The organism is Streptomyces sp. DSM 42067 (genome assembly GCF_055792885.1).
Window position 1 is genome coordinate 4612802 of the sequence record NZ_CM147706.1, and the last position, 113631, is coordinate 4726432.

The 113631-nt window shown below is 70.2% G+C and carries 98 protein-coding genes, 5 tRNA genes and 1 pseudogene (1 of these 104 running past the window's edge); 49 read left to right on the plus strand and 55 right to left on the minus strand.

Going from position 1 to position 113631, the window contains the following annotated elements; translation table 11 throughout:
* The 5 genes and pseudogenes from ACSMXV_RS21170 to ACSMXV_RS21190 form a co-directional block, all read right to left on the minus strand.
* Positions 1 to 684, minus strand: a pseudogene (locus ACSMXV_RS21170) (beta-galactosidase); its annotated part reaches 365 nt to the left of the window's first position; the annotation flags it as partial.
* A gap of 126 nt (positions 685 to 810) precedes the next feature.
* Complete coding sequence (locus ACSMXV_RS21175) at positions 811 to 2175, minus strand: glycoside hydrolase family 36 protein (protein WP_473172910.1); 1365 nt, start codon at positions 2173 to 2175, stop codon at positions 811 to 813.
* Between the two features lie 26 nt (positions 2176 to 2201).
* Complete coding sequence (locus ACSMXV_RS21180) at positions 2202 to 3089, minus strand: carbohydrate ABC transporter permease (RefSeq protein ID WP_473172911.1); 888 nt, start codon at positions 3087 to 3089, stop codon at positions 2202 to 2204.
* On the minus strand, positions 3086 to 4063 hold the full coding sequence (locus ACSMXV_RS21185) for a carbohydrate ABC transporter permease (protein ID WP_473172912.1): 978 nt from the start codon (positions 4061 to 4063) through the stop codon (positions 3086 to 3088). Before ACSMXV_RS21185 ends, ACSMXV_RS21180 begins: the two co-directional genes overlap by 4 nt.
* On the minus strand, positions 4060 to 5370 hold the full coding sequence (locus tag ACSMXV_RS21190) for an ABC transporter substrate-binding protein (protein WP_473172913.1): 1311 nt from the start codon (positions 5368 to 5370) through the stop codon (positions 4060 to 4062). The genes ACSMXV_RS21185 and ACSMXV_RS21190 overlap by 4 nt, the downstream gene beginning before the upstream one ends.
* Positions 5371 to 5715: 345 nt before the next feature.
* Here ACSMXV_RS21190 and ACSMXV_RS21195 point away from each other — a divergent pair, with 345 nt between their 5' ends.
* Together ACSMXV_RS21195 and ACSMXV_RS21200 are read left to right on the plus strand one after the other, a co-directional pair.
* Positions 5716 to 8250 (plus strand): SpoIIE family protein phosphatase, encoded by a 2535-nt coding sequence (locus ACSMXV_RS21195; RefSeq protein ID WP_473172914.1) that lies wholly within the window; start codon positions 5716 to 5718, stop codon positions 8248 to 8250.
* Positions 8251 to 8343: 93 nt separating this feature from the next.
* The gene (locus tag ACSMXV_RS21200; protein ID WP_473172915.1) at positions 8344 to 8934 is read left to right on the plus strand and encodes an HhH-GPD-type base excision DNA repair protein; all 591 of its coding nucleotides are present in this window, start codon (positions 8344 to 8346) and stop codon (positions 8932 to 8934) included.
* A gap of 49 nt (positions 8935 to 8983) precedes the next feature.
* On the opposite strand, the gene ACSMXV_RS21205 is transcribed toward ACSMXV_RS21200, so the two are convergent.
* A complete protein-coding gene (locus ACSMXV_RS21205) occupies positions 8984 to 9136 on the minus strand; it encodes a hypothetical protein (RefSeq protein WP_473172916.1) in 153 nt (50 codons plus the stop codon).
* A 227-nt stretch (positions 9137 to 9363) separates the two neighbouring features.
* The gene (locus ACSMXV_RS21210) at positions 9364 to 9711 is read right to left on the minus strand and encodes a hypothetical protein (RefSeq protein WP_473172917.1); all 348 of its coding nucleotides are present in this window, start codon (positions 9709 to 9711) and stop codon (positions 9364 to 9366) included.
* A 621-nt stretch (positions 9712 to 10332) separates the two neighbouring features.
* On the opposite strand from ACSMXV_RS21210, the gene ACSMXV_RS21215 reads away from it, so the two are divergent.
* Complete coding sequence (locus tag ACSMXV_RS21215; RefSeq protein WP_003999914.1) at positions 10333 to 10629, plus strand: type II toxin-antitoxin system VapB family antitoxin; 297 nt, start codon at positions 10333 to 10335, stop codon at positions 10627 to 10629.
* Positions 10630 to 10908: 279 nt separating this feature from the next.
* Positions 10909 to 11538: a LytR C-terminal domain-containing protein gene (locus ACSMXV_RS21220; RefSeq protein ID WP_473172918.1), complete on the plus strand. Its 630-nt coding sequence runs from the start codon at positions 10909 to 10911 to the stop codon at positions 11536 to 11538.
* Positions 11539 to 11590: 52 nt separating this feature from the next.
* On the opposite strand, the gene upp is transcribed toward ACSMXV_RS21220, so the two are convergent.
* The gene (gene upp, locus ACSMXV_RS21225; RefSeq protein WP_181661036.1) at positions 11591 to 12226 is read right to left on the minus strand and encodes a uracil phosphoribosyltransferase; all 636 of its coding nucleotides are present in this window, start codon (positions 12224 to 12226) and stop codon (positions 11591 to 11593) included.
* Positions 12227 to 12381: 155 nt separating this feature from the next.
* On the opposite strand from upp, the gene ACSMXV_RS21230 reads away from it, so the two are divergent.
* The 5 genes from ACSMXV_RS21230 to ACSMXV_RS21250 all read left to right on the plus strand — a co-directional run bounded on the left by ACSMXV_RS21230 (position 12382) and on the right by ACSMXV_RS21250 (position 15614).
* Positions 12382 to 12561, plus strand: a complete 180-nt coding sequence (locus tag ACSMXV_RS21230) for a hypothetical protein (RefSeq protein ID WP_473179015.1) — start codon at positions 12382 to 12384, stop codon at positions 12559 to 12561.
* A 229-nt stretch (positions 12562 to 12790) separates the two neighbouring features.
* A complete protein-coding gene (locus tag ACSMXV_RS21235) occupies positions 12791 to 13330 on the plus strand; it encodes a tRNA adenosine deaminase-associated protein (RefSeq protein ID WP_473172919.1) in 540 nt (179 codons plus the stop codon).
* Positions 13331 to 13458: 128 nt separating this feature from the next.
* Positions 13459 to 13887, plus strand: coding sequence for a tRNA adenosine(34) deaminase TadA (gene tadA / locus ACSMXV_RS21240; protein ID WP_473179016.1), 429 nt, complete (start codon positions 13459 to 13461; stop codon positions 13885 to 13887).
* 103 nt (positions 13888 to 13990) lie between these two features.
* Positions 13991 to 14075: transfer RNA gene (locus ACSMXV_RS21245), tRNA-Ser, on the plus strand.
* A 312-nt stretch (positions 14076 to 14387) separates the two neighbouring features.
* Positions 14388 to 15614, plus strand: a complete 1227-nt coding sequence (locus ACSMXV_RS21250) for a PP2C family protein-serine/threonine phosphatase (protein WP_473172920.1) — start codon at positions 14388 to 14390, stop codon at positions 15612 to 15614.
* 280 nt (positions 15615 to 15894) lie between these two features.
* On the opposite strand, the gene ACSMXV_RS21255 is transcribed toward ACSMXV_RS21250, so the two are convergent.
* A complete protein-coding gene (locus ACSMXV_RS21255; protein WP_473172921.1) occupies positions 15895 to 16329 on the minus strand; it encodes a hydrolase in 435 nt (144 codons plus the stop codon).
* Between the two features lie 592 nt (positions 16330 to 16921).
* Between ACSMXV_RS21255 and ACSMXV_RS21260 the strand changes: the two genes are divergently transcribed.
* The 5 genes from ACSMXV_RS21260 (at position 16922) to ACSMXV_RS21280 (ending at position 20569) form a co-directional block, all read left to right on the plus strand.
* A complete protein-coding gene (locus ACSMXV_RS21260; RefSeq protein ID WP_181661038.1) occupies positions 16922 to 17098 on the plus strand; it encodes a hypothetical protein in 177 nt (58 codons plus the stop codon).
* Between the two features lie 13 nt (positions 17099 to 17111).
* Complete coding sequence (locus ACSMXV_RS21265; protein ID WP_473172922.1) at positions 17112 to 17405, plus strand: Dabb family protein; 294 nt, start codon at positions 17112 to 17114, stop codon at positions 17403 to 17405.
* Positions 17406 to 17594: 189 nt separating this feature from the next.
* Positions 17595 to 18482 (plus strand): RNA polymerase sigma factor SigF, encoded by an 888-nt coding sequence (locus ACSMXV_RS21270; protein WP_473172923.1) that lies wholly within the window; start codon positions 17595 to 17597, stop codon positions 18480 to 18482.
* Between the two features lie 275 nt (positions 18483 to 18757).
* A complete protein-coding gene (locus tag ACSMXV_RS21275) occupies positions 18758 to 19609 on the plus strand; it encodes an RNA polymerase sigma factor SigF (protein ID WP_473172924.1) in 852 nt (283 codons plus the stop codon).
* 114 nt (positions 19610 to 19723) lie between these two features.
* Entirely contained in the window at positions 19724 to 20569 is an 846-nt protein-coding gene (locus tag ACSMXV_RS21280) for a hypothetical protein (protein ID WP_473172925.1), read from the plus strand.
* Between the two features lie 80 nt (positions 20570 to 20649).
* Here ACSMXV_RS21280 and ACSMXV_RS21285 read toward each other — a convergent pair whose 3' ends face one another.
* Positions 20650 to 20859 (minus strand): hypothetical protein, encoded by a 210-nt coding sequence (locus ACSMXV_RS21285; protein WP_473172926.1) that lies wholly within the window; start codon positions 20857 to 20859, stop codon positions 20650 to 20652.
* 269 nt (positions 20860 to 21128) lie between these two features.
* Here ACSMXV_RS21285 and ACSMXV_RS21290 point away from each other — a divergent pair, with 269 nt between their 5' ends.
* The 5 genes from ACSMXV_RS21290 to ACSMXV_RS21310 all read left to right on the plus strand — a co-directional run bounded on the left by ACSMXV_RS21290 (position 21129) and on the right by ACSMXV_RS21310 (position 26432).
* The gene (locus ACSMXV_RS21290; protein WP_473172927.1) at positions 21129 to 21413 is read left to right on the plus strand and encodes a hypothetical protein; all 285 of its coding nucleotides are present in this window, start codon (positions 21129 to 21131) and stop codon (positions 21411 to 21413) included.
* 310 nt (positions 21414 to 21723) lie between these two features.
* Positions 21724 to 22215: a MarR family winged helix-turn-helix transcriptional regulator gene (locus tag ACSMXV_RS21295; protein ID WP_473172928.1), complete on the plus strand. Its 492-nt coding sequence runs from the start codon at positions 21724 to 21726 to the stop codon at positions 22213 to 22215.
* 107 nt (positions 22216 to 22322) lie between these two features.
* Positions 22323 to 24797: an MFS transporter gene (locus ACSMXV_RS21300; protein WP_473179017.1), complete on the plus strand. Its 2475-nt coding sequence runs from the start codon at positions 22323 to 22325 to the stop codon at positions 24795 to 24797.
* Positions 24798 to 25106: 309 nt separating this feature from the next.
* Complete coding sequence (locus ACSMXV_RS21305; protein WP_473172929.1) at positions 25107 to 25925, plus strand: YceI family protein; 819 nt, start codon at positions 25107 to 25109, stop codon at positions 25923 to 25925.
* A 36-nt stretch (positions 25926 to 25961) separates the two neighbouring features.
* The gene (locus ACSMXV_RS21310; RefSeq protein WP_181868476.1) at positions 25962 to 26432 is read left to right on the plus strand and encodes a PPOX class F420-dependent oxidoreductase; all 471 of its coding nucleotides are present in this window, start codon (positions 25962 to 25964) and stop codon (positions 26430 to 26432) included.
* Positions 26433 to 26482: 50 nt separating this feature from the next.
* Here ACSMXV_RS21310 and ACSMXV_RS21315 read toward each other — a convergent pair whose 3' ends face one another.
* Positions 26483 to 27274 carry a TetR/AcrR family transcriptional regulator gene (locus tag ACSMXV_RS21315; RefSeq protein ID WP_473172930.1) on the minus strand — a complete coding sequence of 264 codons (792 nt, stop codon included), beginning with the start codon at positions 27272 to 27274 and terminating at the stop codon, positions 26483 to 26485.
* 393 nt (positions 27275 to 27667) lie between these two features.
* On the opposite strand from ACSMXV_RS21315, the gene ACSMXV_RS21320 reads away from it, so the two are divergent.
* A complete protein-coding gene (locus ACSMXV_RS21320; protein WP_473172931.1) occupies positions 27668 to 28444 on the plus strand; it encodes an endonuclease/exonuclease/phosphatase family protein in 777 nt (258 codons plus the stop codon).
* On the opposite strand, the gene ACSMXV_RS21325 is transcribed toward ACSMXV_RS21320, so the two are convergent.
* The 6 genes from ACSMXV_RS21325 to ACSMXV_RS21350 form a co-directional block, all read right to left on the minus strand.
* Positions 28445 to 30718, minus strand: coding sequence for a mannosyltransferase YkcB-related protein (locus ACSMXV_RS21325; RefSeq protein ID WP_473172932.1), 2274 nt, complete (start codon positions 30716 to 30718; stop codon positions 28445 to 28447).
* Positions 30715 to 32112 (minus strand): bifunctional glycosyltransferase family 2/GtrA family protein, encoded by a 1398-nt coding sequence (locus ACSMXV_RS21330; protein ID WP_473172933.1) that lies wholly within the window; start codon positions 32110 to 32112, stop codon positions 30715 to 30717. Before ACSMXV_RS21330 ends, ACSMXV_RS21325 begins: the two co-directional genes overlap by 4 nt.
* Positions 32113 to 32138: 26 nt before the next feature.
* Positions 32139 to 33686: a sensor histidine kinase gene (locus ACSMXV_RS21335; protein WP_473179018.1), complete on the minus strand. Its 1548-nt coding sequence runs from the start codon at positions 33684 to 33686 to the stop codon at positions 32139 to 32141.
* A gap of 188 nt (positions 33687 to 33874) precedes the next feature.
* The gene (locus tag ACSMXV_RS21340; RefSeq protein ID WP_473172934.1) at positions 33875 to 34615 is read right to left on the minus strand and encodes a response regulator transcription factor; all 741 of its coding nucleotides are present in this window, start codon (positions 34613 to 34615) and stop codon (positions 33875 to 33877) included.
* Positions 34616 to 34788: 173 nt separating this feature from the next.
* Positions 34789 to 35214, minus strand: coding sequence for an antibiotic biosynthesis monooxygenase family protein (locus tag ACSMXV_RS21345; RefSeq protein WP_473172935.1), 426 nt, complete (start codon positions 35212 to 35214; stop codon positions 34789 to 34791).
* A gap of 123 nt (positions 35215 to 35337) precedes the next feature.
* The gene (locus ACSMXV_RS21350) at positions 35338 to 36264 is read right to left on the minus strand and encodes a DUF2797 domain-containing protein (protein WP_473172936.1); all 927 of its coding nucleotides are present in this window, start codon (positions 36262 to 36264) and stop codon (positions 35338 to 35340) included.
* A gap of 263 nt (positions 36265 to 36527) precedes the next feature.
* Here ACSMXV_RS21350 and ACSMXV_RS21355 point away from each other — a divergent pair, with 263 nt between their 5' ends.
* A complete protein-coding gene (locus ACSMXV_RS21355; RefSeq protein WP_473172937.1) occupies positions 36528 to 37223 on the plus strand; it encodes a hypothetical protein in 696 nt (231 codons plus the stop codon).
* Positions 37224 to 37296: 73 nt separating this feature from the next.
* Here ACSMXV_RS21355 and ACSMXV_RS21360 read toward each other — a convergent pair whose 3' ends face one another.
* The 4 genes from ACSMXV_RS21360 to ACSMXV_RS21375 all read right to left on the minus strand — a co-directional run bounded on the left by ACSMXV_RS21360 (position 37297) and on the right by ACSMXV_RS21375 (position 41310).
* On the minus strand, positions 37297 to 38118 hold the full coding sequence (locus ACSMXV_RS21360) for a YceI family protein (RefSeq protein WP_473172938.1): 822 nt from the start codon (positions 38116 to 38118) through the stop codon (positions 37297 to 37299).
* Between the two features lie 119 nt (positions 38119 to 38237).
* Positions 38238 to 40616 carry an MFS transporter gene (locus ACSMXV_RS21365; RefSeq protein WP_473172939.1) on the minus strand — a complete coding sequence of 793 codons (2379 nt, stop codon included), beginning with the start codon at positions 40614 to 40616 and terminating at the stop codon, positions 38238 to 38240.
* 235 nt (positions 40617 to 40851) lie between these two features.
* A tRNA-Arg gene (locus ACSMXV_RS21370) sits at positions 40852 to 40924 on the minus strand.
* Between the two features lie 295 nt (positions 40925 to 41219).
* Positions 41220 to 41310: transfer RNA gene (locus ACSMXV_RS21375), tRNA-Ser, on the minus strand.
* Between the two features lie 228 nt (positions 41311 to 41538).
* On the opposite strand from ACSMXV_RS21375, the gene ACSMXV_RS21380 reads away from it, so the two are divergent.
* Both ACSMXV_RS21380 and ACSMXV_RS21385 read left to right on the plus strand, forming a co-directional pair.
* Positions 41539 to 41985 (plus strand): SSI family serine proteinase inhibitor, encoded by a 447-nt coding sequence (locus tag ACSMXV_RS21380; protein WP_473172940.1) that lies wholly within the window; start codon positions 41539 to 41541, stop codon positions 41983 to 41985.
* Between the two features lie 246 nt (positions 41986 to 42231).
* Positions 42232 to 47040, plus strand: a complete 4809-nt coding sequence (locus ACSMXV_RS21385) for a PAS domain-containing protein (protein WP_473172941.1) — start codon at positions 42232 to 42234, stop codon at positions 47038 to 47040.
* A 69-nt stretch (positions 47041 to 47109) separates the two neighbouring features.
* On the opposite strand, the gene ACSMXV_RS21390 is transcribed toward ACSMXV_RS21385, so the two are convergent.
* The 8 genes from ACSMXV_RS21390 to ACSMXV_RS21425 form a co-directional block, all read right to left on the minus strand.
* On the minus strand, positions 47110 to 48786 hold the full coding sequence (locus ACSMXV_RS21390; RefSeq protein ID WP_473172942.1) for a long-chain fatty acid--CoA ligase: 1677 nt from the start codon (positions 48784 to 48786) through the stop codon (positions 47110 to 47112).
* Between the two features lie 185 nt (positions 48787 to 48971).
* A complete protein-coding gene (locus ACSMXV_RS21395) occupies positions 48972 to 49565 on the minus strand; it encodes a SigE family RNA polymerase sigma factor (RefSeq protein ID WP_473172943.1) in 594 nt (197 codons plus the stop codon).
* Between the two features lie 181 nt (positions 49566 to 49746).
* The gene (locus ACSMXV_RS21400) at positions 49747 to 50913 is read right to left on the minus strand and encodes a lipid-transfer protein (protein ID WP_473172944.1); all 1167 of its coding nucleotides are present in this window, start codon (positions 50911 to 50913) and stop codon (positions 49747 to 49749) included.
* Positions 50910 to 51365, minus strand: a complete 456-nt coding sequence (locus ACSMXV_RS21405; RefSeq protein ID WP_473179019.1) for a MaoC family dehydratase — start codon at positions 51363 to 51365, stop codon at positions 50910 to 50912. The genes ACSMXV_RS21400 and ACSMXV_RS21405 overlap by 4 nt, the downstream gene beginning before the upstream one ends.
* Before the next feature lie 5 nt (positions 51366 to 51370).
* Complete coding sequence (locus ACSMXV_RS21410; RefSeq protein WP_473172945.1) at positions 51371 to 52465, minus strand: acyl-CoA dehydrogenase family protein; 1095 nt, start codon at positions 52463 to 52465, stop codon at positions 51371 to 51373.
* Position 52466: 1 nt separating this feature from the next.
* On the minus strand, positions 52467 to 53519 hold the full coding sequence (locus ACSMXV_RS21415; RefSeq protein ID WP_473172946.1) for a bifunctional MaoC family dehydratase N-terminal/OB-fold nucleic acid binding domain-containing protein: 1053 nt from the start codon (positions 53517 to 53519) through the stop codon (positions 52467 to 52469).
* Between the two features lie 68 nt (positions 53520 to 53587).
* On the minus strand, positions 53588 to 54769 hold the full coding sequence (locus ACSMXV_RS21420) for an acyl-CoA dehydrogenase family protein (RefSeq protein WP_473172947.1): 1182 nt from the start codon (positions 54767 to 54769) through the stop codon (positions 53588 to 53590).
* Positions 54770 to 54856: 87 nt separating this feature from the next.
* Entirely contained in the window at positions 54857 to 55168 is a 312-nt protein-coding gene (locus tag ACSMXV_RS21425) for a hypothetical protein (RefSeq protein WP_473172948.1), read from the minus strand.
* 291 nt (positions 55169 to 55459) lie between these two features.
* Here ACSMXV_RS21425 and ACSMXV_RS21430 point away from each other — a divergent pair, with 291 nt between their 5' ends.
* Positions 55460 to 56326: a bifunctional DNA primase/polymerase gene (locus ACSMXV_RS21430; RefSeq protein ID WP_473172949.1), complete on the plus strand. Its 867-nt coding sequence runs from the start codon at positions 55460 to 55462 to the stop codon at positions 56324 to 56326.
* 601 nt (positions 56327 to 56927) lie between these two features.
* Here ACSMXV_RS21430 and ACSMXV_RS21435 read toward each other — a convergent pair.
* Together ACSMXV_RS21435 and ACSMXV_RS21440 are read right to left on the minus strand one after the other, a co-directional pair.
* Positions 56928 to 57012 (minus strand) — tRNA-Ser (locus tag ACSMXV_RS21435).
* 162 nt (positions 57013 to 57174) lie between these two features.
* The gene (locus tag ACSMXV_RS21440) at positions 57175 to 58758 is read right to left on the minus strand and encodes a S1C family serine protease (protein WP_473172950.1); all 1584 of its coding nucleotides are present in this window, start codon (positions 58756 to 58758) and stop codon (positions 57175 to 57177) included.
* A 288-nt stretch (positions 58759 to 59046) separates the two neighbouring features.
* On the opposite strand from ACSMXV_RS21440, the gene ACSMXV_RS21445 reads away from it, so the two are divergent.
* The 3 genes from ACSMXV_RS21445 (at position 59047) to ACSMXV_RS21455 (ending at position 61734) form a co-directional block, all read left to right on the plus strand.
* Positions 59047 to 59883, plus strand: coding sequence for a glycerophosphodiester phosphodiesterase (locus tag ACSMXV_RS21445; protein WP_473172951.1), 837 nt, complete (start codon positions 59047 to 59049; stop codon positions 59881 to 59883).
* 72 nt (positions 59884 to 59955) lie between these two features.
* Entirely contained in the window at positions 59956 to 60591 is a 636-nt protein-coding gene (locus tag ACSMXV_RS21450) for an ATP-binding protein (RefSeq protein ID WP_473172952.1), read from the plus strand.
* 153 nt (positions 60592 to 60744) lie between these two features.
* On the plus strand, positions 60745 to 61734 hold the full coding sequence (locus ACSMXV_RS21455) for a DUF5926 family protein (protein WP_473172953.1): 990 nt from the start codon (positions 60745 to 60747) through the stop codon (positions 61732 to 61734).
* A gap of 271 nt (positions 61735 to 62005) precedes the next feature.
* On the opposite strand, the gene ACSMXV_RS21460 is transcribed toward ACSMXV_RS21455, so the two are convergent.
* Complete coding sequence (locus ACSMXV_RS21460; RefSeq protein WP_473172954.1) at positions 62006 to 62617, minus strand: hypothetical protein; 612 nt, start codon at positions 62615 to 62617, stop codon at positions 62006 to 62008.
* Between the two features lie 142 nt (positions 62618 to 62759).
* Entirely contained in the window at positions 62760 to 63425 is a 666-nt protein-coding gene (locus tag ACSMXV_RS21465; protein ID WP_473172955.1) for a bifunctional DNA primase/polymerase, read from the minus strand.
* A gap of 512 nt (positions 63426 to 63937) precedes the next feature.
* Between ACSMXV_RS21465 and ACSMXV_RS21470 the strand changes: the two genes are divergently transcribed.
* Together ACSMXV_RS21470 and ACSMXV_RS21475 are read left to right on the plus strand one after the other, a co-directional pair.
* Complete coding sequence (locus tag ACSMXV_RS21470) at positions 63938 to 65386, plus strand: PP2C family protein-serine/threonine phosphatase (protein ID WP_473172956.1); 1449 nt, start codon at positions 63938 to 63940, stop codon at positions 65384 to 65386.
* A 141-nt stretch (positions 65387 to 65527) separates the two neighbouring features.
* Positions 65528 to 67018 (plus strand): aminopeptidase P family protein, encoded by a 1491-nt coding sequence (locus tag ACSMXV_RS21475; RefSeq protein WP_473172957.1) that lies wholly within the window; start codon positions 65528 to 65530, stop codon positions 67016 to 67018.
* An 84-nt stretch (positions 67019 to 67102) separates the two neighbouring features.
* Here ACSMXV_RS21475 and ACSMXV_RS21480 read toward each other — a convergent pair whose 3' ends face one another.
* From ACSMXV_RS21480 to ACSMXV_RS21490, 3 genes are all read right to left on the minus strand, one after another.
* Complete coding sequence (locus tag ACSMXV_RS21480; protein ID WP_473172958.1) at positions 67103 to 67930, minus strand: triphosphoribosyl-dephospho-CoA synthase; 828 nt, start codon at positions 67928 to 67930, stop codon at positions 67103 to 67105.
* A 5-nt stretch (positions 67931 to 67935) separates the two neighbouring features.
* Positions 67936 to 68907 carry an intradiol ring-cleavage dioxygenase gene (locus ACSMXV_RS21485; RefSeq protein WP_473172959.1) on the minus strand — a complete coding sequence of 324 codons (972 nt, stop codon included), beginning with the start codon at positions 68905 to 68907 and terminating at the stop codon, positions 67936 to 67938.
* A 265-nt stretch (positions 68908 to 69172) separates the two neighbouring features.
* Complete coding sequence (locus ACSMXV_RS21490) at positions 69173 to 69631, minus strand: ATP-binding protein (protein ID WP_473172960.1); 459 nt, start codon at positions 69629 to 69631, stop codon at positions 69173 to 69175.
* Between the two features lie 234 nt (positions 69632 to 69865).
* Between ACSMXV_RS21490 and ACSMXV_RS21495 the strand changes: the two genes are divergently transcribed.
* The 9 genes from ACSMXV_RS21495 to ACSMXV_RS21535 all read left to right on the plus strand — a co-directional run bounded on the left by ACSMXV_RS21495 (position 69866) and on the right by ACSMXV_RS21535 (position 80739).
* Positions 69866 to 70705 carry a hypothetical protein gene (locus ACSMXV_RS21495; RefSeq protein ID WP_473172961.1) on the plus strand — a complete coding sequence of 280 codons (840 nt, stop codon included), beginning with the start codon at positions 69866 to 69868 and terminating at the stop codon, positions 70703 to 70705.
* 186 nt (positions 70706 to 70891) lie between these two features.
* Positions 70892 to 71632, plus strand: a complete 741-nt coding sequence (locus ACSMXV_RS21500; protein WP_473179020.1) for a YcnI family copper-binding membrane protein — start codon at positions 70892 to 70894, stop codon at positions 71630 to 71632.
* Positions 71633 to 71780: 148 nt separating this feature from the next.
* Positions 71781 to 72437 carry an SCO family protein gene (locus ACSMXV_RS21505; RefSeq protein ID WP_473172962.1) on the plus strand — a complete coding sequence of 219 codons (657 nt, stop codon included), beginning with the start codon at positions 71781 to 71783 and terminating at the stop codon, positions 72435 to 72437.
* Between the two features lie 86 nt (positions 72438 to 72523).
* Positions 72524 to 72988 (plus strand): copper chaperone PCu(A)C, encoded by a 465-nt coding sequence (locus ACSMXV_RS21510; protein WP_473179021.1) that lies wholly within the window; start codon positions 72524 to 72526, stop codon positions 72986 to 72988.
* Positions 72989 to 73014: 26 nt separating this feature from the next.
* Complete coding sequence (locus ACSMXV_RS21515; protein WP_473172963.1) at positions 73015 to 75081, plus strand: copper resistance CopC/CopD family protein; 2067 nt, start codon at positions 73015 to 73017, stop codon at positions 75079 to 75081.
* Positions 75082 to 75086: 5 nt separating this feature from the next.
* Positions 75087 to 76334: an iron uptake transporter deferrochelatase/peroxidase subunit gene (efeB, locus tag ACSMXV_RS21520; protein WP_473172964.1), complete on the plus strand. Its 1248-nt coding sequence runs from the start codon at positions 75087 to 75089 to the stop codon at positions 76332 to 76334.
* Positions 76335 to 76895: 561 nt separating this feature from the next.
* Positions 76896 to 77831 carry a prephenate dehydratase gene (gene pheA, locus ACSMXV_RS21525; RefSeq protein WP_181864735.1) on the plus strand — a complete coding sequence of 312 codons (936 nt, stop codon included), beginning with the start codon at positions 76896 to 76898 and terminating at the stop codon, positions 77829 to 77831.
* 806 nt (positions 77832 to 78637) lie between these two features.
* Positions 78638 to 79915, plus strand: coding sequence for a serine--tRNA ligase (serS, locus tag ACSMXV_RS21530; protein ID WP_473172965.1), 1278 nt, complete (start codon positions 78638 to 78640; stop codon positions 79913 to 79915).
* A complete protein-coding gene (locus tag ACSMXV_RS21535) occupies positions 79912 to 80739 on the plus strand; it encodes an HAD family hydrolase (RefSeq protein ID WP_473172966.1) in 828 nt (275 codons plus the stop codon). The genes serS and ACSMXV_RS21535 overlap by 4 nt, the downstream gene beginning before the upstream one ends.
* A gap of 164 nt (positions 80740 to 80903) precedes the next feature.
* Here ACSMXV_RS21535 and ACSMXV_RS21540 read toward each other — a convergent pair.
* The 6 genes from ACSMXV_RS21540 to ACSMXV_RS21565 all read right to left on the minus strand — a co-directional run bounded on the left by ACSMXV_RS21540 (position 80904) and on the right by ACSMXV_RS21565 (position 85124).
* Positions 80904 to 81006 (minus strand) — tRNA-OTHER (locus ACSMXV_RS21540).
* Between the two features lie 252 nt (positions 81007 to 81258).
* A complete protein-coding gene (locus tag ACSMXV_RS21545; RefSeq protein ID WP_473172967.1) occupies positions 81259 to 81492 on the minus strand; it encodes an SGM_3592 family protein in 234 nt (77 codons plus the stop codon).
* Between the two features lie 103 nt (positions 81493 to 81595).
* On the minus strand, positions 81596 to 82315 hold the full coding sequence (locus ACSMXV_RS21550) for an ABC transporter permease (RefSeq protein WP_473172968.1): 720 nt from the start codon (positions 82313 to 82315) through the stop codon (positions 81596 to 81598).
* A gap of 10 nt (positions 82316 to 82325) precedes the next feature.
* Positions 82326 to 83237, minus strand: a complete 912-nt coding sequence (locus tag ACSMXV_RS21555; protein ID WP_473172969.1) for an ABC transporter ATP-binding protein — start codon at positions 83235 to 83237, stop codon at positions 82326 to 82328.
* Positions 83237 to 84145 (minus strand): ABC transporter permease, encoded by a 909-nt coding sequence (locus tag ACSMXV_RS21560; RefSeq protein ID WP_473172970.1) that lies wholly within the window; start codon positions 84143 to 84145, stop codon positions 83237 to 83239. The genes ACSMXV_RS21555 and ACSMXV_RS21560 overlap by 1 nt, the downstream gene beginning before the upstream one ends.
* Positions 84135 to 85124 (minus strand): ABC transporter ATP-binding protein, encoded by a 990-nt coding sequence (locus ACSMXV_RS21565; protein ID WP_473179022.1) that lies wholly within the window; start codon positions 85122 to 85124, stop codon positions 84135 to 84137. The genes ACSMXV_RS21560 and ACSMXV_RS21565 overlap by 11 nt, the downstream gene beginning before the upstream one ends.
* A gap of 525 nt (positions 85125 to 85649) precedes the next feature.
* Between ACSMXV_RS21565 and ACSMXV_RS21570 the strand changes: the two genes are divergently transcribed.
* The 3 genes from ACSMXV_RS21570 to ACSMXV_RS21580 all read left to right on the plus strand — a co-directional run bounded on the left by ACSMXV_RS21570 (position 85650) and on the right by ACSMXV_RS21580 (position 88300).
* Positions 85650 to 86198 (plus strand): RNA 2'-phosphotransferase, encoded by a 549-nt coding sequence (locus ACSMXV_RS21570; protein ID WP_473172971.1) that lies wholly within the window; start codon positions 85650 to 85652, stop codon positions 86196 to 86198.
* 235 nt (positions 86199 to 86433) lie between these two features.
* A complete protein-coding gene (locus ACSMXV_RS21575) occupies positions 86434 to 87348 on the plus strand; it encodes an LLM class flavin-dependent oxidoreductase (RefSeq protein WP_473172972.1) in 915 nt (304 codons plus the stop codon).
* Positions 87349 to 87415: 67 nt separating this feature from the next.
* Positions 87416 to 88300: an HAD hydrolase family protein gene (locus tag ACSMXV_RS21580; RefSeq protein WP_473172973.1), complete on the plus strand. Its 885-nt coding sequence runs from the start codon at positions 87416 to 87418 to the stop codon at positions 88298 to 88300.
* A gap of 27 nt (positions 88301 to 88327) precedes the next feature.
* On the opposite strand, the gene ACSMXV_RS21585 is transcribed toward ACSMXV_RS21580, so the two are convergent.
* The 6 genes from ACSMXV_RS21585 to hisC all read right to left on the minus strand — a co-directional run bounded on the left by ACSMXV_RS21585 (position 88328) and on the right by hisC (position 98931).
* Positions 88328 to 89395, minus strand: coding sequence for a M23 family metallopeptidase (locus ACSMXV_RS21585; protein WP_473172974.1), 1068 nt, complete (start codon positions 89393 to 89395; stop codon positions 88328 to 88330).
* Positions 89396 to 89537: 142 nt separating this feature from the next.
* Positions 89538 to 91274, minus strand: a complete 1737-nt coding sequence (locus ACSMXV_RS21590; RefSeq protein WP_473172975.1) for a sensor histidine kinase — start codon at positions 91272 to 91274, stop codon at positions 89538 to 89540.
* 92 nt (positions 91275 to 91366) lie between these two features.
* Positions 91367 to 94993 carry a thiol reductant ABC exporter subunit CydD gene (gene cydD, locus ACSMXV_RS21595; protein ID WP_473172976.1) on the minus strand — a complete coding sequence of 1209 codons (3627 nt, stop codon included), beginning with the start codon at positions 94991 to 94993 and terminating at the stop codon, positions 91367 to 91369.
* 30 nt (positions 94994 to 95023) lie between these two features.
* On the minus strand, positions 95024 to 96025 hold the full coding sequence (cydB, locus tag ACSMXV_RS21600; RefSeq protein WP_473172977.1) for a cytochrome d ubiquinol oxidase subunit II: 1002 nt from the start codon (positions 96023 to 96025) through the stop codon (positions 95024 to 95026).
* Positions 96026 to 96046: 21 nt separating this feature from the next.
* Positions 96047 to 97552 carry a cytochrome ubiquinol oxidase subunit I gene (locus ACSMXV_RS21605; protein ID WP_473172978.1) on the minus strand — a complete coding sequence of 502 codons (1506 nt, stop codon included), beginning with the start codon at positions 97550 to 97552 and terminating at the stop codon, positions 96047 to 96049.
* A gap of 299 nt (positions 97553 to 97851) precedes the next feature.
* Positions 97852 to 98931: a histidinol-phosphate transaminase gene (gene hisC / locus ACSMXV_RS21610; protein WP_473172979.1), complete on the minus strand. Its 1080-nt coding sequence runs from the start codon at positions 98929 to 98931 to the stop codon at positions 97852 to 97854.
* Positions 98932 to 99354: 423 nt separating this feature from the next.
* Between hisC and ACSMXV_RS21615 the strand changes: the two genes are divergently transcribed.
* The 3 genes from ACSMXV_RS21615 to ACSMXV_RS21625 all read left to right on the plus strand — a co-directional run bounded on the left by ACSMXV_RS21615 (position 99355) and on the right by ACSMXV_RS21625 (position 102831).
* A complete protein-coding gene (locus ACSMXV_RS21615) occupies positions 99355 to 100467 on the plus strand; it encodes a LacI family DNA-binding transcriptional regulator (RefSeq protein WP_473172980.1) in 1113 nt (370 codons plus the stop codon).
* 242 nt (positions 100468 to 100709) lie between these two features.
* On the plus strand, positions 100710 to 101792 hold the full coding sequence (locus tag ACSMXV_RS21620; RefSeq protein ID WP_473172981.1) for a metallophosphoesterase: 1083 nt from the start codon (positions 100710 to 100712) through the stop codon (positions 101790 to 101792).
* Positions 101793 to 101973: 181 nt separating this feature from the next.
* Entirely contained in the window at positions 101974 to 102831 is an 858-nt protein-coding gene (locus ACSMXV_RS21625; protein ID WP_473172982.1) for a hypothetical protein, read from the plus strand.
* 129 nt (positions 102832 to 102960) lie between these two features.
* On the opposite strand, the gene ACSMXV_RS21630 is transcribed toward ACSMXV_RS21625, so the two are convergent.
* The 3 genes from ACSMXV_RS21630 to thiC form a co-directional block, all read right to left on the minus strand.
* Positions 102961 to 103089, minus strand: a complete 129-nt coding sequence (locus ACSMXV_RS21630) for a hypothetical protein (RefSeq protein ID WP_473179238.1) — start codon at positions 103087 to 103089, stop codon at positions 102961 to 102963.
* 41 nt (positions 103090 to 103130) lie between these two features.
* A complete protein-coding gene (locus ACSMXV_RS21635; RefSeq protein ID WP_473172983.1) occupies positions 103131 to 103868 on the minus strand; it encodes a hypothetical protein in 738 nt (245 codons plus the stop codon).
* Positions 103869 to 104006: 138 nt separating this feature from the next.
* Positions 104007 to 105809: a phosphomethylpyrimidine synthase ThiC gene (gene thiC, locus ACSMXV_RS21640; protein WP_473172984.1), complete on the minus strand. Its 1803-nt coding sequence runs from the start codon at positions 105807 to 105809 to the stop codon at positions 104007 to 104009.
* A gap of 628 nt (positions 105810 to 106437) precedes the next feature.
* Between thiC and ACSMXV_RS21645 the strand changes: the two genes are divergently transcribed.
* Entirely contained in the window at positions 106438 to 107715 is a 1278-nt protein-coding gene (locus ACSMXV_RS21645; RefSeq protein WP_473172985.1) for a YibE/F family protein, read from the plus strand.
* 131 nt (positions 107716 to 107846) lie between these two features.
* Here ACSMXV_RS21645 and ACSMXV_RS21650 read toward each other — a convergent pair whose 3' ends face one another.
* The 4 genes from ACSMXV_RS21650 to ACSMXV_RS21665 all read right to left on the minus strand — a co-directional run bounded on the left by ACSMXV_RS21650 (position 107847) and on the right by ACSMXV_RS21665 (position 110255).
* On the minus strand, positions 107847 to 108284 hold the full coding sequence (locus ACSMXV_RS21650; RefSeq protein WP_473172986.1) for an SsgA family sporulation/cell division regulator: 438 nt from the start codon (positions 108282 to 108284) through the stop codon (positions 107847 to 107849).
* Between the two features lie 84 nt (positions 108285 to 108368).
* The gene (locus ACSMXV_RS21655; protein WP_473179023.1) at positions 108369 to 109118 is read right to left on the minus strand and encodes an IclR family transcriptional regulator; all 750 of its coding nucleotides are present in this window, start codon (positions 109116 to 109118) and stop codon (positions 108369 to 108371) included.
* 426 nt (positions 109119 to 109544) lie between these two features.
* Entirely contained in the window at positions 109545 to 109760 is a 216-nt protein-coding gene (locus ACSMXV_RS21660) for a DUF5326 family protein (RefSeq protein ID WP_473179024.1), read from the minus strand.
* A 177-nt stretch (positions 109761 to 109937) separates the two neighbouring features.
* Positions 109938 to 110255: a cupin domain-containing protein gene (locus tag ACSMXV_RS21665; RefSeq protein WP_473172987.1), complete on the minus strand. Its 318-nt coding sequence runs from the start codon at positions 110253 to 110255 to the stop codon at positions 109938 to 109940.
* Between the two features lie 59 nt (positions 110256 to 110314).
* On the opposite strand from ACSMXV_RS21665, the gene ACSMXV_RS21670 reads away from it, so the two are divergent.
* The 4 genes from ACSMXV_RS21670 (at position 110315) to ACSMXV_RS21685 (ending at position 113577) form a co-directional block, all read left to right on the plus strand.
* A complete protein-coding gene (locus tag ACSMXV_RS21670) occupies positions 110315 to 110692 on the plus strand; it encodes a phage holin family protein (RefSeq protein ID WP_473172988.1) in 378 nt (125 codons plus the stop codon).
* Between the two features lie 45 nt (positions 110693 to 110737).
* A complete protein-coding gene (locus ACSMXV_RS21675) occupies positions 110738 to 111229 on the plus strand; it encodes a low molecular weight protein-tyrosine-phosphatase (RefSeq protein WP_473179025.1) in 492 nt (163 codons plus the stop codon).
* On the plus strand, positions 111226 to 112476 hold the full coding sequence (locus ACSMXV_RS21680; RefSeq protein WP_473172989.1) for a cystathionine gamma-lyase: 1251 nt from the start codon (positions 111226 to 111228) through the stop codon (positions 112474 to 112476). The genes ACSMXV_RS21675 and ACSMXV_RS21680 overlap by 4 nt, the downstream gene beginning before the upstream one ends.
* Positions 112477 to 112671: 195 nt before the next feature.
* Entirely contained in the window at positions 112672 to 113577 is a 906-nt protein-coding gene (locus ACSMXV_RS21685) for a LysR family transcriptional regulator (RefSeq protein WP_473172990.1), read from the plus strand.
* Positions 113578 to 113631 lie beyond the last annotated feature (54 nt).

Genomic DNA, 113631 nt, shown 5'->3' on the forward strand with positions numbered 1-113631 from the left:
CCGCACCCGCGAGCCGCAGCCGCTCCGACCACAGGGTGCAGCCGGCGCCGTCCGGCACGTCCCCGGTCAGGCCCAGTGACTCGCCCGGCAGCAGCGGGAAGAGTTCGTCGGTCCGTACGCCGAGTGCGTCCCGGAAGGCCCCGGGATAACCGCCCAGCCGCACATGGCAGTTCTCGTCGACCGCGCCGCTGTGGAACCCGACGGCGAGGGTGCCGCCGCGCTCGGCGAAGCCGGTGAGGTTGGCGGCGCCCGCGTCATCGACCAGGTACAGGCTCGGGGCCAGGACCAGGCGGTATCGGGAGAGATCGGCGTCGGGGCGTACGAAGTCCACGGCGACGCCCGCCCGCCACAGCGGCTCGTACCAGTCCCGTACGAGGTCCTGGAAGCGGAGCTCGCCGCTGGGCTGCGACGGGAGCTCCAGCGCCCAGCGGGCTCCCAGTCCCAGACGATCGCGACCTCCGCCGTGCCCGTGCTGCCGCGCACCTCGGCCAGGGCCTTCAGATCGGCGCCGAGCCGGACCACGTCCCGCCAGATCTGGCTGTCCGTCCCGGCGTGCGGCAGCATCGCCGAGTGCCACTGCTCGGCGCCCGCCTTGGCGGCCCGCCACTGGAAGTACGCGATGCCGTCAGCGCCGCGCGCGACATGGGCGAGGGCGTTGCGGCGCAGCTCGCCCGGCACCGACGCTGACCATGGTCACGCCCGCCTCGCGCATCAGGCGCATGTCCTCGGCCCAGACCTCCTCGGGCCACTGCCCGGGGTTGCAGTCACCGCCGTACGCGATGCCGGGGACGGAGAGAGTGCGCTGGGCGGTCACCGGGAGGCTCCCTCTACGGCAAGGCGGGACGTCGACGTGGTGAGCAGGCGGCGGGTGGTGGCCAGACCCCAGTCGTCCAGGGACAGCAGCCGGTCGCTGCTGGCCATGAGGCCGCCGGTGGCCTCCACGTGCGCGGCCCAGCGCGCCCGTGTCTCCACGGCGGGGCGGGTCATCAGGCAGTCCGGGTCGTTGACCCAGAAGCGGCCGTGCTGCCACTGGCGGCCCACGCCGGTGAACTCGGCTGCCTCCTGGCCGGGTTGGCTGAAGTCTCCGCTCTCGGGATCGCGGTACGGGGCCGTGTCCGGGCTGACGCGCATGGCGTCGAAGAGCCCGATGGACGGCAGGATCGGCGCACCGCAGCCGAGCAGGTAGGCATCGGGGCCGATGGCCTGCCGTATCAGCATGATGCCCTCGCGGTAGGCGGTGAGGGCGTCGGCGCCGGAGTGGCGGGCGCCGTCCATGGCCCCGGCGTAGAGGAAGTCGACCTTGAAGTAGTCGTAGCCCTCGGCGCGCAGGGTCGCGAAGACGTCGACGAGGTACCCGGCCGCGTGCGGGTGGGTGGTGTCCAGGACGTGGAGGTCGTGGCCCCAGTTGCGCCCGGCGTGCAGCGGTGTGGTGCCGTCGGCGGCCCGTACCAGCCAGTCCGGGTGCTCGGCGGCGAGCTCGCTGTCGGGGGCGACCAGGAACGGGGCGGTCCAGATGCCGGCCCGGCGGCCGCTCTCCCGGATGGTGTCGGCGAGCCCGGCGCGGGACCGGAAGCGGCCGGAGAGGGTGAGCCAGTCACCGAGGGCGCTCTGGTAACCGTCGTCGATCTGGACGACGTCGACGGGCAGGCCGAGGGTGTCCATGGCGCCGAGGTTCTCGTGGATGTCGTCCTCGGTGACGGCGGTGAAGTACTCGTACCAGGAGCACCACACGGTCGGGGCCGGGCGGGGAGCCGGCAGCCCGAGGGCCTGAACGACACCGTCCGCCCAGGCGGCGAGGGCGGCCTGGACGCCACCGGGGCCCTCGTGGCTGTGCTCGGTGACCGGCCCGTCGGCGCTGACCTCGGCACGGCCGTCACGGATCCGGAGCCGGATCGACGGTGCGGATCGCAGCGGATCGGCGGCCGCCCACAGCCGGACCGGCGAGCCGTCACCCGGGTCGAGCGCCAGCAGCCCTTCGCTCTGGAAGGTGCCGGCCGGAACGGTGACCCCGGGCCGGTAGCAGACGGTCGCCCAGTTGTCGTTGGTCGGGCGGTACGGCGCCGCGTCGACAGCGTAGGCGCCGCTGGGGCTCCAGGACTGCCAGCCCTCCTCGTGGACGCGGGCGTGGGCCGGGTCCACGGGGACGGAGGCGAGCGGCGTGAAGGGGTGGTGCACGGGTGTCTCTTTCAAGAAAGGGGCCGTCAGCCCTTGTTGGCGCCCAGCGTCAGCCCACTGACGAACTGCCGCTGCAGCACGAAGTACACGATCAGCGTGGGGATCGCGGTGAGCAGGGCGCCGGCGGCGACCAGGTTGGGGTCGGTGAAGTACGTCCCGGAGAGGTTGTTCAGCGCCGAGGTGATCGGCATGTTCTCACCGGTCGAGATCAGGACGAGGGCCCAGAAGAAGTCGTTGTAGATCCAGATGGACAGCAACGTCGCCAGGGCCGCCATCGCCGGGCGGCACAGCGGCAGCACGATCTGCCAGTACTGACGCCACACCGAGGCGCCGTCCACCAGCGCGGCCTCGGTCAGCTCGTGCGGCAGCGTGCGCATGTAGTTGCTCAGCACGAAGGCGCAGAAGCCCGACTGGAACGCGACGTGGATCAGCACCAGGCCCAGGGCGGAGTCGTAGAGCTTGCCGCTCATCGTGATGCCGGGCAGGTCGATGAGCAGGTACAGCCGGTACAGCGGGGTGATGATGACCTGCTGCGGCAGCAGGTTGCCCGCTGTGAAGACCAGCAGCAGCGCCAGGTTGAGGCGGAAGTCGAAGCGGCTCACGTAGAAGGCGACCATCGACGACAGGAACAGCGTCAACAGCACCGCCGGCACGGCGATGATCATCGTGTTGACGAAGTAGTGCGTCATGTCCGACTGCGTGAACGCGTTCGTGAAGTTGTCGAAGTTCAGCGTGTCGGGCCAGGAGACATAGCCCTTCTCGCTGGTCTCCGCGTACGGCCGCATCGCCGAGTAGACCGCCCACAGCAGCGGCGCCAGCCACGCCAGCGCGGCGCCGGCGAGGAAGACGTGCAGCAGGATCCGGGCGGGGCGGACGGGGGTGCGCTTCTTGAGCGTCAGGGTGCCGGTGCTCATGCGCGCCGCTCCTTCCGGAAGGTGGCCACCAGGTAGGGAATGATCACGACGAGCGAGATCAGCAGCAGGACGACCGCTATCGCGGAGCCGTACCCGATGCGGCTGGACTCGCCGATGATGTTGTTGGTGACCAGGATCGAGAGCAGCTCGGTGCCCTCGGCGCCCTTGTTGAAGACGAAGACCAGGTCGAAGCAGCGCAGGGCCTCGATGATGGTGACGACCAGGACGACGGTGTTGGTGGGGCGCAGCGTCGGGAAGACGACGTTCTTGAACGTCTGCCACTCGTTGGCCCCGTCGAGGGCGGAGGCCTCCCGCAGTGCGGGGTCGACGCCCTTCAGGCCGGCCAGGTACAGGATCATCATGTAGCCGGTGTGGCGCCACGACGCGGCGACGAGGATCGCCCAGAGGTTGAGGTCCGGGTCGCCGATCCAGTCGATGTACTTGCCGGGCTCGTTGGCCCCGATGATGCTGTTGATCAGGCCGGTGTCAGGGTTGTAGATCAGCTGCCAGACGAAGCCGATGACGGCCATCGACAGCACGACGGGCAGGAAGAACGCGGTCTGGTAGACCCTGCTGAAGCGGATCTTCTTGTCCAGCTGCACGGCCAGGAACAGGCCGAGCGGGGTCGGGATCACGATCAGGACGACGAACCAGATGACGTTGTGCTCGACGGCCGGCCAGAACTGCGGGTTGTTGGTGAACAGTTCCTTGAAGTTCTCGAATCCGACCCACTTGATCGAGTCGAAGCCGATGCCGTCCCAGGTGGTGAAGGCCAGCGCGATCGAGGCGAGGGCCGTCACCCACACGAGGGCGATGTGCAGGATGGTCGGCAGGCCCGCCATCAGACCGAGGGTGAGCCGGTCGCGGCGGGTCAGCAGGCGGCGGTGCCCGTGGGGCACCTTCGTGGCGGGGGCAGCGCCCGGAGACGGCACGGCGGCCGCCTCCGGGATCTCCTTGGTGGTTTCCGTGGTCATGAGGACGCGAAGATCGTCTTCTTCTGGCGCTCGATCGAGGACAGCAGGCTGTCGACGCCCTTGGGGTCACGGACGAACTTCTGCAGCGCGGGCTGCATCACCGTGGAGGTGAAGTCCGGCCGGCTGTCACGGTCCATGAACTGAGTCAGGGACTTGGCACCGGAGATCATGTCGTACGCCTTCTGCTGCAGGGCGGTGTACGACGACGTGTCGGCCTTGGTGGAGGCGTGGACCACGCTCGGGTCGGACTTGAGGTAGATGTCCTCGGCGTCCGAAGTGCCCAGGTACTCCAGGAGCTTGACCGCCTCGGCCTTGTTCTTCGGGCTCTTGCTCATCATGAAGCCGTCGGTCGGCGCCTCGACGGTGTCCTGCCCGTACGCCGGGTCGATCTCCGGGAAGGCGAAGAAGTCGAGGTCCTCGAGGGCGGCCTTGTCGGTGAACTGCTGTGCCACGAAGGTGCCGAGGAGGTACATGCCGGCCTTCTTCGAGGCCAGCGTCTGGGCCGCGTCCTGCCAGGTGCGGCCGACGGCGCCCTCCTGGTGGTAGGGGAGGATCTCGGCCCACAGGTCGAAGGCCTTGCGCACCTTGGCGTCGGTCCAGGAGGCCTTGCCCGCCATCAGCTCGACGTGGAAGTCGTAGCCGTTCTGGCGGAAGTTGATCTGGTCGAAGGTGCCGAGCGCGGGCCAGGCGTCCTTGTCGCCGAAGGCGATCGGGACGAGGCCGTCCTTCTTCATCTGCTTGCACAGGGCGACGAAGTCGTCCCACTTGGTGGGGACTTCGTAGCCGTTCTCCTTGAAGACGCTCTTCCGGTAGAAGATCGCCCACGGGTACGAGTACAGCGGCACGAAGTAGTACTTGCCGTCCTCGCCCTTGCTGAGCTTGTGCATCGCCTCGGGGAAGTTGCCCCCGATGGTCTTCCACACGTCGTCGATCGGGGTGGCGAGGCCCTTGGCCGCGAAGAACTGCATCCGGTACCCGGCGAACCAGGTGAACACGTCGTCCGGCGTGCCCTGGAGGTAGGAGTTGATCTGCTCCTGGAAGGTGTTGGAGTCCTTGGTGTTCACGTCGACCGTGACGCCGGACTTCTTCTTGTAGGCCGCGTAGATGTCGGCGAACGCCTTCTTCGGCACCGGGTCCGACGCCTTGGAGCCGAGGGTGACGGTCTTCGGGTCGGCGGCCGCACCGCTGCCGCCGCAGGCGCTGAGCAGGGGTATGCCGGCGCCGAGAGCGGCGGCGCCACCTATGCCGCGCAGCAGCGTGCGACGGCTCGGGCCCGGGACGGAGAGACCGGAGGGTGAGATGTGCATGACGGCTCCTGAGGGCAGGGTCAGCCAGGGACCTGTGTCGAAGGAGAGGCAGAGAGCAAAATCGACCAGAAATCAACCTGACCGAACATCGTGGGGGTTATAACAGCCGGATGTCCTGTCATGCGTCAAGGGGGCCTTGTCCGTCTTTCTCGAAACGTGATGGACACCCTCCGTGTGCGCTTCTGTAATGGTTCAGGGACGTCTCAGCGGATGCCGGGGAGGAGACCGGGAACTCCGGACGGCCACCGGCCATCGCCCGACATCCGCGGGCCCGCATGCCCGGCTCAGAGCGCCCCGAACGGCCTAAACTACGAAAAAGCCGTTTTGTGGCCGATTGAGGGCAGCATGGGCTCCAGCGGTACGGAACGCAGGGCGCAGCCGACCGGTGCCGAGGGCGTCGGCGGGACATCGGGACGTGATGACGCCCTGGTCGCGGCCGTCATCAAGGCCGCCGAGGTGACCGGGGCGCATGCGGCAAGCGCCTTCCTGGTCGCGCGCGACCAGAGGTCGCTCGTGCTCACCGCGGCAGCGGGCACACCGCCCTCGCTGATCGGCGGCTGGCACCGGGTCCCCGTGAACAGCGGCCTCCCCGTGGCGGAGGCTTACCGCTCCGGGCGGACGGTCCATCTGGCCGACGCCGACGAAACCGTACGGCGGTTCCCCCAGTTCGCCGTGGCCATGCCGTACCCCTTCGGCTCGGCTTCCGTACCGGTGAAGTCGGGCCGGCGGGTCTTCGGGGCCATGTCCGTGGTGTGGGCCTCCCGGCCCGGCGGAGAGGGCCTGTCGCACACGCAGCGACGGCAGCTGCGCGCCGTGGCCGACCGTCTCGGCGCAGCGCTCGCCGCGCTGGACGCACACGGCGCGCTCGACGGGCCGGACGCCGCGACCATCCCGCTGGTGGTCCCGGTGAATTCCGGCCCGGCGGTCCGGGTGGGCCTGTTCGACTGGGACCTCGACACCGGGGCCGTCACGGCGGACGACGAGATGTGCGCGATCTTCGGCATCGCCCCTCATGAGTTCGACGGGCGGGCGGCCACGCTGGAGGCCAGGCTCGACCCCGTGGACGTCCGCGGCTTCCGCTCCGCCGCCCGCGTCGCGATCGAGGAGGGCCGCGTCCTCGCCCAGTACCTGCGCATGAGGGACGGCGAGGCTCACCGGACCGTCGAGGTGTGGGGACACGCGGCCGACGTGCCCGAGGACCGGCGGGCCGAGACTCGCCCCCCGCCCCGCCTGGTCGGCGCCGTCCTCGACACCGGAACCGGTCTGGCCGCGGTCGCCGCCATCGAACGGCTCGCGGACGGCTTCTTCGCCCTCGCCCCGGACGGGCGCGTCACCTACGCCAACCGCGGACTCGAACGGCTGCTGCGGATCGGCCAGGACGAACTGCTCGGCCATCGCCCCTGGGACGTACTGCCCTGGCTGTCCGACCCCGTCTACGAGGACCGTTACCGGGCCGCCCTCATCACCCAGAAGCCGGTCTCGTTCCTGGTCCGCCGCCCGCCCGACCACTGGCTCGTGTTCTCCTTCCACCCGGGCACGCAGGGCATGACCGGGTGGGCCGCGCCGGCCACGGGCAAGCCGGGAGCGGAGCGGCTCGCCGAAGAGGGCGCGACCGTCGTGGAAGGCGCGACCGTCACGTCCTCCGCGCCAATGGCCGCCCCCCGCCTGGGTTCGCTCTACCGCGTGCTCCACATGGGCAGCGCGCTGACCGAGGCGGTCACCGCCCGCGAGGTGTGCAGTGCCGTCGCCGAACAGCTGCTCCCGGCGTTCGGCGGCCAGAAGCTGGCGGTCTTCGAGGTGGACGAACGGCGCCTGCACCTGCTCTGGCAGGGCGGCTACCCGGAGGGTTTCCTCGACCAGTTCGAAGGCACACCGCTGGAGTCGTGCCAGCCCGCGACGGACTCACTCACCTCCGGCACTCCCCGGTTCATCGAGGACCGGCAGGAACTCCTCAAGAACTATCCCGGCTTCAACACCAAGGCGATCGACTCCAGCGCCTGGGCGTTCCTGCCGCTCATCGCCTCCAGCCGTCCTGTGGGCGTCTGCATCCTCGGCTTCAACGACGCCCACCGGTTTCCCAGCGAGGAGCGCGGCGTCCTCACCGCGATGGGCGGGCTGATCGCACAGGCACTGGAACGCGCCCGGCTCTACGACGCCGAGTCCGCCATCGCCCGCGGCCTGCAGGACGCCCTGCTGCCGCACCGGCTGCCCCGGCTGCCGGACATGCACGTCACCGGCCGCTACCTCCCCGGCACCCGCGGCATGGACATCGGCGGCGACTGGTACGACGCCATCCCCGCCGGTGACGGTGTCGCCCTGATCGTCGGGGACGTCGAGGGCCACAACGTCGCCGCGGCCGCGCTCATGGGCCAGCTGCGCAGCGCCGTACGGGCCTTCGCCACCGCCGGACACCGGCCCCGCGACGTGGTCGCCAGTACCAACCGGCTGCTCCTCGGCCTCGACTCCGGGCTCCTCGCCAGCTGCTGCTACGTCCTGTTCCACCCCCGTACCGGGCTCGCACGCCTGGTCCGCGCGGGCCACTGCCCACCCCTCCTACGAGAGGCAGACGGCCGGACCCGGGCCCTGGACCTGCCGTGCGGCCCGATACTCGGCGTGGAGGAAGCGCCCGACTACCCGGAGTCGGAGCTGCACCTGTCACCCGGCTCGGTCCTTGCCCTCTACACGGACGGGCTGATCGAGAGACGCGGTTCGGACCTCGGTACCGGCATCGAAGCGCTGCGATCCTCGCTGGCCCACGCGCACGCCTCATCCCTGGAGGAACTGGCCGACCGTCTGCTGATCGACGCCCGCCACACTCCGCACCGCCTGGACGACATCGCGCTCCTGCTGACCGAGTACGTCCCTGCGCGCGCGCCCTGATCCGCCGCGGTGCGCTGCTGCAGCACGATCCCGCCGCGTCACCCCGTACGGACGCGTGCTGCGCCGCGTACGCGGGCGCGCAATCATCGGGACATGGATGTCACCCTTCACCTCGCCCAGCAGCCCGAAGCGGACGAGCTGCTCGGCCGCAGTCCGCTGGCAGCACTCGTCGGGATGCTGCTGGACCAGCAGATCCCCATGGAGTGGGCGTTCGCCGGGCCGTACACGATCGCCCAGCGCCTGGGAGCCGACGACCTCGACGCGCACGAGATCGCGGCGTACGAACCCGAGGCCTTCGCCGCGCTCCTCTCCGCCAAGCCGGCCGTGCACCGCTACCCGGGTTCGATGGCCAAGCGCATCCAGCAGCTGTGCCAGTACCTCGTGGAGCACTACGACGGGGAGGCGAGCGCCGTCTGGGACGGCGTCGACAGCGGCAGGGAACTCCTCCGGCGCCTGAACGACCTGCCCGGCTTCGGCAAGCAGAAGGCCCAGATCTTCCTCGCCCTGCTGGGCAAGCAGCTCGGCGTACGCCCTGAGGGCTGGCAGGAGGCCGCGGGTCCGTACGGCGAGGCCAAGTCGTATCGCTCGGTGGCCGACATCACGGGCCCGGAATCCCTGGCGAAGGTCCGCGCGCACAAACAGGAGATGAAGGCCGCGGCGAAGGCGGCAAAGACAGCGAAGTGACCGACGGCCCGGAACCGCAGGCGGTTCCGGGCCGTCGTCGTGTGCCGCGTCAGCCGCGGTCACGTTCGTCGGGCTGCTGCTCCCTGGGGTGCTCGGGATCGGCCTTGTGTTCAGGGTCGGCCGGCCGTGGCTCGGCGTGTGAGTGGCGCAGGGCCTCGGCGCGTACAAGTGCGTGCAGAGCCGCGTAGGGATCGTGGGCCATGACTGTGCTGTCCTTCTGCTCGTGTGTCTTGTGTGTGGGCGGTACTCGCAGACGGGGGTGCACGCATGCGTGATTGCGCGAACGCGTGAATGGGCGAATCCGTGAATGCGCGAATCCGTGGTTGTCGCATGCCTGACTGCTCGCGTACCTGGTTGCTCGTGTGCGTGATCGCTCGCGCGTTCTCTGCCGGCGGGTGCGAGGCGGGGGTCTGGTGACCGGGCCGCCGCTCAGCAGCGCAGCACGATGCAGCGCAAGGAGAGCGCGGAGGGGACGTACGACGCTGCGGGGGCAGGACGCGGCCACAGCCGGGCACGGACCGCCCCGGCCCGGGTCACGGAGGGGGCGTCCGGCAGATGGGTGGGGTGCCGGGTGGGCAGTCGGAGGGTCGACTCCGGCGAGTCGTGGGTGGACTCGCCGGCCTCGCCGACGACGGCCACTAGAGGGAGCGGGGCGTCGGCCCCGGCGGGATCGGTCAGCGTGACGGACGTACCGACGAGCAGCGCCAGAAGCACGATCACCCTGGCCCAGACGCATGGACGCATACGGCGTCGGGCGCGGGAGCGGGTGGTGCTCATAGGAGGTCATGTCCCCGGGTACGGCGACGACGCACCGGACGGGGCCCAAGATCCCCCCGCATGGCGTACGGCGATGGGGCCAGGAGTGTGCCCCCAGCCGCGGCGGCCCTTCCACTCCCGTGGCGGCCCTTCCACTCCCGCGGCGGCCCATCCACTCCCGCGGCGGCCCATCCACTCCCGCGGCGGCCCATCCACTCCCGCGGCGGCCCATCCACTCCCGCGGCGGCCCTTCCACTCCCGTGGCGGCCCATCCGCTCCCGTGGCGGCCCATCCGCTCCCGTGGCGGCGGGCCCGCGACACCGTCGGCCTCATCGGAAGCACCGGTTCCGGGGGCCCGCCGCACCGTCGGCCTCATCGGACGCACCCGTTCCGGGCGAGCACCGGCGCTCCGTCCGGCCGGACTCCGCCGCTCCCTCCACGCGGGCTCCGCCGCCGCGCAGCACCCCCTCACCGGTAGGACCCGGTCAACGCGCGTGGACGCGATCGGCGCGCCGCGGCTCGCGTCAGCCGGGCTTCCCGGCTGGGGCGTTACCGATTTGCGGGCATTACGCCGTAATTTTCCACCGCCGCACTCCGCCTGCGAGGCTGCGCCCGGAGAGCCTCGCCCGGTAGGCTTTCCGTGTGATCTTCAAGCGCATCGGAAACGGCCGGCCGTACCCCGACCACGGCCGGGAAAGCACCCGGCAGTGGGCGGACGTCGCGCCGCGCCCGGTCCGCCTCGATCAGCTCGTGACGACCAAGGGCCAACTGGACCTCGAGACGCTGCTTGCCGAGGACTCGACCTTCTACGGCGACCTCTTCGCGCACGTCGTGAAGTGGCAGGGCGACCTCTACCTCGAGGACGGCCTGCACCGCGCCGTCCGGGCCGCGCTCCAGCAGCGTCAGGTGCTGCACGCCCGCGTCCTCGAGCTGGACTGATACCCCGGCGCCCGCGCCCCGCCCCGGGGAGGGCCGACACCCGCGCCTGGGCACGGCCGCCTCGCACGGCCGGCTGTGCACGGCCGCCTCCTACGGCCGGTTGCTCGCCCCGCCACATGGATCGCGACCGCATGGATCACGCGTCCGTGTGGATCACGGACCGCATGGATCGCGCGGCCGCATGGATCACGCGACCGCATTGACCCTTTCGGGTTGCACCGGGCGCGAGTCAATGATCATTTAGTAGGAATCACGGCCGAGCCGCACTACTCTGCGCTCATGAGCATGCTCACTCCCCCCGGCATGGGTGGCCAGTACCGGATCAAGGGGGACAAATATCCGCGTATGCGCCGGAACAACCGGCGACGCAGGATCGTGCTCGCGGTCGTCGCCTCAGCCGCCGCGGTCGCCCTGATCGGCTGGGGAACGCTGCAGCTCATCGATGTCTTCTCGGGCGGCGGCAAGGCCAACGCCGCGGGCCCGGCACGGCAGTGCAAGCCCACGACGACCCCGTCGTCGGAGAAGTCGAAGCCCGTGCCGAAACCGGCTCAGATCACGGTCAACGTCTTCAACGCCACGCCCCGTAGCGGCCTCGCCAAGAAGACGGCCGACGAACTCAAGGCGCGCGGCTTCACCATCGGCAAGGTGGGCAACGCGACGAAGAAGTACGACAAGAAGGTCGATGGCCCGGGGGTGCTGCTCGGCCCGCAGTCCGCTGCCGACACCGCCCTTCCGGTACTCGCCACCCAACTGGCGGGGGCCGAGCGGCAGACCGATACCCGCAAGAGCGACGACGTCGACCTCATCATCGGTACGGCCTTCAAGGAGCTGACGAAGAAGCAGGACGCCGAGCGCGCCCTGGCCGCACTCGGCAGTCCGTCCCCGGCGCCCACTGCCTCGTGCACCTGAGCCGCCGCCTCCCAGACTCCGTCCGGGGGTGCTCCTACGGCTCGGCCGCCGGCTACTCGGCCGCCCCGTACATCCGGTCCCCCGCGTCGCCCAGCCCGGGCACGATGTAGCCCTGCTCGTTGAGGCGCTCGTCGACCGATGCGGTCACGACTGTCACCGGCGTGCCCGCGAGGTCGCGTTCCATGACCTCGACACCCTCGGGCGCGGCAAGCAGCACCACGGCCGTCACATCGTCGGCCCCGCGCTTGATCAACTCCTGGATCGCCGCGACGAGCGTGCCACCGGTGGCCAGCATCGGGTCCAGGACGTACACCTGCCGCCCTGACAGGTCCTCCGGCATCCGGGTGGCGTACGTCGACGCCTGCAGCGTCTCCTCGTCCCGGATCATCCCGAGGAAGCCGACCTCGGCCGTCGGCAGCAGCCGCACCATGCCGTCGAGCATGCCCAGGCCCGCCCGCAGGATCGGCACGACCAGCGGCCGCGGATGGGACAGCTTGACGCCGGTGGTCCTCGCCACCGGCGTCGTGATGTCGACCTGCTCCGTGCGCACGTCCCGCGTGGCCTCGTACGCGAGCAGGGTGACCAGCTCGTCGGCGAGGCGCCGGAAGGTCGGGGAGTCGGTGCGCTGGTCGCGCAGAGTGGTGAGCTTGTGGGCGACCAGGGGGTGGTCGACGACGTGGAGACGCATGACCACAACACTAACGGGGCAGGGACGCCGCCCGCTCCGGCATCGACCGCCCGACCGCCCGCTCCGGCGTCCACCGGCCCGGCCGCCCGCCTGCTCTGGCATCAAACGGGCCGACGGAGGGAAAGTGGGAAGGACGGACTGGGGTGGTGGGGACGATGCCGGACCGGGAGCAGAACGCGGAACAGCGGGAGAGCGACGCCGACCGCAGGAGGCGCCGCGCGCAGTTCCTTCGTGATCTCCGCGAGGCGCGGGAGCTGCGGGACCGTGTCCAGCCGCGCCGCGCCCGGGCCGCACGGATGCGCCAGGCGATGCGCATGCGTACGTTCCGCTGGTAGCCGCACCGCCACGGTCGGCGTATCGCCTGGCCCAGTGGGACCGGTGCCAGTGCCCCCCAAAGGCCCATCGAGTGACAACAAGGCGGGACACAGCGGGCGGAAGACCTCTCCTGAACGCCGGGTTTCTGCCACGATTCCGATTGGGCGGGGCTTGAACTGCACTCCCCGCCCTCAACCTCCGCCGGGGGGACCCCCAACCGGCACGCCTAGGACCAGTGGGAGAGTCACGGTGTACTTCGCCGCACTGCTCGCGCGCACCGAAGACGGGTGGGAAGCGAGCGACACAGAGCTCGACGATGTGGAGACCCTGTCGGATCTGACCGATCTGGCCCGTGACGCCTCGGTCGACGAGGACACGGTGCTTGTACTCATCGAGCAGGAGGACGCGTGGTTCGGCGTCGTCCGCGTGGACGGCGAGGAGGACCCGCGTATCTACGTGTCGGACGCGGCAGCCGCCGCCCGCAGCTCGTACGGCGAGATCCTGCTCACCGACGAACTGCTCGGCCGGGACCCCGACGCCGAGGACGACCTGGACGCCCTCGACCTCGACGGCACCGAGGACGGCGAGCCCGAGGCCGACGAGGCCGAGGATGAGGACGAGCCCGTGGAAGCCGCCGATTCCATGCCCTCGGGCCCCATCGGGGACACGGAGATCCTGGCCGACCTCGGCGTCGACGAGAAGGAACTGCTCGCCCTGGACGGCGGCGACGCCCTCGGCGAGATCGCCGACGTCCTCGGGGCCTCCGAGGTGCTGGAGACCGTCCGCTAGGCCCTGTCGTCACACTCCCGCCGTCCGCCCGGAGGGCGGGCACCGAGTAGGTTCCGCGGGTGAGCACAGCGAAGGACCAGTCGAAGGATCAGCAGCCCGATCCGGTACGCGACCGCTGGCGGGCGGCGATGCGGCTCGCCCTGGACGAGGCCGCACTGGCCGTCCGGGGCGGTGACGTCCCCGTCGGCGCCGTCGTGCTGTCGGCGGACGGGGCGCTGCTCGCGACCGGGCACAACGAACGCGAGGCGACGGGCGATCCGACGGCGCACGCCGAGATCCTGGCGATCCGGCGCGCCGCGGCCAAACTCGGCCAGTGGCGGCTGACGGACTGCACGCTCGTCGTGACGCTGGAGCCCTGCACGATGTGCGCAGGCGCGATCGTGCAGTCCCGCGTGGACCGCGTGGTCTACGGCACCCGCGACGAGAAGGCGGGCGCGGCGGGCTCTCTGTGGGACGTCGTACGCGACCGGCGGCTCAACCACCGGCCGGAGGTGATCGGCGGCGTACTCGAGGACGCGTGCGCGCGCCTGCTGACGGACTTCTTCCGCGAACGCTGACGCAAGCCCGAACGCTGCCGCCCGACGACCGGAACGGATGCCGGCCGCAGTCCCCGGGAAACGGATTTCGGACCACGGCCAACCTTGGGCTAGGATCTCCCTCGGTAGCGTGTCCGAGCGGCCGAAGGAGCTCGCCTCGAAAGCGAGTGTGGCGCAAGTCACCGAGGGTTCAAATCCCTCCGCTACCGCTGGTAGACGAAGGGCCCGGTCCGATGGACCGGGCCCTTCGTGATGTCGCCAGAACCGTAACGCCGCTTGGAACAGCTCCTCGGACCCGAGCCGAATCATGAAGTACGCCCGGCTGACGACCGATGCAGGGCCCCCAATCCCCGAGCTCTGGCGCACCGATGCTGTCCTGGTCGCCCTCAAGCGCTCGACCTGCGGACGGTGTGAGCCGACATGCCGCGCCCGGCGTAATGAGCCGCTCGGGCGAGCTTCCCAGGTCACGTTGTGCGGAGGCGGTGACCGGGTGGGGGCAGGAAGGAGTGGTGAACCGGGCCATGCAGGAGATCCCGGAGGACCGGTCAGAGGGCTTCGGTGAGCGGCTGCTCGGCTTGCTGCTGGACAGGGCGCGGCATTTGCCGCCGCAGCTGATCGCCCCGCTGGTCGCGGAGGAGGTGGGCAGGGTCGGAGGTCGTGACGTCTCCATCCTGCTCCAGGACTACGCGCAGGAGCTGCTGGTGCCGCTTCCGGGCAGGAAGCTGCACGTCAGCCAGCCCGAGCCGGTGATCGACTCCCCCGCCGGCCAGGCCTTCCTGCGCGGGGAGGTCGTCGAGGTGCCGCGGGCTCGCGGCGGCGTCCGGATGTACCTGCCGCTGCTGGACGGCAGCGACCAGGTGGGCGTGATGGCCCTCACCCTGGACGCCGTCGGCGAGGACGACCGGCGGCTGCTGAGCCGCCTCTCCGGGCTGGTCGCCGACCTGCTGGTCACCAAGAACGCCTACACCGACCAGTTCTTCCAGGCCCGGCGCCGGGAGCCGATGAGCGTGTCCGCGGAGATCCAGTGGACGCTGCTGCCGCCGCTGTCGATGTCCGTGCCGCAGGTCGACGTGGCCGGCATCCTGGAGCCCGCCTACCGCGTCGCCGGCGACAGCTTCGACTACGCCCTCAACGACAACATCCTGCACGCGGCCCTGATCGACGCGATGGGCCACGGCCTGGACGCCGCCACGATGGCGACCGTGGCCATCGGCGCCTACCGGCATGCCCGGCGCGTGTTCGTCAGCCTGGCCGAGAAGTACGCGTTCATGGACGATGCCGTCTCCCGGCAGTTCGGCCCCGACCACTTCGCCACGGCGCAGCTGATGCACGTGAACATCTCCACCGGTGAGATGGAGCTGGTCAACGCGGGCCACCCCGCGCCGCTGCTGATCCGCGACGGCCGGGTCGTGCGGCAGTTGGAGAGCGCGACGACGCTGCCCGTCGGCTTCGGCGGCGAGGAGCCCCGGATCAGAGAGCACACGCTCCAGCGAGGCGACCGGGTGCTGTGCTACACGGACGGCATCATCGAGGAGCACGTCGCCGGCGGGGAGCCGTTCGGCGAGGAACGCCTCATCCGCTGCGTCAACCGCCTGGGGGAGGAGCCGTCAGAGGGGGTGCGGGCAGATCTGCGCAGGCTCTCCCACACGCTGAAGAGCGAACGGGGCGGGCACACCAGCGACGACGCCACCCTTTTCATGATCGAGTGGCGCGGGGGCGCCGCCGACCACCTCGCGGTCCTCGACTGAGCGCCCCAACGTCAACCGAGTCCGCACCACTTCCTCTCCCCGGCCCTCCCGGTGCCCTCGGACACCACGCCGGCGTAGAGACCGCGGTTACTCAGAACCGGGAATCAGAAACAGCGTCGGAACAACTCCGACTTGGTGCCACTTGCGAAAACGATGAAGGGGCGGCCCGCTGCGGGCCGCCCCTTCATTACCTCACCCGGTCGGCGTGAGGACTCCGGCGAGTCCGCCGTCATCGTCGTCGGACCCGTCTCCGTCCGGGTTACGGACTGCCAGGTTCGTCTCATCGGAGTTTGATGTGCCCGGTCACCCGCTTGGTGCCAACAAGGACTCGGTAACGCTCCCGTGCCGCGAAGTCGGCCAGGCCCCACACGATCGGGTGGCCAACCTCCGCGCACAGGTGGAGGACTGCGTCGTCGCCGGCCCAAACCCCGACGTGGGCACCGTAGGCATTGTCAGAGGCATTGAAGAGCAGCAGATCGAGCGGCTGGGGGACCGATACACGGACGGTGGCCTCTGCGTCGTCCCACAGTTCGCTGGAACGCAAGGCTGGTGGGGTCACGCCGAAGTGCCTGAGCACCTCATAAGCGAACAGTTGGCAGTTGCCCCCGGCCGTGAGGCCGGGCTGGTTGGCCACGGTGGCCGCTCCCGGGAAACGGGAACCGGCGTATGGGACGGTCCAGAAGTCGGCCGGAAGCCGGGGCAGGAACGTTTCCATATCGCCATGATGGGCCCCAGCCGGGCCGGCCGCTAAGGAAGATCCGACCAAACCATTCTCGGTGAGAATGGTCAAACCTCGGCGAGAGAGGACAAACAGCCGCCCCACACTCCGGTCATGACGAGGAGGCGCAGGGCCCGTCGCAGGACGGGGCCCTTCGTGCTTCCCGCCGGCCCCCCACATCCAGACGGCAGAAACCCCCGGCGCCGCGAAGACGCCGGGGGTGCCCGTCCCATCGGGGCGGGGGAAGCGGCACAGGGGGACCAGCCGCTCCCCCCGACGAGGTCAGGCCCGCATGTCCACGCCACGGTCCGGGGGAGGTCCTGCGGCGCGGACCCCGCAGCGGGGCCCGTCCCTGCCGGCGGACTCCTGCCAGATCCGCCGGGCTCCCCTCCATCCTGCGCGTCCGGCCGCCCGGAGCGGCCAGGCAAACGACCCGGACTGCCGGGCAAAGGCCCCGGACTGCCGGGCCGTTGGTCCCTGTTCGCCGGTCCGGGCGCCCCCCTGCAGCACCTCGTCTGTCACACGGTCGGGTTACACTCACCGCCGGCCGCAGCGGTCGTACGAACAGGCAGGCAGGGGAGGCCAGAGCGTGGTGCAGACGAAAAAGATCGGTCTCTACGTCGCGGTCGTCTTCGTGCTCTATGTGGTCATTACGGACCCCGCCAAGGCCGCCGACTACGTCCAGATAGGGTTCGAGGGGATTTCGAGCGCCGCCCAGGCCATCGGCGACTTCATGACGTGGATCGCCAACGGCGGTAACAGCTGACGAAGGAGCGCCCGTGATCCGCCATCTTGTCCTGTTCAAGCTGAACGACGGCGTCGAACGCGACGACCCGCGCGTCGTCGAGGGCGTGAAGGCCTTCAAGGCCCTCGGCGGACAGATCCCGGAGCTGAGGTTCTGGGAGTGCGACTGGAACATCACCGACCGCCCCATCGCATACGACTTCGCGATCAACTCGGCGGTCGACGACACCGACGCCCTTAAGCGCTATCTCGAGCACCCGGCCCACCAGGCGGGCGTCGCCCTGTGGCGGAAGTTCGCCACCTGGGTGATCGCCGACTACGAGTTCTGAGCAGAAGCCGCACGGCAGACCCCCTCTCCACGCCCCCTTCCAGTGAGGGATGACAGGCGTTTTCGCAGCCCAACTGGCCCTCAACACGGCGTTATGCGGTGCTTGCACACAGTGGACATGTCTTGTGATGCTATGACCGCTTTTGACGGACGTCTGGAACAACCTTGCGAACGCAGTGAAGGGGTGGCGTTGACCGTGTCGGCCAGTACCGCGCCTCAAGCCCCACCCCAGGACGCGCAGTCCCCACCGCCGGAGGATGCACCGGCACCGCCGGAGGCTGCGCCCGCACCGCCGGAGGGCGCACCGGAGAAACGCAGGGGCGCCGACACACGCGCCCTCACCCAGGTGCTCTTCGCCGAGCTCAAGGAGCTCGAACCCGGCACGTCCGAACACACCCGGGTACGCAGCGCGCTCATCGAGGCGAACCTGCCGCTGGTGCGGTACGCGGCGGCGCGCTTCCGCAGCCGCAACGAGCCGATGGAGGACGTCGTCCAGGTCGGCACGATCGGCCTGATCAACGCCATCGACCGGTTCGACCCGGACCGGGGCGTGCAGTTCCCGACGTTCGCGATGCCCACCGTCGTCGGCGAGATCAAGCGGTACTTCCGTGACAACGTTCGCACGGTGCATGTCCCGCGCCGGCTCCACGAGCTGTGGGTGCAGGTGAACAGCGCGGCCGAGGACCTCACGACGGCGTTCGGGCGCTCCCCGACCACCGCCGAGATCGCCGAACGGCTGCGGATCTCCGAGGACGAGGTCCTTGCCTGCATCGAGGCCGGCCGCTCGTACCACGCCACCTCACTGGAGGCGGCCCAGGAGGGCGACGGACTGCCGGGGCTGCTCGACCGGCTCGGCTACGAGGATCCGGCGCTCGACGGCGTCGAACACCGCGATCTCGTACGCCATCTGCTGGTCCAGCTGCCGGAGCGCGAGCAGCGGATCCTCCTGCTCCGCTACTACAGCAATCTGACGCAGTCCCAGATCAGCGCCGAACTAGGTGTCTCTCAGATGCATGTATCAAGGCTTCTCGCCCGAAGTTTCGCGCGTCTACGATCCGCAAATCGAATCGAGTCGTAACCTCCCCCGTCGACTTGAGGGCATGAAAGTACCCCCATCGAGTGGCGTGACCAGGGCACACTTTCCGACAGGAAAATCCTCGGCACCCCGCCGAACCCCTCTCTGCCTGCACTGATTCGCCCCCTACATGTCGACATGTCACTACAGCGTGTTGCCGACATGTGACATTCTGCTGGAACCGCGTTTGCCGGGGCTCAGCCTCCGGTATTCAGGTGGAGGCTGCGTTCCTCGACCGGATCGCCGGCCGCGACCATCAGCGACCTCAAGGGGGTGGCATGTCCGCAGACCAGGGCAGCTCGAAGGTGCTCACGCTCAGCAAGAGCGAGGCAGAGCCCGACGTGCTTCAGGACGTTCACAGCTCCGAAGCCATCGACACCCGCACCCTGTCCCGCTCCCTGTTCCTGCGGCTGGCCGCACTCGACGAGAACAGCCCGGAGCGGGCCTACGTCCGAGACACCCTCATCGAGCTGAACCTCCCGCTCGTGCGGTACGCGGCGGCGCGCTTCCGCAGCCGCAACGAGCCGATGGAGGACATCGTCCAGGTCGGCACGATCGGCCTGATCAAGGCCATCGACCGGTTCGACTGCGAGCGCGGCGTGGAGTTCCCGACGTTCGCGATGCCCACCGTCGTCGGCGAGATCAAGCGCTTCTTCCGCGACACCTCGTGGTCGGTCCGCGTGCCCCGCCGTCTGCAGGAGCTGCGGCTGGCGCTGACCAAGGCGAGCGACGAGCTCTCCCAGAAGCTCGACCGGTCCCCGACCGTCCCCGAACTCGCCGCCGTACTGGGCGTGTCCGAGGAGGACGTGGTCGACGGCCTGGCCGTCGGAAACGCGTACACGGCCTCCTCGCTCGACTCCCCGGCACCCGAGGACGACGGCGGAGAGGGCTCGCTCGCCGACCGCCTCGGCTACGAGGACAGCGCGCTGGAGGGCGTGGAGTACCGCGAATCGCTCAAGCCGCTGCTGGCCAAGCTGCCGCCGCGCGAGCGCCGCATCATCATGCTCCGCTTCTTCGCGAACATGACGCAGTCCCAGATCGGCGAGGAGGTCGGCATCTCCCAGATGCACGTCTCCCGCCTCCTGACCCGGACGCTGGCGCAGCTGCGGGACGGCCTGATCTCGGACTAGGCCTGAACGTCGCAGCGGACTGACATGAGCTCGGAGGGGACCCGGCGGTCCGCTCCGAGCTCATGTCCGTTCCGAGAGGTTCCTATTTGACGCACCGTCAGACACACTGACGCGATGCGAAACGCTTGGCAGTGTTTCACCGGGGGGCACACCCACGACCCGTGGCGCATCCGCCGAGGTGCCCTGGCCGGCGCCTCGGCGGCCGTCGTCTGCCTTGGTGGTCTGCTGGCCGCCTGCGCCGGCGGAGGCGGTGACGACGACGGTTACGTCACGGTCGGCGCGGCCGCCGCCACCCCTCAGGCGTCCCCCGGCAAGGGCGTGGCGCCGACGGGCGACGTGGAACTGGTGCCGCTCGACAGCGACGAGACCGGAAGCCCCTCGGGGGGCGGCAGGGAGCCTGGTACGTCCGAGGGCGACGACACCTCGGGCCAGGCGGACGGCTCGGCGACGGGTTCGGCGTCCTCGGCCGGCGGCACGGGGGGCTCCGGTACGTCCGGCAGCGCTGACGGCGGCTCGGGCGGGGACGACGCCGGCTCCGGCCGTACGGGCGGGAGTCCCTCCGGCGAGTCCCCTGCTGGCGCGAGCGGCGGCTCGACGGGCGGCAGCGGAGGATCCGGCACCCCGTCCGCCCCAGGCGCCTCCACGCCGTCCGGGCCCGCGGTCCTCGACATCGGCGACGTGGTGCGGGAACCCACGGACGACCGGTGGTGCGAGAAGGTGACGGTCCCCTTCCACAACTCCGGCGGCTCAGTGGTGGGTTCGGGCACGGTGACGTTCGGTACGCACATCATCGGCGCACTCGGCGTCGACTGGGCGACGATCGAGTCCACCGAGAAACTCCCGGCACCGATCGACGCCGGAGAGACGGAGAAGAAGACCTGGACGGTGTGCGTGGACGCCTGGCGAGTGCCGCTGGGCATGCACATCGAGACGCAGGACGTCTCCGTGGAGTGGAAGTAGGAGCCGCGGCCTCACAGCAGCAGGAGCCATGGCCTTACGGCAATAGGAGCCGCGGCCTCACGGCAGCAACAGCTGCAGCCTTACGACAGCGCGAGCCAGGCGACGGCCGCCACGATCGCCACGGCGACGACCACGCCGAGGATCAGGCCGATCCGCGGGCCTGCCGGAGCGGCCGCCTGCCGACCCGGCTGAGGGGCGCCGTCGTCGACGAAGGCGCGGAACATCTGCGTGCTGCCCGCGGGGTCGTGGTTGCCCTCGGGGCCCTGCGGGGCGTGGGGGTTGTGTGCCATGGGGCAGGACCCTAGCGAATACGTGCGAGCTGCCCAAGTGGCAGGTACGTGGCTGTCCGGCGACGCAGAGTGATGTCGCCACTCAGAGTGATGTTGCGAGACCTCGGAGACGGGCGGAGCCTGATGACATGGGAACGGACCCACGGGTGTCCGGACCCAGTCATCAGGTCCGCTCGGGGACACCGCGGAACGCGGCAACGCCCATCATGTGAGGACTCAATATGGCCAGAACTGTCCGGCGGCGCATAGGTCTCATAGGTGCATCGTGCTTGGCCTCGGTGCTCGCCCTATCTGCAGCGGCACCTGCCGCGAGCGCGGCACCCCAGATCTCGGCACCGACCGCATCCCCGGTCCAGGCGCAGCCTTCCTTCGTCAACGGCTGGTGCGGCCGCGACCCGTACGGGTGCCGGTTCGGCAACCTCGGCGCCTTCGGGAACAACTTGGGGTTCTTCAACAACGGCTTCAACGGCTTCAACGGCTACGGCGGGTACGGCGGCTACGGATGCGTCCCCCGCGTCGTCACTGTCGGCTACGTCACGGTGGTTACGTGCTGATGAGCCGGGGTCCGTGCGGTGGATCCGCATAAGGACGGGAGCGCAGGCTCACCCGTATGCATCAGGGAGGGTGCCCCTCAGCAGGGGCACCCTCCCTGATCTGTGCCCGCCGGTGGCCCTGTGCCCGCCGGTGGCCCCTTCCGCTACCCGGCGCAGGCCGGTGGCCCTTGCTGCCCCGGCGCTGACCAGGCCTTTTACCTTTCACCCAACGTCACTTTGCCATCTCTTTGATCCCGTACGCCCGTTTTAATTTGCCTGTAGCAACCAATCGATCCTATGGTTGCCCTAAGCAACAAACGGGAGAGGTGTGATGGCCACGCAGCGGCAGTACGAAGAGCTCGCCCGGCGACTCAGCGCCATCGGAGCCATCAAGCGCGGCCTCGGACGCATGCTCCCGCACGACTGTCCGGGGGGCTCCGCCGCCGTTCTTCTCATACTCGACCGCGACGGCGAGATGCGGATGAGCCGATTGGCGGAGCTGCTCGCCGTCGATATGTCGGTGACCAGCCGGCATGTCGCCCATGTCGCGGACCGGGGCTGGATCGACAGGTCCCCCGACCCCGCGGACAAGCGCTCACGAATTCTGAAGCTCACGCCCGCCGGCCAAAACAAGCTGGCCGAGCTCAACCAGAGCGCCGTGCAGGCGCTCGCTCACTACTTGGCGGACTGGTCCGACGACGAGGTGGACCAGCTCAACGCCCTGCTCGCGCGTCTGCGCGACAGCTTCGGCGACTGCCGCGCCGCGCCGCGGCTCAGCTACGCCACAGATTCCACGGAAATGACCACCCGTACACCCGCGTGACAAGCCCGCGCAGAAGTAAGAAAAGGAAGTCCATGGCAACATCCACACCGGTCGGTGTGCGGGGCAGCCATGCCAAGCATGGAGCGGAAGCCGAGAGCGGCGCTCCGATGTCGCACCGGCAGATCATGGAGGCGCTGTCCGGGCTGATGCTCGGCATGTTCGCCGCCATCCTCTCGTCGACCGTCGTCTCCAACGCCCTGCCCACGATCATCAGCGACCTCGGCGGCGGCCAGAGCGCCTACACCTGGGTCGTGACCGCGCAGCTGCTGGCGATGACGGCCTCGACGCCCCTGTGGGGCAAGCTTGCCGACCTGATGAGCAAGAAGGCCCTGGTCCAGATAGGCCTCAGCATCTACATCGTGGGCTCGATCGTGGCCGGTTTCTCGCAGAACCCGGGCATGCTGATCACCGCACGTGTGATCCAGGGTCTCGGCGCCGGCGGTCTGACCGCTCTGGCCCAGATCATCATGGCCGCGATGATCTCCCCGCGTGAGCGGGGCCGGTACTCCGGCTACCTGGGCGCGGTCTTCGCCGTCGCCACCGTCGGCGGCCCGCTGCTCGGCGGCGTGATCACCGACACCGACTGGCTCGGCTGGCGCTACTGCCTCTTCGTCGGTGCGCCGTTCGCGCTGATCGCCCTCTTCGTGCTGCAGAAGACCCTGCACCTGCCGGTGACCAAGCGGAAAGTCAAGGTCGACTGGGCCGGCGCCTTCTTCATCACCGCCGCGGTCTGCCTACTGCTGGTCTGGGTGACCTTCGCCGACGACAAGTACGACTGGCTGTCCTGGCAGACCTACGCCATGGTCGGCGGCGCGATCGTTCTCACGCTGATCTTCCTTCTCGTCGAGAGCAAGGCGGCGGAGCCGATCATCCCGCTGCGGCTGTTCCGCAACCGCACCATCACGCTGGCCTCGCTGGCCTCGCTGTTCGTCGGTGTCGCGATGTTCGCGGGCACCGTGTACTTCAGCCAGTACTTCCAGCTGGCCCGGGACAAGTCGCCGACGATGTCCGGCGTCATGACGATCCCGATGATCGCGGGCCTGTTCGTCTCCTCGACCGTGTCCGGCCAGGTCATCACCAAGACCGGCAAGTGGAAGGCCTGGCTGGTCGCCGGCGGTGCGCTGGTGACGGCGGGTCTGGGTCTGCTGGGCACCCTTCGGTACGACACCGAGTACTGGCACATCGCGGTCTTCATGGCGATCATGGGTCTCGGCATCGGCATGATGATGCAGAACCTGGTGCTCTGCACGCAGAACCAGGTCGCCCCGCAGGACCTCGGCGCCGCCAGCTCCGTCGTCACCTTCTTCCGCTCCCTGGGCGGTGCGGTCGGTGTCTCGGCGCTCGGCTCCGTGATGTCCAGCCGTATCTCCCACTACGCCACGGACACGATCTCCGAGCTGAGCCCGAAGCAGCAGATGGAGGCCGGTAAGGCCCTGGGCGGCGGCATCCCCGACATGGACCTGCTGCCCGGCCCGATCCGCACCTGGCTGGAGAGCGCCTACGGGCACGGCATCGCCGACGTCTTCCTGTACGCCGCGCCGATCGCCTTCCTCGCCTTCCTGCTCACCCTGTTCATCAAGGAGGTCCCGTTGAGGGCGACTGGCGCCCTGCAGCAGGCCGCCGAGCAGAAGTCCGGCGTCACCCCGGCGCAGGCCCCGGCCGCCGCCGCGGTCGCCGAGGCCCCGGCCTCGGAGGAGAAGGTGCCGAGCTGGGCCGTCGCCGCCTCGCAGACGGAGGCCGGTCCCGATGGCACGCAGCGGCTGGCCGCAGTGGCCACCGTCGCGACGGCCCAGGGCGACTCCGCGGCCGGGTCCGCCGGTGGCGGGATCCCTGTCCGGGGTTACGTCCGCGGCGCCGAGAGCGCGCCCGTGGCCCGGGCCGCGGTCACGCTGATCTCCCTCGCCGGACGTCAGCTCGGCCGCTCCGTCGCCCAGGCCGACGGCGCCTACGCGCTCGACGCGCCGAGCGCGGGCAGCTACGTCCTGATCGCCTCCGCCGACGGCTTCCAGCCGCAGGCCTCGACGATCACCGTCGACGGCGAGCCGGTCGCGTACGACATCCTGCTGAGCGGCACGAGCGGCCTCAGCGGTGTGGTGCGGTCCGCCGACGGCGCTGCGCCGGTCCCCGGCGCGATGGTCATCGTGACCGACGTCCGCGGTGACGTACTGGCGACCGGGCTGACCGGCGAGCAGGGCGAGTTCGACTTCGCCGAGCTGGTGCCCGGGCCGGTGACCGTCGCCGTCAACGCGACCGGACACCGTCCGCTGGCCCTGCCCGTCGAGGTGGGCGGCACCGGGGTCACCCGGATCGAGGTCGCACTCCGCTCCGGCGCGCAGGTGCAGGGCACCGTACGGGCCGTCGGCGGACCGCTCGGGGACGCGCGCGTCACGCTCGTCGACGCCGCGGGCAACGTGGTCGGCACGGCGACGACCGGGTCGGACGGGGCGTACGCCTTCACCGACCTGGACGCCGGCGAGTACACCGTCATCGCGACGGGCTACCCGCCGGTGGCCACCGGCCTCTCCGTGAGCGGGCGCGGGGTCGACGGCCACGACATCGAACTCGCCCACCCGGGCGAGTAGCAGGCCCCCGGCCGCGTGGGGCGCGCTCCGAGCGGAGGCGCGCCCTGCGCGGCGGGGTAGGGGAGGCCTCCGGCCGGTCGCAATTTCGGGGCAGGGGACGGCCCTTGCGGCCCGGCCGGGGGCCAGGGGGGTCCGCCGTTGTGGGCAATCGTTCCGCAGGGCTGGGGGCACCTCCCAGCGGTAGCTGGGGGAGGGTGGGCACAACCCACGACGGACAGCGCCCTGGGGTGTGGGGTCGGCGCTGGTACACAGTCCGCCGGCACTCGTACGAACAAAGCCGCCCCCAAGCCACGCAAGGAGAGAAACGGAATGGCGCTCAGCGCACGCATCCAGACGCGGGACGGCTGGGCCGTGCCCCACGCGGTGGTCACGGTGACCGACATGACCGGTACGCAGGTGCTGCGCGCCGGAACCGACAGCGAGGGCGCCGTACGGGACGTGACGCCCCTCGCCCCCGGCCCGTACACGGTGATCGTCACGGCGATCGGGTACGTGCCGACCGCGTCGACGGCTCTCGTCACGGCGAGTGGGCGCGCCGAGATCGGCAACGTCGTCCTCGCCCGCCAGGGCGGGACCGAGTTGCCGCCGCCCGGGCCGTGGAGCATCGACCCCGCGCACTCCTCGGTCGGCGCGGTCGCCCAGCACCTGGGCATCTCCAGCGTGCACGGCCGCTTCACCGACTTCGGCGGACGCATCGAGATCGCCCAGGACGTGGAGAAGTCCCACGTCGAGGCGGTCATCCGCGCCGCCTCCATCAACACCGGCAACGACATGCGCGACGGGCACCTCAGGTCGCCGGACTTCCTCGACATCGAGCAGTACCCGGAGATCACCTACCGCTCGACCGACCTGAGCCCCGCCGGATCCGACCGCTGGACCGTCCACGGCGAACTCCACCTGCACGGCGTCGCACGCCCCGCCGACCTCGACCTCGCCTACCTCGGCACCGGACCCGACCCCTGGGGCGGCGTCCGCGCCGCCTTCCGCGCCACCACCGAACTGCGACGCGAAGACTTCGCAATGAACTACAACCAGGTCGTACAGGCCGGCATCGCCGCGATCGGCACGACACTCAAAGTCGAACTCGACATCCAGGCCGTACAAGGCGAAACACTGCCACAGGCGTAGGCGTACGCCGGGGTTGCCCGGCGTAGGGTGCCCGCTATGGCACCCAACATCGCGACGAACACCAAAGTCTCTCTCGAAGAGCTGCTGGACTTCGTACGGCCCCGGCACCGGGCCATCCTGCTGACCCGGCGGGCCGACGGCGGCCCTCAGGCCTCGCCTCTGACCTGCGGGGTCGACGACTCGGGGCGGATCGTCGTCTCGACGTATCCGGAACGTGCCAAGACGCGTAACGCGAAGCGGGACGCGCACGTGAGCATTCTCGTGCTGAGCGACGACTGGAACGGGCCGTGGGTCCAGATCGACGGGTCCGCCGAGGTCATCGATGCGCCGGACTCGGTCGAGCCTCTGGTCGAGTACTACCGGAACATCGCGGGGGAGCACCCGGACTGGGACGAGTACCGCGCGGCGATGATCAAGCAGGGGAAGTCCATCATCCGGATCACTCCGGAGCGATGGGGGCCGGTGGCCACGGGCGGCTTCCCGGCACGCCTGGCTCCACCGGAGTAACGGGCGCCACCTGCCGGCGGGTGGGTCGGGGCGTACGCGTCTGAGTCCGCCTACGTGCGCCCCGGGACCTTCGCCTCGATCCCGGCAACCAACAAGTCGAGCGCGAACGAGAAGTCCCGCTCCCGCAGTTCCTCGACCGTTCCCCCAGCCCGGGGCGCCATGCCGGACTCCGCGACGAGCTCACCGAGTTCGGGAGTCCGCTCGACCCTCGCCATGGCCTGCCGCACGTACTCGTCCTGACTCACCCCGGCCGCGGCGCACCGCCGCACAAAGTGGCCCTCGATCGTGCCGAAGCCGTAAACGAACTGGAAGACCGCGGAGATCGCCCCGCCGAGGGCGTCCGGGGGCAGCCCCGTGCGGCGGACGACGCGCTGCACCGCGAGCAGGAAGTCCAGATAGTGCGGTCCGATGTTGAGGAAGGTCCCCGCCAGGGGGGACACCCAGGGATGGCGGACCAGCAAGTCCCGGTACTCCGTGGCGAGTTCGCGAAGCTGGTCGCGCCAGTCCGCGCCGGACTCGGGGTCGGGCAGCCGTAGTTCGCCGTAGGCCGCGTCGAGGGCGAGCTCGAGGAGGTCGTCCTTGGTGTCCACGTACCAGTAGAGCGACATCGCCGTGACGTCGAGGTCGGCTGCGAGCCGGCGCATGGAGAACTTCCCGAGCCCTTCCGCGTCGAGCAGACGCACCGTGGCCCCGGTGATGCGGTCCCGGTCGAGACCGGACGGCTGGCCGTTCCCCCGCGGAGCGCTGTCCCGAGAGGGCTCCGCGGCGCCGCGGGACGTCTTGCCCTCCAGCCAGACGCTGGTCCGCGTCCGACGCCTGGTCTGGTCGGCTGCCCTCACCATGGCGCACCTTCCTGGGAGCTCGTGGATGTGCCGGGCGGACCGGAACCGACTGGTCCGCCCCTCTCGATGCTATGCGGGTCGGCCGCGTACTTCGCTCCCCCAACCGGCGGGTTCCGCCCTCGGACCCGCACAGCAGGGCGTACCGGGCAGCGGGAGTTGACGGCCGTACGACCGAGCACACGGCCGTATGTGTGATGCCCGACTTCTGCCGCGGACAAGGCGATTCAGGAGTACCGTTCTGCGCGCTTCCGACATCTGGAGAGGCCATGTCAACGCGTCGTACGGTTCAACTGGCCCTGGCAGCCGGGCTTCTGGGCGCACTCGCGGCGCCGCCCGCCCACGCCGACACCGGGGCCGACTGGGGGTCCCCCCTGCTCGAGCGGAGCCGAGAGCTTGGGGGAGGCGGCCGAGAAGTGCCGCTGCGCGTCGTACAACATCCATGCCGGAGCCGGTATGGACAACGTCTTCGATCTCGACCGCCAGGAGGCGGCGCTGCGTGCGCTGGACGCGGACGTCATCGGCCTGCAGGAGGTCGACGTTCACTGGGGCGCGCGCAGCGGATGGCGCGATCTGGCCGGTGAGCTGGCGGACCGGCTGGGGATGTACGTGTACTTCGCGCCCATATACAGCTTCGATCCGCCGGCCGAAGGTCAGCCCCGGCGCGAGTACGGGCTCGCGGTGCTGTCCCGCCATCCGATCGGGGACGCCGAGAACCACGAGATCACCCGGCTGTCGACGCAGGACCCGAACCCGGTGCCCGCACCGGCCCCCGGATTCCCCGAAGTGGTGCTCCGCGTCAAGGGCGTTCCGGTGCACGTCTATGTGACGCATCTCGACTACCGGCCCGATCCTTCCGTCCGTGCCGCCCAGGTCGCCGACACCCGGCGGATCATGGCCGAGGACTGCGACCGGCACGGCCGCTGTCCCCGGCAGATCCTGCTCGGCGACCTCAACGCCGAGCCGTCCGCGCCCGAACTCGCGCCTCTCTGGGAGGACCTGACCGACTCCGCGCCGGCCGGTCTGACCTTCCCGGCGCTGAATCCCGTGAAGCGCATCGACTATGTGGCGGTGGGCGACGGTGTCCGGATACGCGACGGGGCGGTGGCCGAGACGCTCGCCTCGGACCACCGCCCCGTCCTCGCCGATCTGTTGATCCGGCGCGGACCCTGATCAGCTCTTGGGCTGGGTCAGGTCGTAGAAGGTGGCGCTGCCCACGGTCACCGTCTTGAAGTTCTCCTCCACCCACGAGCTGATCTGGGACGCGGTGCCGTTGTCGCCGCCTCCGCCGCCCATGCCGCCCGCGATGAAGTAGTGGATCTTCCCGTCCTCGACGTACTGCTTGAACTGGGCGAGCGTCGGGGACGGGTCGCTGCCGTTGAAGCCGCCGATCGCCATGACCGGGTCGCCGGTGGAGAGCTGGTAGCTGGCGGCGTTCTGCGCGCCGATGGCCGCGGCGACCCAGGTGTAGTCGTCAGCGTTCTTCTCGAGCAGCGCCTTGGCCTCGGAGCTGACGTCGGCGCCGTTGAGCAGGCCGCCCATGCCGCCGCCCGCGCCACCCGTCCGGCCTTCGCCCATGGCGCCGCCGGGCATGCCGCCCTGCTGGCCCTGGCCCTGCGCCTGGCCGTTCTGGCCCTGCTGGCCGGTGGGCGGCTGACCCATTCCACCGCCCTGCTGGCCGGTGGGCGGCTGACCCGTGCCGCCGCCCTGCTGCTGGCTCTGGCCCTGCGCTTGGCCGGTCTGGCCGGTCTGGCCGGGCGGCTGCATGCCGCCGGGACCGCCGCCCCGGCCTCCGCCACCGCCCGGGCCGCCCATCATGCTGGCGCCGGCCGGACCCGCGGTGACGATGGAGCCCATGTGCCCGGTCCCCAGCGTGCTCAGGGTGTACGCGGTCGGTCCGGCGAGTGACGTCACCAGACCGAGGCCCACCGCGGCGAGCGCCAGCTGCCGACCGAGACGCGCCGCGACCAGCAGGCCGAGCGCGGACACCAGACCGCCGATGAGCACGAACCACTTCAGCCACGGCAGGTAGTCCGGCGTGCGGTTCAGCAGGACGTACGACCACACCGCCGTCGCCGCCACGGCGCCCGCCAGGGCGAACGACGCCCACTTCTTGGCGCGCTCCTCCCACAGCACCGTCGAGCCCATGCCGATCAGCGCCGCCATGTAGGGCGCCAGCGCCACCGTGTAGTACTGGTGGAAGATGCCGGCCATGAAGCTGAAGATCAGGCCGGTCATCAGCAGCGAGCCACCCCAGGCGAGGAACGCGTTCCGGGCGGCGTCCGTCCTCTTCGCCTTCCAGGTGAGCGCGATGCCCGCGACGAGCAGGATCAGTGCGGCAGGCAGCAGCCAGGAGATCTGGCCGCCGATCTCGGAGTTGAACATCCGGTCGATGCCGGTCTCGCCCCACTGGCCGCCCCCGGTACCCCCGCCACCGCCGCCGACGCTTCCGGTCTCCTCGCCGTTGATGCGGCCGAGGCCGTTGTAGCCGAAGGTCAGCTCCAGGAACGAGTTGTTCTGCGAGCCGCCGATGTACGGCCGCGAGGACGCGGGCCACAGCTCCACGATCGCGACCCACCAGCCGCCCGCGACGACCATCACCAGGCCGGACAGCAGCAGCTGGCCGATGCGCTTCTTCAGCTTCACCGGGGCGCACACCGCGTACAGCGCGGCGAGCGCCGGAAGGATCAGGAAGGCCTGCAGGGTCTTGGTCAGGAAGGCGAAGCCGACGGCGACGCCCGCCCAGACGAGCCACTTGGTGCGGCCGTCCTCCAGAGCGCGCAGCACGCAGTAGACCGTGACGGTCATCAGGAGGGCGAGCAGCGCGTCCGGGTTGTTGAAGCGGAACATCAGCGCGGCGACCGGGGTGAGCGCGAGCACGGCGCCCGCGATCAGACCGGCGGCGGCGCTGAAGCGCCGGCGCACGGCCGCGTACAGGACGCCGACCGTGGCCACGCCCATCAGCACCTCGGGGACGAGGATCGCCCACGAGCTGAGGCCGAAGAGGCGGACGGACAGCGCCATCGGCCACAGGGCGGCCGGGGGCTTGTCGACGGTGATGGCGTTGGCCGCGTCGAGCGAGCCGAAGAAGAAGGCCTTCCAGCTCTGGCTGCCGGCCTGGACGGCCGCGGAGTAGAAGGAGTTGGCGTATCCGGAGGAGCTGAGGTTCCACAGGTACAGCAGCCCGGTGACCAGCAGCAGCGCGAGGAACGCGGGGCGCGCCCAGCGGGGGTCGTCGGGGCGGCCGCGCCAGAGGCGCCGCAGGAGCGGGTCCTTGGGGCGGCCGTCGCCGACCTCGGTGGTGTCGTATGCCGGTGCCGCGCTGGGCATCGGGGGCGCCTGGACGGTCGCCTGCGCAACGGTGGCGACGGCGGGAGCCGGGCTGCCACTCGGCGGGCCCCAGGCGGGGTCCACGCCTCCCGGGTGGCGGATATCGGATGTCGTCATCGGACGTTCCTCGGATCGTGGTCGTGTGGGCGCACCGCGTGCAGCTGCACGGTCGCGTCCCAGGGCTGGTCCGCGCCCACACCGGCGGGGACCTTGTGCATGTCGTACGCGGGCAGGGGCTCCGAAGGCGTGTCGTCACGCCGGTCCGGGAAGACCCACGCCCGGAAGAGCAGGAAGCGCAGCACCGTCGCGGCGAGGTTGGCGGCGATGAGCACCGCCAGCTCGGTGGAGTGCGAGGGGTCGCCGGCCGCGGCGTCCAGCGCGGCGAGGGAGCCGCTCGTCAGGGCGAGCCCGATGCCGAAGACCACGAGGCCCTGTGCCTGGTGGCGGACGGCGCTTTCACGGCCTCGTACGCCGAAGGTGAGCCGCCGGTTGGCCGCCGTGTTGGCGACCGCGGAGACCAGCAGGGCCAGGGCGTTGGCGACCTGGGGCTCCGCGAAGGCGCGGCAGAGGGAGTAGAGCAGCAGGTAGAACAGGGTGGAGAGGGCGCCCACCACGCAGAAGCCGACCAGCTGGCGGGCCAGGCCGCCCGGCACTCCGGGCAGCTGCCGGTCGCGCGGGTCGTCGCCGAAGGGCCGGGCGAGCCGGTCCAGCGGCAGGGAGCCGGTGGCCAGTGCGCGGCCCACGCGCCACACGCCCTTGAGGTCGTCGGTCGCGGTCTTCAGGATGTGCACGGTGGAGTCCGGGTCGTCGACCCAGTCGACCGGCACCTCGTGGATGCGCAGCCCGGCGCGCTCGGCCAGGACCAGCATCTCGGTGTCGAAGAACCAGCCGGTGTCCTCGACGAGCGGCAGCAGCACCTGCGCGACATCGCGCCGGATCGCCTTGAAGCCGCACTGGGCGTCGGAGAACCGGGCCTGCAGCGACCCGCGGAGGATGAGGTTGTACGCGCGGCTGATGAACTCCCGCTTGGGGCCGCGCACCACGCGCGAGCTGCGCGACAGCCGGGAGCCGATCGCCAGGTCCGAATGGCCGGAGATCAGCGGAGCGACGAGCGGGAGCAGCGCGTTGAGGTCCGTCGAGAGGTCGACGTCCATGTAGGCGAGGATCGGCGCGTCCGATGCGGACCAGACGGTGCGCAGCGCCCTGCCGCGCCCCTTCTGCTCCAGCCGGAAGTACCGGACCGACTCCGTTGTCGATGCCAGCCGGGCCGCCACCTGCGGAGTGCTGTCCGTGGAGGCGTTGTCCGCGATCGTGATGCGGAAGCGGTAGGGGAAGGTGCGGACGAGGTGGTCGTACAGCCGTTCCACACACGGCCGGAGGTCCTTCTCCTCGTTGTAGACGGGGATCACTACGTCAAGTACCGGCACCCCGCCCTCACCGGCCTGGATGTGCTTCCTGGCCGGCAGAGCACCCGCTGAGGGGTCGGTGCCCGAAGAAGAGTCGGTTCGCATGACACAGAGATTCGCCAACGCCCCTGTTATGCCTGTGTGGTGAGGCTGTGGCCTGCCTGTGAGTGCGGGACCGATGCGTCGTACGCGGGCGGCGGGACCGATTCCTGGTACGCGGGCAGCGGGACAGATTCCTGGTACGCGGGCAGGTGGACGGTGAACACCGTGCGTCCGGGCACGCTGTCGACCGTCACGGTGCCGCCGTGCGCGGACGCCACGGCCTGCACGATCGCGAGGCCGAGGCCGGTGGAGCCGGAGGCGCGCGACCGTGAGGAGTCGCCGCGCGCGAACCGCTCGAAGACGTGCGGCAGCAGCTCCGGCGGAATGCCGGGCCCGTCGTCGTCGATGTCCAGGCACACCCAGGAGCCCTGCCGGCGCACGCGTGCGGTGACCGTCGTGCCGGGTGGCGTGTGGGTACGCGCGTTGGCGAGGAAATTGACCAGCACCTGCTGCAGTCGTGCAGCGTCGGCCAGGACGACCGCGGGCTCGTCGGGCAGCTCCAGGCGCCACTTGTGATCCTGCCCGGCCGCGCGCGCGTCACTGACGGCGTCCACGACCAGCGGTGAGAGATCAGTGCTCTCATACGAGAGCGGCCGTCCGGCGTCGAGCCGGGCGAGCAGCAGCAGATCCTCGACGAGCCCCGTCATACGTTTCGCCTCGGACTCGATCCGCCCGAGGGCATGCCGCGTGTCGGGCCCGGTCTCCTCCCGGCCCCATCGAGTCAGCTCCGCGTATCCACGGATCGACGCCAGCGGCGTACGCAGCTCGTGGCTGGCGTCCGCGACGAACTGCCGCACGCGCGTCTCGCTGCGCTGCCGCGCGTCCAGCGCAGCGTGGATGTGGTCGAGCATGCGGTTGAGCGCGGCACCCACCTGGCCGATCTCGGTCCGAGGGTCGGCCTCGGACTCCGGAACGCGCTCGTACAGCGCCACCTCGCCGCTGTGCAGCGGCAGTTCGGAGACCCGGGTCGCGGTCGCGGCGACGCGGCGCAGAGGGCGCAGAGCGACGCCGACCATGGCGACGCCGGCGATCGATGCGGCGACGAGACCCGCGGCGGTGACGCTGACCTCGACGGCGATGAGGGTGCTGATGGTGTCCTGGACCTCGGCCTCGGGGAGGCCGACCAGGGTGTTGCTGGGCTCGGAGAAGGTGACCCGGTAGTCGCCCAGGCCGGGGATGTAGACGCTGTGCGCCTTACCGTCCTGCGGTACGGATTGCAGGGCGGCCTGCTGCGCATCGGTCAGCTCGGTGATCTTGCTGGCGCTGTCCTGGTCGCTCCTCGCGGCCTCGGTGATGGTGCCGTCCGAGGAGACCACGGCGGCCACCGCGTCCTCCCGGACAGGTCCTCCCAGGAAGTTCAGGGGGTCGTCCGTCTGCTGGCCAGGCGCTGGCACTGCCCCTTGCTCACCCGGCCGGTTGGGGTCCGGGCCACGGTCGGAGATGGTTGCGACCCCGCGCACCTGCTTGTCCAGCTGTTCGTACAGGTAGCTGTGCAGGGCTATCGTCGTCACCGTCCCGATCACCGCACACACGACGGCGATCAGCGCGACGGACCCGAGCACGAGCCGTGTACGCAGCGACCGCGGCTGCCGCTGCTTCCCCGGCTTCCCCCTGAGCCTGCGCCGAAGGGGCGCGCCGGTGTCGAGAGGGCGAGCGCGCGGAGGCCCGACGAAGGAGGGCTGAGCACGGTCGTCCTCTCGACACCGGCTGTGGCGCCCCGGAGGCGAACCCAATGACACGTGCGACCGCGGCTGCTGCGCCGGGCTCATGACGCGGCAGGCTTGATCAGGTACCCGGCACCGCGCCGCGTGTGGATCATGGGCTCACGTCCAGCATCGATCTTCCGGCGGAGATACGAGATATAGAGCTCGACGACGTTGGCCTGGCCGCCGAAGTCGTAGCTCCACACGCGGTCGAGTATCTGCGCCTTGCTGAGCACCCGGCGTGGATTGCGCATCAGGAAGCGCAGCAGCTCGAACTCGGTGGCGGTGAGGTGGATGGAGGTGCCCCCGCGGGTCACCTCGTGGCTGTCTTCGTCGAGGGTCAGGTCACCGACGACGAGCATGGACTCACTGCGCGCGTCGGCGGCGCCGGCGCGGCGGATCAGCCCCCGCAGCCGTGCGACGACCTCCTCGAGGCTGAACGGCTTGGTGACGTAGTCGTCGCCGCCCGCCGTGAGCCCGGCGATACGGTCCTCGACGGCGTCCTTCGCCGTCAGGAACAGCACCGGCACATCGGGCAGCTCACGACGGAGCCGGCCGAGCACGGTGAGCCCGTCCATGTCGGGCAGCATCATGTCCAGCACGACGGCGTCGGGCCGGAAGTCGCGGGCGGTCTGCACCGCGCCCGTTCCGTCACCCGCGGTGCGGATCTGCCAGCCCTCGTAACGCAGGGCCATGGACAGCAGCTCGGTGATCGACAGCTCGTCGTCCACGACGAGCACGCGGACCGGGCTCCCGTCCGGCCTCAGCAGTTCGGTACGCCCCTGGGGCGAGATCGTGGTCATGGTGCACACCTTCGACTGCCGCTCTGAGAGCACGCTTTCGGGAACCTGTGAATTCCCTGAGAAACACACAGGGAGCTCTCAGGGAACATCTGGGAACCGCTGGGAACCGCTGTCCCGCGCGGCGTGCCGACCAGCCGAGGCGTCAGCCCGGCCGAAGGTGAGCGCTCCGCAACCTACTTGCGGAACCCATGACTCCGCTCAACTTTCGCAATGTGCAGGGTGTAACTCTCGTACCACTCTTCCCGCCCACGCTTCTGGGCGGCGCGGTGCTCCATGTCGCTCCGCCACTCCTTGATGGCGTCCTCGTCCCGGAAGTACCCGACGGTGATACCGAGCCCACCGGGAGTCCGCGCCGAGTCCATCCCCAGGAACCCGGGGACGTCCTTCACCAACTCCTCCAGCCGTCCGGCGGTTTCGCCGTAACCGCCGTCCCCCTCCGTCCGGATGGAGGTGAACACCACGGCGTAGTAGGGGACTTCGAAGGCGGGCTGGGGAGCGGGCCCGTGAGCGACGTCAGACGTCGCGGACGAAGGCGTCGCGGACGAAGGCGTCGCGGACGAAGGCGTCGCGGACGAAGGCGTCACAGATGAATCGGTCATGACCAGACTGTCGCGCCGGACGGTCCCGGCCGTCCAGGCACTTTCCGAAGGGGAGCCACAAGCGATCGATCTCTTGACCTTCGACGCCAGGCACACGGCGGGGCCGGCCCGCGCCGCCCGCTCTCAGAACAACCCGTCCTGCACACCCCCGAACTCCCGCACAGGCACCGTCAATCCACCCCGTCCATCCCGACCGTCCCCTGCTACACCGGTCAACTCCCACCCGGTCATGAGCCGCGTGTCCAGTACGACCACACCGCGCTCGGTGGCCAGATGCAGGTCCGGCCCGGCGGCAGCCACCAGCTCACCGCTCACCACACCACCGGCGACGAGCTCGCCCACGGCTCCCACGGCGGACGGCAGACCCTCCAGCCCGAACACCGCCGTGTGATCGACCGCTTCGAACGGCGCCGGCCGCACGGACTCCGGCCATCCCTCGAGCCGCACCGCCCGGGCGTGCAGCTGCGCGATCTCCGCCGCTCGGGCGGCCGGCTCCGGCAGCGCGGCCCGCACCGCCCGCTTGGCGTTGTACGGAATCCGGTCCGGCACACCCAGAGCCGTACGCAGCAGGTCCTCGGTCCGCCGCGCGGCCATCAGCGGCCCGCGCCCCAGCCAGGTGAACACCACCGCGCCCTGCTCGAGCAGCCGCGCGGACCCCCGCTCGACCGCCGTGATCCCCACCTTGACCATGCCTGGTCCGAACCAGGCCAGATAGACCGCGTACGGCCGGGGATCATCCGGCAGCGTGTCGGCGGCGACGGAATGCGCCCGATCCAGCCGCCCGCACTCCTCGCACCGCGCCCCCGTACTCCGCCCCGGCACCCGCGCCCGCACCGGGCACTCGTGCCCGCGCGTCCCCACGCACCGCCGGACACTGCCGCCCACGACGGCGAACGCCACCCGCTTCCCCCACGTCAGCCCACTTCTCCGCCCCCCGTCCCACACCAGCAGGGGCCCTCCCCCAAGCTCTCGGCTTGGCTCGAGCAGGGGGGACCCCCATGCCGCCGACCACCGAAGCCCCGAACACCGCCACGTCTGCACCCTCTGCATCGCCGCACCCTCACATGTGCCCTCACTCATGAGCGTAGGACCGGCCACTGACAGTGCCGGGGCGGGCAGCCGACCGCGCCTCCTCTATCAGGACAACCACCATCCGGCAAGTCCCGAATTCTCCTGTCACGCGAATCAGGGGCATGACCCGAAATGCTGCCGCGGCTTCACTGGGACATGGGTTCACACCGACCCACAACTCAAAAGCCCGCGAATCAAGCGGGCCATGTCTTCGAAAATCTCTTCACCTATTCTGATTGGAAATGATTTCTATGGCTCTCCGCTCCCCGAAGCAGCGCTTTGCGATCTTTGCCGCCTCGTCCGCCGTGGTTGCAGGAGGCGTCCTGCTCCCCACCAGCGCATTCGCGGCCTCGGCGACGCCGCACGTCGGCACCGTGACCACGATCGCGGCCGCGCAGGGCGACCAGGGTCACCTGGACGTCGCCGATCCCGCGGAGAAGTGGGTGGAGACCACCGATGCCCCCAGCGGCATCACTTTCAAGCTTCCCGGAAAGCCATCGGTCCAGGAATTCTCCGAAACCGGCGTCGACGGCACGACCATCACGGGCCGCCAGTACATGCTGGCCGGCACTGACGGGATCGTCACCGTCTTCGTCGTCTTCGACGCGCCTGGCACCCAGGAGAATCTCAAGAACGGTCTTGAGGGCGTCCGTGAGACCTTCCGCACCGAGTTCGGCAAGACCGCCACCAGCACCAGCGGAAAGAAGACCACGGTCGACGGCCACCCCGCCCTCCACACGGATCTGTCCACGAAGGACGACGACCCCCAGACCGGTTCGGCGTGCATCATCGCCGAGGAAACCCACATGGTGGAGGTCCTGACCCTGGGCGACGCGGCGGACGAGAAGGCCGTGGACAAGATGCACCAGCAGACCCTCGACAGCGTGCACACACCCTCTTCCTCCGGCTCCTCCGGTTCTTCCGGAACCTCTGTCTGAGCCACTACGGCAGAAGCCCCTCGGGATCATCCCGAGGGGCTTCTGATCTGTGCGCCCGGAGGCGTGCCGTCGGTCACGCCTCGGGCAGCGTCTCTCCCTGTACGGCCTGGATGTCGAGCTGGACTTTGAGTGTCGTGCCGATCGCGGCGATGCCGGCCTGTACGACCTGGTTGTAGTTCATTGCGAAGTCTTCGCGTCGCAGTTCGGTGGTGGCGCGGAAGGCGGCGCGGACGCCGCCCCAGGGGTCGGGTCCGGTGCCGAGGTAGGCGAGGTCGAGGTCGGCGGGGCGTGCGACGCCGTGCAGGTGGAGTTCGCCGTGGACGGTCCAGCGGTCGGATCCGGCGGGGCTCAGGCCGGTCGAGCGGTAGGTGATCTCCGGGTACTGCTCGATGTCGAGGAAGTCCGGCGACATGAGGTGCCCGTCGCGCATGCCGTTGCCGGTGTTGATGGAGGCGGCGCGGATGACCGCCTCGACGCGGGACTTCTCCACGTCCTGGGCGATCTCGATGCGTCCGCCGAAGTCGGTGAAGCGGCCGTGCACGCTGGAGATGCCCAGGTGCTGGGCGACCGCGCCGACCGAGGAGTGCGCGGGGTCGATGCTCCACGGCCCGGGCGGCGGCAACTCGGTCCCGCCGGCCTGACGGCCGACGACGATCTGTCCGATCTCGGCGCGCCCACTCGCCGTGACGAGAGCCGTCGACGCGGTCGGCACGTACCCGATCGCCGTGACGATCACCGTGTACGGGCCGGGGGCGAGGGGAGTGTCGTCGGTGACGGTGCCGTCGGTGCCGGCCTCGGCGCGCAGGATCTGCGTACCGGTCATGTCGGTCACCGTGACCACCGCGTGGGGCACGGCCCAGCCGTCCCGGGTGCGGACCCGTGCGCTGAGCGCCATGGTGCTTCACTCTCTTCCGTGCTGTGTGGTGCGTGCCGTTGCCCGTTGCCCACCGAAGGGCGACAGTGCGGGTCCCCGGCGACGGGACACGGCCGTCCCATCGCCGGGGTTCCGGTGAACTACTCGCCGGTGTGCGCCAGTTCGATGTCGTGGTCGTCGACACCGCTGCCGGCGACGGTCACTCCGGCGGCCTGCGGCGGGTAGCCGGTCGCGATGACCGTGTACGCGCCGCTGTCCAGGTCGGAGAAGGCGTACGCCCCGTCGTGGCCCGTGGTCGTCGTGGCGACCACGTTGCCCGCGGCGTCCACCAGGGTCACCCGCGCGTCGCTCAGCGGTGCGCCCGCGCCACGCACGGTGCCCCGCACCTGAGCCCCGGGCCGGAGCTCGACCTCTATACGCGTGGTGCCGGCACCGCCGATCTCGACGGGCAGGGCCAGGGGCCGGTGCTTGGCCGAGTTGACCGCGAGGGTCGCCGTGCCCGGCACCAGGTCGGTGATGGTGAACTCGCCCAGGGCGTCGGTCTGCCCGGTGGCCAGGACGTCACCGCGGACGTCGGTCACGATGACCACGGCCCCGGCGACCGGGACCCCGCTGTCCGCGGACCGCACCACACCGGCCAGACCGCTCGTACCGCTCAGCAGGATGTCGTACGCGACCGGTTCGTCGTTGACGACGATCGTCGAGGCCTGCGGCCGGAAGCCGTCCGCGGACGCGATCAGGACGTACGAACCGGCGCTCGGCGCGTCCAGACCGTACGACCCGTCGCCGTGCGCGACCGACCGGCCCAGCTGCCGCCCGCCGAGCGAGATCAGCGTCACCGCGGCTCCGGCCACGGGCGCGCTCTCGGCACCGCGGACGTAACCCCGCACCGGAATCCCGCCCCCGGCGGACCTGGTCGCGGAGTCGCCCTGAGCCGTCGCGACCGCGGCCAGTACGGCCGTGTGCTGAGTACGCTCCGCCGACGCACCGCCGGACTCCGAGGCAGCGACCGACCAGCTCGGCGCCGTCTTCACAGCGGCGGCCAGGGCCGGCTCTCCGGCGGACGGCGTCGCCGACGCGGCGACCTCCGCCCCGGCGGCGGCCGGCCGCTGGCGCGGGATGAACGCGGCGAGAGCGAAGGAGAGGAGTGCCGCGCCGCCGCCGACGGCCAGGACGGTACGGAAGCCGTCCTGGGAGGGCAGGGCGACGCTGCCGAAGTCGGTGGTCATCTGCGCAAGGATGACGCCGGCGGCCGCACTGGCGACCGAGGTGCCGATGGACCGCATCAAGGTGTTGAGGCTGTTGGCGGCGCCCGACTGGGACGCGGGCACGGCGCCCATGATCAGCGCGGGCATCGCACCGTAGGTGAAGCCGATACCGGCGCCGATGACGCAGGAAACCAGCACGAAGTGCCAGACCTCGTCCATCAGCACGATGTTCAGGCCGTAGCCTGCGGCCACGATCAGGGCGCCGACCATCAGGGTCGCCTTCGGGCCCTTGGCCCTCGAGAGAGCGGCGGAGATCGGGGCCGTGGCCATCATCACGAGGCCGGACGGCGCCATGACCAGGCCGGCGGTGAGCATCGTCTTGCCCAGACCGTAGCCGGTCGCCTCAGGCAACTGTAGGAGCTGAGGAAGGACCAGGGACATCGAGAACATGCCGAACCCGAGCGCCACCGAGGCGAGGTTGGTGAACAGCACCTGACGGCGCGCGGTGGTACGCAGGTCCACCAGCGGCTGCGTGGTACGCAGCTCCCACCAGCCCCAGATCAGCAGGACGACGACCGCGGCGCCGAACAGTCCGAGTGTGGTACCGCTGTCCCAGCCCCAGTCGGCGCCCTTGGAGATCGCCAGCAGCAGGCAGACCAGACCGGCCGCCATACCGATGCCGCCTATCAGGTCGAAACGCCCGCCGGAACGCACCTTGGACTCGGGCACGAGGATCGGGACGAGTATGAAGGCGACAACGCCGAGGGCGGCCGAGGTCCAGAACAGCACATGCCAGTCGAAGTTGTCGGCGATGAAGGCCGCGGCGGGCAGGCCGAGGGCGCCGCCGACGCCGAGGGACGCGCTCATCATCGCGGTGGCGGAGCCGAGCCGTTCGGCGGGCAGCTCGTCGCGCATGATGCTGATGCCGAGCGGGATGACACCGGCCGCCAGGCCCTGCAGGGCGCGCCCGACGATCATCGGGGTCAGGGAGTCGCTGAGGGCGGCCGTGACGGATCCGGCCACCAGCATGACCAGGCTCACCAGGAGCATGCGGCGCTTGCCGTACATGTCTCCGAGCCGCCCCATGATCGGGGTGGCGATGGCGGCGGCGAGCAGCGTGGCGGTGACGGCCCAGGCGGTGTCCGCCGACGAGGCGTTCAGGAGCTTCGGCAGCTCAGGAACGATCGGGATCACCAGGGTCTGCATCAGCGAGACCACGATCCCGCCGAAGGCCAGGACCGCCACGACGGTATTCGCCCGCGGCGCTGCGGACTCCCCGTCATCGACGGGTCGGGGAAGGGCATGGGACATGGTCGAGCCTCCACGTGGACGATCGGGTACGCGCCGGACATCACGGTACGTCAGTTGATTGACTTAAGCAAGTAAAGTTGGATCGTGTGGCCGCGCCGTGAAGGGTTCGGGGTGGCGGAGGCCGAGCAGGGGAACGGTCGTGAGGCCGAGCAGTGGAACGGTCGCGGTCCCTGCTGCACGACCGGCCGCCAACGCAAGAAGCCCCGGATCACTTCCGGGGCCTCTTGTCTGTGTGTGCACTCGGCAGGATTCGAACCTGCAACCTTCTGATCCGTAGTCAGATGCTCTATCCGTTAAGCTACGAGTGCCTGTGTTTTGTTGTGCTGTGCGCTCTTCCTCCCGGGCTTTTCGGCCCGGTCGGCGTTGCGGGAACAACATTACATGAACGGCCGCCTGAGGCGAAATCCATATCCCGCACCCCGTCTGACCTGGGAAAATGATCAGACTGCGACCGAACGGGCCCGGCGCGGCCGGGACGCGCGGGCCTGTCTTCGGATGCACGGGCCCGCCTTCGTCGAATGCCCGGGCCCGCCTCCGGCCGAAGATCAGCCGGAGAACGACCGAAGCCCCGGTCGCGACGACCAGGGCTTCGGGATCAAGGAGCGGAGGCGGAGGGATTTGAACCCTCGATGGGCTTTAAGGCCCAAACCGCATTAGCAGTGCGGCGCCATAGACCGGACTAGGCGACGCCTCCAGTGCAACAGCCCGCGCGAGCGCGAGTAGGTGCGTGCAGATGATGACACAGCCAAGCGGGCTGTCACCAATCGGTTCCCACGGTACTAGGCATGCAGGCCACAGGGCAAAGCACCGCCCCACCGCAACGTCGCGGCGCGTAGGACGTTGAACGGGGCAGAGCCGTGCGCCGCGCGTACCTGCACAGAGGCCGTACGCGGCGCTCACCCGCACCCCCTGGAGCCTCGTCATGCTGCGCCGTCTCGCTCTCACCGCCGCCGCCTCCGTCGCCGCGCTGTCCGCAGCGCCCACGGCGACGGCGGCCGACACCGACCCGCTGCCCCTGCCCCTTCCTTCGTTGTTCACCGCGCCGGACCAGCTGACGATCACGGTCCAGGGCGCGGGCGGGGACGCTGATGGAACGTATGAGCTCAAGTGCGGACCGGCGGGCGGTACGCATCCGAATCCGGCCGGAGCGTGTGGACGCCTGGGGCAGCGGGCGGCGGAAGGCCGTGATCCGTTCGCGCCCCGGCAGCAGGGCGCCATGTGCACCATGCAGTACGGCGGGCCTGCCACGGCCCACGTCACGGGCGTCTGGCACGGGCGGCCCGTCGACGCGACGTACAGCAGGAGCGACGGCTGCGAGGTCGCGCGGTGGGACGCGATCGTGCCGGTGCTGCCGGCCGTTCGGGCCTAGATTCACCGTGGTCCGGCCGTAGCTCAGTCGTTCGGGAGTCAGGCAATCGTCCGCTTCTAGCCGATGCGTCGGCAGGTCGGGGCCATGGTCACAGCATCTACGTCTGTTCTGCGTGCGACCTCCCTCTCATCCGGCGCCGCGAGCGCAACCACTGCCCGTAGACTCCCTCCCGTGACACACCGCGGGCCGCGGGGCAAGATGGCCTCGGCGGTCGGCAAGGTGCGGTAACAGGGAGGAAGCGTCGTCGTGAGCAGCAGGCCATCCCGAGGCGCTGCTCGCCTCGCAGCCATACTCGACGCGCTGCCGGACGCCCTCGTCCTGGTCAACGCCAACGGCACCGTCGTCAACGCCAACACCATCGCCCTCCAGACCTTCGAGGCACCCGGCACGGCACTCGTCGGGCGTGGACTGCTCGATCTGCTGCCGGAGTTCGACTCGCGGCTGATCCCCGGGTCGATGCGGCGGCCCGAGACGACGGACGAACAGGGACGTACCAAGCCGACCCGGATGATCGCGCGGCGCACGGACGGCAGCGAGTTCCCCGTCGAGGTCAGCAGCGCGAACCTGGAGAACGGCCAGCAGGCGTACGACAGCAGCCCTGCCTACACCGGCGACGAGCTGCTGATGCTCGTCGTACGCGATCTCACCGGGACCGTCGACACCGAGGCCGAACTGGCGCGTTCCCAGCGGCAGACCGAGATGATCCTGCGGGCCGCGGCCGAGGGTGTGGTCGGGACCGACACCGAGGGCCGGGTCGTCCTCGTCAATCCCGCCGCCGCGCAGATCCTCGGGTACCGGGCCAGTGACCTGGGCGGACAGGACCTGCACGCGCTGATGCTGCACTCGCGGGGCGACGGCGAGCCCTTCCCGTACGAGGAGTCGCCGCTGGCCGACACGCTCCGGTCCGGTCGCAAGCACCGGGTGCGCGGGCAGGTTCTCTGGTCCAAGAGCGGCGACAAGGTGCCGGTCGATCTGACGACCTCGCCGGTACGGGACGGTGACCAGCTCGTCGGTGCGGTGCTGACGTTCACCGACCGCCGGCCGTACGAGGCCCTCGCCGCGGAGAAGGAAGCCGCGGAGCAGCAGCACGCGGAAGAGCAGGAAGCCGCGGCGCGGCGGCACGCGGAGGAGCTCGCCCAGGCCGAGGAGGAGCACGCCGAGGAACTCGCCGGGATCACCGAGCGGCACACGGAGGAGCTCGCGTCCGAGAAGGAGCGGTACGCGGCCCTGGCCGAGCGTGAGAAGGACCGATTCGAGGAGCTGACCGCGCGGCACGAGCAGCTGCTCGCGGTGCTCGGCGGATCACTGCGCGGGCCGCTCGAGGAACTGCGGCGCGAGCTCTCCACGCTGGCCGCCGACGACGCGGGGCAGTTGTGGCCCGAGGCGAACCAGGTCCTGCACCACCTGGCCGCGGGCTACGCGCGCATGACCACGCTCGTCGACAACGTGCTCGCCTACCAGCGGCTCGACGAGGGCGTGGAGCAGCTCGCCAGGCGCGCGGTCATGCTCGACGGGGTCGTGGCGGCCGGCGTCGAGGGGGCGATCGAGCTGATCGGCCCCGGGCGCGCGCAGTTCGCCGTGCACGCCCCGCCACTCGAGGCCGAGGTCGACCCGGAGCGGCTCGCGACGGCACTCGCGCATCTCGTCGCGGATGTCGCGGGCGTCGACGCCACGGGCAACGCGCCGGTCTCGGCGGGCGGTTACATGGACTCGACGGTCGTCGTCGCCGCGGCCCAGCGCGGCGAGGTCGTACGCATCGAGGTGCGCGGTCCCTACTCCGGCGGAGACCCGGTCCACCAGCCGATCGTGCAGGGCATCGTGCGCGCGCACGGCGGCGTGCTGCAGACGCACGAGGTGCCGGGCATGAGCGGCAGCGCGTATGTCCTCGAGGTGCCGATCGGGGGCGGGGCAGGGACCGTTCCGACCGCTGCTCTCGTACATCCGGCGGCCGATGCGACCGGGGCCGGTTCCGGGACCGACGGTTCTGGTGCTGCCGCGGACGGTACGGGTGCCTCCGGCGCCGAGACGGGGCACGCGGGCGCAACAGCGATGGTCCCTGCGCAGGCCACGGGTGGCGGGCGCCGCCGGGCTCGGCGGGCCTCGGTGGACGCCTTCCTGGACGGTCCCGGCGGGGATGGGGGTACCTCCCTGCTCGGGCAAAGCCGAGAGCTTGGGGGAGAGTCCGGTACGCAGGGGCCCGACGCGGATGGTTCCGGTGCGGCGGCGGACGGCGGAGCCGTTCCGACCGGGCGGCGTCGCCGGCGGCGTGCGGAGGAGCCGGCGGGCGCCGGCGACGCGGTACAGCCGCAGCTGCCGGCGCAGGCTTCGGGCCCGGCCGGCGGCGGTACGGGACGGCGGCGCGGGCGGCCGAGCCCCGCGGAGGGCGCCGTGGTGACCGCGGCCGAGCATGCGGCCGGATCGGCGGCGCTCGGTGAGACGGTGCCGCCCCAGGGCGTACCGGTGCCCACGGGCCGGCGTGCGCGGCGCGACGCCGATGAACAGCGTGCCCTGCCCGCTCTGCCTGCCGCATCGGCGAGGGCGACGGCGCAGGGAGCAGAGGGAACTCAGGGACCCGACGGGCCGGCATCGTCGGCAGGCGCCGAGTCCGGGGCCGGGGAGGCGCTGGGGGCTGTCCCGCCCGCCGGGCTGCCCGGCGCCCCCGGCTCGAACGGGGTTGCCGGGAACGGCGGAGGCGGCACTTCGGGTTCCGGCGTCGGGCAGCCCGCAGGGCGTCGTGCCCGGCGCGCACTGGCGAGTGCCACGGACAGGGGCGCTGGGCAAGAGGCGAGCCCCCGGGCTGCCTTCGCGCTGCCGCCCGCCGAGGCGGACCGGGCGCCGGGCGGCGGGGACGATTCCGGACAGCATGCGACGGCGCTTCACGACCCCGCCGACGACCACACTCCGCCGCAGCCCCACCCGACCTCGGCATCGACGGGTCGCCGCCGGGCCCGCCGCACCGCTCCGGCTGAGCAGGAGCCGAACGTACTCCAGACGCAGGAACAGCAGGCCGTCACGCACGGGCAGCAGGTACCGATGCCGGCGCCGGTGCCGGGGGCACTGCCGGGTGCATCGCCCGTGGCCACTTCGGCGCTGGGGCCCGCGGAGGCTGCCGGAGCTGAACCGGTGCCTGGGACGGCGTCCGGTGTTCCCGTGCAGAACGCGCCGCATGCTCAGGGCGCGCCGCAGCAGCCTCAGGGGGCACCTCACCCGCAGGACGCTCAGCACACTCAGGGTGCACAGAGTGCTCAAGCTGCGCGTCCCGTGCTCAACGGGCAGTCCGGGCAGCCAGGACATCCCGGGCAGGCGGCGCAGACGGCGCTGAACGGCCAGTCCGTTCAGACGGCTCAGCCCGTATTCACGGCTCAGCCCTGGACGAACGGCGCAACGCCCGCTTCCGGCATACCCGTTCCGGCCCCCGACGCCACCCACAACGGGCAGCCGATGCCGGACCTGTCCGCGCAGTCCGGCCGGCCCACCTCGTCCAGCCCGGGGCGACAGCCTGCCCAGCCGTCCCCGGCAGCCGTTCAGCCCTGGCCGGACAGCGGAACCCCCGCCGCAGACGTACCGGCACAGGCCACTCCCGACCCGCAGCAGGCACAAGCCGCGCCGGCCGCACAAGCCACGCCTGTCGCGCAGCCCGCGCCCGCCACGCAGCCCGCACAGCCGGCGCCCTCACAGACCGCCACCCCGCCGAACGGCCCGACGACCCGCGGGCGCGGCGTCGCGCTCCCGCCGCAGCTCGGGCCGCGGGCCGCTCAGCCGTTGCCCGCCGAGGCCCCGGCCGGTGACGCGAACTCGACGCAGGGGCGCGCGATCAGCGTGCGCACCCTGGGCCAGGGCGTGCCGTTCGGCCGCCAGAGCGCCGAACTACAGCGCTCGCCGGGCCGGCCGGGAGCCCAGCCCGCACCGGGCGCACCGGGTCCTCGTCCCCCGCAGCCCCTGTCGGCCGCACAGCTGCCGGGGGCCCAGGCGCCCCGGCAGGCACAGGCACCCGCGCCCACACCCGCGGTACCCACACAGACGACTGCACACCAGGCGCAGACGACGCCCCCGCCCGCCAACCCCACGGGTTCGGGCCGCCGCCGCAAGCTCGCGACCCCGCCCGAGCCGAGCGGCGACCGGCCGGAGACGGCGGCCCGCCCGCACCCGGAGGCCACCGCGCCCGGTGCCCAGCCGCAGTCCAGGCTGGCCACGTCCACGGAGGGCGGCGGCCGCTCGTACGCCATCGGGGCGCCCGACGAGGACGCCGACGAGGGCCCGGAGCCGCTCGACGGCCCCGGCGGCGCCGTCGAGGTCGCCGACCAGCCCCTGCCGCAGCCGATGGACGACGAGCTGCCGCCCGAACCGCTGGACAACCCGCGCCGACTTCTGGTCTGGCCCGCGCCGGACGTCCCCACGCAGCAGGCGCTCAGCGACCGCGGCTACCGGCCGGTGATCGTGCACTCCCGCGAGGAGGTCGACGCACAGATTGCGGCGTTCCCGGCCGCCCTCTTCGTGGACCCGCTGACCGGTCCGATCACGCGTACGGCGCTGCAGTCGCTGCGCCAGGCCGCCGTCGCCGCCGAGGTGCCGGTGCTGGTGACGGCGGGACTCGGCCAGGCGACGCGCGAGGCGGCGTACGGCGCCGACCCCGCCGTACTCCTGAAGGCCCTGGCGCCGCGCGACAGCGAGCAGCATCCGCCGCGCGTCCTCCTCATCGAGGAGCACGCGGAGATCGCGCTCGCGCTCACCGCGACGCTGGAGCGGCGCGGCATGCAGGTCGCGCGGGCGCAGGACGACGCGGACGCGGTGACGCTGGCGGCGCAGATGCGGCCGAACCTGGTCGTGATGGACCTGATGCAGGTACGCCGCCGACGCGCCGGAATCGTCGACTGGCTGCGCGCGAACGGCCAGTTGAACCGCACCCCGCTCGTCGTCTACACCGCGGCAGTCGACCAGGCCGAACTGCCGCGGCTCGCCGCCGGAGAGACGGTTCTGTTCCTGGCGGAGCGCTCCACCAGCGCCGAGGTGCAGACGCGCATCGTGGACCTGCTGGCGAAGATCGGCACGAACTGACCACGGGCTGAGGGCAGACGCACCACGGCGGGCGGGCACTGGGTGCCCGCCCGCCGCAATCAGTCAGGGTCAGATCTGCGTGACGTCCAGCTCGCCGTCCGCGTACTGCCTGCGCAGCACCTTTTTGTCGAACTTGCCCACGCTCGTCTTCGGCACGGCGCCGATGACCGTCCAGCGCTCGGGCAGCTGCCACTTGGCGATCTGGGCCTCGTCGGAGAGGAAGGACCGCAGCGTCTCGAAGTCGGCGGTCGCGCCCTCCTTCAGCACCACGGTGGCGAGGGGGCGTTCGCCCCACTTGTCGTCCGGGACGGCGACGACCGCGGCCTCCGCGACGTCCGGGTGCGACATCAGCGCGTTCTCCAGCTCGACCGAGGAGATCCACTCGCCGCCGGACTTGATGACGTCCTTCGCCCGGTCGGTGAGCGTGAGGAAGCCGTCGGGGCTGATCGTGCCGACGTCGCCGGTCTTCAGCCAGCCGTCCTCGCTGAACTTGTCGTCCGGACGGAACGGCTCACCGGACGCCCCTCCGTAGTACGCACCGGCGATCCACGGGCCCCGGACCTCCAGCTCGCCCGCCGACTCGCCGTCCCACGGCAGCCGTTCGCCGCCGGGTCCCCTCAGCCGCGCCTCGACGCTCGTGGGGAAGCGGCCCTGCGTGAGGCGGTACGCGAGCTCCTCGTCGGTGCCGACGGCATGGGCGGGCGGACGGGCGATCGTGCCGAGTGGGGAGGTCTCCGTCATGCCCCAGGCGTGGCAGACCCGCATCCCCAGCTTGTCGAACGCCTCCATCAGGGACGGCGGGCAGGCCGAGCCGCCGATGGTGACCTGCCCGAGCGAGCTGACGTCGCGCGGCTTCGCGTGGAGCTCGGCGAGCAGGCCCTGCCAGATGGTCGGCACGGCGGCCGCGTGCGTCGGGCGCTCGCTCTCGATCATCTCGGCGAGCGGGGCGGGCTGCAGGAAGCGGTCCGGCATCAGCATGTTGACGCCGGTCATGAAGGTGGCGTGCGGCAGTCCCCAGGCGTTGACATGGAACTGGGGGACCACGACGAGCGTGGTGTCCTGGTCGGTCAGGCCCATCGACTGCGCCATGTTGACCTGCATGGAGTGCAGATAGACGGAACGGTGCGAGTAGACGACGCCCTTGGGGTCGCCGGTGGTGCCGGAGGTGTAGCACATGGCCGCGGCCTGGCGTTCGTCCAGCTCCGGCCAGTCGAAGGCGGTGGGCTTGCCCGCGAGCAGCTCCTCGTACTCGTGCACCTGCGCGGTGGCGCCGTCGAGGACGGAGCGGTCGCCGGGGCCGGAGACGACGACGTGTTCGAGGGTCGGCAGATGCGGGAGGAGCGGGGCGAGCAGCGGGAGCAGGGAGCCGTTGACGATGACGACGCGGTCGGCGGCGTGGTTGACGATCCACGCGAGCTGTTCGACGGGCAGCCGCAGGTTGAGCGTGTGCAGGACGGCGCCCATGGAGGGGATGGCGAAGTACGCCTCGACGTGCTCGGCGTTGTTCCACATGAGTGTCGCGACACGGTCGTCGCCCGCGACACCGAGGTCGTCCCGCAGGGCGTGCGCGAGCTGGGCGGATCGAGCACCGATCTCGGCGAAGCTGCGGCGCTGCGGCTCGCCTTCGCCGGTCCATGTGGTCACCTGCGAGGTGCCGTGGATCGTGGATCCGTGGACAAGGATCCTGGAGATCAACAGCGGTACGTCCTGCATGGTGCTCAGCACGGCATCCTCCCGGGGCGACATTGCCTACGCGGCAGTAAGGGTTCGGCAAATTCTGCGCACATACCGCGCGGTATGTCACTAGTCCCGGGGATGATCGATCACCGCGTCGAGCAGGAGCGGCACTTCTCACACGCCTCGGTTTCGCACGCGCCGCACTCCTCAGCCTCCACGGCCTCACGGGCGACGCAGTTCACATGCGCCGCAGCTCAGCGCACGGGTGCGAGCTCCGGGTCCTCCCGCAGCTTGCCGAGCGCCCTCGACACCGCGCTCTTGACCGTGCCGACGGACACCCCGAGCACCTCGGCCGTCTGGACCTCGCTGAGGTCCTCGTAGTACCGCAGGACGACCATCGCACGCTGCCGGGCCGGCAGCTTCATGATCGCGCGCCACATCGCGTCGCGCAGCACCTGCTGATCGGCCGGGTCGCCGACCGGCACCAGGTCCGGTTCGGGAAGCTCGTCGCAGACGAACTCGTCGACCTTGCGCTTGCGCCACTGCGACGTACGCGTGTTCACCAAAGCGCGCCGCACATAGCCGTCGAGGGCCCGGTGGTCCTCGATCCGGTCCCATGCGACATACGTCTTCGCGAGCGCCGTCTGCAGCAGGTCCTCGGCATCGCTCGGGTTCCCCGTCAGCGAACGTGCCGTGCGCAGCAGTACGGGGCCGCGCGCCTGGACGAACGAGGCGAACGACGGGTACGCCGGATGTGCCGGGTGAGCCGAGCGTGCGGGGTGTATCCGGTACGCCGCGTGTGCCGTTCCCGCGGCCTTCGATGCGCTGGTGCAGACAGGCGTGGTCATGGCTCCCACGCTAGGAGGGACCACACCACCGACGAATCGGCCGCAGGTGCCGAAGACCTGTCCCCCTCAGGTTGTAGGGCTGACGGTGTCCCCACCTTCTGGGGTTGGAGGACACCGAGCGCAGTACTCAGGGTTCATTACGGAGAGGCGAATCCCCTTGCAGTACGGACACCGGCTCCCCTCAGTCGTCCGCCCCCAGGACCAGCCCTGATGTGGGGACACCTGTGCCCGCCGTGACCAGGACCCGGGCGGCTCCCGGTATCTGGTTCACCGATGTGCCGCGCAGCTGACGTACCGCCTCCGCTATCCCGTTCATCCCGTGCAGATACGCCTCGCCGAGCTGACCGCCGTGTGTGTTCAGCGGCAGCCGGCGCTCGGCGACGAAGTCCGCGGCCTCTCCGGGCCCGCAGAAGCCGAACTCCTCCAGCTGCATGAGCACGAACGGTGTGAAGTGGTCGTACAGGATCCCCACGTCGACTTCCCCGGTCGTCAGCCCGGAGCCGCGCCACAACTGGCGCGCCACCACGCCCATCTCGGGCAGTCCCGTGAGGTCGTCGCGGTAGAAGCTGGTCATCTGCTCCTGGCCGCGCCCGGCGCCCTGGGCCGCGGCTGTGATCACCGCCGGCGACTGCGGCAGATCGCGAGCGCGCTCCAGTGACGTCACCACGATCGCCTGCCCGCCGTCCGTCTCCTGGCAGCAGTCGAGGAGCCGCAGGGGCTCGACGATCCAGCGCGACGCCGCATGGTCCTCGAGCGTGATCGGCTTCCCGTGGAAGTAGGCCGCCGGGTTCGTCGCCGCGTATGCACGGTCCATGACGGCGACATGGCCGAACGCCTCCGGTGTCAGTCCGTACGCGTGCAGGTACCGCTGTGCCGCCATCGCCACCCAGGACGCGGGTGTGAGCAGGCCGAACGGCAGCGACCAGCCGAGCGCCGCGCCCTCCGCGGACGGCTCACGGTGCTGCACGCCGGAGCCGAATCGCCTGCCCGAGCGCTCGTTGAACGCCCTGTAGCAGACGACGACTTCGGCCACCCCGGTGGCCACCGCGAGCGCCGCCTGCTGGACGGTGGCGCAGGCCGCGCCGCCTCCGTAGTGGATCCGGGAGAAGAAGGACAGCTCGCCGATGCCCGCGGCCTGGGCGACCGTGATCTCGGGGCTTGTGTCCATGGTGAAGGTGACCATGCCGTCGACGTCGGCGGGGGTGAGCCCGGCGTCGTCGAGCGCGGCCTGCACGGCCTCGACGGCCAGCTTCAGCTCGCTGCGTCCCGAGTCCTTCGAGAACTCGGTGGCACCGATCCCGGCGATCGCGGCCCGTCCGCCGAGGGAGTCCCGGTTGCGTACGCTCATGACGCGGCCCCTGCCGGACCGCCTGAGGGTGCGGCGGCCGCCGCGCGGGGGACCGTCACCGTCACCGTGCCCGTGACATGTCGGCCGATGCCGTTGGCACCGACGACCCGGACCACGGCGGTCCCGCCGTCGCTCTCCTCGACCGTGCCGGTCAGCACCATGGTGTCGCCGGGGTAGTTGGGCGCTCCGAGCCGTATCGCCACCTTGCGGAGCATGGCCGCGGGCCCGAAGTGATCGGTGATGTAGCGCCCGACGAGCCCGTTGGTGGTGAGGATGTTCATGAAGACGTCGGGGGAACCCTTCTCCCTGGCGAGCTCCGCGTCGTGATGCACGTCCTGGTAGTCGCGGGAGGCGATGGCTCCGGCGACGATCAGGGTGCGGGTGATCGGGATCTCCAGCGGCGGAAGTTCGTCGCCACGGCTGAACACCCGAACGGGTTGTGCGCTGCCCATGTCGCTCATGTCCGGCCCCCTCCCTTCGCGATCACGTCGCCCAGTTCCTCCAGTACTTGGCTCCCGGGGCCCAGATACGCGTCCAGTTGCCGCCCCCACAGGAAATGCCGGTGCACGGGATGGTCGAGGTCGGCGCCCGTACCGCCGTGCAGATGCTGACCCGCGTGGACGACGCGCTTGCCCGCCTCCGACGCCCACCAGGCGGCGGTCAGGGCATGCGTGGCGTAGTCGAGCCCCTCGTCGCGCCGCCATGCCGCTTCGTACGCCGTGACCCGTATCGCCTCGGTGTCCATGTACGCGTCGGCGGCGCGGAGTTGGACGCCCTGCTTGGCGGCGAGGGGCCTGCCGAACTGCTCGCGGGCGTTGGTGTGCGCCACGGTGCGCGCGAGCGAGCCCGCGCACACCCCGGCCTGCAGCCCGGCGAAGGCGGTGCGGGCGATGGCCAGCACGTCTGCGTACGGGGAGGGGGTGTCCGGTCCAGGGGGTCCGGCTCCGAGCCGCTCCGCCGGCGTCCCGTCCAGGACCAGCCGTCCCGCCGACCAGGGCGCGGTCAGCTCGACCGGCTCCGTCAGCGCGTCGGCGGTCCGTACGAGCCACAGGCCGTCGTCGGCGTCCACGACCAGGACATGAGTGGCATCGCGCAGCCACGGCACCCAGGGCACCGTCCCGCTCAGGGCGCCTCTTTCGCCCTGAACCGCGCCATGGCCCGGTCCGCCACCCGCCGCGGCCCCCGCCCGTATCGCACCGCGCGGCGCCAACGCTCCCGTGGCGATCACCGTGCCGTCACACAGCCCGGGCAGCAGCCGCTCCCGCTGCTCCTCCGTGCCGTGCGCGGTCACCCCCAGCACCCCGTACACACAGCTCGCGGCGAACGGCACCTGGGCCGTCGTCCGCCCCTGTTCCTCCAGCATCAGCACCAGCCCGAGCAGCCCGGTCTCCTCGACCGCGCCCGGCAGGCCCGCCGCGCACAGCGCCTTCCACAGCTCCGCGTCGGTGCCGCCGCCGGTCGCAGCCAGCCGCTCCGGGGTGGACAGGTCACCGAAGATCTGCGCGGCGAGCCCGTGGGCCGCCGCCTGTTCCGGCGTGGGAGTGAAGTCCATGTCAGACACTCCCTCCCGCGACAGGCCCGGCCACATCCTCGGTCGCGCGGAAGACCGGCAGCTCCAACTCATCGTCCACGCGCAGGAACTCGAGCCGTACCCGCATCCCGATCCGCACCTTGTCGGGCGCCACACCGACCACGTTGCTGACGATCCGCACCCCCTCGGCCAGCTCGATCAGCCCCACCGCGTACGGAGGGTCGAAGGCCGGGAAGGGCGGGTGGTGCATCACGACGTAACTGAACACCGTGCCCTCGCCGCTCGCCTCGACCGGGTCCCACTCCTGCCCGCCGCATGCGTTGCACCCCGGCAGCCAGGGGAAGCGCAGTGTGCCGCACCCCAGGCAGCGCTGGACGAGCAGCCGGTGGTGCGCAACGCCCTCCCAGAACCCGGCGTTGTCCCGGTTGATCACCGGTCGGGGCCGTCGCGGCTTCGGTTCCCGGACCTGGCGTACTTCGGTTGCCCGGCGGGCCGCCGGAGCGTACTTGAGGATCCGGAACCGGTGCGTCCCGGCGAGCTCACCGTCCGCACCGGCCCTGACGTCCATCCGCGTCGTGACGAAGTGCCCCGTCCCGAGCTTGGTCGTCTTGCGCTCCGAGACCGATTCGATCACCGCGTCGAAGGTGATCTCGTCCCCCGGCCGCAGCGGCCGCAGATACTCCTGCTCGCAGTCGGTGGCGACCACCGACGTGTACCCGGCGCCGTCCAGCAGGGTGAGCAGCTCGTCGTACGCACCACTGCGCGCCTCGTGGCCGGAGAGGCCGCCCATCGTCCAGGCCTGAAGCATGGTGGGCGGCGCTATGGCGTCAGGGCAGGCGTAGGCAGGGTTGGTGTCCCCCATCGCCTCGCACCAGTGCCTGATCATCGGCTCGTTGACCGGGTCCTTGCCCACGCCCGCGACGGCGGCCGGCCGTCCCTCGTACGCCTTCAGCCGCTCGTACGAAAGCGAAATGGCGCCCGCCGTTTCGGCCGAGGAGCCGGCCGAACCTGCCCGGACCGCCGTGCCGGCCGAGAAGCTCCCGGAACTCGGCCGCCCCGCCGCGCCCCCCGACATGCTTCTCGAATCCGCCCCGCCCGCCGTGTCCACCGCGGAACCACCGGAATCCGCCCGTCCCGCCATGCTCACCGCCGCCCCCTGTGCATCCCGAGCCGCATCGTCGCGACGATCTCCCGCTGCACCTCGCTCACCCCGCCCCCGAAGGTGTTGATCTGCGCCGCCCGGTTCATCCGCTCCAGCTCGCCGTCCCCGAAGGCCCCCGGCGATCCGGCCCGCACCAGCCCCGCTTCCCCCGCGATCTCCTGACACATGCGATACGCCTCGACCGCCGATTCCGTTCCCGCGAACTTCACGCCGCTCGCATCGCCGGGAGCCAGCCGCCCCGCCCCCACATCCCCCACCAAACGCCAGTTGAGCAGGCGCGTTGCCGCCAGCCGGGCATGCACCTCGGCCAGCCGCGACCGCACCCAAGGCGCGTCAATGCGTCGCTCGCCCGTCACTGGATCGGGTGCCCGAGCGGCAGCCAGTACCGCCTCGTACATGTCCTCGGCCTGCATTCCGAGCGCGGCCAGCGCGACCCGTTCGTGGTTCAGCTGGTTGGTGATGAGTCCCCAGCCGCCGTTCTCGTCGCCCACGAGGTTCGAGGCCGGGACGCGTATCCCGTCGTAGTAGGTCGCCGTCGTCGTCAGGCCGCCCACGGTCTCGATCGGCGTCCAGGAGAAGCCGGGCGCATCGGTCGGGACGAGAATGATCGAAATGCCCTGGTGCTTGGGTGCGTCGGGATCGGTGCGGCAGGCCAGCCAGATCCAGTCGGCGTGCTGGGCGTTCGACGTGAAGATCTTCTGCCCGTTGATCAGCCAGTCCCCGCCGTCGGCTCCGTCGGCTCCGTCGCGCACGGCGCGCGTCCGCAGCGAGGCGAGATCCGTCCCGGCCGACGGCTCGCTGTACCCGATCGCGAAGACGATGTCGCCGCTGAGGATGCCCGGCAGAAAGCGGTCCTTCTGCTCCTGCGTGCCGTACTTCATCAGGGTCGGTCCGACGGTGTTCAGCGTCACCATCGAGACCGGGGCGCCCGCGCGGTACGCCTCGTCGAAGAACACGAACTGCTCGTCGGGACCGCGCCCCTGCCCCCCGTACTCGACGGGCCAGCCGAGCCCGAGCAGCCCGTCGCGCCCCATGCGGCGCAGCAGCCGCCGCCGGCCTTCCGCGTCCCCGGCGGCGGGCGGTCCGTCCGGCATCAGATCCCGGAAGTACGTACGCAGTTCGGTACGCAGTTGCTGCTGGCGCACGGTGGGGGCGAGGTGCACGGCGGCGGCCTCTCGGTTCGTACCGGCAAGAGTTTCTGACTGTCCGTCAGATACGTGACCGGTGTCAAGACCGCCGCCGGCGAAGTGTCACCACATCTCGGCGAAGCAGATCAGGACCGTCTCGCTCGACTGGTCGATGGCCGTGTCCTCGGAGCCGTTCACATGGGCGGTGGGGCTCTGGTTCAGGGCGCCGAAGCCGACCGCCTGCTGTTGCGTGGTCGACGAGGTGCCGTAGTTGTCGCCGCCGACGCCGCCGGCGCCGACCGCGGCCGCAGCGGTGTTCGATCCGTCGTCCGCGAGAGGGCCGCTGTCGGCCGACGCGACACCCGTGAAGAGGGCGGCCGAGAGCGGCAGAGCCGCGACGGCGGCGATGACGCGGGCGGTGCGGATGCTTGCCATGTCTGTTCCTCCAGAATCGTCCAGATCACCCAGAAGCGGATCATCCAGATGCGGACGTACACACCGGTGGAGCACCGGACGTACGCGGTGTCGCCGGGCAGTTGACCGACCACCCGGGACGGGTTCACGACGTCGCGAGGGCAGAGTTGCCCACCCATTCCGTGAGGAAATCACCCCAGAAGCCGCGATTCGCCCTCAAGCGTGATGATCAAGGCGATAAACCAGCGGCAGAGACCGATACCGCCCCATACCCCCTTCCCTTTATCGAACATACGTACGAACATGGGAGGCATGGCCACCACCGACCGGCATGCCACGACCCTGGCCCTCGCCCATGCCCTCTCCGCAGCCGAACGCGGACTGGCCGTCATACCGCTGTCCCGCACCAAGCTCCCCGCGCTGCGTTCACCGCACCGCGCGGACCCCGAACCCGCTCTCTGCCGTGGCGAATGCGGACGCCTCGGCCACGGCGTGTACGACGCGTCGAGCGACCCTCGGCGCATCCGAGAGCTCTTCGCCGCCGCCCCCTGGGCGACCGGCTACGGCATCGCCTGCGGGCTGCCCCCGTACCACCTGATCGGCGTCGACCTCGACACCAAGTCCGGTACGGACTCCCCGGCCGCCCTGCGCGAACTCGCACTGCGCCACCTCTTCACCATCCCGGACACCGTCGTCGTGATCACCCCCAGCGGCGGCCGTCATCTGTGGCTCTCGGGCCCGCCCGACGTCGTCGTCCCCAACTCCGCAGGCCGGCTCGCCCCCGGCATCGACATCCGCGGCGCCGGCGGATATCTCGTCGGCCCGGGCTCACGCACCGATCACGGCGTCTACAGCACCGTGCCGGGCACCTCCCTCCTGGCACCCGCTCCCTGCCCGCCCGCCCTGCTGCGGCTGATCACTCCCCCACCGCGCCCGCACCACCCGACGCCCCCGTCCGCCGGCCAACACGGCCAGGGCCTCGTCCAGTTCGTACTCGCCGCTGGCGTTGGGCAGCGCAACACACGACTGTTCTGGGCCGCCTGCCGCGCCTACGAGAACGGCATCGGCGAGGAACTCGCCGCCCCACTCGTCGACGCCGCGATCCACACCGGCCTCTCGGAACGCGAGGCCCGCGCCACGATCGCCTCGGCGGCCCGGCTGACGGGACACCGTCCGTGAGCGGCACGCGCGCGTGCCGCCCGTGAACGACACGCGCGCGGGCGTCCGCGAGTGAGGCCCGTTCCGGACCTCCCCGCGCGGCGCCACGCCGAATCGGCATAGGCAGCCGGCCGGGAGACCTGGACCCGGCAGGGCTTGGCACCTCCCCGAAGGTCACACTTGACTGGGCGCCGCCCGAGAGCGACGACGAGATCGATTTCCGGTACGTACCGGGCCCGGATGTGGCGCGCGCCCTGCTCTCTCGTCGCAAGGCTGAGTCCGAACTCGCGGCAGTGCCGTACTCCCTGCGGCACGCGGGGTTTCCCTCTGGATCAAGTCGGGGGTCGACCCCGCGGAGGTCACCGCGCGGGCCGGTCACAGCATCGCCGTGCTGTACCGCTTCTACGCGAAGATCCTCAAGGGCGGTCAGCAGCACTCCAACAACCTGATCGCCCGCGCACTCGACGAGCGTGATCAGCCCTGACCCTGGCCCGCGGATGGCCCATACGTACTGGTCAAAGCTGGGATACCGGCGAGAAAGGGTGAGACAGCCCGCATGCAGAAGGGGTGCTCCCTCGCCTGGGAGCACCCCTTCTGACCTGCACAGTCTCTGACCTGCTAGCGGTGGGTGTGGGATTTGAACCCACGGTGGCTTGCGCCACGACGGTTTTCAAGACCGTTCCCTTAGGCCGCTCGGGCAACCCACCTCGCCCCGGCCACCTGGGGCGGAGCGGCTACAGCCTACCTGTCACGGACATGGGAACGGGAGCGTCCCGCCCCCCGGACCGCCCCTGCAGGATGGGGGGCCGGTTCCGCCGGCCCCGTCGCCACGTCGCCGTGTCGCCGTGTCGCCGTGTCGCCGTGTCGCGTCAGCTGTCGCCCTTGCGCTCGCCCAGGACCACGTCGACCGTGTGCTCCTTGCCGTCCCGCTTGAAGGTGATCTTGACGGTGTCGCCGGGCTGGTGGGTCCAGATCTCACCGATCAGGGTCGGACCGCTGTCGATCACCGTGTCGTCGAGCTTGGTGATGACGTCGCCGGGCTTGAGGCCCGCCTTGTCGGCGGGGCCGCCCGGGGTGACCGGGTCGGCGCCGTTGGCGCCCTCGTCGGTGATCTTCGCGCCCCCGCCGTCCTCCTCGAGGGAGACCGAGGCGCCGATCACCGGGTAGACCGGCTCGCCCGTCTTGATCAGCTGCTTGGCGACGTTCTTCGCCTGGTTGATCGGGATCGCGAAGCCGAGGCCGATCGAGCCGGCCTGGCCGCCGCCGTCCAGGCCGTTGCTTGCGGACTGGATGGCCGAGTTGATGCCGATGACTTCGCCGCGCGCGTTGAGGAGCGGGCCGCCGGAGTTGCCCGGGTTGATGGAGGCGTCGGTCTGCAGGGCGCTCATGTACGACGCCTTGCTGGTGCCCGTACCGTCGCTGGAAGCCACCGGGCGGTTCTTGGCACTGACGATGCCCGTGGTCACCGTGTTCGAGAGGCCGAAGGGCGCGCCGATGGCGATCGTCGCGTCGCCGACGGCCACCTGGTCGGAGTCGGCGAGCGGCAACGGCTTCAGGTTGTTGGGGGCGTTCTTCAGCTTGATGACCGCGACGTCGTATCCCTGGGCGCGGCCGATCACCTCGGCGTCGTACTTCTTGCCGTCGGAGAAGGTGGCGGAGAGCTTGCCACCGTCGGCAGCCGAGGCCACCACATGGTTGTTGGTGAGGATGTGGCCCTGCGTGTCGTAGACGAAGCCGGTGCCCGTGCCGCCCTCTCCGTCGCCGGCCGTGGCCTCGATGGTCACGACGCTGGGCAGCGCCGCAGCGGCGATCCCGGCGACCGAGGCGGGATCACGCTTCAGATCCGACGGGGTGTCCGAGCCGGAGACGGTCGTCGAGCTCGCGGTGTCGTTGCGCTCCGCCGCCCAGTAGCCGACGCCGCCGCCGACGCCTCCTGCCAGCAACGCGGCCGCCAGCACCGCGGCGACGAGTCCGCCGCGCCGCCCGCCGGGCTTCGGCTGAGGAGGCTGGTACGAGGAGCCCCAGCCGGAGCCGCCGCCACCTCCCGCGTACGAGGGAACGGTCGGCGGCGGGGGAGGCCACTCACCGGCGGCTGCACTCCCGTGCCCCGCCGCGCCACCGTGCCCCGCCGCGCCACCGTGCGACTCCGGGGCGCCCTGGCCCGGCGTCCCGCCGTGAGCGGCATCGGCGTGCTGATACGCCGCGCCGTACGCACCCATAGCCGCACCCTGACCAAGGGCACTCTGCTCATGCGCGACCTGCCCATGCTGTGCGGTCACGTGGTCGCCCTGCGGGTGTGCCGTGGCGGCCGCGGCACCCTGGCTCGGCGCTCCGGGCGCCGCGCTGCCGGGCGTAGCGCTGCCGGGCGTCGCGGATGTGGCGGGAGTTTCCACCGGCACAGGAGGTGCAGACGGGGCCGGGGGTACCACAGTGCCCTCGTTCTCGGTGCTCACAGCTCTTCTCCTCGATCCACGGCTGTTCTTCTCGGTCGTACTCGGTCGCCTACGGCCACGAACCGGCACGGTCCAGCTGTGCATTTGTATGCGGTCAGCTTTTACCAAGGGACGTCAGGGCACCATAAGCCGTTCCTGTGCGTCCGATGCCATCCTTTATCTCCGACGAAACGGACGCATCCGGGGAGGGCCCTCCAGCCGGACAGGCCATTTCACGCCACCCATCGGCGGGCCCTCTCCGGCACCCTCTCTCGCACGTCTACCCAGCGGCGGTGGCACCATGACGCGGTGACCTACGCACGACAGCACCTGATCGAGGTCGTCGCCCACCGTGGAGCCTCCGAGGACGCTCCCGAACACACCCTGGCCGCATACAAGAAGGCGATCGAGGACGGGGCCGACGCCCTCGAATGCGATGTGCGGCTGACCGCGGACGGCCATCTCGTCTGCGTCCACGACCGACGCGTCAACCGTACGTCCAACGGCCGCGGCGCCGTCTCGGCCCTGGAGCTCGCCGACCTCGCCGCGCTCGACTTCGGCTCCTGGAAGAAGCAGCAGACCCCCGCAGGGGACCGCGGCTGGGAGGAGAGCCCGGACTGGGAGGAGCACGCGGACCCGGAGGACACCTCGGTCCTCACCCTGGAGCGGCTGCTCGAACTCGTGGCCGACGCGGGCCGCCCGGTCGGGCTGGCCATCGAGACGAAACACCCCACCCGCTGGGCCGGGCAGGTGGAGGAGCGGCTGATGGCCCTCCTCAAGCGCTTCGGGCTGGACTCGCCGCCCGCCGAGGGGCCCTCGCCGGTACGGATCATGAGCTTCTCGGCGCGCTCGCTGCACCGCATCCGGGCGGCGTCGCCCACCCTGCCCGCCGTATACCTGATGCAGTTCCTCTCTCCGCGGCTGCGCGACGGACGGCTGCCCGTGGGGGTGGGCATCGCGGGGCCCGGCATCCGCATCGTCCGCAGCCACCCGGGATACGTCGCCAGGCTGAAGCAGGCGGGCCACCAGGTGCACGTCTGGACCGTCGACCAGCCCGCCGATGTGGAGCTCTGTGCCGAACTGGGCGTCGACGCGATCATCACCAATCGCCCCCGGCAGGTTCTGTCCCAGCTTGGCCGTAAATAGCCCCTGACAGCCGCCTGAGCGCCCGTTACAGGGAGTGCACCGGCGCGTTCGATCCGTATTTGATCGTGACGAGTGCGTCACAGGCGGTGTATTGGCCGGTTTCCCGTCGTACCCATTGGGGCATCCACACCGTGGCGTGGGGCGAAGGAGGTCTCGGGGGTGGCGTTGGTGGTGGCACAGGAGGTGCCCACGTCGTCAAGCATGGCCGTGCCCCATGGCCCTGCGGGCGTGGGGGAAGCGAGACACCGGATGCGCGATCAGTTGCGCATAGGTGGCGTACCGGACTCGGTCATAGACGATGCAGTACTGATCCTTTCCGAACTGCTCAGCAATGCCTGCCGGCACGGCAGGCCGCTGGGCGATGCCCTCGCCGGTGATGGGGACGTCAGGGCCGCGTGGAGCGTGGACGCAGGCGGCCGGCTGATGGTCGAGGTGACGGACGGCGGTGGTCCGACCCGCCCGGTTCCGGCCACGCCCTCGGTCACCGCACATGGCGGCCGCGGGCTCAACATCATCACGGCACTGGCCGACGACTGGGGTGTCCGGGACGACGCCCACGGTGAGGTCACGGTGTGGGTCGTGGTCCATGGCGATGTGCACGGCCACCGACGCGACGACTTCGCTACGCGCATCGCGGCGCCACCGGTGTCGGCCATACCAGACATATCGGACCTGGACTTCGCGGACGCGTTCGACGACATGGACTGAACCGGCACCGCCTCTGGCGGCGGCGACATGGACGGACTCGCCCGCTTGCGCCTCCGCCACGGCCGTCGCGCCGGGCTGATCCCCGCCGCTGTCCGTACGAGCGGCTAGGCTCGCGCCCGTAACAGGACCAGCCGCTGGCGGGAGACACCCAAGATGGCCAAAAAGCGCAGTCAGACCAAGGCCAAGAAGGCGCAGATCACCAATGGCGCCCGCACCGCAGGCGCCGAGGGTGACGTGCCGGTGGTCGGAGCCCGCGAAGCCTGCCCGTGCGGTTCGGGCCGTCGCTACAAGGCATGCCATGGCAGGGCCGCCGCGCACGCGGTGACCGAGTTGGTGCACCGCCCCTTCGAGGGCCTGGCCGGCGAAGGGGACTGGATCGCGCTGCGCGAGCTGGTGCCCGCCGCGACCGTCGAACTGACCCTGAAGGACGAGCTTCCCGAGGGAGTTCCGTCGGTGACCCTCGCGACCGTGCTGCCCATGGCGTGGCCGGCGCTGCGCCGCGACGACGGCTCCGTGCTGCTCGGCCTGCAGAACGACACCCCGTCGGGCGACATCAGCCGCGATCTCGCCGACACCCTGCAGCGCGCGCTGACTGCCGAGCCGGGCACGCCCGTCCAGGGCCGCCGCGCTCCCTCGGACGCCCCGCGTCTGCAGGACCTCCTCGACCCGAAGGCGCCCTTCGAGCCGGTCGTGCACTCGGGGTTCGAGTTCTGGGTCCCCGACTCGGAGAACGCGTCGCCGGAGGTCACCGCCTCGCTGGAGCGGGCGAACGCCGCGGCGATCCCCACCGTGAAGCTCTCCGGCGTCGACGCCGCGTACTGGTGCGAGACCCCGGAGAAGAACCATCTGCGCTGGGTCATGCCGTATCCCGAGGAGCAGCTCATCGACGCGCTCGCGCGGCTGCACGCGGCCGGTGCGTCGGGGCTCGGTGAGGGCACGCGCCTGGTCGGCTCGTTCCGTGCGCACGGGCTCACGGTTCCGGTCTGGGATCTGCCCTCGGGCGTCTCGGGCGAGGACATCGAGAAGCCGGCGGCCGAGTTCGCCGAGCGGCTCGCCGCGGCGCTCGCGTCCGACGCGCCGCTCACGGCGGACGAGCGCCGCGCGCGCGGCGGCCTCACGAATCGACAGGTGACTCTCAGCTGACGCATAGCTGCCCGGGCAATCAACCGAAGATCTTCAGATCAGCCGTGACTCCTGTCACAACTCCCTGCAAATGCAGGTAATTCAGCGCCCGGATCCACGAGATCGAATTTGCGAACAGCCGATCTCTTGTTACCGTTCAATCGAGCCCGGTTGCTGGTGCATCCCCCGTCGCCAGCAACCGGGCGCTTCCATGTCCGGGCACCAGCCGTCGGACACACGCCGGACGCCGCGACTTCGCCCCGGATGCCTCGTGCCTCAACCCGCCTCATGATCAGGCGGGTTCATCGCTGCCGGAGCGCAGCAGCAGCGGTTCGGCCTCCTGACTGCCCGGGGCTGCGCCTGTCGCCGCGAACTCCGCCACGGCCGCATACGCCGCCGCATCCCCCGTTGTGCGCTCCCTCGGCGTTTCGCACGCCCCGGAGATGTCTCCCGCAGTCACCGCGCAGTGCATCTGCACCGTTTGCCCGTCCGGCACCATCAGCGTCAGTACGGAAACGAGTTCCCGGCCGGTCTCGTTGCGGTAGTAAGTGCGCGCCCAGGTCTGATCTCCCTGGGTCAGCACGCAGGTCTGGGCCTCGATGCCGTCGGTCGACGAGAGTTCCGGACCGCACCGGGCGGCGGCGACCGGGCCGGACGCCTCGGACGATGACGACGGCGACGACGTGCTGTCATCCCCGGTGCTCTCACGCCAGGTGCTGTCACTCCCGCTCGCGAGGTCTCCGGCGGGTGCGACGCTGCCCGCGCCCGGTTCCGAAGCCGTGCGTGCGGCCTCCGCGGTACGGGCCGCCGGTCCCGACCCGCCTGTCACGTCCTCGTGCGCAGGCCCGGCCGATGCTCCGGTCAACGGCAGCAGAGCCGTCAGCGCCACAAGGACGGAGAGCACGATCAGACGAGGGGTCGGGGGGCGCCTCCGGTGGCCGGTGGAACGCATCCGGAGATCCGGGGAACGCCCCCCGGGGAGACAGAGCATGGCCTGAAGATAACGGCGGTTCGCAGGCGCACAGTTCGCCGCGCGCCGGTTGCCCCTACAACTCGGGTGCGCTCACACCCGTACGAGTGAGGGCTTCCACCACGGTGTCGACGATGGCTTCGACGTCGGGCAGCCAGGGGGCCGCGGAGCCGGGGAGCGGAGCGCGCTCCCAGCGGACCTGGCCCGGGCCGGTCACCGACGGGGGCAGTGCCAGATAGCCGCCGTCGCCGTGGAAGCGGAGCGAACCGGGCACGTGGTCCTTGGCGTACAGCAGCTCGCCGAGCTGCTCCAGCGAGTAGGGCGCGACGAGCAGGAACCAGCGGTCCGGGTTCGCGACGACCGGGCCCAGCCGCACGTCCCTGCGGTCGAGCGCCGCGAGGGCGCGGGCGCCCGCGAGGGCCGGCAGGCTGACCGCGCACGGGGCGCGGCCTCCGGTGGCGAGCAGGATCGGCGCCTCGGGCCGGTTCGTCCACCACCAGCGCACCATGGGCTCGTCGGTGGTGGCGGCAAGCAGCACGGGGTCGAAGGGATGAGCGCCGGGCACCGTGCACTCCGGGTCGGGGCAGGCGCAGAGGTCGGCGCCTCGCGTCCGGAGCCCCACACCCGGGAGTACGGGCCACTGCCATGCGGTCGCGAAGTTCAGGGCCGCGCTGATCAACTCAGGCCTCCCGTTGTTTCGCCTGGAGAGGATCCTGCGTCGCCTTCCGGGGATCTCGCGCATGAGCGCTCGTTCCTTTCCGTTGAACGCCGAGGGTCACGTCACACCTTGTGTGCATCACTTACTGTGCGTACAAGCAGGCGCATCACACCCCAGCCCGAGGCAGGGGGAAACCCCGATGAGCCGCAGCGCCAATCGTCGGCTGCGTCCATTAAAAGCATGGCGCGGGGGTGGCGGCGCCTGGCGTTTGCCGTCGCGCGTGGTTCTCGCCACCTCCGCCACGGGAGGATGGGGTCACGGTCGTCGGTGGTTAAGACGCCCGGGTCCGGCGCCAGGTTCCGGGATGATCCCCAACTGCCCCTGGCCTTCACCGAGTACGTACCCATCACAACCGCGATGACGCTCCGTCGAACAAAACCAGTCGACCGCAATATGCCGTTACCTGGGGCAATTTTTGGCCAAGTTCACATCATCGGGCGCACCTCATGGACACCAGGAATCCCAGCAGGACAATGCTGGACATCCCCTGACGAGTGCGTGTAGATGTGGAGACACTGCTAGCGGCGCAGATTGACATGGGGGTTTGCGATGCTATTGGGCAATACGCACCGTCCCGAAAGCGGGACGCCATGAACGTCCCCCGCCTTCCGAAAGTGGCTGGAATCGATTCAACGGTTCCACCGCCCGCACACACTGTCGCGCCCGCATCCTCCGCATCGGGTTCCCCGTCGGCCGTTTCCCCCAGCGCCCCCTGCGCCGTGCTCCAGGACCGGCTCGCCGGCTGGGTCTCCGACCTCACCACGCTGCACGAACTCACCGAACGGCTGGCCCGCACGGCGTCCTTGGACGGCGCCCTGCACGAACTGCTGGACGCCGGAGCCGCTCTCGTCGGCGCCCGCCGCGGTCTCGTGATCCTGGAGCCTGCCGACGGCGACGGCCCGGACACCACGATCGGTCTCGGCCTGGGCCGCGCCGATCTCGGCCATATGGAGACGGTGCCGCGCAGCTCCACCTCGTACGGCCGGATTCTGGAGGGGCTTCCGGGCGGTGACGCCGAGATCGCGCACCCCGACCTGCTCGCCGAGGAGGAGCTGGATCCGCGCCATCGCGCGGTCGCGGCGCGCCTCGGTTTCGCCGCCAGCTACACGCTGGCGCTGGCCACGGATGCGGCGGGCCGGCTCGGCGCGGCGGTCTGGCTGTACGACGAGCCGGCCGAGCCCGTCGAACGGCAGCGGCACCTCGTGGGCCTCTATGCGCGCTACGCAACCGAGCATCTGGCCCGGCTGCTCGAACTGGAGCGGGCCCGCTCGACCGTGGCGACCATCACCGGTGAGCTGCTGCCCGCACGGCTGCCCCGGGTCGCCGGGGTGCAGCTCGCCGCCCGCCATCGCACCGGCCCGCGCGGCGGAGGCGACTGGTACGACGCGCTGCCGCTGCCCGAGGGCGCGCTCGGACTCGCCGTCGGCTCCGTCACCGGCTGCGGACCGAGCGCGGTGGCCGCGATGGGGCGGCTGAGGGCCTCTCTGCGGGCGTACGCGGTGATGGAGGGCGAGGATCCGGTCGCCGTGCTGTCCGATCTCGAACTGCTGATGCGGCTGACCGAGCCCGCGCGGAGCGCCACCGCCCTGTTCGCGTACTGCGAACCCCTGCTGCGCAAGATCACGCTGGCCGGAGCCGGGCACAGCCCGCCGCTGATCGTCGGCGAGCGGCGCACGGAGTTCGTGGAGACGTCGCTGTCAGCGCCGCTGGGAATGCTGGCGTGCTGGGAGGCGCCGAGCGTGGAAATCCGGCCGGAGCCTGGCGAAACGGTATTGCTGTGCACCGACGGCCTGCTGCACCGCACCGGCGATCCCACGGACCGGGCTTTCGCACGGCTGCACGCGGCGGCGGCGAGCGTGCCGCGAGTGCTGAGACAGGACCCCGGAGGCATCGCCGACCACGTCCTGCGCCAGGTGCTGCCGGACGGGCTCGCCGAGGCCGAGAGCGAGGAGGACGTGGTGCTGCTGGCGGCCCGCTTCGAGTGAGCGGCCATCTGGCTTCAGACCTCCTCGCGACAGGTCCTTCGGCCCTGGGCCCCCTTACCTGCGCCCGTACGATGGTGGAGGTCCCCCCTGCTCGATCACCACCGAGAGCCTGGGGGAAGGTCCAGTGCCGTATCGAGGAGGATGACCGTGGCCGACGAGCTCCCGGAAGCTTTGGACTCTGCTGCTACCGCAGCGGGGCCGGAGACCGAAGCCGAAGAGCCGATCAAGCAGCGCAAGAACGGCCTGTACCCGGGCGTGTCCGACGAGCTCGCCGAGAACATGAAGTCCGGCTGGGCCGACACCGAGCTGCGCGGCCTGCAGCCGATCGCCCAGGCCGAGCACACGGCGCGCCGCCGCGCCGCGCTCTCCGCGCGCTTCCCGGGCGAGCGCCTCGTCATTCCCGCGGGCAATCTGAAGACCCGCTCGAACGACACCGAGTACCCCTTCCGCGCCTCCGTCGAGTACGCGTACCTCACCGGAAACCAGACCGAGGACGGCGTCCTCGTCCTGGAACCGACGACCGGCGGCCACGAGGCAACGATCTATCTGCTGCCGCGCTCCGACCGCGAGAACGGCGAGTTCTGGCTGGACGGCCAGGGCGAGCTGTGGGTCGGCCGCCGCCACTCCCTCGCGGAGGCCGAGCAGCTGTACGGCATCCCCGCCGCCGATGTGCGCGAGCTGGCCGGCAAGCTGCGCGAGGCCACGGGGCCCGTCCGGGTCGTGCGCGGGTACGACGCCGGGATCGAGGCCGCCCTCACCGACAAGGTGACGGGCGAGTGCGACGAGGAGCTGAGGGTCTTCCTCTCCGAGGCCCGCCTGGTCAAGGACGAGTTCGAGATCGGTGAGCTGCAGAAGGCCGTCGACTCGACGGTGCGCGGCTTCGAGGACGTCGTGAAGGTCCTGGACAAGGCCGAGGCGACCAGCGAGCGCTACATCGAGGGCACGTTCTTCCTGCGCGCCCGCGTCGAGGGCAACGACATCGGCTACGGCTCGATCTGCGCCGCCGGCCCGCACGCCTGCACGCTGCACTGGGTGCGCAACGACGGCCCGGTGCGCTCCGGCGACCTGCTCCTCCTGGACGCCGGCGTGGAGACCCACAGCCTCTACACGGCCGACGTCACGCGCACGCTGCCGATCAACGGCACGTACACCGAGATCCAGCGGAAGATCTACGACGCCGTGTACGAGGCCCAGGAGGCCGGTATCGCGGCCGTGAAGCCGGGCGCCAAGTACCGCGACTTCCATGACGCCGCGCAGCGCGTGCTCACCGAGAAGCTGGTCGAGTGGGGTCTCGTCGAGGGCCCGGTCGAGCGGGTCCTGGAGCTGGGGCTGCAGCGCCGCTGGACCCTGCACGGCACCGGTCACATGCTCGGTCTGGACGTCCACGACTGCGCGGTCGCGCGGACCGAGACGTACGTGGACGGCACGCTGGAGCCGGGCATGTGCCTGACCGTCGAGCCCGGCCTGTACTTCCAGGCGGACGATCTGACGGTGCCGGAGGAGTACCGCGGCATCGGTGTCCGTATCGAGGACGACATCCTCGTGACGGAGGACGGCAACCGGAACCTGTCGGCGGGGCTGCCGCGCCGCTCCGACGAGGTCGAGCTGTGGATGGCGAAGCTCAAGGGCTGAGCAGCACATTCGGATGAGGTGGCCGGGCGCCGTGGGGGTGCCCGGCCACTGTCGTACCGGGGGGCTCGGGTACGACCCTGCCGGTCACACGGGGGACGGTGTGACCGGCAGGGAGTTCAGGAAGAGCGCGCCGGCGAGGAGGCCGCCGCTGCCGCGGGGGTGCAGACCGTCGTTGCGCAGGCCGGCGTCGAACTCCACGAGCGCCGCCCGGCCCTCGTCGGTGGCGGTGCCTCCCGCCTCGAGCACGGTACGGGCGCCGGTCTGGACGCGGCGCAGCCCGTGCGGGCCCGCTGTGTAGAGCAGCCCGGTGTCCTGGAGCGTGGACATCACGGTGAGCAGGGCGTCCAGCCGGGAGTGCGGGCCGCCGGCGCCGGCCCTGGCCAGCGCTTCCGACGCCCGGCGCACGTGCGGGAACCCGGCTCGCGCCTCGCCTCGTGCACCCGCCGCGCCGTACTTGGCGGAGACCGTCGAGCCGATGGAGGGCCGTCGCGGGGCGCGGCGGTCGGGGTGGGCAGCGATGCGTTTGGCGGTTGCCATGATGTCGCCATGTACGGCCTGAGGTTCCAGGGCGGCCGCGGCGACCAGCAGGCCGAGCGTCCAGAGCGCCCCGCGATGACCTCCGCCCGCCAGCCGTGCCGACCGCTCGGTGGCCCGGCCGATCGCGCCGAGCTCCTCGCGGAGGGCGCGGCCGGGCTCACCGATGCGGCGGGCGGCCGCCGCCATGGCCTCGAGTCCGGGTGCCAGCGCCTTGGCCGACCAGCGCAGGGCGCTCAGGTCCTGGCGGCTGGCGAGGGCCTCGAGGTCGCGGGCGTCGGGCAGTCCCGGCTTGGGGGTGAGCCGGAGCTGCTCGATCAGGGCGTCCACGGCGGCCGTCGCCAGGGCCTCGTCCTTGCGGTCCATGACGGTCTTCATGCCGGTTACGAGGCGCTCGACGAGGACGCGGACGTCGTGGAATCGGACGACGTGGACTCCGACGCGGCGGCGCTGGGCGCGTCACCCGGGGCACCGCTCGGCGGTGTGCCGCCTTCGCCGCCACCACCGCCGGCGCCGTCGTTCTCCGCGTCGGGGTCGATGCCCAGGGTGATGAACCCCTTGTAGCCCTTCGACGGGTCGCTCTTGTGGACCGGCTTGAGGGTCAGCAGCCCGCTGGAGGCGCCCCCGCCGTCGTACACCATGTCGTCGTCGAGCTTCGTGTAGGAACCGGTGTGCTGGGAGTACGGCTCCAGCGCGAAGATCGCCTCGGCGACGTCGTCGTCGAAGAACAGCTGGCCGGTGTAGTTGACCTTCCCGCCCTCGTAGGTGCCGTCCTCCTTCTCGCCGCCGGTGTGCACCTTGACGTGGATGTGGCAGGTGCGGGGCGTGTACCAGCCGGGGACGATCGTCTCGAACTTCACGACGCCGTTGGCGTTCGCGATCTGGTAACCACGAAGGTACGTCTGATCGTTGGACGTCGAGCCGTCCTCGCTCTCGGCGGGGGCGCTGCCGCCCGGGTTGGCCGTCGTGTAGCCCGAGTAGTAGCCCCAGGCGTCGCAGTGCCAGATCTCGACGGCCGCCCCGGCGACCGGCGCGCAGGACTCGGTGGTGTCCTGGACGGTGATACGGAGGGTCAGCGGCACGCCCGCCTTGCCCTCGGTGATGTCCTTCCGCACGAGGGCACCGTCCAGGTAGTACGGGCCTTCGGTGACGCTGGACATCAGGACGCACGTTCCGCTCGACGAGCCGGTTGTGCTGGTGGAGGTGGTGGCGGCGGACGTGGCCGCGTCGCTCACCTCGTCGGCGAAGGCTCCCTGGTACCCGGCGAGCGCGAGCCCTCCGGCCCCCGCCACGCCGCCGCCGACGGCGAGGGCGCGGCGCCTGGTGATGGACTTGTCTGCGTGTCTTCCCGTCATGTGACGCGACGCTAGGGACCATTCCTCGCAGAGGGATTGGGCCGAGCTGTGGACGTCCTATGTGCTGATGGGGCCGGTGTGCCCCGATTCCGGGGAGGCCGGCGTGCCTGACGGGGCGGTGGACCGATTATGGGCCGCGTACCTGACGGGGCCGGTCGACCGACTATGGCGCAGGCTGCCCGACAGGGCCGGTCGACCGATGATGGGGCAGGCTGCCTGACGGGCCGGTGGACCGATCAGGCGGGACGTTCGGCCGGTCCCCGGCCTACACCGTCACCAGCGGCGCGTCTTCCCTCCACTTGAGGATCTTGTCGAAGCTGACCACCGCGCCGCCGTCTCTGCCCGGCTTGTTGTCGAACTGCACATGATCGGCAAGCTCCTGGATGAGGCACAGCCCCCGGCCGTGCTCGGCGTCTCCGGGGGCGGGGCGTGCCGTCGGACGGGTCCGCCCCGCAGGGAATCCGGGCCCGGAGTCGGCGACTTCGATGCGGCACTTCTCGCCGTCGAGGTAGGCCGTCACCCGGTACGCGCCCGAGGATCCGCCGGGGGCCGCTCCCCCTCCGTGCTCCACGGCGTTGGCGCAGGCCTCGCTCAGGGCAACGGAGAGATCGAAGGAAACGTCGGGATCCACGCCCGCGGTCTCCATAGTCCCGATGAGCAGGCGCCGGGCGAGCGGAACGCTCGCAGCTTCGCGCCGCAAATGGAGGGACCACCACATGCTCATGCTCCAGCCTCCTGGCTGCGGCTCGACATACCGATACGTATTGCCACAAGCGCACGAAGTAAGCACAGGGTTGACGCAATGCCGCTCAGACGGCCGATGCGTAGGTTGAGCGAGTCGGTGTATGGCCATCGACACAAGGGGCGTTTCGTTTCATATCGTGATCTTCCGGGCGTGGCGTGACCTTGTGGACCTGCCGTACGGAGCGGTCAGGGCCAGTGCGATGATGGCTCGGCCATGACTGCCCCCGACCAGCGCAGGGCGCGCGACGGAGTGGATCTCCGGATCCTCAGGGCCGCGGTGTTCACCGCGGTCTGTGTCGCGTTGTCCGCGGCGGGGCATGCGCTCGCCTCCTGCGAGGTGCTCCCGCTGTGGGCGCTCGGGGTGGCCTTCCTCTCCGTCTTCGCCGTCGCGGTGCCGTTCGCCGGGCGCGAGCGCGCACTGCCCGGTATCGCCGCGGTGCTGGCCGTGGGCCAGACCGCGCTGCACACGCTGTTCGGTTTCGCGCAGGGCGGTACGGAGGCCGCCGTGGGCGTCGTCGGCGCGTCGTCGGCGAGCGCGGGGTCAGCGTCGGCAGTCAGCGATCCCGCCCTGGTGGAACGGGCCGCGCGACTGGTGTGCGGCGCCGGGGCGGCGGCGATCAGCCCGGCCCAGGCCCAGCAGATCCTGTCGAGCGCGGGCCTCGAACCGGCGCACTCCCTGCACCACCACTCGGCAGCGGCGTCCACGCTCACCGGCTCTGCGGCCGCGCTGCTGCCGTCCCTGCCCATGCTCCTCGGGCACGTGCTCGCCGCCGTCGCCGCGGGCTGGCTGCTGCGCCGCGGCGACATCGCACTGGGGCACCTGCTGCGGCTGTCGGCGCACGGAGTCGCCGAGGTGTCGCGCGTACGGTCGCTGCGCCGCGCCCTCGCGCTCGTACGGGCCCTGCTCGCCGGGTTTCGGGCGGCACCCGACGCGGGTCCGCGCGCCCCGCGCACAGCGCTGCTTCTGCCCGCGAAGCCGCGTATCTCCGCACTTCAGCACACGGTGATCAGGCGCGGGCCGCCCTCCACGGCCGCGTTCCTTCTCGCTGCCTGACGCGCGCACCACTCCACTCGCCGGAGTCGGAGGAGGTGCCGTGCGGCACGCACGCGTGCCCATCGGGCGCGCTGTCCTCCTCACCGTCGAACCACCGCTGAGAGTGGAGAGCCCTCTTCCATGAAGTCCCTCACACCCAAGCAGTCCATCCCGTCCCTGAAGGCACCGGCGAAGGCGCCGGCGCGGCTGAAGGTTTCCCGTCTGTCCGTCGTCGGCGCCGCCGCCGGTTCCGCCGTGCTGCTGCTTTCCGCTCCGGCCTTCGCGCACGTCAGCGTGCAGCCGGAGGGCGAGGCCGCGAAGGGCGGGTACGCCGTCATCGACTTCAAGGTGCCGAACGAGCGCGACGACGCCTCGACGACCAAGCTCGAGGTGAGCTTCCCGACGGACCACCCGCTCGCCTCCGTGATGCCCCAGCCCGTCGAAGGCTGGAAGGTGGAGGTCACCACGTCCAAGCTGGACAAGCCGCTCGAGCTGCACGGCGAGAAGATCACCGAGGCCATCTCCAAGGTCACCTGGACCGCCGACGGCAAGGGCATCGAGCCGGGCTACTTCCAGAAGTTCCCACTCTCCGTCGGCCAGCTGCCCGAGGACACCGACGAGCTCGTCTTCAAGGCGCTCCAGACGTACTCCAACAAGGAGGTCGTGCGCTGGATCGAGGTGCAGCAGGGCGACGAGGAGCCGGAGAACCCGGCGCCCGTGCTCGAGCTGTCGGCAGCCACCGACGACCACCACGGCAGCGGTTCGGACGACACGGCCGCCTCGGACGACGCCACGTCGGAGTCGTCCTCGGGCACCACCGAGACCGCAGCGGCCTCCGCGGACTCCAGCGACACCACCGCACGCGTCCTCGGCATCGTCGGCATCGCCGTGGGTGCGGCCGGCGTGGCGTTCGGTGTGCTGGCCGGACGCCGGCGTAGCAGCAGCTGATCACCGGCAGCTGAGCATGCCGACCGCATGCCGAGCGCATGACGAGCGGCCGGGCAGCTGAGCCACCTTCCGGTGGGCACGGGGTCGTGCCGACGACCGCGGACGACCCCGGCGCCCACCGGCCACCTCACATCTGGGACATTTTCCTATGCGCAAGAACACTCTCCTCGCCGCCGCCGTGCTGACCGCCGCAACGCTGACCCTTTCCGCGTGCGGCAGCGGCGACGACGCCAAGAAGCCCGTCGCCGAGGTCTCCGTGGAGTCGGGCAGTTCGGACAAGGCCGCGACCGTGCTGGACAAGCCGTTCACCAAGCCGGACCTGGTCCTCACCGACACCCACGGGAAGAAGTACGACCTGGTCGAGCAGACCAAGGGCCGGCCGACGCTGATCTACTTCGGCTACACCCACTGCCCCGACGTCTGCCCGCTGACCATGAGCAACATCGCGGTCGCCAAGAAGCAGCTGCCCAAGGCCGAGCAGGACGAGCTGCGCGTCGTCTTCGTGACGACCGATCCGGAGCGGGACACCCCGTCCGCGCTCGCCAGCTGGCTCAAGGCACAGGACACCGACTTCATCGGCCTGACCGGGGACTTCTCCACTATCCAGGCCGGCGCCCGGCAGCTCGGCATCTCCATCGAGGCGCCGACCAAGGACAAGAACGGCAAGGTCGTCTCGATGCACGGCACCCAGGTCGTCGCCTTCTCCCCGAAGACCGACGCGGGCTATGTCCTGTACGGCGAGGACGCCACGGTCGACGACTACACGAAGGACCTGCCGAAGCTGATCAAGGGGGAGACACCGTGAGGCGCCGCTTCCGCACTCGCACGAGGACCGTGGCCGGAGTCGGCGTCGTCGGCGGTGGCGGCAACGGCGGCGGCGCGAGGGGACTCGTGCCCTGCGGTGCGCTGGTCGTCGCCGCCGGGCTCGTGCTCACCGGCTGCGGCTCCGGCGACGGCTCGGTGCAGGCGAGCGCGGCCGCGAAGAAGCCCGATCTGAAGGTGAGCGGGGCCTATATGCCGGTTCCGCCGACGGCCGACATGGCGGCGGGGTACTTCACCGTCACCAACTCGGGCGGCGCCGACGAGCTCACCTCCGTGAGCAGCGACATAGCCGCCGATGTCACCCTCCACACCACCGAGGGCGGGGCGATGAAGGAGCAGAAGTCCTTCGGCGTACCCGCAGGCGGCACCCTCGACTTCGCACGGGGCGGCAACCACGTCATGTTCGACAGGCTCACGCACAGGCCGAAGCTGGGCGAAAAGGTGTCCGTTGAGCTGCACTTCGCCAAGTCGGGCACGGTCACGGTTGAGCTGCCGGTGAAGGACGCCACGTACAACCCGTCAAGCCATCACTGAGACACAGTCAGAGAGACGGAGAGTTCATGAGGTCCATCGCGCCCCGCGTCGGGCATCTTCTGATGCTGTTGCTCGCCGTGACGGGCGCGCTCATCGCCGGTGCCGCGCCCGCCTCCGCGCACGCCGCGCTGCTCGGGAGCGACCCGAAGCAGGGGGCAGTGGTCGAGACGGCGCCGAAGCAGGTGTCGCTCACGTTCTCGGAGGACGTGGCGATGTCGGACGGCTCGATCCGGGTGCTCGACCCGGCCGGCAAGCGTGTCGACACCGGCAAGCCGGAGAACCTCGGTGAGGACGTCTACAGCGTGAAGCTGCACTCCGGCCTGCCCGACGGCACCTTCACCGTCGCCTACCAGGTGGTGTCGGCCGACAGCCACCCCATCGCCGGGGCCTTCACCTTCTCTGTGGGCGCGCCGTCCAAGACCTCGGTCGCGCTGGGGGACCAGACGGCGGGCGGCGGTGTCGTCGGCCCGCTCTATGGTGTCGCCCGCTATGTGTCGTACGCGGGGTTCATCGTCATGGTCGGTGGGGCCGCTTTCGTACTGGCCTGCTGGCCGCGCGGCGCGGGAGTACGGGCGGTGCAGCGGGTCGTGGTCTCCGGCTGGGTCGCGCTGACCGCGGCCACCCTGACGATGCTGCTCATGCGCGGCGCGTACACCGGGTCCGGAAAGCTCGCCGACGTCTTCGACCTCGGGCAGCTCGGCACGGTGCTGCAGACGAAGACGGGCGCGGCACTCAGCTCCCGCCTGCTGTTGCTCGCCGCGGCCGCTCTGTTCATCGCGGTGCTGTTCGGGGCGTACGTCAGGCATGAGGGGGACCATGGCGGCGAGGCGAGCGACGAGGGCGATGGGGCCGGTCGGGTCGGCGCCACCAATGACGGCGATGCGGCCGGGCAAGGCGGCTACGACCGTCAAAGCGAGACCAACCGTCAAAGCGAGACCGAACGTCAAAGCGAGACCGACGGTTGTGCGACCGACAGTCAGAAAAGCGACCTCGCTTTCGGCCTTGCCGTCGGCGGCGCCGTCGTCGCGGCGGGCCTCGCTGCCACGTGGGCCATGGCCGAGCACGCCTCGACCGGTATCCAGGCAGGGCTCGCGATGCCCCTCGACGTGCTGCATCTGCTGGCGGTCGCGGCCTGGCTCGGCGGTCTGACGACGCTGCTGGTGTCGCTGCACCGCGCGCCGTCGATCGAGGCCTCCGCGGTACGCCGCTTCTCGCGCCTCGCACTCGGCAGCGTCAGCGTGCTGGCGGCGACCGGCATCTACCAGTCCTGGCGCCAGGTCGGCTCCTGGTCGGCGCTCACCGGTACGGCGTACGGGCAGCTGCTGCTCGTGAAGATCGGGCTGGTCGCGGTGCTGGTGGGCATCGCCTGGATCTCTCGCCGCTGGACCGCGCAGCTCACGGACGCACGAGGCGCGGACGCCGAGGACGCGAACACCGAGGGCGCGGAAGCGCAGCATGCCGGGGAGGCGGCGCATGCAGAGGAGGCGGCGCATGCCGAGCATGTGGAAACGGCAGGCCGCGACGCCACACGCGTCGCCCAACTCGCCCGCCAGCAGGCCGCCATAGCCACCGCCCGCAAGAAGCGCGTCCGGGACGCCGATCCGCATCGCTCAGGCCTGCGCCGCTCCGTGTTCGCCGAAGCCGGCGTCGCCGTGGTCCTGCTCGCCGTCACCACGGTGCTGACGTCCACCGAGCCGGGCCGCACGGAAGAGGAGGCCGCCCGTGCCACCACCGCCGCATCCGAGCTGAGCGGTCCCGTCACCCTGGACATTCCGTTCGACACGGGCGGCCAGGACGGCAAAGGCACCGTGTCGCTCGCTCTGACGCCGGGCCGGACCGGCAGCAACGAGATGCATGTCTATGTGAAGCGCCCGAACGGCCGGCCCTTCGACATTCCCGAGGTGAAGGTCTCCTTCACGCTCACGTCCAAGGACATCGGACCGCTGCCCGTCGTCCCCGACCACATCGTCACGGGGCACTGGAGCGCGAGCGGGGTGCAGATCCCGATGGCGGGCGACTGGACGGTCGCCGTGACCGTGCGTACCTCGGACATCGACCAGGTGACCGTCAACAAGAACGTGAAGATCGGCTGAACACCATGCCTGACCAGTCCATTTCCCGTCGACGGCTCCTCGGTACGGCCGGCGCCACCGGGCTTGCCCTGGGCGCGGCGGGCGGTGCCGCGGGGTACGCCGCGGCGTCCTCCGGTTCCCATGAGGGCTCGAGTGGCACGGCCGCTGCGTCTCTCACCTCCCTCGGCGCGGAGGAGGTGATGTTTCACGGGAAACATCAACCAGGCATCACGACGCCGATGCAGGCCCACGGTCATCTCATCGCGTTCGACCTGGTGGCGAGCGCGGGCCGCAAGGAGGCGGCCGCACTGATGCGCCGCTGGTCGGCGATGGCTGAACGGCTGATGGCAGGGGAGGCCGCCGGAAGCAATGACACCGACGTCGCACGCGATGCCGGGCCCTCGTCCCTGACCGTCACCTTCGGCTTCGGCTACAGCTTCTTCTCCCGTACCGGCCTGGAGAAGCAGCGCCCGGTGGCCCTCGATCCGCTGCCGGACTTCTCCTCGGACCGTCTCGACAAGGCCCGCAGCAACGGCGATCTATGGGTGCAGATCGGCGCGAACGACGCACTGGTCGCCTTTCATGCACTGCGCGCCGTGCAGAAAGAGGCCGTCGGCGTCGCACGCGTCCGCTGGCAGATGAACGGCTTCAACCGCTCGCCCGGCGCGACCGCCCGCCCCATGACGGCCCGCAATCTGATGGGCCAGATCGACGGCACGAACAACCCGAAACCGACGGACGACGACTTCGACCAGCGCATCTTCGTGCCCGCTTCGGGCGATCCGTCCTGGATCGCCGGCGGCTCCTACGCCGTCGTACGCCGCATCAGGATGCTCCTCGACGACTGGGAGAAGCTCTCCGTCAACGATCAGGAGAACGTCATAGGGCGGCGGAAGTCCGACGGTGCGCCCCTCACCGGCGGCACGGAGGCGACCGAACCGAAGCTCGAGCAGACCGACGCCGACGGCAACCTCGTCATCCCGATCAATGCGCATGCCCGCATCACCCGGCCCGACCAGAACAGCGGGGCCGCGATGCTGCGCCGGCCGTTCTCCTTCCACGACGGCTTCGACGCGGACGGGGTACCGGACGCGGGCCTGCTCTTCATCTGCTGGCAGGCGGACCCTCTGCGCGGCTTCGTACCCGTGCAGCGCAAACTCGACCGCGGCGACGCCCTGTCGCGGTTCATCCGCCACGAGTCGAGCGGCCTCTTCGCCGTGCCGGGCGGCGCGGCCAAGGGCGAGTACGTGGGGCAGCGGCTGCTGGAAGCGTGACCGGTCCCCCAAGAGCGACGGCGCCGCTCGGAGGCCAGAGCGGCCCGGAGACCGCGCGGCTCCGGGTGGAGACGCCTGGGGGCATGGGCGGTCCCAGCGATCGGCTGCCGCTGAAACACCGGCAGCCCGGGGAGAGAGCGTCTCCGAGGGAGCTCCGGTGGAGACGCCTGCGGGCGTGAGCGGGCGGGGACGGCGGTGGCGGCGGTGCCGAGACCGGGGCTGCACGAGGACGCGGACATGCCGGGATGGGGACGGCGCGCGAGCGAGCGGGAGTCGCCGGGGCAAGGCCGGCGCTAGGGCGCGGCAGTGCCGAGGCGGGGCGGCGCCCGCCGCAGTGGCCCAGGCGGGGGCAGCGCTAGGACGGCGGCGGTACCGAGATGGAACGGCGCGCGCGAGCCCGCAGTGGCCCAGGCGGGGGCAGCGCTAGGACGGCGGCGGTACCGAGATGGAACGGCGCGCGCGAGCCGCAGTGCCCCGGACGGGACCGGGGGAGGGCGCGGCAGTGCCGGTACCCGGGCGGCACGAGGAAGCCGCAGTGCCCGCGGGCATTAGGGTGACCGTATGTCCGCCACCCGCTACACGTACCTCGGCCCGGCCGGCACCTTTACCGAGGCCGCACTCCGCAAGCTCCCGGAAGCCGCCACGCGGGAGCTCGTGCCCATGGTGAGCGTGTCCGCGGCTCTCGACGCCGTACGCGCAGGCGAGGCCGCAGCCGCGCTCGTGCCGATCGAGAACTCCGTGGAGGGCGGCATCACCACGACCCTCGACGAGCTCATCGCGGGCGAGCCGCTGATGATCTACCGCGAGGTGCTGCTTCCGATCACCTTCGCGCTGCTGGTCAGGCCCGGCACACAGCTGGCCGACATCAAGACGGTGACCGCGCACCCGGCCGCGCAGACGCAGGTCCGCAACTGGCTGGCGGCGAATCTTCCGGACGCCGTGTGGGAGTCGTCCGCGTCGAACGCCGACGGCGCGCGGCTGGTGCAGGAGGGCCGCTACGACGCGGCCTTCGCGGGCGAGTTCGCGGCGGCGACGTATGGCCTGGAGCCGCTGGTCACCGAGATCCACGACGCGGCGAACGCGCAGACCCGCTTCGTGCTGGTCGGCCGCCCCGCCCGGCCCGCTGCCCCGACCGGCGCGGACAAGACGTCGGTGGTCATCTGGCAGCGCGACGACCACCCCGGTGCACTGCTGGAACTGCTCCAGGAGTTCGCGGTACGCGGGGTCAACCTGGTGCTGCTCCAGTCCCGTCCGACCGGCGAGGGCATCGGGAGTTACTGCTTCGCGATCGACGCCGAGGGGCACGTCTCGGACCCACGGGTCGGCGAGGCCCTCATGGGGCTCAAGCGCATCTGCCTGAAGGTGCGGTTCCTCGGCTCTTATCCCCAGGCCGACGTCTCGCCCCAGGACGTGCGGGCGCTTCGGCCCGGGACGTCCGACGGCGACTTCGCGGAGGCCTCGGACTGGCTGACGCGCTGCCGCGACGGGCGGTTCTGACGGGTTCGTTGCATCGGTTGCATCCGTCGCAAGCGCCGCTGCCCATCTCGCGGCCCCAGCCGCTGGCTCCGAAGCCGCCCCAGGGGCCGATGCGTGTCGCATCCGCCGTCACGTGAGGTCGCATCCGCCGTCGCGTCCGGTCACGTCCGCCGTCGCATCCACCCGCCCCCATCCGTAGCGGCTCCTCGCGCTCTGCGCCACGGCCGCTACCGATGAGTTATCCACCGGTACCACCTACGGTCCTACCTGCAGATTTTCCACATCCACAGGAGTTATCCACAGGTTGGCTTCTCGACCTGGGGACAAGTCGACAACGAAGTGCGATACATACGACACAGTCGACAAATCGGCCCTTGACCGCCAAGTCCCTCCAGCATCGGGCACACCACCCCTCGTCCACCCGTTTCACTTGATCAACTCTTTGGGGCGAACCATTTCCACCCGAAAGTGGGGTCAGAGGCGGTTTGAGCCGGGAATCCATCGCCCCAGTTGCGGCTTTCGGAATGATCACTTCCGCCATCCACAGATCTTGCACACAGGCTGTGGATAACTTTTCTCGGCGTGGACTCCTGTGGAAAACGAGCCCCAATTGCCGCCCACCGCAAGGGAGTCGAGTCAAGACGGCGCATCACCTGTGCCCCGATTCGGGGAATCGCACCCCTTTTATTGACGGTACGCTGCGATGTCGCTTCCCCGGCGCCCATCCGCCAGGCCCTGCCGGAATTCCCATTCCGGCATATCGCTCATAACGCGCATACCTAGATATCGGTTCGTGAGCGGGAACCGCACACCGGTAGCCTTGCGGTGTGATTGACCTTCGCCTGCTTCGTGAGGACCCCGACCGTGTTCGCGCCTCCCAGCGCGCCCGTGGAGAGGACGTCGAGCTCGTCGACGCCCTGCTCTCCGCCGACGAGCGGCGCAGGTCGTCCGGCGTCCGCTTCGACGAGCTGCGCTCCGAGCAGAAGTCGCTCGGCAAGCTCATCCCCAAGGCCTCCGGCGACGAGAAGCAGGAGCTGCTGAAGAAGGCGGGCGAGCTCGCCGCCGCCGTCAAGGCGGCCGACGCCGAGCGGGACCAGGCCGCCGCCGAGACCCAGGAGCTGCTGCTCAAGCTCGGCAACCTCGTGCACCCCGACGTCCCCGTCGGCGGCGAGGAGGACTTCAGGGTCCTGGAGGAGCTCGGCACCATCCGCGACTTCACGGCGGAGGGCTTCGAGCCCAAGGACCACCTGGAGCTCGGCACGACGCTCGGCGCCATCGACGTGGAGCGCGGCGCCAAGGTCTCCGGCTCGCGCTTCTACTTCCTCACCGGTGTGGGCGCGCTGCTCGAGCTCGCCCTGGTGAACGCGGCGATCGCCCAGGCCACCGCGGCCGGCTTCACGCCGATGCTCACCCCCGCGCTGGTTCGCCCGCAGTCGATGGCCGGCACCGGCTTCCTCGGCCAGGCCGCGCAGGACGTCTACCACCTGGACGATGACGACCTCTACCTGGTCGGCACGTCCGAGGTGCCGCTCGCCGCGTACCACATGGACGAGATCATCGACGCCGACCGGCTGCCCCTGCGCTACGCGGGCTTCTCGCCCTGCTTCCGCCGCGAGGCCGGCTCGCACGGCAAGGACACCCGCGGGATCTTCCGCGTCCACCAGTTCGACAAGGTCGAGATGTTCTCGTACGTCGCGCCGGAGGACTCGGAGGCCGAGCACCAGCGTCTCCTCGAGTGGGAGAAGCAGTGGTTGACCTCGCTGGAGCTGCCGTTCCGCGTGATCGACGTGGCCACCGGTGACCTGGGCTCCTCGGCCGCCCGCAAGTTCGACTGCGAGGCCTGGATCCCGACGCAGGGCAAGTACCGCGAACTGACGTCGACGTCGGACTGCACGGAGTTCCAGTCCCGCCGCCTGTCGATCCGCGTACGCGACGGCAAGCAGATCCGTCCGCTGGCGACGCTCAACGGCACGCTGTGCGCCGTACCGCGGACGATCGTCGCGATCCTGGAGAACCACCAGCAGGCCGACGGTTCCGTGCGGGTCCCGGAGGTGCTGCGTCCGTATCTCGGCGGACGAGAGCTTCTGGAGCCGGTCGCCAAGTGAGCGCTTCCGCTGCCCACTCCGCCGCCCCCTTCCCCTACAAGCTGGTCGCCACCGATCTCGACGGAACGTTGCTGCGCTCCGACGAGACGGTGTCGGCGCGCACGCGTGAGGCGCTCACCGCGGTCACCGCGGCGGGCGCCGCCCACATCGTCGTCACCGGCCGGGCCGTGCCCTGGACCCGGCACATCCTCGACGACCTCGGCTACGAGGGCCTCGCGGTGTGCGGCCAGGGCGCGCAGGTCTACCACGCGGGCGAGCACCGTCTGCTCACCTCGGTGACCCTGGACCGCCAGCTCGCGGGACTGGCGCTGGCGAAGATCGAGGCGGAGGTCGGCCCGCTGGCGCTGGCCGCGAGCCGCGACGGCATCGAGGGGCAGGTGCTCGTCGGGCCCGGCTACCAGGTGCACGACGGACCACTGCCGTACGTGCCGTTCACCGATATTGCCGACGTGTGGTCGGCGCCGCTGAACAAGCTGTACATCCAGCACCCTGGGCTCACCGACGACGAGCTCGCCTCGGTGGCTCTGCGGACCGCGGGCGACCTGGTGGGCGTGACGATGGCCGGCGAAGGCATCGTCGAGCTGCTCCCCTTGGGCCTCACGAAGGCGACGGGCCTCTCCTTGGCCGCCCGGCGGCTGGGCGCCAAGGCCGCGGACACGATCGCCTTCGGCGACATGCCCAACGACATCCCGATGTTCGCCTGGTCTTCCCACGGCGTAGCCATGGCCAACGCCCACGAGGAACTGAAGGCAGTAGCGGACGAGGAAACGACGTCGAACGAGACGGACGGCATCGCCGTAGTCCTGGAGCGCCTGCTGGCGTAGTCGGCGAGCAGCAGCCGCTCCCGCTTTGGGCGCGGGGCTCCCGCTGTGGGCAGGCGTTCCGCAGGGGCGGAACGGGTGGGCACAGCCCACGACGTACAGCAACCCGACGTACGAGGTCCACCAGGACAACAGAGAACCCCGCCCAATCACAGCGAAGCGTCTCGCGGAGGATGCGCGGATCGAACGCGCGCGGGGGCAACCCCGACCACGACTCGCTTCTGATCGAACACAGCGCAAGCCGGTGCCTTACCTCTCGGCCAATCCTCCGGGTGGGCGGCCCGCGCGAACGAATCCGCGCGCTCGAAGCGGCCGCCCCGGACAGCGCCCACGCGGCGGCTCCACGGAGTGCAGTGACTACTCCGGAGCCCGCCGCGGGCTGCCCTGTCGGGAGCTCGACGGACTACTGATGGACATCGTCGCGCTCCTCTCCCAGAAGATGGCGCCGGTGGCGGCGTCGTGGACACAACTACTCTGCCGGTACGAGAAGTTGGGCGCCACCGATTATTTCCGGACGGACGCCTACCCCTTGCGCCACCTACGACGCCGCGCCCGGCTCCAGAACCAGCCCGCCGGAGGCTCGTCGCTGCGCCAGGGCTCCGGCTCAGGGGGCCGCTTGCGCCAGCGGGCGGCGAGCATACGGGCACGCGCGGAGGGTTCGGCCGTCTCGGCGGACCGTATGAACTCATCGTCGAGGACGATGTCGTCCCACCCCTCGCCCGGCGTAGCACCCTCGGGCTTCGGTTCCGATGCCATCGTGACTCCTTCCTCCACGGCGGAAGCGCTCGCCTCCCGCCCAGTGTCCGGGCAGGAGGGTGAAAGCGCCATCAAGATCGCGGAACCGGCATCGCGTGCCCGGTCACTCCTCCCCGGCCAGCGTCAGCGTCCGCAGCTTCTGTCCCGCGTACCAGGTGGCCGCCACGGTGACGCCCGCCAGCAGGACCGTCGCGAGCGGCAGTCCGACGTCCGAGGTGACCAGCTCTCCGCCGGCGACTTTCTGGGCCACCGCGAGCGACCACTGCTGAACGCTGAGCGTGCGCGCTCCGGCCACGAGGGATCCGAAAAGGGCCTCCCAGACGAGGGCGTAGACGAGTCCGAAGACCACCGCGTGGCGGGTGACCGTGCCGAGCAGCAGGAAGAGCGCGGCGTACGCGATGGAGGCGACCAGCGCCGCGACCGTGTAGGCGACGGCGATCTGCTGACCGTTGCCGTTGAGGATCAGCCCGGCGACGAACGTGGGGATCGCGGAGAAGACCATCGTCACGGCGATGGCGACGATCAGCTTGGTGAAGATGATCGTGGGCCGCTTGACGGGCTTGGCGAGCAGATAGACCACCGAGCCGTCGTCGATCTCGGGACCGATCGCTCCGGTGCCGGCGATGACGCCGATGATCGGCACCATCGTGGCGAGCGCGAACCCGCCGAGTACGTCCGAGGCGACCTGGTCGTCGGCGCCGGTGAGGGCGCGCACCGCCCCGGCGATCACGATCAGCAGGGCGGGCAGCGCGAAGAGGATGAGGGCGCGGCGGCGGCCGAGCAGGGCCCGGTAGGTGAGCCGGGCGACAGTGGGGTCGTACATCTTCGGCCTCCTACGCCGCGACAAGATACGAGAAGACGGACTCGAGGGACTCGTCGGACGGCGAGACCGTCAGCAGCCGGATGCCGTGGTCCCTGGCCACCCGCGGAAGCAGTGCCGTGAACCGGCCGAAGTCAACGGCCTGGATACGCAACGCGCCCTCGGTCACGTCCACTTCGATGCCCGCGGTCGACGGATCGGCGATCAGCGCGGCCGCGAGTGCGCGGTCGTCGCTGGAGCGCACCAGATAGCGGTGGGGGCGGTCGGTCATCAGGCGGCGGATCTTGCGGAAGTCGCCGCTCGCCGCATGCCGTCCGGCGACGATCACCTCGATGTGGGAGGCGAGTTGCTCGACCTCCTCGAGGATGTGGGATGAGAAGAGGACGGTGCGTCCCTCGTCGCCCATGCGCCGCAGCAGGTCCATCAGCTGCATGCGCTGGCGCGGGTCCATTCCGTTGAAGGGCTCGTCCAGCAGCAGCACGGACGGCTCGTGGACGAGCGCGGACGCCATCTTGACGCGCTGCCGCATGCCCTTGCTGTACGTGGAGATCTTGCGGTCCTGCGCGTACTCCATCTCGACCGTGGCGAGCGCCCGTTGGGCGGCCCGTGCGTCCAGGCCGTGCAACTCGGCGTTGGCGACGACGAATTCGCGGCCCGTGAGGAAGTCGTACATGGCTTCGCGCTCGGGAACGATGCCGATGTTCTTGTAGATCTGCTCGTTGCGCCAGATCGGCCGGCCGTCGAGGGTGACGGAGCCGGTGGAGGGGGCCAGGAAGCCGCCCATCATGTTGATGAGTGTGGACTTGCCGGCGCCGTTGGGGCCGAGGAGTCCGGTGACGCCGGGGCCGACGGTCATCGTGACGTCGTTGACGGCCACCACGTTGCCGAACCAGCGCGAGGCGTGGTCGATGTCGATCGTGGTCACTACAGTCCGACCTTTCGGTAGCGGCGCATCAGGATCCCGTAGCAGCCGGCGATGAGTCCCAGGACGACGAGCAGGTAGACGACGCCCGCGCCGGTCGAGGGGCCTTCCCCTCCGGGGAAGGCGGAGGTGGCGCCCAGGAAAGCCGTCTGCACGCCGTCGATGAGCGTGACCGGCGAGAAGAGCCCGATCCAGCTCACCACCGCACCGTCGCTGCCCTGTGCGTGCGCGATGGCCTGGAGAGTGGAGACCGCGCCGTACGAGATGGTCAGGACGGCGATCACGGCCGCGATGCCGAAGCCCCGGCGGGGTGTGACCGCCGAGATGACGAGGCCGATTCCGGCGAAGAGCAGCGACAGCAGCGCCACCGAGACCAACCCCTGCAGGAAGCCCTCTGTCTGATCCGAGTAGTCAAGTTTGGCCAGCAGCGCCCCGATGTAGAGCACGAGCAGCGGCGCTGCCGTGAGGATGAACATGGCGGAGGCCATCGCACCGTACTTGGCGAGGACGTAGTCGCCGCGTTCGATAGGACGCGAGAAGTAGAGGGGGACCGTCTTGAAGCGCAGATCGCGCGAGACGGACTGCGGCCCCTGGGAGGCGATGTAGAGACCGATGACGGCCTGCATCACGATCGCGTAGCGCGTGTAGTCGAGCGGCAGGTCCTTGAGCTTGGTCGTGACCGTGACCGCGACCATGATCGCCGCCGGTGCGCACATCACCCCGAAGAGCAGCATGGGCAGCACCTTGGACTTGGCCGAGCGGCCGAGTCCGTACGCACCGCGCAGGGACTGCGAGAAGAGCGAACGGCGGGCGTAGGCACGGCCCAGGCGGGGGCCGTCGTAGTTGCGGTAGCCGATGTTGTGGATCCGGGTCTGCTCACCGGCGCCCGTGAGGGTCTGCTCAACCGCCATGGTGGACCGCCTCCTTCCTCTGCCCGTCAGTGTCCGTGTCCTGATGCCTGGCCTGGTCCGGCCGGAAGACCTCTGCGATGTGGTGCCTGCGCTGTTCCATGCGGACGAGGCCGAGGCCCAGATCGGCGACGAGGTCGCGCACGAGGTCGTACGTGTCCTCGCCCTCGGTCGTGAGCAGCAGCGTGTGCCCGGCGCCCGGCAGACCGCCTCCGGCGTCGGTGGTCACCCCGCGCGCGTGCAGCGCGTCACGCAACGCGCGTGTGCCGTCCGGGTGTTCGTCGGTGTCGGTGACCTCGATCGCGAGTGTCGTCGTCGTCTGCGTGAAGTCCGTGGTGGAGCTGGAGCGCAGCAACTTGCCGCCGTCGACGACGACGACGTGGTCGCAGGTGCGCTCCAACTCGCCCAGCAGATGCGAGGTGACGAGGACCGAGATGCCGAAGTCGGTGTGGACGCGCCGGATCAGGCCGAGCATGTCGTCACGGCCGACCGGGTCGAGGCCGTTGGTCGGCTCGTCCAGGAACACCAACTGGGGGTCGTGTACGAGCGCTTGGGCGAGCTTGACGCGCTGCTTCATACCGGTCGAGTAGCCCCCGATGGGGCGGTAGCGCTCCTCGTACAGGCCGACGTGGCGCAGCGTGTCCGCCGTTCGCTCGCGGGCTGCGGTCGGCGGCAGCCCCGACATGCGCGCCATGTGGACGACGAACTCGGTGGCAGAGACGTCGGGCGGCAGGCAGTCGTGCTCCGGCATATAGCCGACGCGCTCGCGGATGGCGGCTCCCTTGGTCGCCACGTCGAGGCCGAGCACCTCGGCGCGGCCCTCGGTGGCGGGGGAAAGACCCAAAAGGATCTTGATCAGTGTGGACTTGCCGGCTCCATTGGCTCCGACGAGTCCGGTCACACCAGGCCCGATATCCATGGAGAGCCGGTCAAGCGCGGTCACCCTGGGGAACCGCTTGCTCAGGCTTTCGGTCACGATCACAGTCACGCCTCGAAGGTAGTGGCGCACACAACAGCGGGCGTCAGACCAGGGGGTTGTCCCGTGGTCCGACTTCGGTATTACGGGCCCGTAGGGGTCCCCCTCAGGTCTCACCGAGGTGAGTTGAGGAATCAGTTGGGCATATCGTGTTCATTCTGTGCATAGTTTGCAATTCCGACTATACCGGCTGAACCTCGAACGGCGATGGTCGAACCGAACTTGCCGCTCCGGCAGATCCGTTGACCAACGCTCAGGGACATCTGCTTGATTGGCTTGGCGTCGACCAACATCAACACCCCCGGCCACGTGAACAAGACATACGACTCAGTGATCTTGGGTCTCTCTATGGGCAAAGTATCCAAAACAGCTGTCAAGTTGCTCAAATCACCTGATTCCTCAGTCGGTTGTCCACAGAGTCTCCAATTTCCCCTGTGGATAACGCAGTTGCCTGTGGATCAAACATCCGACCCGAAAAGGGCGGGTCAAAACCGAGTGCGCGCCGGCGCGCCCGACGGGCACGCTGGCCGGATGGACGAAAGACGCACAGTGAAGGTGTCGAAGTACCTGGCGAAGCACCTGCGGCATCAGCCGGAGAGGATCGGGCTCACTCTCGACGAGGGCGGCTGGATCGAGATCGACACCCTGATCGCCGCTGCCGCCGCGCACGGCTTCCGCTTCACGCGGGACGAGCTCGACCATGTGGTCGCCGTCAACGACAAACGACGCTTCGCGATCGAGGGCACCCGGATCCGCGCCAGCCAGGGGCACTCCGTGGACGTCGACCTGGGGCTGCCCCAGGCGACCCCGCCCGCGTATCTCTTCCACGGCACCGTCGCCCGCCATCTGCCCGCGATCCGCGCCGAGGGCCTGCGGCCTATGAACCGCCACGACGTGCACCTCTCCGCCGACCGCGAGACCGCGACACGGGTAGGTGCGCGCCGCGGCCACCCCGTCGTGCTCTCCGTCGACGCGGGGGCCATGCACCGCGACGGACACGTGCTCCGCGTCAGCGCCAACGGCGTGTGGCTGACCGCGGCGGTACCCCCGGAGTACCTGCGGTTTCCGGCGCCGCACTGACGACCGAGGACCGACGATCGACAACCGACAACCGAACCAACCGACGACCGAACCGACCGAACCGACCGACGACCGAACCAAGCGACGACCGAACCGACCAAACCGACCGAACCGACCGACGATCGACGACCTGCATCGCTGCCCTGCCGGCGCCGGCCGCCTCCTCGACTGCCGTCCTGCTCCCGCACACGACGCGGGCAGCACTCACGCTCCGCGGCCGCTTACGCTCTGAGGCATGAGTCTGCGTCTGAGCACAGTGATCCTTCCGTACCGCCGATGGCACCAGGGCGCCCGCGCCACCTGGCAGCTTGCGGAGGAGCTGGGCTTCCACACCGCGTACACCTACGACCACCTCTCCTGGCGCACCTTCCGGGACGGGCCGTGGTTCGGCGCGGTGCCGACGCTGACCGCCGCCGCGGCCGTCACCGAGCGGCTGCGCCTGGGCACGCTCGTCACATCCCCGAACTTCCGGCACCCGGTGACACTCGCCAAGGACCTGATCTCGCTCGACGATGTGTCGAACGGCCGGATCACGCTCGGCGTCGGCGCGGGCGGCACGGGCTTCGACGCCACCGCCCTGGGCCAGGAGCCGTGGTCGCCGCGCGAGCGGGCGGACCGTTTCGCCGAATTCGTACAGCTCCTGGACACGCTGCTCACCGAGGACGGTACGGACGGCGTGTCGTACGACGGGGACTTCTACTCCGCGTCCGAGGCCCGCAACATACCGGGCTGCGTCCAGCGGCCCCGGCTGCCCTTCGCGGTGGCCGCCACCGGCCCGCGCGGACTGAAGCTCGCCGCGCGCCACGGCCAGGCATGGGTGACGACAGGTGACCCGAAGCTGTTCGAAACGGGCACCCCCGAGCAGTCGATTCAAGCCATTCGCGGCCAGGTCGAGAAGCTCGGCGCCGCCTGCGAGACGCTGGGCCGCGATGTCGCGGAACTCGACAAGATCCTGCTCACCGGGTTCACTCCGGACCGTCCGCTGGACTCCTTCGACGCCTTCGTGGACTTCGCGGGCAACCATGCGGCACTGGGCTTCACCGAGATCGTGATCCACTGGCCCATTCCGGACTCGGATTTCGCAGCCGACCAGAAGGTCTTCGAACGGATCGCGACGGAGGCCGTCCAGCAGCTCGACGGGCGCAGCTGAGGGAGACGAGACAGCCAGGGGCCAGAAGTACTCAGATGTGCGCCCCACCGCACGGCCGTGCTGGCATATGCGGGACACTGGGGTCGTGACCTCAGCGACCGCACGGCCCCGGACCCCGGCCTCCTCCGTACCGCCTCGGCTGATCGCCACAGACCTCGACGGCACCCTGCTGCGGGACGACAAATCCGTCTCCGAGCGCACCATCGCCGCTCTCGCCGCCGCCGAGGCCGCCGGGATCGAGGTCTTCTTCGTCACCGGCCGCCCCGCACGCTGGATGGACGTCGTCAGCGACCACGTCCACGGTCACGGCCTCGCCATCTGCGGCAATGGCGCGGCGGTGGTCGATCTGCACGGTGGCCCCGGCAGCCACCGCTTCGTCAAGATCCGCGCTCTCGAGCCGGCGAGCGCTCTCGACGTGGTGCACACGCTGCGCGCCGCCGCCCCCGGCACCTCGTTCGCCGTCGAGCGGACCGGCGGTCTGCACCACGAACCGACATATCCGCCCCTGCATCTGGACCCCGGCGAGAGCGTGGCCCCCGCCGAGAAGCTGCTGGCCGAGGACTCCGACGTGGCGGACCAGCCCGTGCTGAAGCTGCTCGCGCACCACCCGACGATGGCCCCGGACGAGTTCCTGACGCTGGCCCGTGCGCACGCGGCCGACAAGGCGGCGATCACGCGCTCCAGCCCGAGCGCCCTGTTGGAGATCAGCGGCCCCGGGGTCTCCAAGGCCAGCACGCTGGCCCTGTGCTGCGCGGAGCGCGGCATCACACCGCAGGAGGTCGTGGCCTTCGGCGACATGCCGAACGACGTGGAGATGCTCACCTGGGCGGGCACCTCGTACGCCATGGGGAACGCTCATCCGGACGTGGTCGCCGTCGCATCCGGCCACACGGTGGCCAACAACGAGGACGGCGTGGCGATCGTCATCGAGGGGATCCTGGCCAGGCTGTAGAGCCAGGCGTAGGGCACCGTTCGGCCCTCACGGCCGCATGCGCACTCCCCGCTCCTTCAGCCACCGCCTCGGATCCACCGCGGAGCCGTAGTCCGGGGTGAGCCGCACCTCGAAGTGCAGGTGCGGCCCGGTCGAGTTGCCGGTCGTGCCCGACTGCCCGACCCACTGCCCCGCCCGCACCCGCTGCCCCTCGGCGACGGTGACGCCGGCAAGGTGCGCGTACTGCGTGAAGTAGCCGCCGGAGTGCTGTACGACGACCTCGATGCCGAAGGCGCCGCCGCACGACACGTTCACCACCCGGCCTGCCCCGGCCGCGCGTACCGGAGTGCCGATGGGCACGGCGAAGTCCTGCCCGGTGTGCCGGTGCGCCCAGTGCGCACCGACGCTGTCGAAGCCGGCGGAGAGTCTGTACGACTTCACCGGCGCGACCCACGCGCGCGTGGTGCGCGTTTTCTGCTGCTTCAGCCGTGCGGCTTTGGGGCACTTGCCCGCCGCAGCCGACCGGTCGGCCTCACCCTGAAGCTTCCACAGCGCGCGTTCGAGCTTCTGCGCGATGCTCCGCTTCAACTCACCCATCTTGCTGTTCCGTTCGGCGAGGACGCGCCAGGCCTCGGCCGCCTTCTTCTCGTCGGCCGACAGCCGCGCCTCCGCTCTTTGGCTCTTCGAGACCGCGTTGTTGACAGCCAGATCCGCCTGCCAGACGGCCTGCTGGCCACGGATCAGATCCTCGGGGCTGTCCGCGAGCAGCAGCTGCGCGGTGCGCGGAAGGCCTCCACCCTCGCGGTACTGGGTGCGTGCGATGCGGCCGAGGTCTCCGTGCAGGACCGCGATGTCCCGCCGTTCCCGGGCGAGCAGCCTCTCGAGCTTGCGGACCCTGGCCTCCTGCGCCTTCGCCGCGCGCCGGGTCGTCTCGTACTGCTGGGCAGCCACGGACGCGTCCTCGTACAGCTGTGCCACCTCGGCCCCGGCGCTCAGGCCCCCCAAGGCACCCGTGCCGCCGGGGTCCGGCGATGCCGTGGCGGGCACGGCTGCGAGAGCGAGCGAGGCGCACAGCAGTACAGGCACGAGTTGCGGGCGACAGAAAGTTGGGCGCATGCGTCGGATCGTTGTCCGCACATACGGGGACATACCGGTGCAACGCGTACACGAGGGGGGACCGATGACCCGTACGGACCAGGCCCGTTCCGCCGAACAGGCCTCCGGCCACCCACTCGGCCCAAAGCCCCGGAAAGGCAGCTCAGCAGGCGGCCTGCCACACCAGCGTCGTGCCGCCCCCGTCCTCGCCGATGCCCGGCCCGTGCCAGCTGTCCCCGCCCAGCGACTGCGCCCGCCGTTTAAGGTTCTTCAGGCCGCTGCGGCGGCCGTCTTCCGGGATGCCGACGCCGTCGTCCGAGACGGTCAGGCGTACGCCCTGCCGCCCGTCCGGCAGCCTCACACCGGCATCGACGACGACCTCGATACGCGAGGCCCCGGCGTGCCGGAACGCGTTGGAGAGCGCCTCGCGCAGCGCCGCGATGAGGTTCTTGCCGGTCATCTCGCCGACCACCGCGTCGACGGGGCCGGTGAAGCGGTACGAGGGTGTGAAGCCGAGCGGCACGGCCGCCATGTTGATCTCGCGCAGCATGCGCGTGCGCAGGCTCGACGGAGCTTCGGCCGGGCCCTGCTGCAGGGCGAAGATCGCGGTGCGGATCTCCTGGATCGTGACGTCCAGTTCGTCGACCGCCTTGCTGACTCCGTCCTGTACCTCGGGCACGACGGACCTGCGCTGGGCGCTCTCCAGCATCATCCCGGTGGCGAACAGCCGCTGGATGACGAGGTCGTGCAGATCCCGGGCGATCCGGTCCCGGTCCTCGTACACCGCGAGCCGCTCCCGGTCGCGCTGCGCCTCCGCCATCATCAGCGCGAGGGCGGCCTGCGAGGCGAACTGGGTGGCCAGAGTCCGCTCCGACTCGGTGAACGGCCGGGCGCCACGCGCGCGTGGCGTGACAAGACCGCCCAGGACTCGGCCGCCACTCTGCAGCGGCAGCATCATCATGGGCCCGTAGTCGCGGGACAGATCGGTGATCAAGCGCGGGTCGGTGGCCGCGTCGTCCACGAACACGGCCTTGCCGTCCAGGAGTTCGGCGACGGCTCTGCTCTCCGGCGGGACGACCGCCCCCAGGAGGCCCGATGCGTGCTCCGAGGAGACAGCGACGATCTCCAGTCCGCCCTCGTCCGCGGGCAGCGACACGATCCCGGCCGCCGAGCCGGACAGCCGGCGGGCCTGTTCGGCGACGACCTGCAGCGCGTCCTCGGCATCGCCGCCCGACAGCAGCGCGGTGGTCACGGCGACAGAGCCGTCGATCCAGCGCTCGCGCTGCTTGGCGGCGTCGTAGAGCCGGGCGTTGCCGATCGCGATGCCCGCCTCGGTGGCGAGCACACGGACCATGTCGCGGTCGTGGACGCTGAACTCGCGCCCGCCGCGTTTCTCGGCCAGATAGAGGTTGCCGAAGATCTCCTCCTGGACGCGGACGGGAACGCCGAGGAAGGACCGCATCGGCGGATGGTGGGGCGGAAAGCCGTAGGAGCGCGGATCGGCGGTGAGATCCGCCAGCAGCACCGGCTCCGGCTGGTGGATGAGCGCGCCGAGCAGCCCTCTCTGCCCGTCGGGCAACCGGCCGATCAGCGAGGCCGTGACCTCGTCGACGCCGTAGTAGACGAAGTCCGCCAGCCCCTTGCCGTCCTCGTCGACGACGCCGAGAGCTGCGTAGCGGGCGTCCGCCAGGTGGGCGGCGGTCTCGCAGATGCGGTCCAGCGTGTTGTGCAGCTCCAGTCCTGTGCCGACGGACCGCATGGCCTCCAGCAGCTGCGGCAACCGTGCGGTCAGCTCCGGTGACAGCCCTTGCAGACTTCGGGCCGACGGTGCGGCGCCCCCGCCCGGCGTCGGCCCGCCGTGGGGATCCGGCGCTGGGCCGGGCGTGGCTGCTGCTGCCATGCCACGAGCCTAATTTGTACCTTTCGCGGCGGAAAGTCGGCAGCGCCCTCAGCGGCCGGCCTGTCAGTCGGCACGCCGTCACCAGACCGCCGTCAGCAGCCCGCCGTCACCAGCCCGTCCGTCGCGGCCTCCCGCTCGCGTATCCGGCGCAGCGGGCCGTCCACCGCGGCCAGCGCCGCGAACGCGCCGCGCTGCACCGGACGCCCCTGGTCCAGCACGATCACTTCGTCCACCGCCTCCAGACCGGCCAGCCGGTGGGTGATCAGCAGCGTCGTCCTGCCCTCCGTCGCGGCGAGGAGATCGGCGGTCAGCGCGTCGGCCGTCGGAAGGTCGAGGTGTTCGGCGGGCTCGTCCAGTACGAGGACGGGGAAGTCGGCGAGGAGCGCGCGGGCCAGCGCGAGCCGCTGCCGCTGCCCTCCGGACAGTCGGGCGCCGTGCTCGCCGACGAAGGTGTCCAGCCCGTCGGGCAGTGCGTCGGCCCAGTCGAGCAGTCGGACCCGCGCGAGGGCCTCGCGCAGCTCGGCCTCGGTCGCGTCCTTGCGGGCCAGCAGCAGGTTCTCCCGTACCGAGCTGTCGAAGAGATGCGCGTCCTGCGCGCACAGTCCGACGAAGCGCCGCACGGCGTCGCCGTCCATTGCGCAGGCGTCCGTACCGCCGAGCGTGTACGCACCCTCCCGCGGGTCGAGAAACCGCAGCAGCACCTGCGCCAGCGTCGTCTTACCGGATCCGGACGGCCCGACGACGGCGATCCTGCGTCCCTGCTCCAGGGTCAGGTCGAGGCCCGCGAGCGCGTCGCGGTGCTGACCGGGGTAGCGGGCGCGCAGCCCGGTGACGCGCAGCGGGAAGGGCGTCTCCGGCGCCTCCAGCGGCTGCTCCGGCTCCTGTACGGGCAGGGGAGCGTCCAGCACCTCGTGCACCCGCTCGGCGCTCTTCTGCACCCGCTGCCGGTACTGCACGGCCAGCGGAAGCCCGAGCACGGCCTCGAAGGCGGCCAGCGGGGTGAGCACGACGACCGCCAGCGCCACTCCGCTGAGCCGCCCCTCGTGGACGGCCTGGACGCCGGCAAGGGCGGTGGCTGTGACGGTCAGCCCGGAGGCCAGCGCGGACAGGCCGTTGCCGAGGGCGGTGGCGGTGGCCGCACGGGAGGCGATCCGCGTCAGCACGGTGTCGGCCCGCTTCGCCTCGGCGGTACGGGCGGGCAGCGCACCGGCGACGGTCAGTTCGGCCGTCCCGGCGAGTAGGTCTGTGACCCGTGTCGCGAGCACTCCGCGAGCGGGGGCGAGCCTGCGCTCCGCCCGCCGCGCGACGGCCCCGCTCACCAAGGGAACGCCGACCCCGGCCACCAGCAGGCCGATCGCGAGGGCGACGCCGGCCTCGGGCAGCAGCCACGCGGTGAAGCCGACGGAGAGGGCGCTGACGACGAGCGCCGCACCGGCCGGCAGCAGCCACCGCAGCCAGTAGTCCTGCAGCGCGTCCACGTCGGCGACCAGCCGTGACAGCAGGTCCCCGCGGCGCGCGTTCCGCAGGCCCGCGGGCGCGAGCCGCTCCAGACGGCGGTAGACCGCGACCCGGGTGTCGGCCAGCATCCGCAGCACGGCGTCGTGCGACACGAGCCGCTCGGCGTACCGGAAGACGGCCCGCCCGATGCCGAACGCGCGCGTGGCCGTCACCGCGACCATCAGGTACAGCACGGGTGGGTGCTGCGACGCTCGCGAGATCAGCCACCCGGAGGTGGCCATGAGCCCTACGGCACTCCCCAGCGCCAGACTGCCGAGCAGCAGGGCGAGTCCGAGCCCCCCGCGCCGGGCACCGGCGAGGGCGCGTACGCGGGCAAGCGCCCGGCCGGACCGGGCGACGCGCCCTTCTGCCGCGGCCTCCCCCGACGGCTCGGCTCCTCCCGTGTGAGCGTCCACCGCGGTGGGGCCGCGTGAGCCGTCAGGGCCGCTTCCGGAGGGCAGGTCGGCATCCGTACGGACCGTGCGGGCGGGGGAGACCAGGAGAGCGCCGGAGGCCGCCCCCGCTGGGCGAATCCCACGAGCACCGGGCGCCGCCCCCACAGCACGGATCCCGTCCTCGCCTCCCGCGGCCTCCAGTCGCACGATCCGATCAGTGACCGCGAGCAGCGCGGGCCGGTGGACCACCAGCAGCACCGTCCGCCCGACCGCCAACCGCCGTACCGCGTCCACCACTTCGGCCTCGGTCGCCCCGTCCAGCGAGGCGGTCGGCTCGTCAAGGAGCAGGACCGGCCGGTCGGCCAGGAAGGCGCGGGCCAGCGCGAGCCGCTGCCGCTGTCCGGCCGACAGCCCGGCACCGTCCTCGCCGAGCACCGTGTCCACCCCGTCCGGCAGCGCGGCCACGAAGTCGTACGCCCCCGCATCGCGCAAGGCACGCACAACCGCCTCGTCGTCGGCGTCGGGCCGCGCCAGCCGTACGTTCTCGGCGATCGATGCGGCGTACAGGTGCGGACGCTGCGGCACCCAGGCGATCCGCTCGTGCCATGCCTCCCGGGATATCTCCGAGAGGTCCGTGCCGCCGACGCACACCCGGCCCTCGGCGGGCTTCACGAAGCCCAGCAGCACGTTCAGCAACGTCGACTTGCCCACGCCGCTCGGCCCGACGAGCGCCACGGTCTCGCCCTCCGCAACCGAGAGCGAGGCATCGGCGACCGCCGCAGAGGACCGGCCCGTGTACCGGACCGTCACCCGCTCGAAGCTGATCGGCCCCTCCGGCACGGCACCCGCCCCGGTGGCCGGCACCGGCGTCTCGAGTACCTCGAAGATCTCCTCGGCGGCGGACAGCCCTTCTGCCGCCGCGTGGTACTGCGCGCCCACCTGCCGTACCGGGAGATACGCCTCGGGAGCGAGCACCAGGATCACCAGACCGATGTACAGATCCATCTCGCCGTGCACGAGCCGCATGCCGATGGTCACCGCCACCAGCGCAACGGAGATCGTCGCAAGCAGTTCCAGGGCGAACGACGACAGGAAGGCGATACGCAGCGTCCGCATCGTCGCCCGCCGGTACTCGTCCGTGATGCGCCGGATCGACTCGGCCTGCGCCTTGGCCCGCCCGAACACCTTCAGCGTGGGCAGCCCGGCGACCACATCAAGGAAGTGACCGGACAGCCGGGACAGCAGCCTCCATTGACGGTCCATATGGGACTGCGTGGCCCAGCCGATGAGCACCATGAAGACCGGGATCAGCGGTAGCGTGCCGACGATGATCGCCGCCGACACCCAGTCCTCGGTCACGATGCGCGCGAGCACCGCGACCGGCACCACCACGGCGAGCCCCAACTGCGGCAGATAGCGCGAGAAGTAGTCGTCGAGCGCATCCACGCCCCGCGTGGCGAGCGCGACCAAGGACCCGGTCCGCTGACCGCTGAGCCACCCCGGGCCGAGCTCACCCGCCCGCTCCAGCAACCTGCCGCGCAGCTCCGACTTGACCGCCGCACTCGCCCGGTGCGCGGCCAGCTCGGTCAGCCAGCCGACGATCCCGCGCCCCACCGCCACCGCCGCCAGCAACAGCAGCGGCGTTCGCAGATCGGCGGCGCCCAGGCCCTGCTGGAAGGCCCCGACCACCACCTCGGCGATGAGCATCGCCTGGGCGACGACCAGCCCAGCGCCGACGACCCCGAGGAGCACCACGGCGACGAGGAAGAGGCGAGTGGCCCGGGCGTACCTGAGCAGGCGCGGGTCGATCGGTTTCACGTGAAACACACCCTCCTGGTGTGACGACCCCTCACGGGGTCAGTGTGCGTCCGCGATGTGCTGCGTACCGATCCGCTTGCGGAACACCCAGTAGGTCCAGCCTTGGTAGAGCAGGACCAGCGGCGTCGCGATCGCCGCACACCAGGTGATGATCTTCAGGGTGTACGGAGCCGACGAGGCGTTGGTGACCGTGAGGCTCCAGTCCGCGTTGAGCGAGGACGGCATGACGTTGGGGAACAGCGCCAGGAACAGCATCGCGACGGCCGCGACGATCGTGACGCCCGACAGCGCGAACGACCAGCCCTCGCGCCCGGCACGGACCGCGCCGATCGCTCCGACCAGCGCTGCCACTGCCAGCACCATCGCCACGAGGCTTTCGCTGTTGCCCCGGTGGACCTGGGTCCAGAGCAGGAAGACGGCCACGAGAGCGACGGTCACAAGGCCGAGCCGCTGCGCAAGCTGCCCTGCCCGCTCCCGGATGTCCCCGACGGTCTTCAGCCCCGTGAACACCGCACCGTGGAAAGTGAACAGCGCCAGCGTCACCAGGCCGCCCAGAACCGCGTACGGGTTGAAGAGGTCCCAGAGGCTGCCGGCGTACTCCAGGTCCGCATCGATCTTCAGGCCGCGCACGATGTTGCCGAAGATCACGCCCCAGAGCACCGCCAGGACGAGAGAGGTCCAGAAGATCGCGTTCTCCCAGTTGCGCTGCCACCGCTCCTCGTCCCGCTTGTGCCGGTACTCGAAGGCGACCCCGCGCACGATCAGGCAGACCAGGATGACGAGCACCGGCAGATAGAAGCCGGAGAGGAGCGTCGCGTACCACTCGGGGAAGGCGGCGAAGGTCGCGCCGACCGCCGAGATCAGCCACACCTCGTTGCCGTCCCACACGGGCCCGATGGTGTTGATCAGCACCCGCTTCTCGGCCCTGTCGCGGGCCAGCAGCTTCGTCAGAATCCCCACCCCGAAGTCGAATCCCTCGAGGAAGAAGTAGCCGATCCAGAGGACGGCGATCAGTACGAACCAGACGTCGTGGAGTTCCATGCCTTGAGCGCTCCCTCGGCCTCAGTAGGAGAAGGCCATCGGCTTGTCGGCGTCACGGCTGTCGCCGCCGATCCTTGTGGGCGGGTTGAGGTCGGCCTCCGTGAGCTCGGGCGGTCCGGCCTTGACGTACTTCACGAGCAGCTTGACCTCGACGACGGCGAGCACCGCGTAGAGCAGCGTGAAGACGATCATCGAGGTGAGGATCTCGCCCTGCGACACACCGGGGGAGACCGCGTCTCGGGTCTGGAACAGGCCGTACACGACCCACGGCTGGCGTCCCATCTCGGTGAAGATCCAGCCCCAGGCGTTGGCGATCAGCGGAAAGGCCAGCGTCCAGACCGCGATGCGCCAGTACCAGGTGGTGAGCTTCGGGCCGAGCGGCTTCGCGAACGGCACCAGATGCGGCACTTCGTCATCGCCCACCCGCAGATGCCCCGGCAGCATGAACTTCTTGCGGCTCAGCCAGAGCCCGACGAGACCGATGGCGAACGACGCCATACCGAAGCCGATCATCCACCGGAAGCCCCAGTAGGCGACGGGGATGTTGGGCCGGTAGTCGCCGGGTCCGTACTTCTCCTGTTCGGCCTTGTTGACGTCGTTGATGCCGGGGACGTACGAGGTGAAGTCGCTCTTGGCCAGGAAGGACAGCAGTCCCGGAATCTCGATGGCGACCTTGTTGTGGCCCTCGTCCACGTCGCCGTACGCGAACACGGAGAAGGGCGCCGGGCCCTCGCCGTCCCAGAGCGCCTCTGCCGCGGCCATCTTCATCGGCTGCTGTTCGTACATGACCTTGCCGAGGAAGTCGCCGCTGACGGCGGTGAGCATTCCGCCGATGACGACGGTGACCAGCCCGAGGCGCAGCGAGGTCTTCATCTCGGATATGTGCTTCTTGCGCAGCAGATGGAAGGCCGCGATGCCGACCATGAAGGCGCCGCCCGTGAGGAAGGCCGCCGACAGCGAGTGGAACACCTGCGTGAGGGCGGTGTTCTGGGTGAGCACGACCCAGAAGTCCGTCAGCTCGGCACGGCCGGTGGACTCGTTGATCTTGTATCCGACCGGGTGCTGCATCCAGGAGTTGGCCGCGAGGATGAAGTACGCCGACAGGATCGTGCCGATCGAGACCATCCAGATGCACGCGAGATGGATCTTCTTCGGCAGCTTGTCCCAACCGAAGATCCACAACCCGATGAAGGTCGACTCGAAGAAGAACGCGATGAGCGCCTCGAAGGCGAGCGGGGCGCCGAAGACGTCACCGACGAAGCGTGAGTAGTCGGACCAGTTCATGCCGAACTGGAACTCCTGCACGATGCCGGTCACGACACCCATGGCGATATTGATCAGGAAGAGCTTGCCCCAGAACTTGGTGGCCCTGAGGTACTTCTCCTTCTCCGTCCGCACCCAGGCGGTCTGCAGACCCGCCGTGAGCGCCGCGAGCGAGATCGTCAGCGGGACGAAGAGAAAGTGGTAGACGGTGGTGATGCCGAACTGCCATCGCGCCAGGGTCTCCGGCGCCAGAGCGAGATCCACCTCGACTTCTCCTTACGTGCCGTGGTGACAGCGGCAGTCTGACCCTTTGATCACGCCCATAACGGGAGCAACCAGGCAGGCTTGTGAAAGCGTTCACATTCACAAGCATTATGGCCTACCGTCATACAGCGCAGGCAGGGGGGTGCCCTTACTGCGGGGAACTGCCTCCGAGCTGGGAAAAGGAGCCTGGAGCCCCCGCGGCGGACGCAGGCAGGGGGCCCAAGGGAGAAGAGCCTCGTGCAGCGGGGCGCGGCCGCGGCCCGGTGGCGCCCCGCTGCTGACCTGGACGCGGACGCCGCTCAGTGATCCTTGCGGAACGCCCCCGCCGTGTGCACGAAGATGTCGTTCGCCTCGGTCTCGCCGATCGTGACCCGCACACCCTCGCCCGGGAACGGCCGCACGACCACGCCGGCCTGCTCGCACGCCGCCGCGAAGTCGGCCGTACGCTCCCCCAGCCGCAGCCATACGAAATTCGCCTGCGTCTCGGGCACCACCCAGTCCTGCGCCCGCAACGCCTCGACCACGCGATTGCGCTCGCAGACGATGCAGCCCACCCGGCCCAGCAGCTCGTCCTCGGCGCGCAGACTCGCCACGGCCGCCTCCTGTGCGAGCTGGCTCACACCGAACGGGACCGCCGTCTTGCGCAGCGCGTCCGCCACAGGCTCGTGCGCGATGGCGAAACCGACCCGCAGCCCGGCCAGACCGTACGCCTTGGAGAACGTGCGCAGCACGCACACGTTCGGCCGCTGCCGGTAGATCTCGACGCCGTCCGGCACCTCGGGATCACGGATGAACTCGCGGTACGCCTCGTCCAGCACCACCAGCACGTTGCTCGGTACCCGGTCGAGGAAGCGCTCGAGCTCGGCCCGGCGCACCACCGTCCCGGTCGGGTTGTTCGGGTTGCAGACGAAGATCAGCCGCGTCCGCTCGGTGACGGCGTCCGCCATCGCGTCGAGGTCGTGCACCTCGCCCTCCGTCAGCGGTACCTGCACCGGCGTCGCACCGCTGATCCGCGTGATGATCGGGTACGCCTCGAAGGACCGCCAGGCGTAGATCACCTCGTCGCCGGGGCCGGAGGTGGCCTGCAGCAGCTGCTGCGCGACACCGACCGAGCCCGTGCCGGTGGCCAGATGCGACAGGGGCACGCCGAACCGGTCGGCCAGTTCGTTCATCAGGCCCGTGCACGCCATGTCCGGGTAGCGGTTGAAGGACCCGGCCGCGGCGATCGCCGTCTCCATCACGCCAGGCAGCGGCGGATAGGGGTTCTCGTTGGAGGACAGCTTGTATGCCACGGGTCCGCCGACCGCGGCGGGCTTGCCCGGCTTGTACGTGGGGATACCCTCCAGCTCGGCACGCAGCCTCGGGCTCGTCTCGCTCACCGCAGTCCTCCTCGTCACACCCAGGTTCGAATACTCCTCACCCTATGAGGATTCGGCGCCCTTGCGAATGGTGGGCGACAGCCCGCGGTCTTGGACCTTCCGTGCGCATCAAACCCCCGGTCAAGGGCGTACGGACAGGGCGTCATCGGGCTCGCGAGAGGGACGGGGGCGCGCGCAACACAGCGCGCGCCTCCTGTACGCGCCGTGGCGCGCATCCCCCGTCAAGGTGAGTTGAGACCGCATCGCAACATCTACCATTTGGCAGGTCCAATGGCCCCGGCGGATGATGTACTTCTGTCGAATCGTTCACTCTCCTTTCGTTCTAAGGCAACTGACCCATCGTCGCCATGCAGAAACGTGCCTGTTGGACGGCGCATATGCTCCCGCGCTACCCCACCGAATGAGCCCTACTATCGGCTCGCCATGACAGCAGCAGGGAAGCACCAGGTGAGCCGCGCGGAGACCCCCCGTCGAGGCAGCCGGACGAGCAGAGCAGGCATCAGGGATGTCGCCGCCGCCGCCGGTGTCTCCATCACGACCGTCTCCGACGCGCTGAACGGCAAGGGCCGACTACCGGACGCCACACGCCGCCATGTCCGCGAGGTCGCAGACCGGCTGGGTTATCGCCCCTCCGCCGCGGCCCGCACGCTCCGTACCGGAAAGTCGGGCCTCATCGGCCTGACGGTGACGACGTACGGAGACGAGCCCTTCACCTTCACGGAGTTCGCGTACTTCGCGGAGATGGCGAGAGCCGCGACCTCAGCCGCGCTCGCCCGTGGCTATGCGCTGGTCATCCTCCCCGCCACCTCCCGGCACGACGTCTGGTCGAACGTCGCGCTCGACGGGACCGTCGTCATCGACCCGTCCGACCACGACCCGGTCGTCAGCGAACTGGTGCGCCAGGGTCTGCCCGTCGTCTCCGACGGACGCCCGGCCGGCTCCCTGCCGGTGACCGCCTGGGTGGACAACGACCACGAGGCCGCGGTCCTCGGCATCCTCGACCATCTCGCCGCCGCCGGAGCCCGCCGCATCGGGCTGCTCACCGGCACCAGCACCGACACATACACCAACCTGTCCACGACCGCATACCTGAACTGGTGCGAACGAGTCGGTCAGGACCCCGTGTACGAGGCCTACCCCGCCCATGACCCGTGCGCCGGAGCGGTCGCCGCCGACCGGCTGCTCGCCCGGCCCGACCGGCCGGACGCCGTCTACGGGCTCTTCGACCCCAACGGAACCGATCTGCTGGCAGCGGCCCGCCGGTACGGCCTGCGCGTACCCGACGATCTGCTGCTGGTGTGCTGCAGCGAGTCGTCCGTCTACGCCAACACGGAACCGCCCATCACCACGCTCTCCCTCAAGCCGCGCCGCATCGGCACCGCAGTGGTGCAACTCCTCATCGACGCCATCGAAGGCGTCGAGTCGGACCAACCGGTCGAACAGGTGATACCGACAGAACTCATCGTGCGGACCTCCTCCCAGCGACGGCAGGCACGCCCCATCGTCAGCCCACCCCGCTCCCCCGGCCCGGGATAGATCAGGGCGGAGCACGGTACGGGCAGGTGAACGGGAAACGTTCGGCTGCCATGGCCTGCAGGGAAACCCCTGCCCAATTCGGGAGAAAACTTCGGTGAACCGGGGTACTAAGCCGATTCACCACCCCTGGGTCATCACACAGAACGAGCCGCATTCCTATGATGGGCGGACGACACCGCGGGCAGCTGCGACCAGGCAGTCCGAACCGGTGCAGATGCGGCGCAATGGTGGTGGAGGGGTCGATGACTCAGGGGGCCGGTCAGGGACCCGAGGTGCGGACGGCGACGCTGCGCGACTTCCGCGTTCCGGCGTACGTCCACGAGACCGGTCCGTATGCGCACAATGCCGCCCCGACCGGGCAGCACACCGGCGTGGCCACAGGCACCGCTGAGCCCGAGGGCTACACACCGACCCAGCGCGATCTCCCGGTGATCAACCAGGGAGACACCCTCCAGGTGCCGCTCGCACCGGAGCAGGCGGCCGACCCGAACACCCCCGAAGGTCTCGGCCCCCTCTACGTCGTGGGCGACGTCCACGGCTACCTCGACCAGCTGGTCGCGGCGCTCCAGGACAAGGGCCTCATCGACGCCGAGGGCAACTGGTCCGCGGGCAACACACGGCTGTGGTTCCTCGGCGACTTCACCGACCGCGGGCCCGACGGTGTCGGCGTCATCGACCTCGTGATGCGGCTGTCCGCCGAGGCCGCGGCCGCCGGCGGCTACTGCAAGGCCCTCATGGGCAACCACGAACTGCTGCTGCTCGGCGCCAAACGCTTCGGCGACACCCCGGTCAACTCGGGTGCGGGCACCGCCACTTTCCAGGCCGCCTGGCTGCTCAACGGCGGCCAGAAGACCGACATGGAACGCCTCCAGGACCACCATCTGCAGTGGATGGCCCGCCTCGACGCGATGGAAGAGGCGGACGGCCATCTCCTGGTGCACTCCGACACCACCGCCTACCTCGAGTACGGCGACTCCATCGAAGCGGTCAACGACACGGTCCGCGAAACCCTCACCCGCAACGACGCCGACGAATGCTGGGACCTCTTCCGCAAGTTCACCAAGCGGTTCGCCTTCCGAGACGACGAAACAGGCGCCGGCGCCGTGCGTGAACTTCTCGACACCTACGGCGGCACCCGCATCGTGCACGGCCACAGCCCCATTCCGTACCTCCTCGGCGAGGTCGGCTCGGAGGATGGCGAAACCGGCACGGGGCCGCTCGTCGAGGGACCGCACGTCTACGCCGGCGGGCTGGCCATCGCCATGGACGGCGGCGTGACCATGGCCGGAAAACTGCTGGTCTGCCAACTCCCCCTGGATGAATGACCGTTTGCCGGGCAGGCGTCCGGCAACGGCGGCAGCTCTGGCCACGGGCCCAATTTCCGGAAACCCCCTGTCACCACCAGCCGTGGCCGCTCTACCATCGGTTTATCCGTAGCAGGCTCCCCTCCGTTTCTGCCACGGCTCGCAAGCCTGCGAGCTCCCAAGCCCTACGGAGCATCGGGGGATGCACATGAACAGCGCTCCGCACCTGCTGAATGAGGACCGCCAGGAGTACGAGCGGATCCTCGATGAGGCGCTGCGCTCCGCACCACACCGCCCTGATCTGGCCGCCATGGGCCGTCAGCTCAACGCAGAGCAGCTGCGCACCATGGCGCTCAATGCCACGGCGCTGATCACGGCGGCCGCCGCAACCGAGTACCAGCACTATGTGAAGATCCGTGACGAGCTCCGCGAGCCCGCGCGGCCCAGCACGCCCGTACGCGACGAGGCAAGCCGCACGGAGTCCGGCTCGGGCGCCGTGGGGCTCGCCACCACCACGGGCGAGGTCACCGAGCCCGCCGGTGCCGGCGTGATCGCCGTCGTCGCCGTGCTCAGCCCGGTCCTCGCCGGAACCGCAGCCGTGATCTTCCTGCTCGTCGGCTACATCCTGAAGGCGCTCGACCCCCGGGAGACGTTCGCAGGGACCCTCCTGACGACCGGATGGGTGTTCACCGCGATCACGGCGGCCGCCATCCTGGTCGCCGCGGTGGGTCTGCTGCTCACCGCCCTGCGCAACGGCTCCACGTCACTCCAGGCCGACGAGTACAACGAGCACAGCGAGGCGGTCGACGAGGCCAGGGAAGCCTGGCACGAGGCGCTTCTGGAGCGCGGCATACTGCCGTTCCTCCGGGACGCTCTGTCCGGCCCCGGCCCGACACCGCCGAGCCGCCCCACGCCGACCAGCCGGATCCCTCAACTCGGCTACAACCGCCCTGGCTTCAGCAGCCCGGACGGCGGACCCGCAGCCGGCCCGCGCCCCAGCTACTCCAGCCCGGACTTCACAAGCCCGGACTTCGGAGGACCGGAGCACAAGCCGGAGTGAGCCCGGCCGAAGCGAGCCGAGCCGACGAGGCCGGGCGCCGGCCATGTCCGCCGACGCCCGTCACGACCGATGACGGCGGAGCCACGTGGGCCTCTCGAGATACGAATGAGAGGCCCACGCGGCCACCGCTCAGTCGGCAATCGGCAGATACACCCGACTGCCGGCCGCCGCAAACTCCTTGGACTTCTGTTCCATGCCCGCGTCGATCTCGCTCTTCGTACTGCCGTGTTCGCGGCGGATGTCCTGCGAGATCTTCATCGACGACAGGATCGGGCCGGAGTCAATCTGGCGGGCCTCTGCTACCGATGGCGCACCCACACGTTCGGTTCCACGAGTTCGCCGCGGTCAGCCGCACGATCAATGCGCACCGGGGCAAGCGCGCCTGGGACAACGTAGGCGCCAGAAGCAGGAAGCTCGAATCCAGCCCACTCCTCCCACTGCGCGACGGAGCCAGTCATCACCATCGAGCGTTCGGCGGGACACAGAAGGCGAGCGCCCATCCGATGGTGCGTACGAAGCCAAGGATCGAAGGGAGTGCCATCCGCACGTTGCCAGGTCATGAACTGGGACATCGGCGTGAGGGCGTAGCGCGCCTTCGACGCGGGACGCACCGGCGCGATCACCTGCGTCAGTCCCGCTCGTTCGCCGGCAGATGCGAGTGCTCGAAGCACCTCGGCAGCCAGCCCCCGCCCCTGAAGATCCTCCCGGACCTGGGCCGCGGCAATCACCAGGGTATTGGCCTCTCCCGCCTCCTCGTGCAGCCTCACCGACCGCACCAACGCATCGTCATAACCAGCGGGCAGATCATCGAGCGTGCCATCCCAGCACACCGGAACTCCCCAGCCGCCCGCAGCGATCCGATTCGCCCCGTCCACCAGGAGCAGACTCAGCTCGCCGAACCACTCCCGGACCCTGCCCATATGCCGGTCAGCGACAGGGTCATGAAAGATGAACTCGGGCCAACCCGCGCTGAAGACCTCATCAGCCTGCTCATGCAGATCGTGCCGATCATTGAAGACAGCCGTTGTCAGGTCCACAGCGGCGGAGCCTACGCCGGTCACCCGGCCCGACAAACGGGTTTGTTGCTCCGGTACTCGTCCCCAGTGACAAACGCCCGTCCGCTCCTCCGACCTGCCCGAGGGCACCCGGAGGAGCGAACCGTCGGAACGTGATCCTTAGTCCGCGATCGGCAGATACACGCGGCTGCCCGCCTCCGCGAACTCCTTCGACTTCTGCAGCATCCCCTCCGCGATCTCCTCGGCCGACGCTCCCTCAGCCGCCGCACCACCGAACCGCTCTGTGATGCTTTGGCTAATCTTCATCGAGCAGAACTTCGGGCCGCACATCGAGCAGAAGTGCGCGGTCTTCGCCGGCTCGGCCGGAAGCGTCTCGTCGTGGAACTCCCGGGCCGTGTCCGGGTCGAGGGCCAGGTTGAACTGGTCCTCCCAGCGGAACTCGAAGCGGGCGTCCGACAGGGCGTCGTCCCACTCCTGGGCGCCCGGGTGCCCCTTGGCGAGGTCGGCTGCGTGGGCGGCGATCTTGTAGGTGATGACGCCGGTCTTGACGTCGTCACGGTTGGGCAGGCCCAGGTGCTCCTTAGGCGTGACGTAGCAGAGCATCGCCGTGCCCCACCAGGCGATCATCGCGGCACCGATGCCGGAGGTGATGTGGTCGTACGCCGGCGCGACGTCCGTCGTCAGCGGGCCGAGCGTATAGAACGGAGCTTCATCGCAGATCTCCTGCTGAAGGTCGATGTTCTCCTTGATCTTGTGCATCGGGACATGTCCCGGGCCCTCGATCATGGTCTGGACGTTGAAACGCTTCGCGATCCGGTTCAGTTCCCCGAGAGTCCTGAGCTCGGCGAACTGCGCCTCGTCGTTGGCGTCCGCGATCGACCCGGGCCGCAGACCGTCGCCCAGCGAGTACGTCACGTCGTAGGCCGCGAGGATCTCGCAGAGCTCCTCGAAATTCTCGTAGAGGAAGCTCTCCTTGTGGTGCGCGAGGCACCAGGCGGCCATGATCGAGCCGCCGCGGGAGACGATGCCGGTCTTGCGGTTGGCGGTCAGCGGTACGTAGGGCAGGCGCACGCCCGCGTGGACGGTCATGTAGTCCACGCCCTGCTCGGCCTGCTCGATGACCGTGTCCTTGTAGATCTCCCAGGTCAGCTCCTCGGCCTTGCCGTCGACCTTCTCGAGGGCCTGGTAGAGGGGGACCGTGCCGATCGGGACGGGGGAGTTGCGGAGCACCCACTCGCGCGTGGTGTGGATGTTGCGGCCGGTGGAGAGGTCCATGACCGTGTCCGCGCCCCAGCGGGTCGCCCAGGTCATCTTCTCCACCTCCTCCTCGATTGAGGAGGTCACGGCGGAGTTGCCGATGTTGGCGTTGACCTTCACCAGGAACCGCTTGCCGATGATCATCGGCTCGATCTCCGGGTGGTTGACGTTGGCGGGCAGAACCGCGCGTCCGGCGGCGATCTCCTCGCGTACGACCTCGGGGTCGACGTTCTCGCGGATCGCCACGAACTCCATCTCGGGCGTGATCTCGCCGCGGCGTGCGTACGCGAGTTGCGTCACGGCCTGGCCGGTGCGGCTCCTGCGCGGCTGGCGCGGCCGTCCGGGGAAGACGGCGTCCAGGTTGCGCAGTCCGCCGCGCGGCGATGTGTGCTTGATTCCGTCGTCCTCGGGGCGGACCGGGCGGCCCGCGTACTCTTCGGTGTCTCCGCGGGCGGTGATCCAGTTCTCGCGGAGGGGCGGCAGGCCCCTGCGGACGTCGGTGGTGGCGGACGGATCGGTGTACGGCCCGGACGTGTCGTACAGCGTGACGGACTGCCCGTTGGTGAGGTGCACCAGACGGACCGGCACGCGCAGGTCGGGGCGTGAACCCTCGACGTGCGCCTTGTGCCAGCCGATGGACTTCCCGGACTCGCCCTGCTGGCCGCTCTGGCCGGAGGCAGGCGTGCGTGCGTCCTTCATGGTCATGAGACCTACTCCCTACGCCGGCATTACCCGGTAACAGGTTCAGCGGTCGACGCAGCGGTTTCCGTCTGCCGATGTTTCATGTGAAACATCGCGATGACGGAGGTCAGCGCCCTCTCAGCCCGGTGCTCCGAGCTCCCGCGATTACAAAAGTGCCTCCACGCTAGCGTCATGTCTGGCGAGCTGAACAGAGGACCCCCGTCGTTCTTGCGATGATCTGAACGTGAGCCCCATGCAGCAGCCCCCGCAGCCGCCCTCTGAACCGCCGCACGGACGAGGCCGGCCAGGGCCTCCATACGGAGGCCCTCCGTCGGGGCCTCCGTACGGGGGTGGCCCGCCCGGACCTCCGTACGGCCAAGGCCCGTCCGGCGCGCCCGGAGACCGCCCCACCGACTCGGAGAGCGGGCACGGGCCCGGACATGGGCAAGGGCAGGGGGCCGGACACGGGCAGGGGCAGGGGCAGGGGGCCGGACACGGACACGGGCAGGGTGCCGGTCACGGACAGGGGCACGGCTCCGGACACGGCAACGGCAACGGCCCTGGCTTTGGCCCCGAACCCAGTCAGGGCCCCGGGCATGGCCACTCGCACGCCCACGGACCCGCCGCACCCGTCTCGAAGCACCTGCGCAAGGTGATCGCCGCGGTACTGATCCCCTTCGCGGCCGCGGTCGTCGTGGGTCTCGCCGTGCTCTGGCCCGGCGGCGCGCCGCCGCACGAGCGCACCGGAGTCGGCTTCGACCGGCAGACCGAGCAGGCCAGGATCGTCAGGGTCGAGAAGGTGGACTGCAAGGACGTGAACGCCTCGGGGGACACCCCGACGGGCGACACGTCGACCGCCGAGGGTCAGTCCGCCCAGCAGCAGGCGAACGGGATCTGCGGGAAGGCGACGGTCGAGGTCACGACCGGCGAGAACAAGGGCCGTACGTTCACGGAGATCGTGCAGCCGGACGCGCCGCGGCAGCTGCACGAGGGCCAGGAGGTGGTGGTCGCGTACGCACCCGATGCGCCCAGGGAACTGCAGTACTCGGTCACCGATGTGAACCGCAGGCTGCCCATGGCGCTGCTCGCCGGGTTCTTCGCGCTCGCCGTGGTCGTGGTGGGGCGGATGCGCGGTCTCATGGCGCTGATCGCACTGGCGATCAGTTTCATGGTGCTGACGGTGTTCATCCTGCCCGCGATTCTTCAGGGCTCGAATCCGCTGGTCGTCGCCGTCGTCGGGGCAAGCGCCATCATGCTGATCGCGCTCTATCTCTGCCACGGGCTCACAGCCCGTACGTCGGTCGCGGTGCTGGGCACACTCATCTCGCTGCTGCTCATCGGCCTGTTGGGCTCGCTGTTCATCGACTGGGCTGCACTGACCGGCAACACGGACGACAACACCGGACTGATTCACGGCCTTTACCCGGAAATCGACATGAGCGGGCTGCTGCTTGCGGGCGTGATCATCGGTTCGCTCGGTGTGCTCGACGACGTCACGGTGACGCAGACCTCGGCGGTCTGGGAGCTGCACCAGGCCGACCCCACGGTGGGCTGGCGGGGGCTGTACCGGGCGGGGATCAGGATCGGCCGCGACCACATCGCGTCGGTCGTGAACACCCTGGTCCTGGCGTACGCGGGCGCTGCCCTGCCGTTGCTGCTGCTGTTCTCGATCGCCCAGAGCAGTGTGGGGGCGGTGGCCAACAGCGAACTGGTGGCGGAGGAGATCGTGCGCACCCTGGTGGGCTCGATCGGCCTTGTCGCCTCGGTGCCGGTGACGACCGCTCTCGCCGCGCTGGTCGTCTCGGCCGACCGCCCGGCCACGGGTGCGGGGCAGGCTCCGGACGCGGCGGGGGCGGCGGATGCCCGGTCGGCAACGGGCACCCGGCCGCCGGCCCCACGCGGCGGACGAGGGCGGCGCCGCAAGCGCTGACTCCGGAACGAGGCGCCAGACGCGCCAGGGGCCCCTCGTAGGCGCCTGGGGCCCCTACGTGCGTGCTCGGGCCTCGTACGCGACTGGTGAAGCGTTACGGCTACTGCTGGTCCATGCGCCTTCGCTTTCTGTCAGCCTGCGCTCTGCTCCTCGGCGAGGATCCGGTCCAGGGTCTCGTCGAGGCTGGCGTCGAAGTCCGCGAGGGCACGTTCCTGCCCAAGCGGCACAAGCTTGTCCGTACGGTCGAGGAAGGCCACCAGGGGTGCGACCCCCGCCTTGAACATCGCCTGGTCCGTGCTCACTTGAAGCGTGATGAGCACCTCGTCGAACATCTTGTCTCCGGTGGGAGCGATGCGCACATCCCCGTCGCCGCACGGCGCGACCACCCCATCGACCAGGAGCTCTCGCCCGAAGGCCCAGGTCACGGGAGCATCGCCGGGCAGGTGGAAGGTCAAACGCACGGCATAGGGATCACGGGTCTCATAACTCAGCTCCACCGGGATACGGAAAGAAAGCTCCTCGGAAACGAGAAAGCTCATCATGACCTCAGCCTGTACGGACTCGCGCATCGCCGCCCCGTCAAATTCGCCGTCGTCTGGCCAGGGATGAGCCCCTGACACGCATATGGAATCTTGCTCAACGTACACAACAGATCACAAGGAGTGATTTTTCAGATGCTGATAGAGACCGAGCGTCCCTGACAGCCTGCCTATCTCGCTCTGCAAGCGCCGCGCCACCGGCATCAGCCGTTCCTCCTGATGGGCCGGGAGGGACACGGCAATCGCGGCGGCCGTGGTGCCGAACGTGAGGGGAATCGCGGCGCACACCGTCCCCAGGGCGTACTCCTGCCGTTCGATGACCGGCTGCATGCGGCGTATGGCCTGGAGCCGGCGCAGGAAGGTTCTTTCATCGCGGACCGAGTACGCGGTGACCGACTGCACCGGATAGCGGTCCAGATGGTCCCGGCGCGCTTCGTCGTCCAGCTGGGAGAGCAGGCACTGGCCGATCGCATGGGTGTGCGCGGTCTCGCGGAAGTCCGCCCATTCCGGCACGGCGGGGGCGGACGGGCTGTCCACGACGGCCAGGACGTCGATCTCGCCGTCCTGGTACACCGCGTAGTACACAGGTACGCCGAGGGAGTCACGCCAGTGCGCCAGTGCATCGCCCATGATGCTGCGACGTTTCTGCTGAGCGCCCTTGCTGCCGAGCCGTTCGGTGGCCTCGCCGAGGACGAACAGACCGTCCTCCCGGTGGAGATAACCCTCATGCGCCAGGGTGCGCAGCAGGTGGTACGCGGTGGGGAGTGCGAGCCCGGTCTCGCGGGCCAACTGCTTGGCAGGCGCGCCGTGGTCGTGCGCGGCGACGGCCTCCAGCAGGCGTATGGCCCGCTGGACCGAGCCGATGAGGGTCGGCGCCTGAGCCCGGGCACCCCGTGGGTCAAGGCCGGGCGGGGCCGGAAGGCAGTTGGGGGGCTTGTCGGCGGGTGTGGTGTCAACCTTGGCCAAGGGTCGCTCCCGAAGCGCGTGGGTTCGGCCCGTGCCGAGGGACACGGGGAAGGAGCTGAGAGCCCGCTCGCGGGGGCCGCCCCGCGTCGGATTACCGGACTCTAGCCCTTGGCCGCCGGCTGCCGGCGGCCGCGCCGGGAAACTTCCCCCTGCCGAGGGAACCGGGCCGGAATCCGCGCCCTGCGACGCTGATTTCCGGTCACTCTGCGACGCGTCGATCGTTACTGCGCGATCCGTCGGTCGCTGTGTCGGTCGTTGTCACGGGGGCCACCATCCGCTGTTGCGCGATCTGCCGGCCACCGGCTGCGCGGTCCCCCAGTCGGTCTACCAGTCGCTGTTGCGCGAGGACGAGGTCGACATGAACTTGCGTACGACGTAGATGAGTCCACCGACAAGCGCAACGAACAGCAGCACCTTGAACAGCAGACCGATCACAAAGCCGACAACGCTCGCAATCATCCCTCCGAACACCACCAGGGCGATGACCGGCACCGCGATCCACTTCACCCACCAGGGCATACCCGCGAAGATCTCTCGCACTGTCATCGTCCGTACCTCTTTCCGCGCATACCTGAGTCCGTGCCCTCGATGCTAGGGGCGAGGCGGGGGGCCGTGGGGGCCTCGGGCCCCTGTCCTTCCCTGATCGTCCCCCTAGGGAACCCCGAGACGGCTTCCCAGGCGGCTCGCCCGAATGGGCTTCCGGGGCGCCCTGGCGGCTCAGCCCTCCGGTGGGGAGAACACCACGAGTACGCGCAGGTCCTCGGAGATGTGGTGGAACTTGTGCGCGACGCCGGCCGGCACATAGACGACGCTGCCCCGCGCCACCTGGGTGGTCTCCATGCCGACGGTGATCGCGGCGCGCCCGCTGACGACGAAGTACACCTCGTCCTGGTTGTGCGGATGCTGCGGGTCATGCTCACCCGCGTTGAGCGCATAGAGGCCGACCGACATGTTCCGCTCGCGCAGAAACTGCAGATACGCACCATCATTGGCGGCGCGCTCCGCCTCCAATTCATCCAGCCGGAATGCCTTCATCGCTTCTTCCGCCCCTTGGCCGTACTCATGATCCGATCAGGTCTGCCACGATCAGACACATGATGAATTTCGTAGTCAAGACACTCGCCAACGCCGGGGCCCTGGCCGTGGCCGTATGGCTGCTCGACAAGATCACTCTGACCGGTGACAGCACCGGCAGCAAGGTGCTGACACTGATCATCGTGGCCCTGCTCTTCGGCCTGGTGAACTTCCTGGTCAAGCCAGTGGTGAAGGTGCTCACCTTCCCGCTGTTCATCCTGACCCTCGGCCTGATAACGCTCGTGGTCAACGCCCTGATGCTGCTGCTCACCTCGTGGCTCGCAGGCAAGCTCGACGTGAGCTTCCACGTCGACGGGTTCTGGACCGCCGTGCTGGGTGGCCTGATCATCTCGGTCGTGTCCTGGGCCCTGAACGTCGTACTGCCGGACAAGGACTGAACGCATCCGATGACTTCTCTCCCTCCCCGGTCGTCGGCGCCCTCCGTGCCGTATCGCGTGTGCTTCGTCTGCACCGGCAACATCTGCCGGTCGCCCATGGCCCAGTCCGTGTTCAGGGCGCGCGTCCGTGAGGCGGGTCTCGACGGGCTCATCGAGATCGACAGCGCAGGCACCGGCGGCTGGCACGAGGGCGACTGTGCGGACCCCCGTACCGTGTCCGTGCTCGAGGCCAACGGATACGCGGGCGAACACGTGGCGCGGGAGTTCCGGGCTTCCTGGTTCTCCCGGCTCGACCTAGTGATCGCGCTGGACTCCGGCCATCTGCGGGCTCTGCGCCGGTTGGCGCCGACTCCGGAGGATGCGGAGAAGGTCCGGCTGCTGCGCTCTTTCGACCCCTCCGCGTACGGGGATCTGGACGTGCCCGATCCTTACTACGGGGGCTTGGACGGGTTCGAAGAATGCCTGGCCATGGTGGAGGCGGCGAGCGAAGGCCTGCTCGCCGCCGTGCGTGAGGCAGTGGAAGGACAGGCGGCATGACGGACATCCCGGAGACGGCGGGTACCCCGGACAAAGCGGAAGCCCCCGAGAAGGCGGTCACCTCAGCAGATCCGACTCAGGCGCACAGCGCGGCGAAGGCACCGGCCGCGGACGGCACGCGCGCGGTGGAAGCCGGCGACGGCACGCGCGCGGTACGGGCGGGTCTGCCGGAGCCCGTGAAGTACGAGCCGAGCCTGCCTGGGCCGGTCTTCGCGGCGCACTTCCATCTGCCCGGCGATCCCACCGGGCCGTACACCTACGCCCGTGACGAGAACCCGACCTGGACGCACCTAGAGCGGGCCATCGGCGAGCTCGAGGCGCCGGGGCAGGACGTGGAGACGCTCGTCTTCGCGTCCGGCATGGCCGCGATCTCGGCCGTCCTCTTCTCGCAGCTGCGTGCCGGCGACGCGGTGGTCCTGCCGAGCGACGGCTACCAGGTCCTGCCGTTGGTGCGCGAGCAGCTGACCGCGTACGGCATCGAGGTGCGCACCGCGCCGACCGGCGGCGACGCCCAGCTCGACGTTCTGGACGGGGCCCGGCTGCTGTGGATCGAGACGCCGTCGAACCCTGGGCTCGACGTGTGCGACGTGCGGCGGCTCGTCGAGGCCGCACACGCACGTGGCGCTCTGGTCGCCGTCGACAACACCCTCGCCACCCCGCTCGGCCAGCGGCCGCTGGAACTCGGCGCCGACTTCGCCGTGGCCAGCGGCACCAAGCAGCTCACCGGACACGGCGATCTCCTGCTGGGGTACGTCGCCTGCCGCGACGCCGAACTGACGGCCTCCGTACGGCGCTGGCGCAAGATCGTCGGCGCCATCCTCGGTCCGATGGAAGCCTGGCTCGCCCACCGCTCGATCGCCACGCTCCAGCTGCGGGCCGACCGGCAGAGCGCCAACGCGCTGGCGGTCGCCGAGGCACTGCGCGGCCGGGAGGAGGTGACGGGGCTGCGCTATCCGGGGCTGCCCGACGACCCTTCGCACAAGATCGCTTCCCAGCAGATGCGCCGCTTCGGGTGTGTGGTCTCGTTCACACTGCCCACGCGCGCGCGTGCCGATCGTTTTCTGGAGGCGCTGCGGCTCGTGGACGATGCGACGAGCTTCGGCGGTGTGCGTTCCACGGCCGAGCGGCGCGGCCGGTGGGGCGGGGACGCGGTTCCGGAGGGCTTCATTCGCTTCTCGGCCGGGGCCGAGGACACCGACGATCTGGTGTCGGATGTGCTGCGCGCGCTCGACGAGTCGGCGGACTGACGGCTTCCGCCGGGTACAGCGGACGGTCCGAGCCTCCCCCCTCGTGGCTCGGACCGTCCCGGTTCTGCGCGCGAAGAACCGCAGGAACAAGGCTAGTTGACTCTCTGTCAGTGTCCAATCACAGTAGCGACAGAGACCTATCGACTTATTTATAGTTGGGCGCGGCTGGGGGCTCTGAGAGGGGAGGAACCACCGATGGATCTGGCCCTGCTGCGCACTTTTGTGACCGTGCACCGGGCCGGTTCGTTCACGAGGGCCGCCGCACTGCTCGGCCTCTCGCAGCCTGCCGTGACGTCTCAGATCCGCACTCTGGAGCGGCAGCTGGGGCGCCCGCTCTTTCTGCGTCAGGCGCGTGGCGTGACTCCCACCACGATCGGCGACGAGCTGGCCCACAAGGCTGCCCCACATCTCGACGCCCTGGTGGAAATCACCGAGGCCGGTCTCGACGAGGGCTCCTCCTTACGCACCCTGCATCTCGCGGGTCCGCCGGAGTTCACCGCCGAGCGTGCTCTGCCGGCCCTCACGGCACTGACCCGCCAGGACGGCCAGTCCTTCTCACTCCGTGCCTCGTTCGGAAACGCAGAGGAGACGCTCGAAGGCCTTGCCGCCGGACATCAAGATCTGGCCATTACGACGGCCCGTCCGCGGGGCGCTCTGCTCACCGCGACTCCGCTCTGCGACGAAGAGCACGTCCTCGTGGCGGCTCCCCGCTGGGCCGAACATGTCAGTACGGACAATCTGCGCCACAAGGACCCTCCGGCCCTGGAGAACCTCCCGGTCGTCGAGGTGCATGAGTCGCTGCCGTTCGTGGCCCGCTATTGGGCCGCTGTCTTCGACTGCCGTCCGGCGATCTCCGGCACTGTCATCGTTCCCGATCTCCGCGCGGTCTTGGCCTGCGCATCCGCGGGTGCCGGGCTGGCCGTGCTGCCGCGCTATCTGTGCGCCCCGGCCCTGGAACGGGGAGAGATCGTCGCGCTGCTCGAGCCCCCGGTGCCCCCGCTGCGTACGTATTTCCTCGCAGTGCGCACCGGCACGCTCGCCATGCCCCATATCACGCGGGCGCACGAGTGGCTGCTGCGTGCTGCCGCCGACTGGGCTTAAGGAAGTCTTCGGGGAGCCGCGCGGGCGGCTCCGGGGCATGAGCGAGGTTTCACG

What these genes read in the sequence shown, in the direction of transcription:
- ACSMXV_RS21180 (WP_473172911.1), bottom strand. Translation starts at nt 3,089, where the DNA reads ATGAGCACCGGCACCCTGACGCTCAAGAAGCGCACCCCCGTCCGCCCC.
- ACSMXV_RS21185 (WP_473172912.1), bottom strand. Translation starts at nt 4,063, where the DNA reads ATGACCACGGAAACCACCAAGGAGATCCCGGAGGCGGCCGCCGTGCCG.
- ACSMXV_RS21190 (WP_473172913.1), bottom strand. Translation starts at nt 5,370, where the DNA reads ATGCACATCTCACCCTCCGGTCTCTCCGTCCCGGGCCCGAGCCGTCGC.
- ACSMXV_RS21195 (WP_473172914.1), top strand. Translation starts at nt 5,716, where the DNA reads ATGGGCTCCAGCGGTACGGAACGCAGGGCGCAGCCGACCGGTGCCGAG.
- ACSMXV_RS21200 (WP_473172915.1), top strand. Translation starts at nt 8,344, where the DNA reads ATGGATGTCACCCTTCACCTCGCCCAGCAGCCCGAAGCGGACGAGCTG.
- ACSMXV_RS21205 (WP_473172916.1), bottom strand. Translation starts at nt 9,136, where the DNA reads ATGGCCCACGATCCCTACGCGGCTCTGCACGCACTTGTACGCGCCGAG.
- ACSMXV_RS21210 (WP_473172917.1), bottom strand. Translation starts at nt 9,711, where the DNA reads ATGAGCACCACCCGCTCCCGCGCCCGACGCCGTATGCGTCCATGCGTC.
- ACSMXV_RS21220 (WP_473172918.1), top strand. Translation starts at nt 10,909, where the DNA reads ATGAGCATGCTCACTCCCCCCGGCATGGGTGGCCAGTACCGGATCAAG.
- upp (WP_181661036.1), bottom strand. Translation starts at nt 12,226, where the DNA reads ATGCGTCTCCACGTCGTCGACCACCCCCTGGTCGCCCACAAGCTCACC.
- ACSMXV_RS21230 (WP_473179015.1), top strand. Translation starts at nt 12,382, where the DNA reads ATGCCGGACCGGGAGCAGAACGCGGAACAGCGGGAGAGCGACGCCGAC.
- tadA (WP_473179016.1), top strand. Translation starts at nt 13,459, where the DNA reads ATGCGGCTCGCCCTGGACGAGGCCGCACTGGCCGTCCGGGGCGGTGAC.
- ACSMXV_RS21250 (WP_473172920.1), top strand. Translation starts at nt 14,388, where the DNA reads ATGCAGGAGATCCCGGAGGACCGGTCAGAGGGCTTCGGTGAGCGGCTG.
- ACSMXV_RS21255 (WP_473172921.1), bottom strand. Translation starts at nt 16,329, where the DNA reads ATGGAAACGTTCCTGCCCCGGCTTCCGGCCGACTTCTGGACCGTCCCA.
- ACSMXV_RS21275 (WP_473172924.1), top strand. Translation starts at nt 18,758, where the DNA reads ATGTCCGCAGACCAGGGCAGCTCGAAGGTGCTCACGCTCAGCAAGAGC.
- ACSMXV_RS21280 (WP_473172925.1), top strand. Translation starts at nt 19,724, where the DNA reads ATGCGAAACGCTTGGCAGTGTTTCACCGGGGGGCACACCCACGACCCG.
- ACSMXV_RS21285 (WP_473172926.1), bottom strand. Translation starts at nt 20,859, where the DNA reads ATGGCACACAACCCCCACGCCCCGCAGGGCCCCGAGGGCAACCACGAC.
- ACSMXV_RS21295 (WP_473172928.1), top strand. Translation starts at nt 21,724, where the DNA reads ATGGCCACGCAGCGGCAGTACGAAGAGCTCGCCCGGCGACTCAGCGCC.
- ACSMXV_RS21300 (WP_473179017.1), top strand. Translation starts at nt 22,323, where the DNA reads ATGTCGCACCGGCAGATCATGGAGGCGCTGTCCGGGCTGATGCTCGGC.
- ACSMXV_RS21305 (WP_473172929.1), top strand. Translation starts at nt 25,107, where the DNA reads ATGGCGCTCAGCGCACGCATCCAGACGCGGGACGGCTGGGCCGTGCCC.
- ACSMXV_RS21310 (WP_181868476.1), top strand. Translation starts at nt 25,962, where the DNA reads ATGGCACCCAACATCGCGACGAACACCAAAGTCTCTCTCGAAGAGCTG.
- ACSMXV_RS21315 (WP_473172930.1), bottom strand. Translation starts at nt 27,274, where the DNA reads ATGGTGAGGGCAGCCGACCAGACCAGGCGTCGGACGCGGACCAGCGTC.
- ACSMXV_RS21325 (WP_473172932.1), bottom strand. Translation starts at nt 30,718, where the DNA reads ATGACGACATCCGATATCCGCCACCCGGGAGGCGTGGACCCCGCCTGG.
- ACSMXV_RS21330 (WP_473172933.1), bottom strand. Translation starts at nt 32,112, where the DNA reads ATGCGAACCGACTCTTCTTCGGGCACCGACCCCTCAGCGGGTGCTCTG.
- ACSMXV_RS21340 (WP_473172934.1), bottom strand. Translation starts at nt 34,615, where the DNA reads ATGACCACGATCTCGCCCCAGGGGCGTACCGAACTGCTGAGGCCGGAC.
- ACSMXV_RS21345 (WP_473172935.1), bottom strand. Translation starts at nt 35,214, where the DNA reads ATGACCGATTCATCTGTGACGCCTTCGTCCGCGACGCCTTCGTCCGCG.
- ACSMXV_RS21350 (WP_473172936.1), bottom strand. Translation starts at nt 36,264, where the DNA reads ATGCAGAGGGTGCAGACGTGGCGGTGTTCGGGGCTTCGGTGGTCGGCG.
- ACSMXV_RS21355 (WP_473172937.1), top strand. Translation starts at nt 36,528, where the DNA reads ATGATTTCTATGGCTCTCCGCTCCCCGAAGCAGCGCTTTGCGATCTTT.
- ACSMXV_RS21360 (WP_473172938.1), bottom strand. Translation starts at nt 38,118, where the DNA reads ATGGCGCTCAGCGCACGGGTCCGCACCCGGGACGGCTGGGCCGTGCCC.
- ACSMXV_RS21365 (WP_473172939.1), bottom strand. Translation starts at nt 40,616, where the DNA reads ATGTCCCATGCCCTTCCCCGACCCGTCGATGACGGGGAGTCCGCAGCG.
- ACSMXV_RS21380 (WP_473172940.1), top strand. Translation starts at nt 41,539, where the DNA reads ATGCTGCGCCGTCTCGCTCTCACCGCCGCCGCCTCCGTCGCCGCGCTG.
- ACSMXV_RS21390 (WP_473172942.1), bottom strand. Translation starts at nt 48,786, where the DNA reads ATGTCGCCCCGGGAGGATGCCGTGCTGAGCACCATGCAGGACGTACCG.
- ACSMXV_RS21395 (WP_473172943.1), bottom strand. Translation starts at nt 49,565, where the DNA reads ATGACCACGCCTGTCTGCACCAGCGCATCGAAGGCCGCGGGAACGGCA.
- ACSMXV_RS21400 (WP_473172944.1), bottom strand. Translation starts at nt 50,913, where the DNA reads ATGAGCGTACGCAACCGGGACTCCCTCGGCGGACGGGCCGCGATCGCC.
- ACSMXV_RS21405 (WP_473179019.1), bottom strand. Translation starts at nt 51,365, where the DNA reads ATGGGCAGCGCACAACCCGTTCGGGTGTTCAGCCGTGGCGACGAACTT.
- ACSMXV_RS21410 (WP_473172945.1), bottom strand. Translation starts at nt 52,465, where the DNA reads ATGGACTTCACTCCCACGCCGGAACAGGCGGCGGCCCACGGGCTCGCC.
- ACSMXV_RS21415 (WP_473172946.1), bottom strand. Translation starts at nt 53,519, where the DNA reads ATGTCGGGGGGCGCGGCGGGGCGGCCGAGTTCCGGGAGCTTCTCGGCC.
- ACSMXV_RS21425 (WP_473172948.1), bottom strand. Translation starts at nt 55,168, where the DNA reads ATGGCAAGCATCCGCACCGCCCGCGTCATCGCCGCCGTCGCGGCTCTG.
- ACSMXV_RS21430 (WP_473172949.1), top strand. Translation starts at nt 55,460, where the DNA reads ATGGCCACCACCGACCGGCATGCCACGACCCTGGCCCTCGCCCATGCC.
- ACSMXV_RS21455 (WP_473172953.1), top strand. Translation starts at nt 60,745, where the DNA reads ATGGCCAAAAAGCGCAGTCAGACCAAGGCCAAGAAGGCGCAGATCACC.
- ACSMXV_RS21465 (WP_473172955.1), bottom strand. Translation starts at nt 63,425, where the DNA reads ATGCGCGAGATCCCCGGAAGGCGACGCAGGATCCTCTCCAGGCGAAAC.
- ACSMXV_RS21470 (WP_473172956.1), top strand. Translation starts at nt 63,938, where the DNA reads ATGGGGGTTTGCGATGCTATTGGGCAATACGCACCGTCCCGAAAGCGG.
- ACSMXV_RS21475 (WP_473172957.1), top strand. Translation starts at nt 65,528, where the DNA reads ATGACCGTGGCCGACGAGCTCCCGGAAGCTTTGGACTCTGCTGCTACC.
- ACSMXV_RS21480 (WP_473172958.1), bottom strand. Translation starts at nt 67,930, where the DNA reads ATGAAGACCGTCATGGACCGCAAGGACGAGGCCCTGGCGACGGCCGCC.
- ACSMXV_RS21485 (WP_473172959.1), bottom strand. Translation starts at nt 68,907, where the DNA reads ATGACGGGAAGACACGCAGACAAGTCCATCACCAGGCGCCGCGCCCTC.
- ACSMXV_RS21490 (WP_473172960.1), bottom strand. Translation starts at nt 69,631, where the DNA reads ATGAGCATGTGGTGGTCCCTCCATTTGCGGCGCGAAGCTGCGAGCGTT.
- ACSMXV_RS21495 (WP_473172961.1), top strand. Translation starts at nt 69,866, where the DNA reads ATGACTGCCCCCGACCAGCGCAGGGCGCGCGACGGAGTGGATCTCCGG.
- ACSMXV_RS21505 (WP_473172962.1), top strand. Translation starts at nt 71,781, where the DNA reads ATGCGCAAGAACACTCTCCTCGCCGCCGCCGTGCTGACCGCCGCAACG.
- ACSMXV_RS21515 (WP_473172963.1), top strand. Translation starts at nt 73,015, where the DNA reads ATGAGGTCCATCGCGCCCCGCGTCGGGCATCTTCTGATGCTGTTGCTC.
- efeB (WP_473172964.1), top strand. Translation starts at nt 75,087, where the DNA reads ATGCCTGACCAGTCCATTTCCCGTCGACGGCTCCTCGGTACGGCCGGC.
- pheA (WP_181864735.1), top strand. Translation starts at nt 76,896, where the DNA reads ATGTCCGCCACCCGCTACACGTACCTCGGCCCGGCCGGCACCTTTACC.
- ACSMXV_RS21545 (WP_473172967.1), bottom strand. Translation starts at nt 81,492, where the DNA reads ATGGCATCGGAACCGAAGCCCGAGGGTGCTACGCCGGGCGAGGGGTGG.
- ACSMXV_RS21550 (WP_473172968.1), bottom strand. Translation starts at nt 82,315, where the DNA reads ATGTACGACCCCACTGTCGCCCGGCTCACCTACCGGGCCCTGCTCGGC.
- ACSMXV_RS21560 (WP_473172970.1), bottom strand. Translation starts at nt 84,145, where the DNA reads ATGGCGGTTGAGCAGACCCTCACGGGCGCCGGTGAGCAGACCCGGATC.
- ACSMXV_RS21570 (WP_473172971.1), top strand. Translation starts at nt 85,650, where the DNA reads ATGGACGAAAGACGCACAGTGAAGGTGTCGAAGTACCTGGCGAAGCAC.
- ACSMXV_RS21575 (WP_473172972.1), top strand. Translation starts at nt 86,434, where the DNA reads ATGAGTCTGCGTCTGAGCACAGTGATCCTTCCGTACCGCCGATGGCAC.
- ACSMXV_RS21580 (WP_473172973.1), top strand. Translation starts at nt 87,416, where the DNA reads ATGCGGGACACTGGGGTCGTGACCTCAGCGACCGCACGGCCCCGGACC.
- ACSMXV_RS21585 (WP_473172974.1), bottom strand. Translation starts at nt 89,395, where the DNA reads ATGCGCCCAACTTTCTGTCGCCCGCAACTCGTGCCTGTACTGCTGTGC.
- ACSMXV_RS21590 (WP_473172975.1), bottom strand. Translation starts at nt 91,274, where the DNA reads ATGGCAGCAGCAGCCACGCCCGGCCCAGCGCCGGATCCCCACGGCGGG.
- cydB (WP_473172977.1), bottom strand. Translation starts at nt 96,025, where the DNA reads ATGGAACTCCACGACGTCTGGTTCGTACTGATCGCCGTCCTCTGGATC.
- ACSMXV_RS21615 (WP_473172980.1), top strand. Translation starts at nt 99,355, where the DNA reads ATGACAGCAGCAGGGAAGCACCAGGTGAGCCGCGCGGAGACCCCCCGT.
- ACSMXV_RS21620 (WP_473172981.1), top strand. Translation starts at nt 100,710, where the DNA reads ATGACTCAGGGGGCCGGTCAGGGACCCGAGGTGCGGACGGCGACGCTG.
- ACSMXV_RS21625 (WP_473172982.1), top strand. Translation starts at nt 101,974, where the DNA reads ATGCACATGAACAGCGCTCCGCACCTGCTGAATGAGGACCGCCAGGAG.
- ACSMXV_RS21630 (WP_473179238.1), bottom strand. Translation starts at nt 103,089, where the DNA reads ATGAAGATCTCGCAGGACATCCGCCGCGAACACGGCAGTACGAAGAGC.
- thiC (WP_473172984.1), bottom strand. Translation starts at nt 105,809, where the DNA reads ATGACCATGAAGGACGCACGCACGCCTGCCTCCGGCCAGAGCGGCCAG.
- ACSMXV_RS21650 (WP_473172986.1), bottom strand. Translation starts at nt 108,284, where the DNA reads ATGCGCGAGTCCGTACAGGCTGAGGTCATGATGAGCTTTCTCGTTTCC.
- ACSMXV_RS21665 (WP_473172987.1), bottom strand. Translation starts at nt 110,255, where the DNA reads ATGAAGGCATTCCGGCTGGATGAATTGGAGGCGGAGCGCGCCGCCAAT.
- ACSMXV_RS21670 (WP_473172988.1), top strand. Translation starts at nt 110,315, where the DNA reads ATGATGAATTTCGTAGTCAAGACACTCGCCAACGCCGGGGCCCTGGCC.
- ACSMXV_RS21680 (WP_473172989.1), top strand. Translation starts at nt 111,226, where the DNA reads ATGACGGACATCCCGGAGACGGCGGGTACCCCGGACAAAGCGGAAGCC.
- ACSMXV_RS21685 (WP_473172990.1), top strand. Translation starts at nt 112,672, where the DNA reads ATGGATCTGGCCCTGCTGCGCACTTTTGTGACCGTGCACCGGGCCGGT.